Origin of the sequence: Spirillospora sp. NPDC000708 (genome assembly GCF_040299565.1) — a bacterium.
Lineage (GTDB): Bacteria > Actinomycetota > Actinomycetes > Streptosporangiales > Streptosporangiaceae > Spirillospora.
In genome coordinates, this window is the sequence record NZ_JBEPCJ010000030.1 from 1 (window position 1) to 102,674 (window position 102,674).

The window sequence follows — 102,674 nt, forward strand, 5'->3', positions numbered from 1 at the left end:
CGGCCCCGGTGTTTAACCCCGGCGGGGCCGCTTACCGGGCGCCCCCCCCCCCCCCCCCCCCCCCCCGGGGGGGGGGGGGGGCCCCCCCCCCCCCCCCCACCACGCCGTCTGCCGCACGGGGGCGGGTCAGTCGGTGAAGATGCCGCCGGTGGCGTTGACGAAGGTGCCGGTGATCGCGGCGGCGCCGTCGGAGGCGAGAAACGCGGCGGTGTCGGCGATCTGGGCGAGGGTGGGGGAGCGGCGGAGCAGGCGCATCTCGTCCAGGCGGGTCAGCAGGGCCTGGAAGGCGGCGTCGTCCATGGCCGGGCCGAACTGGGAGAGCTTCTCCGGCGACAGGGTCTCCGGGAGGCCCGCCGTCCAGATGCCGACGACGCGGACCCCCGCCGGGCCGCACTCCTGCGCCAGGTTGCGGACGAGCGCGTCGGTCGCGGCGTCCGCCGGGCCGGTCCCGCCCATCATCGGGCTGCCCTTCGCGGAGCCGCTGTCCAGCGTGAGGACGACGCCGGAGCCGCGCTCGGACATGTGCCGGGCGGCGGTCCGGGCGGTGATGAAGTTCGTGGTGATCCCGGTCGTGATCGGGCTCACGAAGTCGTCCACGGCCATCTGCGTGAGCGGCATGCCCTGCACGTCGCCGCGCGTGACGAGGTTGAAGGAGACGTCGATGCCGCCCGCGTCGGCGACGTGCCGGGCGTGCTCCTCGACGGCCTTCTCGTCCAGCGCGTCGAGGACGGCCACCTCGGCGCGGCCGCCGGCGGCCGCGATGTCGGCGGCGACGGCGTCGAGGGACGCGCGGGTCCGGCCGGCGAGGAAGACGGTGGCGCCCTGCCGGGCGAAGGTCCGCGCGACCGCGCCGCCGATCGAGCCGCCGGCGCCGTAGATGATCGCGTTCTTGTTCTCCAGCAGCATGTCCGTGTTCCGTTCTCGTGTCGTTGTGGGACGTCTATGGAGACGCACGGGCCCGGAGAACTAATCGGTCAGCGTCAGCGGCAGCCCGAACACGGGGAACAGGTGCGGCTCGAACGAGGTGATCTCGGCGATCAGGCCGTCCTCGACCCGCAGCACGTCCATGACCTGCGCGCGGTAGACGCGGGTGCCGGGCCGCTGCACGTAGCCGCCGAGGGCGAGCTGCCCGTTCGCGCGGGCCGGAAGGTGCCGCCACCGGCCGATGTACGCGGGCGAGGACGGGTCGAAGGTCTGCGACAGCATGCCGATGATCGCGTCGCGGCCGCCGAACCAGAGCGGGTTCGGGGGCATGGTGATGCGGACGTCCTCGCGCAGCATGGCGGTCATCGCGGCCATGTCGCCGTCGACGGCGGCCTTCATGTAGCGCTCGATGAGGGCGCGCTCGGCCTTCGACGGGTCGGTGCCGCGCGCCCACGCGTCCCGCCGTTCGGGGAGGCGCTCGCGCAGGGCGGGCCGGGCCCGTTGCAGGGCGCTGTTCACCGAGGCCACGGTCAGGCCGAGGGCCTCGGCGGTGTCGGCGGCCGGCCAGCCGAGCACGTCCCGCATGATCAGGACGGCGCGCTGCTTCGGCGGCAGGTGCTGCACGGCGGCGAGGAACACCAGCTCCAGCGTCTCCGCCGTCTCCGCCGCCGTCTCCGGGTCGTCCGGGAACGGCTGCAGCCAGGGCAGGAACGGAGGCGCGGTCACGTCGTTCGACGGCGGGACGGGGGACGGAACGTACCGCTGCGGGCGGCGCTCGTTGCGGCGCAGGAAGTCCAGGCACGCGTTCGTGGCGATCGTGTAGAGCCAGGTGCGGAGGCTGGAGCGCCCCTCGAACCCGTCGCGGTTCCGCCACGCCTTGAGGAGCGTCTCCTGGACGAGGTCCTCGGAGTCGTCGTAGGAGCCGACCATCCGGTAGCAGTGGACCTGCAGCTCGCGCCGGTGCGGCTCGACCAGCCCGGCGAAGTCGAGCTCGTCGCCGTCCCGGAGCGGATTCGTCACGGCGTCCGGCGTGACGGAATCCGCGGCGACCGGCGCGGCGGATCCCGTCACGGGGGCGGCGGAATCCGTCACGGGGTCCGGTGTGACGGAATCCGCGCGGACCGGTGCGTCGGACCGGGTCGCGTCGGCCGCCACGCGCGCGATGCCGCGCAGCCGCCCGACCGACGACGACAGGGCCCGCACCTCGGCGTAGAACGGCTCCGGGCGTTCCGGCGCCAGGCTCTTCACGCGCCGCTCGATATCGGAGATCAGGTCGTGGACGGCATCGCCGCCGCCGGTCCGCCGCGTCCGGTACGCCTTCTGGCGGCAGGCGGCCGAGCAGTACACCGACGCCCGGCCCCGCCGCCCGTCCGGGCGCGGCAGCGCCTTCCCGCACACCCGGCACGCGCTTTCCGTCATGCGCCCAGAGCCTAGGGCAAGGACCCGCCCGGCACCGGAGCGTTCCTGGTCCGGTGCACCAGGAGCAGGGCGACGTCGTCCTCGGCGGGCTCGCGGCCGATGAGCGCCGACATCACCGCGGCGGCGACCCGCTCGGGCGGGCCCGCCTGGACGGCCCGGCACAGCCGCGCGACGCCGTTGTCGACCGAGTCGTCCCGCCGCTCGACCAGCCCGTCGGTGTAGAAGCACATCAGCGCCCCGGGAGGAAGCTCCACCACCTTGGTGGTGCGTGGCGTATCGCCCAGGCCGATCAGGAGGTCGAACTTCATGTCGACGGCCTCCGCCGGACGGCCCGGCAGGGCGAGGACCGGGGGAGGGTGGCCGGCCGACGACACCCGGACCCGCTCCAGAGAGGGCTCGCACACCGCGTAGAGCACGGTCGCCGTCGCGTCGGGCTCGAAATGCATCATCTTGCGGTTGAGCTTGCCCAGGACCTCGGCGGGGTCGGTCGACTCGAGCGCGTACGAGCGCAGCGCGCTGCGCATCCGGCCCATCACGACCGCGGAGGGCAGCCCGTGGCCCGCCACGTCCCCCATGACGATGCCGATCTCGCCGGACGGGAGCTCGAAGACGTCGTACCAGTCGCCGCCGACGCTCTCCTTGCCGGGACGGTAGCGGGTGGCCATCTCGATGCCGGGGAACTCCGGAAGCCCGGACGGGAGGAGACTGCGCTGCAGCTCCAGGGCGCCGGCGCGTTCGGCCCGGCTCGTCAGCGACTGCACCGCCAGGGCGATGCGCGCGGCCGCGAGCTGCAGGAACTCGGTCTCGTCCGCGGTGAACAGGCGCGGTGCCAGGGTGCCGACGTGCATGACGCCGACCAGCTTCCCGCCGCCGATGAGGGGGACGCCGAGCAGCGAGGACAGGCCGCGCTGGACCAGCAGCGGGTTGAAGATCGTCGCGGTGGGCACGTCGGCGATGTAGACCGGCCGCCGCTCGGCGGCGACGCGTCCGGCGAAGCCCTCGCCCACCGGGACGTGCACGCCCTGGGTGACCTCCTCCTCGATGCCCTTCGCCACCGTCGCCTCGAGGAACCGCTCGCCCCGGTCCAGGAGCAGGACGACCGCGGTGTCCACGCCCAGGATCTCGCGGACGCGGACGAGCAGGGTGTCGAGGAACTCCTCGACGCCCATGTGGGCGAACGCCTCGTCGGTGATCGCCTGGATGTTCTCGAGCTTGCGCGCGAGGCTCGCCAGGGCGTCTGCCGGTCTCTCCATCTCGGTCATCGTATGCGTGATATCTAGCGCTTTACCGGAATTGTCGGCAGGCCGGGGGATCTCATTGCCCTCCGGGTGCACGTCCGTTCTCCCAGGTCGTCAGCCTAGGCATCGGCGGACACCGGCGGCGATCTCGAGGTCCTCGCGGGCCGTCACGACGAGCACGCGGACGGCGGAACCGCCGGCGGTGACGTCGGCGTCGCCGTGGGCCTCCTCGTTGCGGGCGGGGTCGACGGAGACGCCGAGGAAGGCGAGATCCTCGGCCAGCCGGTGCCGGACGAAGGGGTCGTGCTCGCCGACGCCGCCGGTGAAGACGAGCGCGTCCAGCCCGCCGAGGGTGGCGGCCATCGCGGCGGCGCAGGCGCGCAGGCGGTGGTGGTAGACGTCGAGGGCGGCCAGCGCGACGGCGTCGCGGGCCTCGGCGCGCTCGCGGATCTCCCGCATGTCGCCCGTCCCGGTGAGGCCGCGCAGCCCGGACCGGCCCTCCAGCGCCTCGTTGATCTCGGACGCCTCGACGCCGTGCTTGATCAGCCACAGCGGGATGCCCGGGTCGACGCTGCCGGCGCGGGACGCCATGACGAGCCCTTCGAGCGGCGTGAAGCCCATCGTGGTGTCGACGGAGCGGCCGTCGGCGACGGCCGCGAGGGACGCCCCGGACCCCAGGTGGCAGATCACCGTCCGGGTCGGCAGCGTGCCGAGCATCTCGCGCGTCCGCCGGACGGCGTAGGAGTACGAGAGCCCGTGGAAGCCGTAGCGGCGCAGCCCGAACCGCTCGCGCCATTCCGCGGGCAGCGCGTAGGTGGCGGCGGCGTCCGGCAGGGTGGCGTGGAACGCGGTGTCGAAGCAGGCGACGGCGGGCACGCCGGGCAGCGCGCCGGTGATCTCCGACAGCGCGTGCAGCGACGCGGGCTGGTGCAGCGGCGCGAGATCGGCGAGCGCCTCCAGGCGTTCGGTGACCCGCGCGTCGACGACGACGGGCTCGGTGAAGTCGGTGCCGCCGTGCACGAACCGGACGCCGACCGCGTCCGGCGCCGGCATGTCCGCGACCATCGGGGCGACCTCGTGGCGGGCGCCCGCGTTTTCGGTGACGACGGTGCCGTCCGGGTCGATCATGCTCAGCTTCAGGCTGCTCGACCCCGGGTTCACGGTCAGGATGCGCATCGCGGCCCCTCAGTGCGGCTTCGTCAGGGTTCGGCTTCAGTAAGGCCAGGTCCAGTCTCGGACCTCGGGCGCGTCCTCGCCGTGCTTGCGCGTATAGGCGCGCAGGGCGAGGCGCTGGTCGGCCATGCGCTGCCGGATGTGGGCGACGCGGCCGCCGAGGGACGGGACGCGGTCGATGACGTCCATGACCAGGTGGAAGCGGTCCAGGTCGTTCAGCATCACCATGTCGAAGGGCGTGGTCGTGGTGCCCTCCTCCTTGTAGCCGCGGACGTGCAGGTGGCCGTGGCCGTGGCGGCGGTAGGCGAGCCGGTGGATCAGGTACGGGTAGCCGTGGAACGCGAAGATGACCGGCTTATCGGTGGTGAAGAGCGCGTCGTACTCGCGGTCCGGCAGCCCGTGCGGGTGCTCGGTGTCGGGCTCCAGCCGCATCAGGTCGACGACGTTCACGACCCGGACGCGCAGGTCCGGGAAGAGCTGCCGCAGGATTTCGACGGCGGCGAGCGTCTCCAGCGTCGGGATGTCGCCCGCGCACGCCATGACGACGTCGGGGTCCGCCCCGCCGTCGGTGGACGCCCACTCCCAGATGCCGATGCCGCGCGTGCAGTGCGCGATCGCCTCGTCCATCGGCAGCCAGTCCAGCGCGGGCTGCTTCCCGGCGACGATCACGTTGACGTAGTCGCGGGACCGCAGGCAGTGGTCGGCGACCGACAGCAGCGTGTTGGCGTCCGGCGGCAGGTACACCCGGACGATCGCGGGCTTCTTGTTCATGACGACGTCGAGGAAGCCGGGGTCCTGGTGCGTGAAGCCGTTGTGGTCCTGCCGCCACACGTGCGACGACAGCAGGTAGTTCAGCGACGCGATCGGCCGCCGCCACGGCAGCCGCCGCGTCACCTTCAGCCACTTCGCGTGCTGGTTGAACATCGAGTCGACGATGTGGACGAACGCCTCGTAGCTGTTGAACAGGCCGTGCCGCCCGGTCAGCAGGTAGCCCTCCAGCCAGCCCTGGCACAGGTGCTCGCTGAGCACCTCCATGACCCGGCCGTGCGGCGCCTGGTGCTCGTCCGTCGGCAGCCGCTCGCCCTCGAACACCCGGTCGGTGGCCTCGAAGACGTCGCCGAGCCGGTTGGACGCCGTCTCGTCCGCGCCCATGATCCGGAAGTTGGCCGGGTTGCGCTCCACCACGTCCCGCAGGAACGCCCCGAGCACGCGGGTGGCCTCGGACGTCGCCGTCCCGGGGCGGTCGACCTTGACGGCGTGGTCGCGGAAGTCGGGCAGCTTCAGCGGGCGCAGCAGGAGCCCGCCGTTGGCGTGCGGGTTCGCGCTCATCCGGCGCTCGCCCACGGGCGCCAGGTCGGTGATGGCGGGGAACGGGCGCCCCTCCTCGTCGAACAGCTCCTCGGGACGGTAGGAGCGCAGCCACTCCTCGAGCTGCGCGAGGTGCTCAGGGTTGTCGCAGACGCCGGTCAGCGGCACCTGGTGGGAGCGCCAGGTGTTCTCGACCGGCAGGCCGTCGACCACCTTCGGCCCGGTCCAGCCCTTCGGCGACCGCAGGATGATCATCGGCCAGCGGCGCCGCTGGGTGTCGCCGCCCTCGCGGGCGGACCGCTGGATCTCGGCGATCTCGTCGAGCGCGCGCTCCAGCGCGACGGCCATCTTGCGGTGCATCGGCTCCGACTCGTCGCCGCTGACGATGATCGGCCGGTGCCCGTAGCCGTCCATGAGCTGGACGAGCTCCTCCTCGGAGATCCGCGCTAGCACCGACGGGTTCGCGATCTTGTAGCCGTTGAGGTGCAGGATCGGCAGGACGGCACCGTCGCGCACCGGGTCGACGAACTTGGTGGAGTGCCACGACGCCGCGAGCGGCCCGGTCTCCGCCTCGCCGTCGCCGACGATGCACGCCACGACGAGGTCCGGGTTGTCGAACGCGGCGCCGTACGCGTGCGCCAGCGAGTAGCCCAGCTCGCCGCCCTCATGGATCGACCCCGGCGTCTCCGGCGCGACGTGGCTCGGGATACCGCCGGGGAACGAGAACTGCCGGAACAGCCGCTCCATGCCGGGACCGTCCCGCGACACGTCCGGGTACACCTCGCTGTAGGTGCCCTCCAGCCACGCGTTCGCGACCGCCGCCGGCCCGCCGTGCCCCGGACCCATGATGTAGATCATGTCGAGGTCGCGGGCCTTGATGGCCCGGTTCAAATGCGCGTAGCAGAAGTTCAGGCCGGGCGAGGTGCCCCAGTGGCCGAGCAGGCGCGGCTTGATGTGGCGCCGCCGCAGCGGCTCGCGCAGCAGGGGGTTGCTCAGGAGATAGATCTGCCCTACCGAAAGGTAATTCGCGGCTCTCCAGTACGCGTCGATCCGCCGGACCTCGTCGTCGGACAGGGGAGTGGACGCGGTGACGGCCTCGGTCATGGCGCGGTGGTCCCTTCGGTGGTCGGCGTACGCCCGGGAAGGATCACGTCCCCGCAATCTCTCCCGTCAACCCCGCGCACGGGAACCCCGGGACGCCCCCGGATCCGCTCGCGGGGCCGTGCTCAGCGGACGCGGGGGAGGGTGAAGGGGCAGGGGCCGTCGCCGCGCAGGCCGCCGCCCGGACCGGCCTCGATGAGCTGCGCCTCGCCGAAGTCCTCGTCGTCCGCCGCCGTCCGGACGAGGTGCCCGCGGCCGGGCAGGTCGCGCGCCCAGGCGTCCGGCGCGCCGGCCTGGAGGTCGAGCCGGATCGGGGTGTTGCCCTGCGGCGCCTCGAACGGGCCGAGCCCGCCGGCGAGGCGCCAGCGGGGCGCGGCGAGCGCCTCCTCCGGCGGCGCGCCGCGCAGCAGCCGCACGAGGATCTGCAGGCCGACCTGCGGCTGGAGCCCGCCTCCGGTGCAGCCGAGGACCGCCCGGAACGTGCCATCGGACCGCGTCGCGACGACCGGGACGAGCGTGTGCGGCGGGCGGCGCCGCGGCCCGTACTCGGCGGGCGAGCCGGGCGCCAGCGTGAACCCGGCGCCCCGGTTGTGGAGGTTGATGCCGGTTCCGGGCTCGAACAGGAGCGAGCCGAGGCCGGTGCCGTTCGACTGCTGGAGCGCGATGGACATGCCCCGGTCGTCCACGACGCAGACGCAGGCGGCGTCGCCGGACGGGAACGTTCCGCGCCGCCGCCAGTGCCGGGCCGGGTCGATCGCGGCGCGGAGCGCGGCGATGCGGTCCGGGCAGAGGAGCGCCTCCGCGTCCTGCCGCCCCTGCTCCCGCTCGGGGTCGTCGGAGGCGGCCAGCACCGACTCGGCGAGCAGGTGCGCCCAGCCGGGGTCGGCGGGGTCCGGCAGGTCGAGGCCCGCGGCGACCGCGAGCGCGGCGAGCAGCACGTGGCCCGGCGAGTTCGGCGGAGGCGTCCACACGTCGTGCCCGAACGCGCGGACGCCGAGCGGCCGCGTCCACTCCGCGCAGGGCTCGGCGAGGTCGGACGGCGCGTAGAGCCCGCGTCCCGCCCGGAGCAGGCCGTCGCCGAACTCGCCCTGGTAGAAGCCCGCGCGTCCCTCGGCGACGACGGCCCGCAGCGCGCGGGCGATCCCCGGGCGCCGCACCTGCTCGCCGGGACGGGACGGCCACGCGAGCCCGTCGCCGCCCGGCGCGTCCCGGCAGGCCGCGACGAGGCCCGGCGAGGCGGTGAACCCCCGCTCGGCGTGCAGCACCGCCGACTTCAGCACCTCCGCGAGCGGCATCCGGCCGTGCCGGGCGTGCAGCGCGAGCCAGCCGTCCACGCAGCCGGGGACGGTCACCGACCGCAGGTCGTGCCGGACCGGCATCCGGCGGCGGCCCTCCGCGCGCAGCGCCGCCGCGTCGGCGCCCGACCCGGCCCGGCCGGAGGCGTTCAGCGCGGCGGGCGGGCCCGGCCGGTCGTGGACCAGCGCGAACAGGTCGCCGCCCGGCCCGCAGCGGTGCGGCGCGACCACCGCCAGCACCGCGTTCGCCGCCACCGCCGCGTCGGCCGCCGACCCGCCGGCCCGCAGGATCGCGAGGCCCGCCGAGGACGCGCGGTGGTCGGCGGTGCAGATCATCGCCCGGTCGGCGGTACCGGTGATCTCCTGCTGATCCACCGGCGCGTTCACACTTTGACGGTAGTTGCCGGAGCGGCGGGCCGAAAGGCCCAGATGGCGGGCATTGTCAGCGGATCTGACAGGGTGCCCCGGGCGCAGTGAGGGCGGCGGGCCTCGGGGGAGGCCACGGCGGCGGGTGCGCGCCTGAAGACCGCGCCGCCGTGGCCCCGTCCCCCCACCCGGCTGTGGAAGGCACCGGTTACAGGGGCGGCGGCCGCCGCGGGCCTCCGCCCCGCCCCCCAGCGAACCGGCGGGAACGCCTCCACAAGGTGCGAAGAAGCTTGCCGCGTACCCGCGCGTAGGTTCACGGCTCCGCCGGTCCCGTCGACGAGCGGACGGTTTCCTGCGATGAGCGGGCCGCGAACCCGGCCGAAGAAGCGCCGGACGGGGCCCGCGCGATCGGCGAGGTGAGCCGTACCGAACCGGTGCGCCATGCTAAGCAGACCTTCGGGCCACGGTTCAGGGAGGCGGCATGACCGGATTCTTCGCCGGACGGACGCTCGACGGCGTGCGCGGCGACCTGCGGTCGGGCGCCGCGACGGCCGCCGGCCTGCTCGACCGCGCGCTGGAGTCGATCGACCCGACCCTCAACGCGTTCGTCACCGTGGACGCGGAGGGCGCGGCGGCCGCCGCCCGCGCCGCGGACGAGGAGCTCGCCGCCGGGCGCGACCGCGGCCCGCTGCACGGCGTCCCCGTCGCGGTCAAGGACATCATCGACGTCGCGGGGCTGCCGACCGGGATGGGCTCGGCGCACTTCGACGGGTACGTCGCCGACCGCGACGCGGCCTGCGTCGCGCGCCTCCGCGCGGCGGGCGCGGTGATCGTGGGCAAGACCACCACGCACGAGTTCGCCTACGGCGCGAGCGGCGACACCGCCGTCAACGGCCCGTCCCGCAACCCGCACGACCCGTCCCGGATCTCCGGCGGGTCCAGCGGCGGCAGCGCGGTCGCGGTCGCCGCGGGCATGGTCCCGCTCGCCCTCGGCACCGACACGGGCGGGTCGGTCCGGATCCCCGCGGCGTTCTGCGGCGTCGCCGGGTTCAAGCCCGCCTACGGCGCGGTCCCGACCGAGGGGGTCTTCCCGCTGTCGGTCTCGTTCGACCACGTCGGCGTGCTCGCCGCCACGGCCGCCGACTGCCGGACGGCCTACCGGGTGCTGACGGGGCAGCCCGAGGACGCCCCGCCCCGGCACGAGGGTCTCCGGGTTGCGTGGGTCGAGGGCGCCCCGGTCGCGGACGAGGTGGCGGAGGTCGTGCGCGGGCTGCTCCCGGACGCGCCCGCCGAACGCGTCGAGCTGCGGGAACTGCGCCGCGTCTTCGCCGCGATCCAGGACAGCGAGGCGTACGAGGTGCACGCCGAACGCGTCGCGGACGCGCCCGAGCTGTACCAGCCGGCCACCCTAGACCGCCTGCGCCGCGCCGGTGAGACGCCCGGCTGGCGGTACGTCCGGGCGTCGCGCGAGCGGGCGCGGTTCATGGAGGAGGCCGCCGGGCTGCTGCGCCGCCACGACGTGCTCGCGCTGCCGACCGTCCCGATCACGGCACCGGAGATCGGGCGGGCGGAGTGCGCGCTGGGCCGGGTGCAGCCGGCCCTGCTGAGCCTGACGTGCCCGTGGAACGTCCTCGGGCTGCCCGCGCTGAGCGTCCCCGCCGGGAGGGCCGGCGGGCTCCCCGTCGGACTGCAGCTGGTCACGAGCCCGGGCCGGGAGGACCTGCTGTTCGCCCTCGCCGGACGCCTCGCGCCGTGATCAGCCGTCCGTGAGGTGGTCGGCGAGCACCTCGGTCACCAGCGCCGCCGGAAGGGACGTGCGGGCCGCCAGGCGGACGACCTGGCGGGCGGCCCCGGAGGGGCGGGCCGCGATCGGCCCGCAGGCGGCGCGGAGCGCGGCGAGCCGCTGCTCGGGGGTGGCGAGCGAGCCGCCCGCGCGGGCCGCCGCCGCGTCCACGACCGCGTCCATCAGCGGGACCGCCGCGCGCAGCGCCTGGAGGAGGGCGTCGCGGCCCTGCCCGGCCAGCACGCCCGCGGGGTCCTCGCCGCCGGGGAGCGCGGCGAGGTCGAGCGGTCCGGCGACCCGGCTCAGGACGTCCCACGCGCGGACCGCGGCCGACCGGCCCGCCGGATCGTCGTCCAGCGCGATCAGGACGCCCGTGGCGCCGAGGTCGGCGGCGCCCGCGAGGGCCGCCAGGTGGGCGGGGGTGAGGGACAGCCCGCAGGTCGCGACCGGCGCGAACTCCGGCGCCCGCGCCGTCTCGACGGCGATCGCGTCGAGCGGGCCCTCGACGAGGACGGGCCGCGCGCCCGCCGCCAGCCGCTCCCGGACCTCGTGCAGGCCGTAGAGCAGCTCGCCCTTGTGGAAGAAGCCGGTGTCGGGTCCGTTGAGGTACTTCGGGCCCTCCCCGCCGTCGCGGCGGCGGCCGAGGAACCCGGCGATCGCGCCGTCCGGCCTGCGGATCGGGAACATCGCGCGGTCGCGGAACATGGCGTGCGGCCGTCCCGACGCGCCGTGGCGCGCCAGCCCCGACGCGACGATCGCCTCGTCGGCGTGCCCGAGCGAGCGCAGATGGTCGACGAGGGCGTGCGGGGAGTCCGGCGCGTAGCCGATCTGGCGGCGCCGCTGCACGCCCGGCGAGAACCCGCGCCCGTCCAGGTAGGCGGGCACCCAGCTCGCCTGGAGACGGGCGCGGAAGAACCGGTGCGCCTCGGGGAGGACCCCGCCGGACGGGTCGCGGACGCGGTCGTGGACGCGGCGGGCCGTCCGCAGGATCCGGTCGCCCGCCTCCGCGCCCGCCCAGAACGCGTTCACCGGGAACACCGGCGGCTCCGGTTCGAGACCGAGCCACGACAGGACGAGGTACGCGACGGAATCGGCCTCCACCCGCGGCAGGCCCCGGCTCAGCTCGCCCGCCAGCCGCCGGACGAGCCCGTCGGGCGGCGCGGGCGGTGCGGGCGGCCCGGCGGGAGCCGCAGGCAGGGGCAGGCCCGTCGTCTGCGCGATGTCGAAGACGGCGTAGGGGCGGCCCGTCCGCGACAGCACGCGGATGCCCGTCTCGCCCCGGCCGACCTGGCGTCCGGTGGCACGCCAGTCCTCGTACGAGCGGACGTCGGTCGCCGCGCGCCACTGGGCGCCGATCAGCAGCGTGTTGACGTAGCCGTGGCGGCGGCCGTGCAGGACGGCCCGGTCGAGCCACCACGTCCACGGCCGCGTCCCGTCGCGCAGCAGCGCCGTCTCGTGGGCGGCCATGTCGCGCAGCAGCGCGGCCAGGCGGCGCCGGTCGTCCTCCCAGGGGGTGGCGGTCACGGGTCCCTCGCCTTCGGTCGTGCCGGCGGGGAAGCCGCCTGAGTCATACCCAGGACGCCCCGGGTACAGGCGTCACAGCCGCAGGCGTCCCGGGTACGGGCGTCACAGGTACAGGCCGAAGAACTCCTCCGGGTGGTCCAGCAGCGGCGGCAGGTCCTCGGCGGTGAGGGTGACCAGGTCCTTCTTCGCGGGCGGCTTCACCGGGCCGCCGTCGCCGCCGGCGCCGACGGCCGCGGACGCGATCCGGTCGGCCTGGTTGGCGACGGCGACGTCCAGCAGGTTGCGCATCAGCCGGCCGTTGCCGAACGACGGGCCGCGCGGCGCGGTCCGCAGCATCGAGCGCAGCGTCTCCTCGGTGCCGGGCGCGAGCCGGAACCCGTCGGCCTCCGCGAGCTGCCCGAACACCGTGATCAGCTCGTCGTCGCTGTAGTCGGGGAAGTGGATCTGCTTGGGGAAGCGGGAGTCCAGGCCGGGGTTGGCGGCCAGGAACTCGGCCATCTCCTGCTGGTAGCCGGCGACGATCACCACGAGGTCGTCGCGGTGGTCCTCCATCAGCTTGACCAGCTCGGCGATGGCCTCGTGGCCGTAGTCGCCCTTCAGCGGCGACTGGGTGAGCGTGTACGCCTCGTCGATGAACAGCACGCCGCCGATCGCGCGCTCGACGAGCCGGCGGGTGCGCGGCGCGGTCTGGCCGATGTACTCGCCGACCAGGTGCGCGCGGGACGCCTCGACCAGGTGCCCGGACGACAGCACGCCGAGCTTCTTGTAGATGCGGCCGAGCAGCCGCGCCACCATCGTCTTGCCGGTGCCGGGGTTGCCGGTGAACACCATGTGCCGCGTCGGCGGCGTGATCCGCAGGCCGGACTCGCTGCGCAGCCGCGCCGCGTGCGTGCCCGCGACCAGCAGCGCGATCTCGTGCTTGACGGTGTCGAGCCCGGTGAGGTCGCGCAGCTCGTGCAGCGGGTTCCCGGCGGACTGGGCGGTGTCGAGGGCGGCCGGGATGTCGCCCTTGCGCACCACGATCTCCGCTCCGCCCTCCGTCCGCCGCCGGACCGCCGCGACGACCTGGTCGGCGAGGTACGGGGCCAGCCGCGCGTTGCGCAGCGACTGCATCGGCGGCGTCGCCGCCAGCAGCTCGCCCGCGGCCTCGACGGCCTGCCGGGTGGCGCGCGCGCCGAGCCGGTCCAGCGCCCGGCGGAACAGCTCGGCGTGGCCCTGCGCGGTGAACGGCTTCGTCCGCGCGATCCGGAACCGGCCCGGCAGCACCGGGTTGACGTCGCGGATCCGCTCGTCGCCGTCCGCGTCGCACAGCACGACGAGGTTCAGGTCGGCGTGGATCGCCAGCAGCCGGTGCAGCTCGTCGGCGATGGCCTCGCCGTTGCCGGGGTCGGCGACGATGCTGTCCAGCCCGTCGATGATGAGCAGCCGGTCGCCGGCGCAGTCGCGGGTGTCGGCGTGCAGCTTGGCGACCGCGTCCGAGAGCCGCTGCCCGGCGTACAGGTTGTCGGTGACCCACAGCGGGTCGCGGCCGAGTGCGAGCGCCTTGCCGAGCTCCTGCGCCGCGTCCCGCTTGCCGGTGCCGTCCGGGCCCGCGATCAGCAGCCGGACGGGCTCCTTGCCGCGCGACAGCTCCTCCAGCGCGGCGGTCAGCTCGGGCTGCCCGACCAGCGTGCTGGCCAGCTCGGCGCGCGTCCCGGCGGCCGTCGCGCCCGCTCCGCCGCCCTCGCCCTCCTCGCCGGCGGCGGGCGCCTTGAGGGTCTCGGTGAGCGGGTTGACGACGCGGCGGCGCGGCGCGTACAGGCGGCGCAGGTCGGTCTGGAACTGGCCGACCGGGATCCACTCGGCCTTGGGGAACCACGGGTCGCCCGGCAGGCCCTGGACGATCGCGACGAACCGCATCGCCATGTCGAGCCAGGCGCGGCACGCGTCGGCGGCGCCCGCGACCAGCGCCCGGACGAGCCAGGCGCGGGTGCGCTGCTGCCAGGCGTCGGCCTTGAAGCCGCGGCGCTCGGCCGGGAAGCGCTGCTGGAGGTCGTGGTAGCGGTCCTCGCCGAGGGCCGCCGCCAGTTCCGCCGGGATGTGCTCCATGCTGCCCTGCAGCAGCAGCTGGATCAGGTGCGACTCGGGGGACTCGTCGCGCGGCGCGACCTCCGCGAGGATCCCGTACGCGGCGAGGAGCCCTTCGCACACCCAGTCGAGGTACCCGACGGGGCCGAGCAGCTCCGGGACGGCGGCGACGATGTCGTCGCCGGCGTGCGCGTGCCAGTGCTCGCGCAGCTCCATCTTGGGCAGGTTCACGTCGCACTCGGGCGGGTCGGCGTAGAGCCGCAGCAGCGCCTTGCGGCGCTCCTCCAGCGGCTCGATGCCCTCCAGCACGCCCAGGCACTCGCGGGCCAGCTCGATCGCCAGCTCCCGGTCGGGCGCCTCGATCAGCCAGTCCACCGGCGGGCGCCACCGGCCGCCCGGCGCGTCCCAGCGGGTCATCCGGGTGCTGAGCGTGCCGGGGTTGGCGAGGTGCCGGTGCAGCAGCCGCTCCGGCAGCTGCGACCACGAGCCCGCCTTGATCGCGCCGCCACCGGGCAGGAACGCCAGGATGCCGAAGATCTCCGCGGTGACCAGCGAGGCGGGCAGCGTCAGCAGCTTGTGCTCGTCGGTGGTGAGGTCGGCGGCGCGGGGGTCGTTCGCCAGCGCGTCGATCCGCGCCGAGATCTCCTCGAACAGCCCGTCGGGGACGCGCCACGGACCGTGCGCGTAGACGTCGAGCACCGGCTCGTCGGTGAGCAGTAGCTCCAGATGCTCCGGCAGCCGCAACGCGTTCCTCCAAGAGAGATCAAAGCAGGGGTACAGCCTACGTTTACGAAAGGAGTGCTGGTTTAGCGGTCGGCCGGATCATCGGTATTGGGTCGGCCACGTTCGGTCACCGGCCGGAAGCGGTCCGGTGCCGCCCGCGCGGACCAGCGCGGATCGCCGGAGATGAGGGGGTGAGGGCGTGCCGGAGCGCGTCGCGGAACTGGCCGCACGGCTGCGCGCGATCGACTGGGCGTACGAGGGTGACGAGCTTCACAGGCGCTCCCGCATCGCCCTCATGCGCGAGCACCTGCACCGCGGCGAACGCTGGGCGCGGCACCTCGGGTTCCGGGGTTCCGGGCCGTTCCTGACGCTGCCGGATCTGATCGCCCCCGGCGTCCGGGCGGACCTGGTCGTCGTCCGGGGCGTCCTCGACACCGTGCCCGACCTCGACCTGTCGCCGACGTCCCGGGCCTGCGCTGCCGCGCTGCACTTCGCCGCCCTCCATGACGCGGAGGTGCCGCTGCCCGCGCTGCCCGACCCCTACGAGCCGCTGGTGCTGCTCTTCGAGCGCGGCGGCGGGTTCGGGATCGACTGCTCCGGCGTGTTCATCGAGCTCGGGTCCGTCGCCGTGCCGCGCGGCCGCCGCGAAGGCAAGCTCAGGAACGCGTCCCTCGCCCCGATGGACCACACCGCCCTGGACGACCTCGACATGCTGGACGACCGCTGACCCGGCGGTCAGGGGCGGCGGAGCGACTCCACGGCCAGCCGCGCCGCCGTGCCGATCACCGCGTCCGCCTGCGGCAGCACCGCGATCGGCAGCAGCGACCGGGTGAACACCGCGACCGCGTACCGGCCGCCGTCCGGGTACTCCACGACGCCGACCTCGTTGCGGACGGTCAGCAGCGTCCCCGTCTTCCCGCTGACCAGCACGTCGTCGTACGGGAAGCCGGACGACAGCCGGTGCGGCCACACCTGCAGCCCGAACAGCCGGCGCATCGCCGCGCACCCGTCCGGCGGCGCCGCCTCGTCCCGCCAGATCGCGGCGAGCAGCCGGGTCATGTCGCGGGGCGTGCTGCGGCTCGTCCGGGCCGGGTCGAGGGCGCGCAACCGGGCCGCCATGCCGGGCTCGTCCAGCCGCGCCCACACCTCGGGGAACCCGGACGCGCCCGCGTCGGCGAGCAGGTCCTCGAACAGCCGCCGGCCGCCGCCCGTCACCACGGTCTCGCGCAGGCCCAGCCCGGCGGCGGCGGCGTTGACCGCGTCCAGCCCGACCCGGTCCAGCAGGGCGTCCGCCGCCGCGTTGTCGCTCACCGTGATCATCAGGCAGGCGAGGTCGCGCAGCGACATCCGTACGTCGTCCAGCAGCGCCGACACCCCGGTCGGGCCGGACGTGCGGTCCCCGGCGGGCAGCGTGACCTGCTCGGTCGGGTCGAGCAGCCCCTCGGCGGCGCGGCGGTGGAAGGCGACCAGCAGCGGCACCTTGAACACCGACGCCAGCACCACCGGATCGTCGGCGCGGACCGCGACCTCCCGGCCGGTGTCGATGTCGGCCGCGTGCAGGAAGCCGGTGACGCCCGCCGCGCGGAACGCGTCCCCGATCCGTACGGCGGTGTCCCCGGCCACCGCGTCCCGCGTGCCGGTCATGCCAGGAACCCGGAGGACGGGCGGGACACGACGCGGCGCGGCGGCGCGGCGTCCAGCGGCGCCATCCCGGCCTCGCGGCGCAGCACCGCGGTCGCGACGGCGGTGAAGTCGGCGATGGCGCGCTCGTGCTCGGCGTCGCGGGTGCGCCGCCACGCGCACGACGTCCGCCACACCAGCGGCTCGCCGACCAGCGGACGCCACGTCACCCCGGCGGAGTCGTCGGTGCGCGGGACGAGCGCCACGGCCGTCCCGGCGAGGACCAGCCCGAGCGCGAACTGCGGGTGCCGCGCCTCGTGCACGGCGGGCGGCGCGTACCCGTGCCGGCGGCACGCGGCCAGCGCCTCGTCGTAGGCGCCCGGCGCCTCCTCGCGGGGGAAGACGACCAGGTCGCGGCCGGCGAGGTCGGCGAGGTGCACCTCCGGGGACGCGGCGAGCCCGGCGCCCTCCGGCAGCAGCACGCCGACCGGCTGCCCCAGCATCGGGCCGAGCCCGAGGCCGCGCGAGTCGCACGGGTGCCGGACGATCCCGGCGTCCAGCGCGCCCTCCGCCAGCGCGCGGACCTGCTCGGCGGTGCCCGTCTCGCGCAGGTCGAGGCGCAGGTCCGGGCGGCGGTCCCGGAACGCGGCGATCAGCGCGGCGACGATCGGGCCGCCGAGGTCGCTCGGCAGCCCGGCGCGCACGGTGCCGACCTCGCCGAGCCGGGCCCGTTCGGCGACGGAGTAGACGCGGTCCACGCGGGTGAGGATGTCACGGGCCTCGTCCAGCAGGAGCCGCCCGGGCGCGGTCAGCTCCACCCGCCGGCTGGACCGGTCGAACAGCCGCACCCCGAGTTCGCGCTCCAGTCGCTGGATCCGCTGGCTCAGCGGCGGCTGGGCCATGCCGAGCCGCTCCGCCGCGCGCCCGAAGTGCAGTTCCTCGGCCACCGCGACGAAGCAAGCGAGATGGCCGACGATGTTCACGAGCAGGGACCATATCAGAATCCATATCGCTGCCCCTCGGATATCAATCTTGGACATCTGGACGATGACCTGGTGTTCTTGGGCGTCCAACGACCGAAAGGACATGAGATGCGCCGATCCCGCGTGGTCGCCGTCGCCGCCGTGGTGGCCGCGGCCGTGCTCGTGGGGGCGGGAGCGGTGTGGTTCCTGCGGGACGGGGAGTCCCCGGGGGACGCCGCGAAGCGCTACGCGGCGGCTTGGAGCCGCGGCGACTACGCCGCGATGCTCGCGCTCACCGCCGATCCGCCCGCCGACTTCACCGCCCGGCTGACCGCCATGCATGACGCCCTCGGCGTCACCGCGCAGCGCTACACGGTCGCCTCCGTCGGGAAGCCGAAGGGCGGCACCGCCGGCGGCTCGTACACCGCCGAGCTGACGCTCGCGGGCGCCCGCGCCTGGAGCTACGAGGGCGCGATGCCGCTCACCAAGAGCGGCGGCAAGTGGCGGGTCGCCTGGTCGCCCGACGTCATCTACCCGGGGCTGAAGGAGGGGCAGCGGCTGAGCGCCTCCCGCGCCTGGCCCGCCCGCGCCGACATCACGGCGGCCAATGGCAGCAGCCTCTCCGGGTCGCCGTCCGGGTCCGTCCAGCAGCTGGCCGGGCCGGTCGGCCCCGCGTCCGCCGAGGCCGCGGCCAAGCTCGGCGCCCCGTACCGCAAGGGCGACACCGTCGGCGCCGACGGGCTGCAGAAGCAGTACGAGAAGCGGCTCGCGGGCACGCCCGCCCTCGCCGTCCAGATCGTCGACGCGGCCGGCAGGCCTGTGAAGACGCTGAAGCGGTTCGGCGGCGCGGACGGCACGCCGCTGCGCACCACGATCGACCCGAAGGTGCAGGCCGCGGCCGGCAAGGCGCTCGGCTCCGCCGCCAAGCCCGCGTCGCTGGTCGCGCTCCGGCCGTCCACCGGCGAGATCCTCGCCGTCGCGAACAAGCCCGGCGGCTACAACCGGGCGCTGATGGGCCGCTACCCCCCCGGCTCCACCTTCAAGGTGGTCACCGCCGCCGCGCTCGTCGCGGGCGGGATGTCGCCGTCCACCAAGGTGCCCTGCCCGGCCACCACGACGGTCGGCGGCCGCTCCTTCCACAACTACCAGCACGAGGACTTCGGGACGGTCGCGCTCCGCGAGGCGTTCGCGCACTCCTGCAACACCACCTTCGCGCGGCTCGCCGTGGACAAGCTGGGGGAGAAGCGGGTCGCGCAGGTCGCCGCGCAGTTCGGGTTCAACGCCCCGGTCGTCGCCGGGCTGCCCGCCGTCCGCGCCTCGTTCCCGGACAACAAGGACGACACCGCGTTCGCGGCGGCCTCGTTCGGGCAGGGCGAGGTGCTGACCAGCCCGCTGAACATGGCCGCGGTCGCCGGCGCGGCGGCGAGCGGCGTGTGGCGCTCGCCCCGGCTCGTCGACGCGTCGCTGGTCTCCAAGGCGGTGGACGCGGGCGGCCGCAAGGCCGAGCCGCCGCACCGGCTGGAGCCCGCGGTGAAGTCGGCGCTGCACTCGCTGATGCCGGCCGTCGTCAGCGAGGGCACCGCGTCCGGGGTGAACTTCCCGTCCGGCACGGCCGGGAAGACCGGGACGGCGGAGTACGGGTCGGGCGCGAACCCGCCGACCCACGCCTGGTTCATCGGCTACCGCGGCGACCTGTCCTTCGCGGTCATCGTCGAAGGAGGCGGCACCGGCGCCGAGGCCGCCGCCCCGATCGCCGCCGACTTCCTCAACTCCCTCTGACCGGCCCCCGGGTCTCTCGCGGCGGGGGGGGGGGGATTTGGGGGGGGATGTGGCCGAGCCCCCCCCCGCCGGCCGCGGGGCCCGCGGGCGGGCGCCGGGTGCCGCCGCCCCCGCCGCCCCCCCCCCCCCCCCGCCGCGAGCCGGCGGTCAGTGGACGGCGGCGGCGAGGATGCCCGCGGTCTCGGCGATGGCGGGTTCGTCGGCCGCGGCGTCCGCCGTGAGGCGGTTCGTGGTGATCACGATGATCACCGGCGCGCCGGACGGCGGCCAGGCGATCGCCATGTCGTTGGCGGTGCCGTAGGTGCCGCCGGTGCCGGTCTTGTCGCCGACCGTCCAGCCCTTCGGCAGGCCGGCGCGGATCCGCTTGTCGCCGGTGATCGTCTGCTTCATCCAGCCCGCCAGGCGGTCGCGGTCCGCGCGGACGAGGGCGCCGCCGGCGGTGAGGGCGCGCAGGTCGGCGGCCCAGGCGCGCGGGGTGGTGGTGTCGCGGAGCTCGCCCGGCTTCCAGAGGTTGAGGTCGGTCTCCCAGCGGTCGTGGCGGCTGACCCGGTCGCCGAGGGAGCGGAGGAACGCGGTGTCGCCCGCCGGCCCGCCGATCTGCCTGAGCAGCAGGTTCCCGGCGGTGTTGTCGCTCTGGGTGATGGCCGCCTTGCACAGGGCGGACACCGTCATTCCGTCCTTGACGTGGTCCTCGGTGACCGGCGAATTGTCCACCAGGTCTTTCTTCGTGTAATGGATGACCCGGTTCATCAGGCCCGGGTCGGTCCGCCGCGCCTTTCGCAGGACGGCGCCGCACGCCATCACCTTGAAAGTGGACGCGAAAGCGAATCGCTCGTCCGCCCGGTACGAGGCGAAACGGCCCGTCCCGGTGTCCACCGCGAAGGCGCCGATACGGTCGCCGCGCGATTTCTCCAGGGCGTTCAACCTCTTTGTGACGGCGGCCTGGGACGGGGCGGGCCGAGAGCCCGGCGAGGCGGAGAGCGGCGCGACCGCGCTCTGCGGTACGGCCCGCTCGCCAGGGGATTCGCGGGAACCGCACGCCGCCAGGCCGGCGAGGGCCGTGGCGGACGCGGCGATCGCCGCGGTCGTGCGGAGACGGTGTCGGTATTCGCTCATGGGGAGAGCAGACCAGAGCCCGAGCAGCCGTGTCCAATATTGATATCCATGGCCCATCGATATCAATTCTGATATTCGCACTGCTCGGCGGCGGTTCCTGCCGGCTCAGAGCCAGTCGCGCAATTTGAAGACGGCGTAGAGCGCGACGCTGCACACCACGATGATGATCGAGCTGACGATGAACCCCGAATGCGTGGAGAACCCCGGATACGGCACGTTCTGCCCGTAGAAGCCGGTGACCGCCGTCGGCACCGCGATGATCGCCGCCCAGCTGGTGACCTTCTTCATCACCTCGTTCATCCGGTTGCCCTGCAGCGCGATCCGGGTGTCCAGCAGGTTCGCGACGAGGTCGCGCAGGCTGTCGGTCCACTCGCCGACGCGGAGCGTGTGGTCGTAGACGTCCTGGAGGTAGGGCGCGAGCGCCGGGGTGATCATCCGCAGGTCGCGGCGGAGCAGCGTGTTCACCACCTCGCGCATCGGCAGCGCGACCCGGCGCAGCGCCACCAGGTTCTTGCGCAGCCGGAAGCTGCGCCGCTGGATCTCCCGCACCTCGAACGCCTCGTCGAAGATCATCGACTCGACCTCGTCGGCCTCGTCGTCCAGCGCCTGCACCGCCTCCAGCTGCAGGTCCACGACCATGTCGAGCAGCCCGTAGAGCAGGTAGCCCGCGCCGGCCGAGGCGATGTCCACGCCCGGGCTCTCGTCCCACCGCTTGATCAGCGCGTCGATGTCGAAGCCGGGGCCCTGCCGGACGGTGACCAGCGCGCGCTCGGCCAGGAACGCCGACACCTCGTACAGCGTCAGCTCGCCGTCCTCGATCCGCGGCACGTAGACGTTCAGGAACGCGTACCCCTCGTAGCGGTCGATCTTGGCCCGCTCGTGCCGGGACACCGCGTCCTCGACCGCCACCGGGTCCAGGCCCAGCTCGTCGCCGATCACCCGCAGGTCGGCGCTCTGCGGCGCGCACAGGTCGACCCACACGACCGTGTCGTCCTCTTCGAGGTAGTCGCTGACCTGCGCGACCGGGAAGTCGCGTTTCTCCAGCGTGCCCCCGCGCCACACGCGGGTGCGTGGCAGGGGGACCTCGTCCCGGTCGCGGGGGGACTGCTCGGCACCGGCTTCGGAGGGATGCGCCATGGGCCCCCTTATACCCGAGTCGCCGGAGGAACACGGAGTGCGGTCGAGATCACAGCGCCCGTCCGAGCGGGGGCAGCCTGACCAGGGCGGGGCCGGGATCGCGGCGTGGTCACAGGGGCGCGCGCGGGGGCGCCGACGAGCCGCGCACCACGAGCCGGCCGGGCAGCACCCGGGGCGCCGGACGGCCGCCGTCCAGGAGGTCCAGCAGCGCGGTCATGCCCTGGGCGCCCATCTCCTCGGCTGGCAGCCGGACCGTCGTCAGCTCCGGCTCCAGCGCGGTCGCCAGCAGCACGTCGTCGAACCCGGTGACCGACAGCTCGCCCGGCACGTCCAGCCCGAGCGCGCGCGCCGCCTTGTAGGCGCCCGCGGCGATCAGGTCGTCGTCGCAGACCAGCGCGGTCGGCGGATCGGGGCGGGCGAGCAGCCGCTGCGCCGCGTCCCGCGCCGAGGCGACGTCGATCGCGCACGCCGACCGGGCCAGCTCGCCGCCGGGCAGCGCCGCGACCTCGGCCGCGAGCACCTCGGCGCGGGCCCGGAACGTCCACTGGTCGACGCCCGCCGCGACATGCCCGAACCGGCGGTGCCCGAGCCCGGCCAGGTGCCGGGCGATCGCGCGCATCCCGGCGGCCACCCCGAAGTCGACGGTCGGGACGTCGGCGTCCGGTCCGCTGTCGAGCAGCACCGCGGGCGTCCCGTGGAACCGCTCCAGCGCCACCGCGGGCATCGACGATGCCAGCACCCCGTCGATCGCCTCGTGCGGCGCGGGGAACGGGCTCTCGGCCGGGCCGTCCGCGTCGTCCGGCCAGGTCGACACCACCACCCCGAACCCGTGCCGCGCCGCGACCCGCGCCGCGCCGGTGTAGACGGGGCCGAAGAACGGCGCGGTGAGCGTCGGCACCATCAGCAGGACGGTCCGGGTGGTGCCGAGCCGCAGGTTCCGCGCGGCCTGGTTCGGCCGGTAGCCGAGCCGCTCGGCGGCGACCCGGACGCTGCGCGCGGTGGCGGGGGAGACGCGGCCGCTCCACTTGCCGCCCAGGACCAGCGACACCGTGGACTGCGAGACCCCGGCCTCCTGGGCGACGTCCTTACTGGTGGGACGGCCTGCCACCGGCACCTGGGCCTCCCTCGGGGACGTCGGACACGAAAAACAGACTAGAGCCGGACACTCGGGAAGTGGTACGTATGACCCACGGGGTAATACGTATGACGGCCATGACGGGGGCACAGAATGCGGGGCTATGTCGTCTTCCTGAGGCGGCCGCACGCGGCGCGGCTGCTCGGCGGGACGCTGTTCGGCCGACTGCCGAACGGGATGGGCGCGCTCGCCGTCGTCCTGCACGTGCGCGCCGACGGCGGCGGCTACCCGCTCGCCGGCACCCTCGCCGCCGTCCTCGGCCTGGCGATGGCCGCCGGCCAGCCCGTCCTCGGCCGCGCCATGGACCGCTACGGGCAGCCGCGCGTCCTGCTGCCCGCCGCCTGCCTCTCCGCCGCCGGGTTCACGCTGCTCGCGGCCGTCGGCGCGCGCCCGCTGCCCCTCGCCGTCGCCGCCGTCGTCCTCGCCGGGTTCGCGACGCCGCCGCTGGAGGCCGGGCTCCGGGCGCTGTGGCCCGATGTCCTCGACGGCCCAGAGCAGGTCGACGCCGCCTACGCGCTCGACGCCGCCGCCCAGGAGATCCTCTTCTCCGTCGGGCCGCTCCTCGTCGTCGCCGCGGCCGCGGCCAGCACCGAGACCGCGCTCGTCCTCACCGGCCTCGTCGGCATCGCCGGGACCCTCGTCGTCGCGCTGTCCGGGCCGTCGCGCCGCTGGACGGGCAAGCCGCGCGCCGCCGACTGGGCCGGGCCGCTGCGCTCGACCGGGCTGCGCGTCCTGCTGGCCTCCCTCGCCTGCGCCGGCATCGCGCTCGGCGTGTACGCGGTCGCCGTCGTCGCCTACGCCGAACGCCTCGACAGCGGCATCGCCTCCGGGCTGCTCCTCGCCTGCATGGCCGCCGGCGCGCTCACCGGCGGCATCGTCTACGGCGCGCGGCCGTGGTCCGGCGAGCCGCACCGGCGGCTGCCGTGGCTGCTCGCCGCGCTCGCCGCCGGGTACGTGCCGCTCGTCCTCGCGCCCGGCCTGCCCGTGATGTCGGTGCTGGCGTTCGCCAGCGGCGTGTTCCTCGCACCCGTGCTGGCCTGCAGCTTCACCCTCGTCGACCGGCTCGCGCCGAGCGGCACCGTCACCGAGGCGTTCGCGTGGGTCGTCGCTGCGGTCGGCGCGGGCGGCGCCGCCGGCTCCGCGGTCGCCGGGTTCGGCGAGAAGCTCGCCGGGGTGCCGGGCGCGTTCGCCGGCGCCGGGATGGGCGGCGTCCTCGCCCTCACCCTGTGCCTGCTCGGCGCCCGGACGCTGCGCCCCGCCGCCGCCCGGCCCGTCCCGGCCGAGGTCCTCTCCTAGGGACGCCCCCGGGCCGGGCCGCGCGTCAGATCCAGGACTTGAACCAGATCCGGGCGTGCCAGTCGTCGTAGGTCAGCGTCTGCGCCGCCAGGATCGGATAGAAGTAGGCGAAGTTCGCCAGCACCACCAGCAGGAACGCGCCCGCGGCGGCCGCGCCGACGAGGCGCCGCACCCCCGGCGGCACCGGCGACGGCACCGACGCCGGGACCGGCGCGACCCGCGCGCCGCTCGGCCCGTGCAGATCGTCGGGGAACGCGTCCTCCTCGTAGGCCGGCCGCGCGCCGTCCTCCGCAGGCCGCCCGGACGCCGCCGCGTGCGCGCCCACCAGCCCGGACGCCGGTCCAATCAGATAGCCGAGCACCAGCACGACCGCCAGCACCATGAACGGGATCAGCGGCGTCGCGTAGAACAGGAACATCGTCCGGTCGCGGAACGCCGACGGGAACCAGGTCAGCCAGCCCGCGAGGAACCCGAGCACGATCGCCCCGGCCCGCCAGTCGCGCAGGACCAGCCAGATGAACAGCACCACGATCAGCGCGGCCAGCGCCCCCCACCACAGCGCGGGCGTCCCGATCCCGAGGATCTCCCGCGAGCACCGCGGCGCCCCGCACGACTTCGGCTCGGTGTAGAAGAACGCCACCGGGCGCCGCAGGACCGGCCAGTCCCACGGCCACGACTGGTACGGGTGCTTGGCGTCCAGGTTGTTGTGGAAGTCCAGCATCTGCCGGTGGTAGTCCCACAGGCGCGGCATCGCCTCGAACGGCCGCCACCACCAGTGGCTCGACGCGTGGCCGCGCCCCCATCCGCCCGGCTTGAAGATCCAGCCCGACCAGGTCGCCAGGTAGGAGACCAGCGCCACCACCACGATCTGGACGAACGCCGGCCCCGCGTCCAGCAGCAGCGTCCCGGCGATCGGTTCCCGCACCCCGGCCGCGCGCCGCGCGCCGTAGTCCCAGAGCACCACCATCAGCCCGAACGCGGCGACGTAGAACACGCCCGTCCACTTGGTGGCGCACGCCAGGCCGAGGCAGACCCCCGCGCCCCAGCGCCACCCGTGCGCCAGGAACGGCCCGTACGCCGACGTCCGGCCCGCCTCGATCTTGTCGGCGAGGCTCCACCGGGACCGGTCCCGGTCGTTCACCAGGCACGCGAACCCGGCCAGGACCCAGAACATCACGAAGATGTCCAGCAGCGCGGCGCGGCTCGTCACGAACTCCAGGCCGTCCAGCGCCAGCAGCAGCCCGGCGGCGCAGCCGAGCAGCGTGGAGCCGGTCATCCGGCGGGCCACCCGGCACAGGATCAGCACCGACAGGGTGCCGACCAGCGCGGGCACGAACCGCCAGCCGAACGGGGTCGCGCCGAACGCCCACTCGCCCATCGCGATCATCCACTTGCCGAACGGCGGGTGCGCGACGAACGACGGCCCCTGCCCCCAGATGTTCGCGTGCGGGTCCGCGATCAGCAGCTTGTCGGCGTTGTCGACGGTGTTGTGCTCCCAGCCGAACTTCAGCAGGGCCAGCGCGTCCTTGGCGTAGTAGGTCTCGTCGAAGACCACGGCCTTCGGCTGCCCGAGCCGGTAGAAGCGCAGGAAGCCCGCGAACAGCGTCACCAGCAGCGGGCCCAGCCAGCCCGCCAGGACGCCGCCCGGGACCGCGGGGGCGAGCCACTCGCGGGGGGAGGGCGGCCGCCACCGGGACGCGTTCGCCGGAGCCAGATCCGTCGTCGCCATCTCGCAATCGTAAAGCCGACTCCCGGCCGCCCGGCCCGGTCCCGGCGCGCGGCGCCCCTGGGAGGATGGGACCGTGATGGGGACTTTGCTGCTGGCGGCGGCGCCGATCGGGCAGGCCGGGGACGCGTCGGTGCGGCTGCGGGACGCGCTGGCGGCCGCGCCGGTGATCGCCGCAGAGGACACCCGGCGGCTGCGCCGGCTCGCCGCCGACCTCGGCGTCGAGCTCGTCGGGCGCGTCGTGTCGTACTACGACCAGAACGAGAGCGCGCGCGCCGAAGAGCTGCTGGAGGACCTGCTCGCCGGACGGGACGTCCTGGTGATCACCGACGCGGGGATGCCGGGCGTGTCCGACCCGGGGTACCGGCTGGTGCGCGCCGCGGTGGAGCGGGACGTGCCGGTCTCGGTGCTGCCCGGGCCGTCCGCCGTCACCACCGCGCTGGTCGTGTCGGGGCTGCCGACGGACCGGTTCTGCTTCGAGGGCTTCCCGCCGCGCAAGAAGGGCGAGCAGGCGCGGCGGCTGGAGGCCCTCGCCGCCGAGCCCCGCACCATGGTGTTCTTCGAGTCGCCGCGCCGGCTGGCGGACACGCTGCGCGCCATGGCGGCGGCGTTCGGGGCGGACCGTCCGGCCGCCGTCTGCCGGGAGCTGACCAAGACCTACGAGGAGGTCCGCCGCGGCGGCCTCGCCGAGCTGGCCGGATGGGCCGCGGAGCGGGACGTGCGCGGCGAGATCACCGTGGTCGTGGGCGGCGCGCCGAAGCCCGCCGGGCTGTCCGATCCGGCCGACCTGGTCGCCGCCGTCGCCGCCCGGGAGGCCGCCGGAACCCCGCGCAACCAGGCGATCCGGGAGATCTCCAAGGAGAACGGCGTACCACGCGGAACCGTCTACGACGCTGTCGTCGCCGCCAGGAAACAGTGACCCCGTACGGAACGATCCAAAGGCTGATTTCGGGGGAATAGCTCCTTCGGTGGCCCGCGCTGGACCACTAGAGGACCGGCGGAGCCACCATGCTTTGTGGGACCCCGCGGCTCAGAGCCCGGCGCGAGCCGGGCAGACGGCACGAGATGCCGCCGGTAGCGCGAGATGGCGTCACCGAGGGGGTGAGGGCCATGCAGGATGCATGGTCGAGCCGTGAGGCATGGGTCTACGAATGCCTGTGCTGCGAGACGACCTGGGACGAGGTTCTCGAGGTCCGTCATGTCGGCGATGGGCACGGCAACGAGGCCGTCATCTATGAGCGGAACGGCCAGCCGTGCACGACGCCGTGGACGGACTCCCTGTGCCCGAAGTGCCAGAGCCGGAACGTCAAGGCGTGGGCGGCGTCCCGCAAGGCCGGGGAGATGCCCCCGGTCCGCGACGGGAGCGACGTGGCGATGGTGTTCCACCTCCGCCGCATCCACGCCTGGTGACCGGGAGCGGCCACGACCGGCCCCTCGGGCCCGGCGCTGACCGCCGGCCGCGAGATGGTTGACCGCTGGTTGACCGCCGGCGGGTCCCGGAGGGCCGTCAGCCGGCGGTGACCTCCGGGACCTTCCGCCCGACGGGCTCGGACGGGACGTCCAGCGACCGGGCCGGGCCCGGACGCCCGCGCAGCCGCCGCCACCAGCCGTCCAGCCGGTGCCGGACCTCCGGCGTGAACGCCATCCCGGCGGCCAGCGCGGCCAGCGGGACGGCCGGCAGCACGTACCGGTAGTCGAACTCGGCGGTCGCGGCGGGCGCGAGCAGCAGCCCGGTCGCCAGCGTCCACGGCAGCAGCGCCTCGCCGCCGAACCGCCGCCACAGCGCGACCATGCCGCCGAGCCCGAGCAGCAGCACGCCGCCGAGCATCGTCCCGCGCAGGTAGACCGCGTCCTGGTAGCCGCGCATGACGCCGCCGAACGGCTCGATCACGCGGGTGCGGGCGTCGCCGTGCTCGTACGCCCGGGCCTCGCCGGACGCGGTCGAGTCGGCGTCCATCCGCCAGTCGGGCAGCGCGTTGCCCTTCGTGCCGAACTCGTACTGCGAGTAGGTCGCCTTGTCCGGGAAGACCGTCCGGTTCCAGCGGAACACGCGGAAGAAGTCGTGAGCGACGACCTTCAGGTAGTCGCCGGGCTGGGCGAGGATGGCGCGCTTGGCGAAATCGTTGCTGGCCGCGTTGTTCTCCGGGCTGAACCGGGTCCCCGGGAAGCGGTTCAGCGGCGAGGCCGCGTTCCAGATGCCGTCCTGGGAGTTCGGCAGCCGGTTCGCCGGCTCGGTGCACAGCGGGTACTCGCTGACCGGCAGCCCGTGCATCTTGTGGCAGTCGGCGAACTTGTAGGCCCGCGCGTACAGGAAGATCCCGTTGCTCTCGGTGATCGCGAACTTGCCGCTGTCCACCTTGTACCAGGTCATGTAGGACAGCACCGGCAGCGCGCACGCCGCCGCTGTGATCGCCATCGTCCGCCAGCCCATGCGCCGGATGAGCATGTACGCCAGCACGCCGAGCAGCACCGGCGCGCCGACCGACCGGGTCAGCCAGGAGAACCCGACGATCAGCCCGATCGCCAGCGCGATCCTCCAGCACGGCCGGTCGTGCCACAGCAGCAGCGTCACCGCGACCATCACCAGGAAGGTGAACGTCGTGTCGGACAGGACGAGGTGCTCGAGCTGGATCTGGTAGGCGTCGAACAGCACCGGCACCGTGGCGAGAGATGCGCCCCAGCCGGGCAGCCCGAACTTGCGGCGCAGCAGCGCGTAGATCATCACGCCCATGCCCAGGCCCATGAGGTGCTGGACGGCGGCGACCAGCGCGAAGCTGTGGAACGGCTTCAGCGCCCACAGCAGGAACGAGTAGCCGTCGGGCCGCAGCGGGTGCGGGTACAGCCCCATCGCCACGTGCAGGTAGTCGAAGCTGTCGTTGAAGAACATCGCCGGCTGGTAGCCGACCATCGCGACCACCCGCAGCAGCGCCGCTGTGGCAATGATCACACTGAAGATCGGGTGCCGCCGGATCCGCGCCCACGTCCCGCCGGCGCGCCCGCCGAGCCACGAGCCGATCCCGCGCAGGGACGGCACTCGGGCCGACGCGCGCGGGAAGGCGGCGGTCGCGCCCCCTGGAGCGTCGCCGGCGTCGCCGGGCGGCGCGCCGTCGTTCGCCCGTTCCTTCATGTCCCCATTCGCGGCGCCATTTCCGACGTCGCCGGAGGGTGCCTCCGCGGCCGCCGGGGAACCGTTCTCCGGTTCCGGTCCGCCGGGCGTGTCGCGGGCCGTTCCCGGCCCCTCCGCGACGGCCCCGGTATCCGCCGTGACCTGGGAGGTCTCCGCCGTGCCCGCGTCCGCCGCGGCCCCCTTCAGCTCGGCACCGCGCGGCGATTCGACAGCCACTCCGGCACCTCCCCTCCGCCGCTCTGTCCTCGGACCTGTGGCACTGCGTCCTCCGCCGCGCGTCACAGTCGACCCACCCTTTCCGGGCCGCCATACCCGTATGCTTGACGTCCTAGCCTGCCGCCCGGTTCGCGGCGGAGAGGGTTTTTCGGTTGCAAGTAGGCAACACGATACGGGTGCTCTTATGGAGAGCGGCCACCATCACCCGTCCACGGCAGGCATCATGAACGACGACGGGCCGCCGGGCGGATACACCATGAGACCAGACAACCGCACCGCCAACGGTCACCAGGGGTAACGAAGGAGATCGCGTGGAACTCTCCGTAGTGATGCCATGCCTGAACGAGGCCGAAACGGTCGAGACCTGTGTCCGCAAGACGATCGGCTTCTTCGAGGACAGCGGTATCGACGGCGAGGTCGTCATCGCCGACAACGGCAGCACGGACGGCAGCCAGCAGCTCGCCCGGGACGCCGGGGCGCGCGTCGTGCCGGTGGTCGACAAGGGCTACGGCAACGCGCTGATGGGCGGGATCCGGGCCGCGCGCGGCAAGTACGTGGCGATGGGCGACGCCGACGACTCCTACGACTTCACCACCCTCGGCCCGTTCCTGGACGAGCTGCGCGACGGCGCCGACCTCGTCATGGGCAACCGGTTCAAGGGCGGCATCGCGCCCGGCGCCATGCCGCCGCTGCATCGCTACCTGGGCAACCCGGTGCTCAGTTTCGTCGGCCGGCTGTTCTTCGGCAGCAAGATCGGCGACTTCCACTGCGGGCTGCGCGCGTTCGACCGGGACGCGATCCTGCGGCTCGGCCTGCAGACCGGCGGCATGGAGTTCGCCAGCGAGATGGTCGTCAAGGCGACCCTGCAGAAGTACGACATCCGCGAGGTCCCGACGACGCTCTCGCCGGACGGCCGGACCCGCGCCCCGCACCTGAACACCTGGCGGGACGGCTGGCGGCACCTGCGGTTCCTCATGCTGTACAGCCCGCGCTGGCTGTTCCTCATCCCCGGCCTGGTCTTCATGACCCTCGGCCTGCTGGCCGGCATCGCGATCTCCGCCGGGCCGGTGCGGATCGGCGCGATCGCCTTCGACGTCGACACCCTCGTCGGCGCGTCCGCCGCGCTGGTGATCGGCTTCCAGGCGGTGCTGTTCGCGCTGCTCACCAAGGTGTACGCGATGCAGGAGGGATTCCTGCCGCACGACCGCCGGGTGCAGAGGCTCATCGACTGGTGGAGCCTGGAGCGCGGCCTGCTGACCGGCGGGCTGCTGGCCATCGCGGGCCTCGCCGGCCTCGTCGCCTCGCTGCTGCACTGGCGGGGGCACAGCTTCGGCGAGCTGGACCCGCGCGACTCGCTGCGCATCGTCGTGCCGGCCGCGACCGCGCTGGTCATGAGCTTCCAGGTGATGTTCGCGTCGCTGTTCGTCAGCATCCTCGGCATCCGCCGCCGCCAGCACCCGCCGCTCACCGACCCGGCCGAGGAGGCCGCGGGCGTGGTGGACGCCGCCGCGCACAAGGTCGCCGGCGAGCGCCAGACCGCGGCCGCCGAAGCGGACGCCGCCTCCGAGGACGCGGAGAAGGCCGCCGCGGACGCCGCCGGCCCCGCCGAGGTGGCCGAGGCCGCCGGGACGCCGGACGAGCACTGACCGGCCTCCGAACCCCCGCGGTTCCGGCGCGGTGACGGAGCGTGGCCGAACCCGAGAACTTGCTGAGGGTTTCCCGGCCGGAAACGTCCGTCCGTCCGGCGCTGTGACAGGCTGAGACGAACATGGATCTTCGTTCCCTGACCGCGCGCGGCCGGCGGACCGGGCGGCCGTGAGCACCGAGGCCGCGCCGCCGGTCCTGTCCCGCCCGCCCGCCGCGCCCCCCGCCGGACGGGACGCTCCGGCATCGATGCCGCGGCGCCGCTGGGTGCTGCTGTTCGTCCTCGGCTGGGCGGTGCAGGCCGCGGTGCGGCTGTGGCTCGCGTCCGGGCAGACGATGCCGGTGGCGACGCCGGACGAGTCGGGGTACCTGTTCGCCGCACGGGTCCTGACCGGCGGTCCCGACGCCGACATGTCGTACGGGACGGTGTACCGCGGCGGCTACCCGCTGCTGCTGACGCCGGTTCTGTGGATCGCGCACGACCCGGTGAGCGTGTACCGGGGTGCGCTCGTCGTCAACGCCCTGATCAGCGCGCTGATGATGCCGCTGGCCTACCTGATGCTGCGGGCGTTCCAGGTGCGCCGGCGCTGGTCGTACCTGTTCGCGCACGTCACGGCGCTGCTGCCGGGCGTGCTGTTCTTCTCCGAGTTCGCGCTGACGGACGCGGTCCTGCCGGTGGTCGTGGTGGGCTGGCTGCTGTTCGTCCACACCTGGCTGCACGCCGGGCGCTCGCCCGCCGGGGAGACGCCGCGGGTCGCGCTGTACGGGGCGGGCGCGTCGCTGCTCGTCGCGTTCGCCTACACCTCGCACACGCGCGGGACGATCCTGCTGGGCGTCCACGCGGTGCTGCTGGCGGCTGCCCTGGTGTTCCGGTGGCGGCCCTGGCGGGGCGTCGCGGTGCAGGCCCTCGTCCTCGCCGCCGCGGTCGGCGCGGGGACGCTGCTGAACCGTTCGCTGCTGCCGCACATGTACCCGTCCGGCGACAACGACCTGAGCGGGAACCTCGTCCGTCGCGTCACCACGCAGGACGGCTGGGCCTGGATGCTGTCGCTCGGCACCGGCCAGATCTGGTATCAGGCCGTCGCGACGGGCGGGATCGCGGCGATCGGCCTCATCACGGTCGCGTTCGTCGCCGCCCGGCGCGGCACGCCGCTGCGGCAGCGGACGCTGGCGCTCGGCGTCCTCGCGATCGTGGCGGGGATCGCGTTCGCGACGTCCGCGGCGCTCCCGGACGAGTACCGGATCGGCAACTACGTCTACGGCCGCTACCTGGCGTGCATCACCCCGGTCCTGTTCATGGTGGGGATCGCGGTGCTGCTGCGGGCGTCGCGGCGGACGCTGGCGCTCGTGGCGGGCTCGGCCGCCGTGCTGACGCTCCTGGCGGCGTGCGTGGTCCAGTGGTACGCGGGCGACCGGCTGACCCGGTACACGTTCACGTCGTACGACTTCCCGGAGACGTCGTTCCTCACCTGGGACTGGAAGTCGTTCGAGCTGTGGCACGCCACCGTCGCGGGGCTCGCGCTGCTCGGCCTCGCGGTCGCGGCGGTGCTGCTGCGCCGCCGCGGCCCGGCGCTCCTCGCCGGGCTCCTCGCCGCGGTGACGCTGGCGATGTCGGTCACCGCCACGGAGCGGATCGCCCAGCCGCTGGTCGACGCCGAGATCGCGCACACCGACCTGCGGGGCATCCCGGGCCTGCGCGACACCCGGTCGGTGGCGATCGACTGGAACGTCCCGTGGACGATCCGCCTGTCGCAGTACTACTGGGCCTGGTGGAGCGACGGCAGCGTCTTCAACGCCCAGACGACCCCGGCGCCGCGGGACGCGGACATGGTCATCATGTGGTGGCCCAAGAACGTCCCGGCGGAGCGGTCCTGGCCGCACGGCGCGCCCTCCGGCTGGAAGGTCGTCGACAGCCGCCGCACCGTCGAGGGCGACTGGGTCGCCTGGACCCGCTAGCGCCCCCCCCCGGGGCCGTCAGCCGGTGGCGCCGGGCGGCGGGTTCCACAGCTGAAGGACGCCGTCGGACGACCGCCACATCAGCCGCCAGCCCTTCGCGGGATCCGGCTTCCAGCCGGCGGCGATCTGCGACTCCTGGCCGCGCCAGTGCGTGTACAGCATCGGCCCTTGGAGGGCGTCGAGCGGCAGTTGCGGCACGTAGTGCGGGAAGTCGCGGATCTCGCCGTGCCAGATCGGCTCGCCCCACATGTCCCGCGTGTAGAACGTCAGGGTCTGCGCGAGGCGCCGGTCGGCGCAGATCAGCCGTAGATCCTGGTGCTGGCCCAGGTAGATCCGCAGCTGGTTCCACGCCTTGTCGCGCGGGAGTTCGGGGACGGCCGTCACGGCGGCCCACACGTACGCGCCGCCGAGCGCCACCGCCGCGACCGGGACGACGAGGGTCCGCAGCCGCAGCCGCGCGACCAGGCCGTCCGGGATCATCCTGAACATCAGGATCAGCGACCCGAACCCGCCCGCGAGCAGCGCGGGCAGCACCGCGAACCAGTACCGCTGGAGCCAGGCGCGCAGCGAGATGCTGTGCGGGTCGAGGACGCCGGAGAAGACCGTCAGCGGGACGGCGAGGGTGAAGAACCACACCAGCACCAGCGCGAGCCGCCGGTCGCGGGTGACCGCGAACCCGACGATCGTCAGCGCCAGCGCCGCGACGAAGATCGTGCCGAGCGGGTTCCAGTCGTGCATCGCGCGCAGGAACGACCGCGCCGCCAGCCCGCGCGTGACGTAGTCGCGGGACTCGCCGCCGTGCTCGGCCGCCGAGATCAGCCCGGCGAGCGGGTTGCCCCACACGATCTGGTTGTGGACGAAGTTGAACGCCAGCACGACCACCATCGGCGCGCCGACCGTGACGTTGCGCCGCCACGGGATCCGCAGCAGCGCCAGGTAGGCGGGGATCGCGAGGAACAGGAACGCGAGGAACTCCCGGACGAGGAACGAGCAGCCGAGCAGGAGCCCCGCCGCCAGCAGGAACCTCGTCTGGACGCGTCCCGTCCGGCGGCCCGCCACGACCAGCGCCGCCATCCCGATCGCGAACAGCCCGGCGCCCGGCATGTCGGGCAGCATCACCCCGGTCGACCAGGTGATCTCGTGGCCGTACGGGTTGGTCATCGTGAAGAACGGGTGGACCAGCAGGACCCCGGCCGACAGCAGGCCCGCGACGTCCCCGAACAGCGCCCGCACCACCAGGTACGTGCCGACGAAGAACGCGATCCCGCCGAGCGCGGCGATCACGAAGTAGGCGGCCTGGCCGGGGCCGAGGACGTCCTGGACGAGCCGCGCGGGCAGCACCAGCCCGATCCGCGTCACCTGGTGCGGGACCTCGTCGAACGGGAAGACGCCGAGCGGGATGTCGGGCCAGTCGCGGGCCGCGAGCCACACGTAGTACGGGTCGAAGTACAGCGGCGGGGTCATCAGCACCCACTGCGCGGCCACGGCGCAGGCCCCGACGAGCAGCGCCAGCCACCACACGCGGCGGGTCCGGCGGATCCGGGCGATCAGCCGCCGGGGCGCCCCGCCCGCCCGTCCGGTGGTCGGTTCCTGCGTGACGGCCGGCTGGTCGGCCGTGGTCTGCGGCATGGCTGGCTTCTGCCCCTGGCTGGACGACGGGCTGGACTGCGCTGGGCGCCGGACCAGGCTACTCGCGTGCCGGACCCGCCGTAGTCGGCCGTACCGGATCTGCAGCAACCTTCCAGCCGGCGTCCCGCTCCCGGAGTTATCCACAGCCGGCGATATCCGTGCGGTTCAAGGGGGCGGCGCGACTACCCTTGATTCCATGTCCTCGTCAAGCCGACACATCCTGACCGCGCCCGCCTGGCCGTACGCCAACGGGCCCCGTCACATCGGGCACGTCTCCGGTTTCGCGCTGCCCGCCGACATGTTCAGCCGCTACCAGCGGATGGCGGGCAACGAGGTCCTGATGGTCAGCGGCACCGACGAGCACGGCACGCCGATCCAGGTGCAGGCCGACAAGGAGGGCGTGACCGCCCGCGAGCTGGCCGACCGCTACAACGGCGTGATCGCCGAGGACCTGCACGGCCTCGGCATGACCTACGACCTGTTCACCCGGACGACCACGCTGAACCACTACGCGATCGTCCAGGAGATCTTCAAGGGCCTCTACGACAACGGCTACATCTTCCCCACCACCACGATGGGCGCGATCTCGCCGTCCACCGGCCGGACGCTGCCGGACCGCTACATCGAGGGCACCTGCCCCATCTGCGGGTACGACGGCGCGCGCGGCGACCAGTGCGACAACTGCGGCAACCAGCTCGACCCGGTCGACCTGATCAACCCGGTGTCGCGGATCAACGGCGAGAAGCCGAAGTTCGTCGAGACCGAGCACTTCATGCTCGACCTGCCCGCCTTCACCGACGTGCTCGGCCGGTACCTGCGCGGCAAGCAGAGCGGGTCGCTGGCGTGGCGGCCGAACGTGGTGAAGTTCGCGCTGAACCTGCTGGACGACATCCAGCCGCGGGCGATCAGCCGCGACATCGACTGGGGCGTGCCGATCCCGCTGGACGGCTGGCGCGAGAACCCGGCGAAGAAGCTGTACGTCTGGTTCGACGCGGTCGTCGGCTACCTGTCGGCGTCCGTGGAGTGGGCGAAGCGCTCGGGCGACCCGGACGCGTGGCGCGCCTGGTGGCAGGACCCGGACGCCCTGTCCTACTACTTCATGGGCAAGGACAACATCGTCTTCCACGCCGAGATCTGGCCGGCGATGCTGCTCGGCTACAGCGGCCGGGGCGACAAGGGCGGCGAGCCCGGCTCGCTGGGCGCGCTGAACACCCCGACCGAGGTCGTGTCGTCGGAGTACCTGACGATGGAGGGCCGCAAGTTCTCCTCGTCCCGCCAGGTCGTCATCTACGTCAAGGACTTCCTGGAGCGCTACGACGTCGACGCGCTGCGCTACTACGTCGCCGTCGCCGGCCCGGAGAACAACGACACCGACTTCACCTGGTCGGAGTTCGTCCGCCGCAACAACGACGAGCTGGTCGCCGCGTGGGGCAACCTCGTCAACCGGTCGGTGAACATGGCCGCGAAGAACTTCGGCGCGATCCCCGAGCCGGGCGACCTCAACGACGCCGACCGCGCCCTGATGGAGCGCAGCCGGAACGGGTTCGCGGCGGTGGGCGCCGAGCTGGAGCGGTCGCGCTTCAAGAACGCGATCACCGAGGCGCTCGACGTCGTCCGGGACGCCAACCGCTACCTGTCGGACCAGGCGCCCTGGAAGCTGAAGGACGACCCGGCCCGCGTCCAGTCGATCCTGCACACCGCGCTGCAGGTCGTCGACGACGCCAAGACGCTGCTGACCCCGTTCCTGCCGAACTCCTCGCAGAAGGTGTACGAGCTGCTCGGCGGCGAGGGCGAGTGGAGCGGCATGCCGCGGCTGGAGACGGTCTCGGAAGAGGGCGGCCCCGACTACCGGGTCCTCACCGGCGACTACGCCACCGCGGCGCGCTGGGAGTCCACGCCGATCAAGCCGGGGGTCCCGCTGGCCAAGCCGACCCCGCTGTTCAAGAAGCTCGACGCGTCCGTGGTGGACGAGGAGCTCGCGCGGCTGGAGGCGGAGTGAGCCCGGCGGACGGCCAGGGCGGCGAGGCCGCCCGGTCGTTCCCGCCGCTGCCCGAGCGGCTCCCGGTCGACGTGTTCGACAGCCACTGCCACCTCGACATCGTCGACACGCCGGTCAGCGAGCAGCTGCACTCGGCGAAGGCGGCGGGCGTCACCCGGATCGTGACGATCGGCTGCGACCTGCCGTCGTCGCGGTTCGCGGTCGACGCCGCTGCCGAGTTCGACGACGTCTACGCGGGCGTCGCGATCCACCCGAACGAGACGACGGGCATCAACGACGACGTCCTGCACGACATCGAGGCGATGGCCGCGCACCCGAAGGTGCGGGCGATCGGCGAGACGGGCCTGGACTACTACCGCGACTGGGCGCCGAAGACCGACCAGCACGCGTCGTTCCGCGCCCACGTCGCGATCGCCAAGCGCACCGGAAAGGCCCTGGTCATCCACGACCGCGAGGCCCATGACGACGTGCTGGCGATCCTCCAGGAGGAGGGTGCGCCGGAGCGGGTGGTGTTCCACTGCTTCTCCGGCGACGCCGCCATGGCGAAGGTCTGCGCCGACCGCGGCTACGTGATGAGCTTCGCCGGGAACGTCACGTTCAAGAACGCCGAGCCGCTGCGCGAGGCGCTGCGCGTCGCGCCCCTCGACCTCGTCCTCGTCGAGACCGACGCGCCGTTCCTCACCCCGGTCCCGAACCGGGGCAAGCCGAACGCGTCGTACCTCATCCCGCACACCGTCCGCGCGATGGCCGAGGTCAAGAACGTCGACCTCGCCGAGCTGTGCGCCGCCATCGCCGCCAACGGCGAACGCACCTTCGGCGGCTGGTAGCCGGAGGTGCGGGCCTCCTCTCCCCGGGCATAGGCCGGGGGAGGGGAGGCGGCATGGACGCGGACGTCATCGTCGTCGGGGCGGGGCTGGCCGGGCTGGTCGCCGCGCACGAGCTGACCGCGCGCGGACGCCGCGTGGCGCTGGTCGAGCAGGAGAACGCCGCGAACCTCGGCGGGCAGGCGTACTGGTCGCTCGGCGGCCTGTTCCTGGTGGACACCCCGGAGCAGCGCCGGCTCCGCGTCCGGGACTCCTTCGACCTGGCCTGGAGCGACTGGCAGGGCAGCGCCGGCTTCGACCGCCTCGACGACGAGGACGCCTGGGCGGTGCGGTGGGCGCGCGCCTACGTGGAGTGGGCCGCCGGGGAGAAGCGGGCGTGGCTGGCGTCCCACGGCGTCCGCCTGACCCCGGTGGTCGGCTGGGCGGAGCGCGGCGACCTCCGCGCCGACGGCCACGGCAACTCCGTGCCGCGCTTCCACATCGCGTGGGGGACGGGCACCGGCATCGTCGCGCCGTTCGTCCGCAGCGCCCGCCGCGCCGCCGACGAGGGCCTGCTGACCTTCCACCACCGCCACCGCGTGGACGGCCTGGTCCTGGCCGACGGCGCCGTGACCGGAGTGCACGGCGCCGTCCTCGCCGACGACGACTCCCCGCGCGGCGTCGCGTCCAACCGCGAGGAGACCGGGGCGTTCGAGCTGTCGGCGCAGGCGGTGATCGTCACCAGCGGCGGCATCGGCGGGAACCACGAGATGGTGCGCCGCTACTGGCCCGACCGCCTCGGCACCGCACCCGCGCACATGATCACCGGCGTGCCGGCCTACGTGGACGGGCGGATGCTCGACATCAGCGCCGCCGCCGGCGTCCGCCTCGTCAACCGCGACCGGATGTGGCACTACACCGAGGGCGTCCGCAACTGGGACCCGATCTGGCCCGGCCACGCCATCAGGATCCTGCCGGGCCCGTCGCCGCTGTGGTTCGACGCCCTGGGACGGCGCCTCCCGGCCCCCTGCCTCCCCGGCTACGACACCTTGGCCACCCTCAGGCACCTCCGCGCCACCCCCGACATCGCCGCCTACGACCACTCCTGGTTCGTCCTCACCCAGAAGATCATCGAGCGGGAGTTCGCGCTGTCGGGCTCGGAGCAGAACCCCGACCTCACCAGCGGCGACCGGAGGGCGGTGCTGCGCGAACGCGTCCTTTCCAAGGGCGCGCCCGCCCCGGTCGAGGCGTTCAAGCGGCACGGCGCGGACTTCGTCGTCGCCCCCACCCTGGAGCAACTGGTGGACGGGATGAACGCCCTCACCGACGAGCCGCTCTTGGACGCCGCGCTGCTGCGGAGCCAGATCGAGGCCCGGGACCGGCAGATCGCCAACCCGTTCGGCAAGGACGCGCAGGTCCAGGGCATCCGGAACTCGCGCCGCTACCTCGGCGATCGGCTCAGCCGCACCGCCGTCCCGCACCGCGTCCTCGACCCGTCCGCCGGCCCGCTGATCGGCGTGAAGTTGCACGTCCTCACCCGCAAGACGCTGGGCGGCATCCAGACCGACCTGGACTCCCGCGCCCTCGGCCTCGACGGCCGCCCCATCGACGGCCTGTACGCGGCGGGGGAGGTCGCGGGGTTCGGCGGCGGAGGGGTGCACGGCTACAACGCCCTGGAAGGCACCTTCCTGGGCGGCTGCCTCTTCACCGCCCGAGCCGCAGCCCAAGCCGCCGCCCAAGCAACCGCCTGACTTCCGTCGAGAGGCGGCACCGGCCGCGCTATGGGCGGTCGGGGATCGGGCCGGCGAGGGACGCGCGCGAGGAAGGCGGCTCGAAGGGGTCGGCGAAGTACTGGGTCTCGTGCGTCACCAGACCGTCAGTGAACTCCATGATGCTCACCGAACAGGTGGGCGCACCGTCATAGGTGATCACGCACTCGCTCACCCAGAGGTCCCCGCCGCCCTGGATCCGCACGACGGTGAAGTGGCGTTCGGCGGCGTGCCCGCCGCGTTGCGCCTGGATGTTCGACCTGCCCCGGAAGCGCTCCCCGGACTGGGGGTAGTCGAGGATCGCGTCCGGCGCGTAGATCGCGTGCTCGGCTTCGATGTCCCCGCGCTCGGAGGCCTCCCAGTGCTCCCGCAGCCTGGCCCGGGTCTCGGCGTCACGATCCATCGTCCTGCTCACTTTCGCTGCTAACGGCCGACCGTTCACGCAAGGACCTTCACGGTAGAACCGTGAGAGGCGCGGACGGGGGCGGCACTCCGGACGGGCCGGTAGGCGATCGTCCGTAAGTCCAGCCCGCAGCGGCCCGAGCGTTGCGATCGCGTGCGAAGCCGGATTCGAGCCTGCGAGAATCCGATCGCGCAGCGAGCCCCCAGGGCGAGTCGAAGCGATGCAGCGATCGCCGCTTTGTTCGTTGAAGGAAGGCGCCCCAGCGCCTGACGCCGAGAACAAAGCATTAAGGACGGTGCGGACGGCCGGGCTCTGGCCGTCCGCACCGGCCCCCTGGCCTCTTCGCGGGCTTCCGCGCCCTGGACACCCGCGTTCGGCGTGGGCTCCCTTCTCTTCGAGGTGGACTCTCGATTACAGAAAGTAGTCAAGCGGTGACTCTGTGAACATGGCCGTTCGGGTTCGCTTCCCCTTACCCGAGGGGGAGCGGGGGCGCATGTGGGCGTTGAGGTGGCGGGCGGCGGGCGTTCCGCTCTAGTGTCTGGCCGTTGGGCGGGCGACCCCCCAGGCCCGCTCGGCTCCCCCTGGAGGAACGGTGCGTCGAGCCCCTGCGACTTCTGCTGTCCTGATCGCGACGGTCCTGCTGGCGTCGGCGTGCGGAGGCGGCGAATCGCCGAGTCCGCGGTCGACCGTGCGTGCGGCGGACGCGCCGAAGACGTCCGCGCCGGCGCCGCGCAAGGTCGTCATCGTCGTGGACAGGAAGAAGACGACGACGATGACGACCGGGACGACCGTCCAGCAGGTGCTGGACCAGGCGGGCGTGAAGCTCGGCCGCTACGACCTGGTGAAGCCCGCGCGCGAGCAGCCCGCCGGGGAAATCATCAAGGTGCTGCGGCTGCTGTCGAAGCCGGTCACGAAGACGGTCCAGGTGCCGGCGCCCACGATCGAGAAGAAGAGCGCGTCGGTGCCGCCCTGGTCGCAGAAGGAGCTGCGCAAGGGCCGGGCCGGCGTCACGATCGTGCAGACGGCGTACGTGCGGCGCAAGGGGAAGAAGGTCAAGGCGGTCATCGCACGGAAGGTGAAGCGCAAGCCGGTCGCGCGGATCGTGGCGGTCGGCCCGAAGTCGGCGGGCACGGGCGCGGCTGCGAGGCTGAACTGGGCGGGCCTGGCCAACTGCGAGTCGCACGGCAACCCGAAGGCGGTGAACCCGTCCGGCTACTACGGCCTGTACCAGTTCTCGATCTCGTCGTGGGCGTCCGTCGGCGGGTCGGGCAAGCCGTCGGACGCGAGCGCGGGGGAGCAGACCTACCGGGCGCAGCTGCTCTACAACCGGGTGAACGGGCGCTGGCAGGGGCAGTGGCCGGTATGCGGGAAGTTCCTGTTCTCCTGACCTGCCACACTTGTTCTCGTGGGGGACAGACAGGGGCTGCTCGGGCCGGCGGACGTGCGGGAGCTGGCGGCGCGGCTGGGCATCAGGCCGACCAAGACGCTCGGGCAGAACTTCGTCATCGACGCCAACACCGTCCGGCGGATCGTGCGGGCCGCGGACCTGGGCCCGGACGACGTGGTCATCGAGGTCGGGCCGGGGCTGGGGTCGCTGACGCTGGCGCTGCTGCCGGAGGCGCGGCGGGTGGTCGCGGTGGAGATCGACCCGGTGCTGGCGGCGGAGCTTCCCTCGACGGCGGCGGCGCGGGAGCCGGCGCTCGCGGACCGGCTGGAGGTCGTGCGCGCCGACGCGATGAAGATCACAGAGCTGCCGGGGCCGGCGCCGACGGCGCTGGTGGCGAACCTGCCGTACAACGTGGCGGTGCCGGTCGTCCTGCATCTGCTGGACGTGCTGCCGTCGCTGCGGTCGGCGCTGGTCATGGTGCAGGCGGAGGTCGCCGACCGGATGGTGGCCGGGCCGGGGAGCAAGATCTACGGGGTGCCGTCGGTGAAGCTCGCCTGGTACGGGGAGGCGCGCCGCGCCGGGCCCGTGGGCCGGGCGGTGTTCTGGCCGGTGCCGAACGTCGATTCCGGGCTGGTCGCGTTCACCCGGCGCGACCCGCCGGCGTCCGCGGCGTCCCGCGAGCAGGTGTTCGCCGTGGTGGACGCGGCGTTCGCGCAGCGCCGCAAGACGCTGCGGGCGGCGCTGGCGGGCTGGGCGGGGTCGGCGGCGGAGGCGGAGCGGGCGCTGCGCGCGGCGGGCGTCGATCCGCGGGCGCGGGGCGAAGCTCTGGACGTGGCCGCCTTCGCCCGTATTGCCGAGTATGGTCCTTCCATCGTGGGGGACGGCGCTCCCGGCGCCCCGGCGGCTTCCGCCGGGCCCGGCACGGACCCCGGCACGGCGGGTTCTCACGGGGCTTCACACGGGACGGGCGCCGGTGCGAGCGGCTCCGGCGGGACGGACGCCGGAGCGATGGACACGGAGGAGTCGGAGGGCGATGGTGAAGGCGCGTTCGCGGACGGCGCGGGCGGGGACCGAGCGGGCCCGGACGGCGCGCGCCTTCCGGCCCGGCGGGGCGCGGGGGGCCCGGCTGCCGCTGGCGGCGACGGCGCTGGTGGCGGCGGGCGGCCTGGTCGCGACGGTGGCGGCGGGGTGCAGTGACGGAGCCGGCGCGGCCCCGAAGATAACGACGACCGCGCGGGCGGGCATCGCCCCGACGCCGCCGGCGCAGGGCGCCTACTTCGGCGCGTGGGTGCCGCCCGCCGTGGGCGGAGCGGCGACCAGGTCGCCGTCGTCGACGGCGTCGGGCACCGCGTCCGAGTCGCCGTCCGGCACCGCGTCCGGCGGCCCGTCGGGCGCCGCGTCGAGCGGCCCGACCGGGAAGGACGCCGACAAGCCGGGCATGGCGCCCGTCGCCGCGTTCGAGCGGGACATGGGACGGCAGCTGGACATCGTCCAGAGCTACCGGGGCTGGAAGTCCGACTTCCCGACCGGGCTGGACACCTCGGTGGTCGACAGCAACCGGTACCTGCTGCTGACCTGGGCGGGCGCCGACACCAAGGAGATCGTCCAGGGCAAGTACGACGCGCTGATCCGCGCCCGCGCGAAGGCGATCAAGGCGACCGGCAAGCCGGTGTTCCTGCGCTGGTCCCGCGACATGGACCGGTCGTCGCTCAAGGACCGGGTGCACTCGCCGGCGGACTTCATCGCCGCGTGGAAGCACCTGCGGCAGATCTTCACGGCGGAGAAGGTCGACAACGTCGCCTGGGTGTGGTGCCCGAGCGCGCGCGGGTTCGGCGCGCCGAACGCGGGCGCCTTCTACCCCGGCGACGACCAGGTCGACTGGATCTGCGCGGACGCGCCGCCCGGCGCCGACTACGAGTACCGGGACCTGTCGGAGACGCTGAAGCTGTTCATGCAGTGGGCCAGGAACCGGCACAAGCCCATCATGATCGCCGAGTTCGGGGTGCCGAAGTCCTACGGGCAGCGGCGCGCCGAGTGGCTGCGCGCCGCCACCAAGACCCTGGAGGACCCGCAGGTCAAGGCCGTCGTCTACTTCGACTCCGACGAGCAGATCGAGGAACCCCGGGACAAGCGGCGCGCGTACTCGGTGACGGGCGACACGCACGCGGTGTCGGCGCTGCGGGAGCTGGCGACCACGCCGTACTTCAATCCCCGCAACCTCCCCGTGACGAGCGGAGGCTGATCTCTCCCGTAGGGTTCTGGAGTGAGCGCAGTGAGGGTACGCGTCCCCGCAAAGGTCAACCTTCAGCTCGGGGTCGGGCCGATCCGGGAGGACGGCTACCACGACCTCGTGAACGTGTTCCACGCGGTGTCGCTGTTCGACGAGCTGACCGCGGAACCGGCCGACGGCCTCGAACTCGCCGTCGAGGCCGCGCCGTACTCCCGGGTGGCGATCGGCCGGGTCCCGGCCGACGCCCGGAACCTGGCGGCGCGGGCGGCGGTGCTGGTCGCGTCCCGGCTCGGTGTGGAGCCCCGGGTGCGGCTGCGGATCCGCAAGGCGATCCCGGTCGCGGGCGGCATGGCGGGCGGCAGCGCCGACGCGGCCGCCGCGCTGGTCGCGTGCGCGCGGCTGTGGGACGACCGGGAGCGGCCGGCGCTGACGCGGGACGACCTGATGGAGATGGGCGCCGAGCTCGGCAGCGACGTGCCGTTCGCGCTGCTCGGCGGGACCGCGATCGGCGTGGGGCGGGGCGAGCGGCTCACCCCGGCGCTGACCCGCGGCACCTTCCACTGGGTGTTCGCGGCGGCGGACGGCGGCCTGTCGACGCCCGAGGTCTACGCCGAGTGCGACCGGCTGCGGGAGGCGGCGGGGGAGAGCGCCCCGCGGCCGTCCGTCGCGGAGGACCTGATGACGGCGCTCGCGACCGGTGACGCGAAGGCGCTCGGCGCCGCGCTCGCCAACGACCTGCAGCCCGCCGCGCTGGAGCTGCGGCCGTCGCTGGCCCGCACCCTGAACGCCGGGCGGGACCTCGGCGCGATCGGCGCGCTGGTGTCCGGGTCGGGCCCGACCTGCGCGTTCCTCGCCGAGACCGACGAGGACGCCGCCGACCTCGCCGCGGCGCTGGACGGCGCGGGGGTGGCCGAGCAGGTCGTCCGGGCGCAGGGCCCGGTGCCCGGCGCGACCGTGCTCTGACCCCCGGCGGGGCGGCGGCGCGTCCTCGCCGGGACGTGCCGGTAGCTTCACGGTGTGTGCTCTCGGCACACAAGCGAACTCCGCGCGCCTCGGCGGCGTCCTGATCAATGACGCCGATTCCGCGACGAGGTGGAGCGATGACGTACCTGACGGGGCTGCTGGGGCTGGTGGCCGTCCTGATGATGGCGACTCTCGCCGTCCGGGCCGTCCGCCGCGACCGCGCGATCCGCCGCGACGCCCCCGACGCGGCGATCTCCTCCCGCCGTCCCCCGCTACGCTGAGGCCAGGCGGGCGCTCCGGCGCGCCACGCGTGCCCGCACGCGCCCGCGCCGCGTCCCCCGAACTCAGGAAGCCGTATGGCCGCCCTCTCGCTGCTGATCGTCCTGGCCCTCCTCGTGCTCGCCGGCCTGGCCGTGCTGGTCGTCGTGATCGTCTCCGTGAGCGCCCGGAAGCGCGGCTCGGACTCGGCGTACCGCCCGCCCGGCGCCCCGTATCCGCCGAACGCCCCGTACCCGCCGAACCCGCAGTTCCCGCCGCAGCCGCCCTATGGGCAGCCGGGGCGGCCGGGGCCGCAGGGCCCGCCCGCCCCGCCCCAGGGCTGACCGCACGGGCGGTGCGCACGGGGCAATAGGCTGGACGGCGTCGTGAATCTGATCAACGTTGAGAACGTCGCGAAGGCGTACGGGCCGAAGCCGCTGCTGGACGCGGTGTCCCTCGGGCTGGACGAGGGCGACCGGGTCGGGGTCGTCGGCCGCAACGGCGGCGGCAAGAGCACGCTGGTGCAGGTCCTGGCGCGCGAGGTCGAGCCGGACGCGGGCCGCGTCACGCACGCGCGTGGCCTGCGCCTCGGGTACCTGACGCAGCGGGACGTGTTCCCGGAGGGCGCCACCGTCCGGTCGGTGGTGCTGGGGGACCGCGCCGAGCACGAGTGGGCGGGCGACACCCGGGCCCGCGACGTCCTCGGCGGGCTGCTCGCCGACGTCGACCTGGACGCGCCGCTGGCCGGGATGTCCGGCGGGGAGCGGCGCCGGATCGCGCTGGCACGGCTGCTCGTCCCCGAGTCGGACCTGCTGATGCTGGACGAGCCGACCAACCACCTCGACATCGAGGCGATCGCGTGGCTGGCGCGGCACCTGAAGGACCGCCGGGTCGCGCTGCTCATCGTCACGCACGACCGCTGGTTCCTCGACGAGGTCACCGACCGCACGTGGGAGGTCGTGGACGGCCGCGTCGAGCGGTACGAGGGCGGCTACTCCGCCTACGTGCTGGCGAAGGCGGAGCGGTCCCGGATCGCGGCGGCGACGGAGGCCAAGCGGCAGAACCTGCTGCGCAAGGAGCTGGCGTGGCTGCGGCGCGGCCCGCAGGCCCGCACGTCCAAGCCGAAGTTCCGGGTGGACGCGGCGCAGGCGCTGATCGCCGACGAGCCGCCGCTGCGCGACGCGGTGGAGCTGACGAAGTTCGCGACGGCGCGGCTCGGCAAGACCGTGTACGACATCGAGGACGTCACCGTGCGGGTCGGCGACGACGGCCGGGACATCTTCGAGCGGATGACGTGGCGGCTCGGCCCCGGTGACCGGGTGGGGCTCGTCGGCGTCAACGGCAGCGGCAAGAGCACGCTGCTGCGGCTGCTGGACGGCTCGGTCACGCCGGTGTCGGGCAAGGTCGTGCGGGGCAGGACCGTGCAGCTCGCGCACCTGTCGCAGAACCTGGAGGAGCTGGACCCGTCCCGGCGGGTGCTGGAGTCGGTGGAGGAGATCCGCCGCCGCATCACGGTCGGGAAGCGGGAGTGGACGGCGAGCCAGCTGCTGGAGCGGCTCGGGTTCGCCGGGGACCGGCAGTGGACGCCCGTCGGCGACCTGTCGGGCGGTGAGCGGCGCCGCCTGCAGGTGCTGCGGCTGCTGATGGGCGAGCCGAACGTGCTGCTGCTCGACGAGCCGACGAACGACCTCGACATCGAGACGCTCACCGAGCTGGAGGACCTGCTGGACGGCTGGCCCGGCACCCTCGTCGTCGTCAGCCACGACCGGTACTTCCTGGAGCGCATCACCGACCACGTGGTGGCGCTGCTCGGCGACGGGCGGGTGTCGATGCTGCCCGGCGGGGTCGACGAGTACCTGGAGCGCCGCGCCGCCGGAACGGCCCGGACCCGGACGGCCCAGGCGCGCGCGCAGGAGGCGCCCGCCGCCGCGCCGCCGAAGCCGAAGGGCGGGCAGGACTGGAAGGTCCGCAAGGAGCTGGACCGGCTCGAACGCCGCCTGGAGAAGCTGTCCGGCCAGGAGGCGGAGCTGCACGAGCAGCTGGCCGCGCACGCCACCGACTTCGTCAGGCTCCAGGAGCTGGACGGGCGGCTGAAGGAGATCCAGGCGGAGGCGGCCCGGGTCGAGGAGGAGTGGCTGATGCTCGCCGAGGACGTCGACTGAGACCTCGGATCGTCCGGACCCCTGGTGCTCGGCGTCCGGAATCGCCATGATCCGACAATGACGACTTGGATCGTGAAGATCGACGACGCGCCGGGGGACGGTCCGCGGCTGGCGGTGAAGGACGCCATCGACGTGGCCGGGCTGCCCACCACGGCGGGCAGCCGGGCGGTGGCCGAGCGCGCCGCGCCGGCGGCGGCGGACGCGCCCGTTGTCGCGTCGGCGCGCGCGCAGGGCGCCCGCATCGTCGGGAAGGCCAACCTCACCGAGTTCTGCCTGGGCGCCGACGGCGTCAACCCGTGGTCGGGAACGCCGGTGAACCCCCTGGACCCGTCGCGGGTGCCGGGCGGGTCGTCCAGCGGGTCGGCGGTCGCGGTCGCGAGCGGGGAGGCGGACGTCGCCTTCGGCACCGACACGGCCGGGTCCGTGCGGATCCCGGCGGCGTGCTGCGGGATCGCGTCGCTGAAGACGACCCACGGGCGCGTCCCGCTGGACGGCGTCTACCCGCTCTCCCCGACGCTGGACACTGTCGGGCCGATGGGCCGCGACGTCGCCGCCGTCGTCACCGGCATGCGGCTGATCGAGCCGGGCTTCGCCCCGGACGCCTACGACCCCGGCATGACGGTCGGGCGGCTCCGCGTCCCGAACGTGGACCCGGCGATCGACGCGGCCGTGGACGACGCGCTCCGCCGGCTCGGCCCGATCACCGACGAGACCTGCGAGCACTTCCAGGACGCGGCGCTCGCGAACGGCGTGTTCGTCGGCGAGGAGGCGTACGCGCGGAACGGCGGGCTGCTCGGCGACCCGTCCAAGGTGAGCGAGCGGATGTACCGGCGGCTCAACGTGCTGAAGGAGGCCGCGGCGGGCAGGCGCCCGTGGGCCGAGCAGCTCCAGAAGACGGTCCGGGCGGAGTTCGACGCGCTGCTGGACCGGCATGGCGTGCTCGCGCTGCCGGTGCTGGCCGGGGTCGCGCCGGAGCCGCCGGGCGGCGACGACGACCTGCTGCTGACGATGCTCACCGGGCCGGTCAACGTGGCGGGGCTGCCGGCGTTCGCGCTGCCCGTCCCGCTGCCGGGCTCGCACCTCCCCGCGTCCGTGCAGCTGGTCGGCCCGGCGGGCGGCGAGGAGCGGCTCTGCGCCGTCGCCGCCGCACTGGAAGAGGCGCTCGCCTGACGCGGTTCCCGCGGGCCCGGCCCGCGGAGATCACGCGTCGAAGGGGATCAGGAGGGTGCGGAGCAGGACGGCCAGGGTCTCGCGCTGCTCGGGCGTGAGGGCCTCCAGGATGGCCTGCTCGCGGCCCAGCAGGTCGGCGAACGCGGCGTCCACGCGCGTCAGGCCCGCCTCGGTGAGGCGGACCTGGACGCCGCGCTTGTCCTGCGGGTCGGGGTGCCGCTCGACCAGGCCGGCGGCGGCGAGCCGGTCGATGCGGTTGGTCATGGTGCCGGACGTCACCAGCGTCGCGCGCAGCAGCTGCCCCGGGCTGAGCTGGTAGGGGGAGCCGGCCCGGCGCAGCGCGGTGAGGACGTCGAACTCCCACGACTCCACCTGGTGGGCGGCGAACACGGCGCGGCGGGCGCGGTCGAGGTGCCGGGCCAGCCGGGACACCCGGCTGAGGACCTGCAGCGGCCGGACGTCCAGGTCCGGGCGCTCGGCCTGCCACGCGGCGACCAGCCGGTCGACCTCATCCTCCATGCCGCAAGCCTAACCTGTCTTGATATCGAGGGACCTGCGGCCGGTCACCGCTGACCGAACAGGGTTCGCTCGACGTGCCGGGTGTCGGCGTACTCCTTCACCGAGACGATCCTCCCGTCCCGGACGACGTAGATCCCGGCGCACCGGTTGTCGTAGATCTTGCCCGACCGGGTGACCCCCTTCGCCGTCCACTCGGCGAGCACCTGGTCGCCCTCGGCGATCACGTTGACCAGCGCCACCTCCGGCGCGGTGCCCGGCTTGAACAGGCCGCCGGTCGCGGCCCCGAGGAAGTCGTCCACGATGGCGTCGCGGCCCTTCCAGGTGCCGCTCAGCGGCAGGTCGCCGGGGTAGGTCCAGGTCGCGTCCTCGGCGAAGCTGTCCCTGATCGTCTCCAGGTCCCCGTCGGCGACGGCCCGGACGTAGCGGACCACGACGTCCTTGGGGGTCGCCCCGGTTCCGGCGGTCATCTGGGTCTCGGTGTTCATCTCGGTCTCCTTGCTCTCAGCGGTCGGTGCTCTCAGCGGTCGATGGTGAGGACGGCGTTGCCGCGGACGCGGCGTTCGCGCAGGTCGGCGAGGACAGCGGCGGTCTCCGCCCAGTCGGCGGACCGCCCGATCTCCGGGTGCAGCCGCCCGCCGGCGACGAGCCGGACCAGCACGGCCAGGTCGTCGGCGTTCGAGGTGTCGGCGTCCTCGTAGTGGAAATGGCGGATGGTCGCCGACTCCGGGCCGTCGAAGAACCGGAAGAAGTCGAGCGTCACGGGCGTCCGGGACGCCTGCCCGAACCAGATCAGCGTCCCCCGGCGCCGCAGCCGCGCCAGCGCGTCCGGGAACGCCCGGCCGCCGGTCGACTCCAGCACCAGGTCGAACGGGCCCTCCGCGGACGCCGCGTCCGGCACCACCGTTGCGCCGAACTCCGCCAGCCGCCGTCCGCGCTCCGGCGTCGCCGACACCGCGGTGACCTCCGCGCCCGCCGCGGCGGCCAGCTCGGTGACGTAGTGCCCCACGCCGCCGGACCCCCCCGTGAGCAGGACCGTCCGTCCCGCGAGCGGCCCGGCGGCGCGCAGCAGCCGCAGCGCGGTGAGGCCCGCCAGCGGCAGCGCCGCCGCCGTCTCCACCGGAACCGAGGCGGGCAGCTCCGCGAGCGACCCGGCCGGCACCGCCGCGTACTCGGCCCAGCCCGCCGACGGCGGGTGCCCGACGACCCGCGTCCCGCACGCCGGGCCCGACCCGTCGGCCGCCGCCTGGACGACCAGCCCCGCGACGTCCTTGCCGGGACGCCAGCCGGGCCGGTCGCCCTCCAGCTGGAACGTCTCGCCGCGGTTGACCGAGAACGCCGCCACCTTCACCAGCGCCTCGTCCGGGCGCGGCTCCGGCTCGTCGACGTCGGCGAACGCGACCGCCTCCCGCGCGTCGCCGGTCGGCACGAGTGCCTTCACGATCCCTCCTCGCGTCCCTGCCCCGGTGACCCCTCACCGGTGCGGTGGACCCAGTGGACCGCACCCCGAACACCCCGGTCCAACAGCCATTGAGCAGGAACGACAACCGCCGGTTGTCGCCCCTTGTCCACCGGTCGGTGGACGGGAGGTTCAGCCGGTCGGGGCTCATGCCGGAGGGGGCCGCGGCGCGAGCATTTCGGGCATGAGAGATCTTCCTGTGCGCATGGCCCGGTGGAGCGCCGGGCACCCCTGGCGGGCGATCGCCGGCTGGTTCCTGTTCGTCGCGGTGTGCCTCGGCGTCGGCATCTCGGTCGGCGGGCACGCGGCGACCAGCGCCGACTTCCGGATCGGCGAGGCCGGACGCGCCGAGGCGATGGCCGCCCGCGGCGGCCTGGAGCAGAAGCCGGCCGAGCAGGTGCTGATCACGGCGAAGCCCGGTGCGGGCCGCCTGGACGCGGCGCAGGCGGACGCCGCCGCCCGCGACGCCGCGGCCCGGATGGCGCGGCTGCCCGAGGTCGCGTCGGTGTCCCCGCCGATCCGCGCGGCGGACGGGACGGCGGTCCGCGTCCAGGTCACCCTGCGGGGCCCCGAGCTGGAGGGCAAGAAGCACGTCGCGCCGCTGATCGCGCAGACCGAGCAGGTCCAGGCCGCGCACCCCGGGGTGCGGGTCGAGGAGACGGGCGGCCCGTCGGTCAGCAAGGGCGTCGACCACCTGCGCGGGCAGGACCTGTCGCGGACCGAGGTGATCGCGCTGCCCGTCACGCTGGTCACGCTGCTGGTCGTGTTCGGGTCGGTGGCGCTGGCCGTGGTGCCGCTGCTGCTCGCGCTGTCCTCGATCGCCGCGGCCGTCGGGCTGTCGATGCTGGCCTCGCACGTCTTCCCGGACGCGGGCGTCGGCACCAACGTCATCCTGCTCATCGGCATGGCCGTCGGCGTCGACTACACGCTCTTCTACCTGAAGCGGGAGCGCGAGGAGCGCGCCCGGTCGGGCGGCCGGCTGTCGCCCGCCGCCGTCGTGGAACTGGCCGCCGCCACGTCCGGACGGGCCGTGGTCGTCTCCGGCATCGCCGTCGCCGTCTCCAGCGCCACGCTGTACCTCGCCGACGACGTGATCTTCTCCTCCATCGCGACCGGCGCGATCGTCGTCACCGTCGTCGCCGTCCTCAGCTCCCTGACCGTCCTGCCCGCGCTGCTCGCCAAGCTCGGCCAGTGGGCGGAGAGCCGCCGGGAGCGCCGGATCCGGCGCGGCAAGCGGGTGCGCGGGGCGCGCTCCGAGTCCGGCGGGCGGATCACCCGCGCCCTGCTGCGGCCGACCGGGAAGCACCCGGCCGCCACGCTGGCCGTCGGCCTGCTGGCCATGCTCGCCCTCACCGCGCCGCTCCTCGGCATGAAGCTCACCGACATGGGCCGCGAGACCCATCCCCGCGCCATCCCGGCGATGCAGGTCTACGACCGGCTCAACGCCGCGTTCCCCGAGCTCAAGGCCATGCACCAGGTCGTCGTGGAGGCCGACCCGGCGCGCCGGGCGGAGGTGGCGGACGCGCTGCGCGACCTCGGCCGCCGCGCGCGGCACGACCCGCGCCTGTCCGGGACGTCCCGGCTCCGCGTCTCGCAGGACGGCCGGACCAGCCTGCTGGAACTGCCCGTCCCGCACCACGTCAGCGACCCGGCCGCCGTCGCGTCCCTGAAGAGCGTCCGCGACGACTACGTCCCCGCCACGGTCGGCAGGCTGCCCGGCGTCGAGGTCGCCGTCACCGGCGACGTCGCCCGCTACGCCGACTACCCCGACCACCAGAAGCAGAAGCTGCCGCTCATCATCGCGTCGCTGCTGCTGGTCACCTTCGGGATGACGGTGTGGGCGTTCCGGTCCGTGGTCCTCGGCGCGGTCGGCGTGCTGCTGAACCTGCTGTCGGCCGGCGCCGCGCTCGGCCTGCTCGTCCTGACGTTCCAGGGGACGTGGGCGGAGGGCCTGCTCGGCTTCACCTCCACCGGGACGATCGGCTCCCGCGTCCCGCTGTTCCTGTTCGTGATCCTGTTCGGCCTGTCCATGGACTACCAGGTCTTCGTGATCAGCCGGATCCGGGAGGCGCGGCTCGCCGGCGCCTCCACCCGCACCGCCGTCCTCGACGGCATCGGACGCTCCGCCGGCGTCGTCACCAGCGCCGCGTTCGTCATGGTGACCGTCTTCGCCAGCTTCATCCCGCTGCACATCATCGAGATGAAGCAGATGGGCTTCGCGCTCGCCGTGGCGGTGCTGGTGGACGCGTTCGTCATCCGCATCGTGGTGCTGCCCGCCCTGATGCTGCTGCTCGGCGAGCGGACCTGGTGGCCGTCCCGGCCGGCGCCCGCCGCCGTCCCGGCGCCCGCCCCCGCGAAAGTAGGCTGATCGGCATGGAGCGACGGCCACAGCACGACGACCGGCTCCAGGCACGGGCGGTGCGCCGCTGGTACACCGCCCTGTGGATCTGCTTCGGCCTCGTCCCGCCGGGCATCGCCGCCTGGGACCGCAGCGAGGGGATCCGGTCCGGGACGCTCGCGCTGCTGGCCCTGCTCGCCGTCTGCCACCCGATCACCGGGACGTTCCCGGGGAACGCGGCCGTCCGCCGGTACACGTTCCTCGGTGTGCTGACCGCCGGCATCGGCGCGGTGTCCTACCTCGCGGACGGCACCGCGTCGCTGCTGATCGTGTCCCTCCCGCACTTCTGGATCCAGGGCGGCGGCCCGCGGCGCGCGATCGCCCTCAGCGGCGCCGCGACCGCGGCCGCCGTTGCGGGCATGGCCGTCCAGAGGCATCCCGACGGGGCGCTCGTCACCGGCAACTCGGTCGCCGCCCTCACCGGCTACGCCGCGAGCATCCTCGTCGGGATCTGGATGACCCGCGTCGTCGACCGGCAGTCCGAGCGCGCCCGCCTCCTCGCCGCCGACCTGGAGGACGCGGAGCGGCGCCTCGCCGAGGCGCAGCGCCGCCAGGGCGCCGCCGACGAGCGGGAGCGGCTCGCCCGCGAGATCCACGACACCCTCGCGCAGGGCCTGGCGTCCATCGTCGTGCTCGCCGAGGCCGCCCGCGCGGGCATCGGCACGGACCCGGAGGCGAGCGTCCGGCAGCTGGCGTCCATCGAGCGGACCGCCCGCGAGAACCTCGCCGAGGCCCGCGTCCTCGTCGGCTCCGCACCGCGCGAGGGCGTCGCGGCCGGCTCCATCGCCGCGACCCTGCGCCGCACCCTCGACCGGTTCGCCGAGGACACCGGCCTCACCGTCGACGCCGACCTGCCCGACGTCCGCTGCGACCAGCCGACCCGCGTCGCGCTGCTGCGCTGCACCCAGGAGTCGCTCGCGAACGTCCGCAAGCACGCCGCCGCCACCACCGTCGGCGTCGTTCTCGCCGCGCACCCGCACGGCGTCGAACTGGAGATCACCGACGACGGGCGCGGCTTCGCGCCCGGCGCCGCGTCCGGCGGGTTCGGGCTGGACGGGATGCGGCGCCGCCTCGCCGAGCTCGGCGGCCTGCTCACCGTCACCAGCGCCCCCGGCGAGGGCACCCGCGTCCTCGCCCTGCTTCCCCGCGAGAGCACCCCATGAACGGCGGCACCCCGTGAACGACCGCACCCCGAACGACGGCACGGTCCGCGTGATCCTCGTGGACGACCACACCGTGATGCGCGCCGGCGTGGCCGCGCTGCTGGCCGGCGAGCCCGGCATCGAGATCGTCGGCGAGGCGGGCGACGGCCGCGCGGCGGTCGGCCTCGCCGAGCGGCTCCGGCCCGACGTCGCGCTCGTCGACCTGCGGATGCCCGTGCTGGACGGGGTGTCCGCCACCACCGAGATCCTCGCCCGCCGCACCGGCACCCGCGTGCTGATCCTCACCACCTACGACACCGACGAGGAGATCGAGCGCGCCGTCGAGGCGGGCGCCGTCGGCTACCTGCTCAAGGACGCCACCCGCGAGCAGCTCGCCGACGCGGTGCGCGCCGCCGCGCGCGGCGAGACCGTCCTCGCCCCGCGCGTCGCGCAGCGGCTCGTCGCGCGGATGCGGCAGCCCGTGCCCGTCGCGCTCACCGCCCGGGAGGCGGAGGTGCTGAACGCGGTCGCGGACGGGCTGTTCAACGCCGAGATCGGGCGGCGGCTCGTCATCGCGGAGGCGACGGTGAAGACGCACCTGCTCCGCGTGTTCGCCAAGCTCGACGTCGGCGACCGCACCCGCGCGGTCGTCGTGGCGATGGAGCGCGGCCTGCTCAAGCGGTGACCGGGACCGGCCACACCTCGGTCAGCGGAACCCCGATACCGGCCAGCATCCGGCGCAGGAGGGGCAGCGACAGGCCCATCACCGTGCCGGGATCGCCGTCGATCCCGTCGATGAACCAGGCCCCGCGCCCCTCCAGCGTGAACGCGCCCGCCATGTGCAGCGGCTCGCCCGTGGCGACGTACGCGGCGATCTCCTCGTCGGACGGGGCGCCGAACCGGATCCGGGTGCTCGCCACCTCCAGCGCGTCCCGCCCGGAGGCCGTGTCGACCACGCAGTGCCCGGTGTGCAGGACGCCCGTCACGCCGCGCCGCGCCGCCCACCACGCGGCGGCCTCTTCCGCCGACGCGGGCTTGCCGAACGCCCGCCCGTCCACCTCCAGCAGCGAGTCGCAGCCGATCACGATCGCGTCCGCGACGCCGCCCGCGACCGCGCCCGCCTTCTCCTTCGCCAGCGCCCGCGCCAGCCCCGCGACCGACCCGGCCGCGATCTTCGACTCATCGACGCCGCTGACGACGACCTGCGGGTCCGCGCCCGCCTCCCGCAGGATCCGCAACCGCGCCGTCGACGCCGACGCCAGCACCACCTTCCGCATCAGGCCACAGTAGCGATCAGCCGCGCGGCGTCGGGGGCCTGCCGGACGCCCGCCCGGTAGCACTCCGCCCACCGGCCCACATCGCCCACGTCGCCGCCGAACGCCTCCAGCGCCGCGTCGTCCGGGACGATCCGCACGTCGGCCCCCGCGCCGTCCGACATGTGCGCGAGCGGCTCGATCAGCACGACCTTCGCCTCGTCCCGCGCAAGCCACGGCCACGCGCCGCCGCCGAACGCGCCGTCCATGTAGAGCCGCCCATCGATCTCGATCGGACGGGCGTGGCCCGGCGCCGCGCTGCTCGCCGCGACCGCCGCCGACAGCGGCACGCCGCTCGCCCGGTCCCAGACGACGGGCTCCCCGGACGCCACGTCCACCGCCGTGACCAGCAGCCGGCCCTCCGGCCACGCGTCCGTCCCGACCAGGAACTCCATCCGCCTGCGGTGCCATTCGGCGGGCAGCGCCTCGGCCTCGGCCGCCAGCCGTCCGACGCGGCGGCGCGCCTCGTCCGGCTCCAGCGCCGGATCGCGCATCAGCCCGAACATCCGCTCCATGACCGCCGGGTCCCGCGCGGGGCGCGGGCCGTTCGCCGGGGGCAGCTCCGCGACCGCCGCCAGGTCCCGGCCGGTCGCGATCATCGCCCCCGCGATCGCGCCCGCCGACGTGCCCGCGATCGTCCCCGCGCCGGCCGGGTCGACCCCCGCCTCCCGCAGCCCCGCGGCGAGCCCGGCCAGCCACGCCGTGCCGACCGGCCCTCCAGGACCCAGCACCAGTCCCCAGCTCACGTGCCCACTCCCTTTCCGCCGGACGCCGCGCCGGACCTTCCGCCGGACGCCGTGCCGCCGACGCTACGGAGCGCGCGCCGCGCCCGGCATCCGTCAGTCGACCGGTCCGGCGCGGCGGCGGACAAGATTCTTGACATCAAGATATGGGCGCGGCATCATGTCTCTTGATGTCGAGACAAGCTGAGGCCGTGTGGGACCCCGCGCAGTACGGGGTCTACGGCGACGAGCGCGCCAGGCCGTTCACCGAACTGGTCGGCCGGCTCGGACCGATCGAGCCCCGGCACGTCGTCGACCTCGGGTGCGGGAGCGGGGAGCTCACCGCGACCCTCGCGGGCCGCTGGCCCCGGGCGGTCGTGCGAGCCCTCGACTCTTCCCCCGAGATGATCGCCGCCGCCCGCGCCCACGCGATCCCCGGACGGCTCACCTTCGACGTGGCCGACGTCGCCGACTGGCGGCCCGACGGCCCCGTCGACCTGATCGTCTCCAACGCCGTCCTGCAGTGGGTCCCCGGCCACCTCGACCTGCTGCCGCGCTGGGTCGACGCCCTCGCCCCCGGCGGGCGCCTCGCCTTCCAGGTCCCCGGCAACTTCGACGCGCCCAGCCACGTCCTGCTCCGCGAGCTGTGCCGCTCCCCGCGCTGGCGCGACCGCCTCGCCGGCACCGTCCGCGACGACCCCGTCCTCGACCCCGCCGGCTACCTCGACCGCCTCGCCCGCCACGGATGCGCCGTCGACGCCTGGGAGACCACCTACATGCAGGTCCTCAGCGGCGACGACCCCGTCCTCGAATGGGTGAAGGGCACCGCGCTTCGCCCCGTGCTGTCCGCGCTCCCGCCGGACGAGGCCGGCGAGTTCCTCGCCGCCTACCGGGACCGGCTCCGCGACGCCTACCCCCGCCGCCCCTACGGCACCGTCTTCCCGTTCAGGAGAGTGTTCGTGATCGCCACACGTCACGCCCCCTAGACGGGGTGCCGCCCGCCGGCCGAGGGAAGCGACTCGTTCCCCTGCGGTGTGCCAGCTCGGCCGGCGGGCGGCATCCAGGCCGCGCGGACGCGACCCGCACATGATCGCAGACCGCCCGGCCCGGCACCGAACCCCGGCTTCGCGACCCGATGCCGGCGACCCCTGCCGGCGGCCGCCCGGACGAACTCCGGACGGCCGCCGGCGTCCGTTCGCGAGGAGGCCCGCATGCTCACCGCCCTCCACCACGTCCAGCTGGCCGCCCCGCCCGGCAGCGAGGACGCCCTCCGCGCCTTCTACGCCGGCGTCCTCGGCCTCGAGGAGATCCCCAAGCCACCCGAGCTCGCCAAGCGCGGCGGCGCCTGGTTCCGCGGCCCCGGCCTCGAACTCCACCTCGGCATCGAGGAGGACTTCCGCCCCGCCCGCAAGGCCCACCCGGGCCTGCTCACCGGCGACCTCGACGCTCTCGCCGACCGGCTCCGCGCCGCCGGCCACGACGTCCGCCGCGACGGCCTGTTCCCCGGCTACCGCCGCTTCTACGCCGACGACCCCGTCGGCAACCGCCTCGAATTCCTCCAGCCCGAGGACTGACCGCCCGCCCCGCCGGACGAGCGCCGCCCCGCAGCGCGCGGAAGGCCGAAACCGCGCGGAAGGCCAGGGGGGCCGCTCGGGGCACGAAAGCCGAAGGCCGGCCGCGCGCCGCAGCGCACGACCGGCCCTCGAACCGGGTCAGACCGACGGATGCGGGCTCGGGTCGGTGAAGTCGGCCTCCGCCTCGCGGCGGCTCCTCCGCTGCGCCTTCTCGGCCCGCGCCGCCGCCGCCTTCTCCGCCTTCTCCGCCTTCGCGGCGGCCTTCTCCGCGCGCTTCTCCGCGCGCTCCATCTCCTTGCGCCGCTGCCGCGGGTCCAGCGACGGCTTCGGCTCCAGGCCCGCGAGGCCGTTCCACGCGAGGTTCACCACGTGCGCGGCGACCTCCTCGCGCTTCGGCTTGCGCACGTCCAGCCACCACTGGCCCGTCAGGGCCACCATGCCGACCAGGCTTTGCGCGTACAGCGGAGCGAACTTGTCGTCGTAGTCGTGGCGGTCGAACTCCTGGGCGAGGATGTACTCCACCTCGCCGGCGATCTCGCTGAGCAGGCTCGCGTAGCTGCCCGTCCCGGTGCCGCCGTGCGAGTCCCGCACGAGGATCCGGAACCCGTCCGGATGCCCCTCGATGTACTCCAGCAGCGCCAGCGCCGCCTTCTCCAGCTTGCTCCGGTAGTGGATCGCCGAGTTCAGCGCCTCGGTCACCAGGCTCAGCAGCCGCTCGAACTCCCGGTCGACGACGACGGCGTAGAGCCCCTCCTTGCCGCCGAAGTGCTCGTACACCACGGGCTTCGACACACCCGCGGCGGAGGCGATCTCCTCCACCGAGGTGCCGTCCAGGCCACGCTCGGCGAACAGGGTGCGGCCGATGTCGAGGAGCTGCTCGCGGCGTTCCTTGCCGGTCATCCGCTTTCTGCGGGGCCTGGGAGCGGGATCTGTCACGGGATCAATTGTGACGGTCAAGCCGCCTGCTTCGTGCGCTTCGCGGACAGCCTGTCGTCCTTCGGCCACCGGACGTCCCGCGCCCAGCCCAGTTTCTCGAACGCCCAGATGATCCGCGCGCTGATGTCGATCTGCCCCTTCAGCACCCCGTGCCGCGCGCACGTCGGGTCGCAGTGGTGCAGGTTGTGCCACGACTCGCCGAGCGACGGGATGGCCAGCCACCAGACGTTGCGGGACTTGTCGCGGACCTCGAAGTCCTCCTTGCCGAACGTGTGGCAGATCGAGTTGATCGCCCACGTCACGTGGTGGACGAGCGTGATCCGCACGAACCCGGCCCAGAACAGCGCCGTGAAGAAGCCGAGCCACGACATCGTGATCAGGCCGCCGAGCGCGGCCGGCAGCAGGAACGACACCGCCACCAGTCCGGGGAAGGCCAGGTGGATCCGGGTGATGTCGCGGTCCTTGAGCAGGTCCTTGGCGAACCGCTGCTTGGACGTCCGGTTGGCGTCGAACAGCCAGCCGTAGTGCGCCCAGAGCAGGCCCTTGGCGAGCGCCTTCCAGTCGTCGCCGAACCGCCACGGCGAGTGCGGGTCGAACTCCTGGTCGGAGTGCTTGTGGTGGCGCCGGTGGTCGGCGACCCAGGTGATGACCGGGCCCTCGATGGCCATGCTGCCGGCCAGCGCGAGGAAGATCTTGAGTCCGCGGTTCGCCTTGAACGACCCGTGCGTGAAGTACCGGTGGTAGCCGACGGTGATCCCGCCCGCGGACAGCAGGTAGAACACGGCCGTCAGCGCGACGTCGGTCCAGCCGAGGAACCTGCCCCAGGCGAGCGGGACGGCCGCGAACAGGGCCAGGAACGGGACGCCGGTGAACACCGCGACGAGCGCGCGTTCGGCGTTGCCCTGCTGGTCGGGTGCTAGTTCGGGACGCCGTTCGGGTCGGGGAGGAGCCATGGTCGGAGCCGTTGTCATGCGTCACCACTTCCTGTGACTAGAGCTGCCTTACCTACGCCAACGTAACCTACGGATCCGTAAGTTGGACAGGGACGGCCGGTAAATTCAGTGGGAATCTCTCTCATGGGCCACAAAACTCTCCTGCGAAACCTCACCGTCCGTCCCGGAAGGACCGCCCATGCCCCCGACTCCGGCCGAGCGCTCCGCGCGCGCCCACGCCTCCCTGGCGGGCCTCTCCACCGCCGACGCGTTCGGCGACCAGTTCTTCGTCCTGGCCAACCGGCACGTGTCCGCGGAGGCGGGTGTGCCGCCGGCGCCGTGGGGGTGGTCGGACGACACGGAGATGGCGTGCTCGGTAGTAGACGTTCTAAACCGATTCGGGCAAATCGACCAGGACGCACTGGCGCGGTCGTTCGCCGACCGGTTCGACATCCACCGCCGCTACGGCGCGGGCGCCGTCGAGTTGCTGGAGCGCATCCGGGGCGGTGACCACTGGCATCGCGCCTCGCGGGAGCTGTTCGACGGCAAGGGCTCCTTCGGCAACGGCGCGGCGATGCGCGTCGCGCCCCTCGGCGCCTTCTTCGCGGACGACCTCGACCGCGCCGCGGCCCAGGCGGCCCTCTCGGCCGAGATCACCCACTCGCACGTCGAGGGGATCGCCGGTGCCGTGGCGGTGGCCGTCGCCGCCGCCTACGTCGCCTCCCGGAAGGACGGCGGCGTCGCCCCCAGGGACGTCATCGAGGTGGCGCTGGAGCACACCGCGATGGGCGAGTACGTGCGGCGCGGCCTCAAGCGGGCATTGCGCCTGCTGTCCAAGTCCCCGCAGGACGCCGCCCACGACCTGGGCAACGGCAACCGCATCTCGGCGCAGGACACCGTGCCCTACGCGCTGTGGGCGGCGGCCACCCGGCTGACCGACTACGAGGCGGCGGTACGCGCGTGCGTCATGGTCGGCGGCGACATGGACACCACGTCCGCGATCGCCGGCGGGATCGTGGCCGCCCATCTCGGCGCCGAGGCCGTCCCCGCCGCATGGTCGCACGCCCGCGAGCCGCTGCCCGGCTGGCTCGCCCGGTAAAGTCCTGCGGGCGAGGGAAAAGCCGTAGGGGCGCCCGGGATCCACTCGGTATCGTGTTCCCGTGCGAGCTGACACTCCATCGCAGAGAGGTTCACATCGCCCTTCCCGGGTCGTCTAGGGGCAGGACAACTGATTTTGGTTCAGTCAACGGAGGTTCGATTCCTCCCCCGGGAGCACATCTGTCCGAATTGCCGTCTTCTGGGGCGTCTGTCCTGGTGAGGTGGCCCGCGGGGTGACGCGCGCCCAGCGGGCGGTATCCTTCCCGTGTCGGGTGCGCTCCGGCCTGCCATGCCCTGATGTCGCAGGTGGACGCGCTCGCAGCCGATCCCGTCCGCGATGCCGAGGAGCCTCCTAGTGAGTGCCAACAGCCCGGCCGCCGTCATCGTTCTCGCCGCGGGCGAGGGCACGCGAATGAAGTCCCGCACCCTGAAGGTCCTGCACGAGCTGTGCGGGCGCGCGATGCTGGGCCACGTGCTCGCCGCCGCCCGCGAGCTCGAGCCGCGGCGGCTCGTCGCGGTCGTCGGGCACCGCCGCGAGCAGGCCGTCGCCTACCTGGGCGAGCACGCGCCGGACGTGGAGCCCGTCGTCCAGGAGGTCCAGGGCGGGACGGGGCACGCCGTCCGGATGGCGCTGGAGCAGACCGGATCGCTCGACGGCACCGTCGTGGTGACCAACGGCGACCATCCGCTGCTGCGCGGCGAGACCCTCGCCGCGCTTGTCCGCACGCACGAGGACGAGGGCAACGCGGTCACCGTCCTCACGACCGAGATGCCCGACGCGACCGGATACGGGCGGATGATCCGCGCGGCGGACGGCAGCGTCGAGGCGATCGTCGAGCACAAGGACGCCACCGACGCGCAGCGCGCCGTCACCGAGATCAACGTCGGCATGTACGCCTTCGACGGCACCCTGCTGGAGGACGCGCTCAAGCGGGTGACCACCGACAACGCCGGCGGCGAGGAGTACCTCACCGACGTCGTGGCGATCCTGCGCGGCGACGGCCACCGGGCCGGCGCGCACCTGGTCGCCGACTGGGTCGAGACGCAGGGCGTGAACGACCGGGTCCAGCTGGCCCAGGCCCGCCGGCAGCTGAACGACCGCATCCTCGAGGCCCACATGCGGGCCGGGGTGACGATCATCGACCCCGCGTCCACCTGGATCGACGCCGACGTCACCGCCGAACCGGACGCCGTCGTGCACCCGGGCACCCAGCTGCACGGCCGCACCCACCTGGAGGCGGGCGCCAGCGTCGGGCCGAACTGCACCCTGACCGACACCCGCGTCGGCGCGGACGCGTCCGTGGTGAACGCCGTGTGCGTCGAGGCCGAGATCGGCCCGGAGGCGTCCGTCGGCCCGTTCGCCTACCTGCGGCCCGGGACGCGCCTGGCCCGCAAGGGCAAGATCGGCACCTACGTCGAGACCAAGAACGCCGAGATCGGCGAGGGCACCAAGGTGCCGCACCTCACCTACGTCGGCGACGCCGAGATCGGCGACCACTCCAACATCGGCGCGAGCTCGGTGTTCGTGAACTACGACGGCGAGCGCAAGCACCGCAGCGTGATCGGCTCCCACGTGAAGGTCGGCAGCGACAACATGATCGTCGCGCCGGTGACGGTGGGCGACGGCGCCTACACCGCCGCCGGCTCGGTGATCATCCAGGACGTCCCGCCGGGGGCGATGGCCGTCGCGCGGGCGCGGCAGCGCAACGTCGAGGGCTGGGTCGAGCGCAAGCGGCCCGGCTCGCCCGCGGCGGAGGCGGCGCGCCGCGCCGCCGAGGACCGGGACGAGCCGGCCTGACGGCACGCGCCGGAGAGCAGGCGCGCCGATGACTGCCCCGCCGTCCGGCGGGGAGGTGGAGGACAGCGGCGTCCCCCACGGACAACAGACGACCGGGCATCACGGAGAGGACTCTTGTGGTGCCCGGGGAGTGGGGACGACAACCCACATGAGTGCACAGTTCCATTGAGGGGGAGTTGTCAGAGGTGAGTGGGATCAAAGCGAGCGGTCAGAAGAAGCTGATGCTCTTCACCGGCCGAGCCCACCCGGACCTGGCCAAGGAGGTCGCCGACAACCTCCACGTCGACCTGACGCCGACGTCCGCGTACGACTTCGCCAACGGTGAGACGTTCGTGCGGTTCCTGGAGTCGGTCCGTGGCTCCGACGCCTTCGTGATCCAGAGCCACACAGCTCCCATCAACCAGTGGATCATGGAGCAGCTGATCATGGTGGACGCGCTGAAGCGCGCGTCCGCCAAGCGGATCACGGTCGTCGCGCCGTTCTTCGGCTACGCCCGGCAGGACAAGAAGCACCGCGGCCGCGAACCGATCTCGGCGCGGCTCATGGCCGACCTGTTCAAGACCGCCGGCGCCGACCGGCTGATCACCGTGGACCTGCACACCGCGCAGATCCAGGGGTTCTTCGACGGCCCCGTCGACCACCTGTTCGCGCTGGACCTGCTGGCGCACCACTTCGAGAGCCGCCTCGACACCTCCCGGGTGACCGTGGTCGCGCCCGACGCCGGCCGCGTCCGGGTGACCGAGCGCTGGTCCGACCGGCTCGGCGGCGTCCCGATGGCGATCATCCACAAGAAGCGCGACCCGGACGTCGCCAACGAGGTGAAGGTCTTCGACGTCGTCGGCGAGGTCAAGGGCCGCACCTGCGTCGTGGTCGACGACATGATCGACACGGGCGGGACCATCGTGAAGGCCGCCGACGCGCTGTTCGACCACGGCGCCGACAAGGTCGTCGTCGCCGCCACCCACGGCGTCCTGTCCGGCCCCGCGGTCGACCGGCTGAAGAACTCCCGGATCTCCGAGGTCGTCCTGACCAACACGCTCCCCATCCCGGAGGACAAGCAGTTCGACAAGCTGACGGTCCTGTCGATCGCCCCGCTGGTCGCCCGCGCGATCAACGAGGTCTTCAGCGACGGCTCCGTCACCAGCCTCTTCGGCGGGCACAGCTGACATTGCTTTGTCCTCGGCGGTCGGGCCCTGGGGGCCCTCCCTTCAACGGACAAAGCGTGCGATCGCTGCATCGCTCCGACTCGCCCTGGGGGCTCGCTGCGCGATCAAGTTCTCGCAAGCTCGAACTTGGCTTCGCTCGCGATCGCGACGGTCGAGGTCGTTGCGTGGCCGGGGCCGTCCGCTGAGGTCGCCGGCCAAGGTCACTCCTGTGGCTGGGGTCGTCGGTCAAGGTCGGTTCCGTGGCTGAGGTCGCTGCGGCGGCTGAGGTGATCGTTGGCGGTCGTTATGCGGTCGGCGTGCCGGGGTAGCGGAACCCGGCGGGGCGGGCGTTCGTCTTTCCAGGCGAGGGTGCCGTTCGCGTCCGGCTCTGACCGGGCCGTCAACGTCGGAGAAGGGCCCCCGCGGCGGGTCGTCGCGGGGGCGATGGCGTTGCGCGTGGAAACGATCGGCTAGACTTCTTGAATCCGCGTATGCCCCGGGTCGTCAGTGCGGCTCCGTTCAGGTCCGTACTCCCCGGGTAACGCAAAGAATCTTCGAGGCGCCTGACGCATCGAGCTACGCCTGATTCGCTCTGTCCGTAGCGGACGTCCTGCGGGACGGCCGTGGATCGCAACAAGCAAGGAGTTTTCGCCGTGTCCGAGGTACGCATCGCCGCCGAGCCGCGCACCGAGTTCGGTAAGGGTGCCGCGCGGCGCACCCGCCGGGCCGGCAAGGTGCCCGCCGTCCTCTACGGTCACGGCACCGACCCGCAGCACATCACGCTGCCGGGCCACGAGCTGATGCTCGCGCTGAAGACCCCGAACGTGCTGCTGACCATCGAGGGCGTCGGCAGCGGTGCGGAGCTCGCGCTGCCCAAGGACGTGCAGCGCGACCCGATCAAGGGCTTCCTGGAGCACGTCGACCTGCTGCTGGTCAAGCGGGGCGAGAAGGTCACCGTCGACCTGCCGGTGAACGTCGTCGGCGAGGTGGTCGCGGGCGGTGTCGTGCAGCAGGAGGCCGTCCAGATCTCGGTCGAGACCGAGGCGACGCACATCCCCGAGTCGGTGGAGCTGTCCATCGAGGGCGTCGAGGTCGGCACGCAGCTGCTGGCCAAGGACCTGAAGCTGCCGTCGGGCACCACGCTGGCGACCGACGAGGAGACGCTGATCCTGCAGATCGCCGACGCGTCGGCGTCCGCGGGCGACACCGAGACCGCGGCCGAGGCGGAGGCCGCCGAAGCCGCGGCGGAGGCCGCCGAGGCGGCGGCCGAGGCCGAGGCGGAGGAGCCCGCCGAGTAGCACGGCGGAACGGCGGAACGACGAACGGCCCCCGCAGGCACGCCTGCGGGGGCCTTCGGCTGTGAGGAGATCGGGTGAGCACGGACGTCTGGCTGGTGGTCGGCCTGGGCAATCCGGGACCGTCGTACGCCGGCAACCGGCACAACGCCGGGTTCATGGTGCTGGACGTGCTGGCGGGCCGGGCCGGCGGCCGGTTCAAGGCGCACCGGTCGCGGGCGGACGTGCTGGAGGGCCGGCTCGCGGGCGTCCGCGCGGTGCTGGCGAAGCCGCGGACGTACATGAACGAGTCGGGCGGCCCGGTGAAGGGGCTGCGGGACTTCTACAAGGTTCCGGTGGAGCGGCTGATCGTCGTCCACGACGAGCTGGACATCCCGTTCGGGGCGCTGCGGTTGAAGCGCGGCGGCGGTGACAACGGTCACAACGGGCTGCGGTCGATCACGAAGTCGCTCGGCGACAAGGAGTACCTGCGGGTCAGGTTCGGGGTGGGGCGGCCGCCCGGGCGGATGGACGCGGCGGCGTTCGTGCTGAAGGACTTCTCGGCGGCGGAGCGGAAGGTCCTGGACCTGGAGGTCGACCGGGCGGCGGACGCGGTGGAGGCGCTGCTGACCGGGAGCCTGGAGGCCGCGCAGAACGAGTTCCACGCGGGCTGAAACCACGCGGGGCAGGCGTTTTCGGCAATCGGCCGGATGCGGTCCGTGCCGAGGCGGACACGGCGCGGCGCTCGTAAAATTCTGCGCGGATGAGGTTCACGTTTTATGTGAACCTTGGGAGCTGTTCAACCGTCTCTGGGGTGGATCGAGCTTTTCGGGGCGCGCGTTACATGGGTTGGGTGAGGTCGTATGGCCGTCGTTGACAAGGTTCAGGCCGAGTCACCGATTCGCCAGGAGCAACGTCGCCCGGATGCGCAGAGCTGGAGTGGATGGTACCGCCGGTTCGCCGGCGGGCTCGATTTCTTCAGCATGCTCGCGGCCGGGGTGATCGCGTTCGTGCTCCGCTTCCCGGGGGTGCCCAGCGATCCGACGGCGCCGTACGTCGCGCTGACGGTGGCGCTGCCGGTCCTCTGGGTGCCGATGCTGATGCTGTGCCGGGCGTACCAGCCGCGGTACATCGGCGTGGGGTACGAGGAGTTCAAGGGCGTCCTGCGCGCGGGGTTCATCTTCACCGCGACGCTGGCGATCCTGGCGTACGCCACCAAGACGGAGGTGGCGCGCGGGTACGTCGTGATGGCGATGCCGCTCGGCACGTTCCTGGACCTGGTCGCGCGGTACCGGCTGCGCAAGTGGCTGCACCGCAAGCGCTGGAACGGGGAGTGCATGCGGCGGGTGGTGGCGGTGGGGCACCGCACGTCCGTCGCGGACCTCATCCGGCTGCTGCGGCAGAAGCGGTACCACGGGATGGACATCGTGGCGGTGTGCCTGCCGCCGGCGCTGGCGTCGGGCGATGACGCCGTCCACGAGGTGGAGGGCGTGCCGGTGCTCGGCGACTTCGGCCAGACGGCGGCCGTCGCGGAGCGGACCGGCGCCGACTCGGTGGCGGTGCTGGCCTGTCCGGAGATGGACGGGGTGGCGCTGCGCCGGCTGGCGTGGCAGATCGAGCGGGACGACGTCGAGCTGGTGGTGGCGCCGGCGCTGATGGACGTGACGGGTCCGCGGATCTCGATCCGTCCGGTGTCGGGCCTGCCGCTGCTGCACGTGGAGCATCCGGAGCTGGACGGCGGCCGGCGGGTGCTGAAGGGGCTGTTCGACCGGACGGCGGCGCTGACCGGCCTGCTGCTGCTGAGCCCGCTGATGCTGGTGGTCGCGTTCCTGATCAAGGTGACGAGCGCCGGGCCGGTGATGTTCAAGCAGGTCCGGGTCGGGCGCGGCGGCCGCGAGTTCACGGTGCTGAAGTTCCGCACGATGGTGCAGGACGCGGAGGCGCGCAAGAACGCGCTGATGGAGCACAACGAGAACGACGGCGTGCTGTTCAAGATCCGGGAGGACCCGCGCATCACGAAGGTGGGGCGGTGGCTGCGCCGCTACTCGCTGGACGAGCTGCCGCAGCTGTTCAACGTGTTGCGGGGCGACATGTCGCTGGTGGGGCCGCGCCCGCCGCTGCCGGAGGAGGTCGCGCAGTACGGCGGCGACGTGTACCGGCGGCTCGTGGTGAAGCCGGGACTGACGGGCCTCTGGCAGGTCAGCGGCCGCTCGGACCTGACGTGGGACGAGTCGGTCCGGCTCGACCTGCGGTACGTGGACAACTGGTCGCTCGCGCTGGACCTGCAGATCATGTGGAAGACGTGGTCGGCGGTGTTCCGCGGCTCCGGCGCCTACTGACCGCGGCGGCACCGGCCGCGGCGCCCGCGAGCGGCGGGTGCCGAGTGCCGCGGCGCGTACCGGACGCCGGTACGCGCCCCACGCCCGGTCTCGCCAGGTGGGACGTGACCCTGGCACCGGGCGGTGTGGGGTATGCATGAGAAAGTAGACCGGGCAGACCAGTCGAGTCGGGAATGTGATCAACGGATGACCGAGAGAGCCGTGGCGGACGACCACGCGCTGGCGGCGGAGCTCGCCGCGGCGGCGGGGCGGCTGCTGCTGGGCGTGCGGGACGAGATGGGCTTCGCCGACGGGCGCGCCCTGAAGGACACCGGCGACCTGCGGTCGCACGAGTACCTGATGGCGGCGCTGGCGGAGCGCTGTCCCGGTGACGCCGTGCTCTCGGAGGAGGGCCGCTCGTCGGTGGCGGGCAAGCGCTCCCAGGGCGACGACCGCGCCCCGACGCGCAACACCGGCGAGGCCGAGCGGCTGTCGGCGTCCCGCGTGTGGATCATCGATCCGCTGGACGGGACCCGGGAGTTCTCCGAGGAGGGCCGCCGCGACTGGGCCGTCCACGTGGCGCTGTGGGAGCGGGACGCGGCGGGCGCGGCGCGGCTGTCGGCGGGCGCGGTCGCGCTGCCGGCGCAGGGCCTGACGCTGCGCACCGACGCCACGGGCGGCGCGGCGCTCGTCCGCGACGACCCCGGCGAGCCGGACCCGGTGACCGCGGGTTCGGACGCCGCGCGCCGGGGCCTGCCGCGGGAGGTGCCGCTGCACGTGCCCGCGCCGGACCCGGGGAAGCTGCGGATCGCGGTGAGCCGGACGCGGCCGCCCGAGTTCGTGCAGCGGCTTGCCGAGAAGCTGGAAAAGGCGGTTGCGGGGGGCGTGGGGGGTCGTCCCCCCTCGGAAGGCCTGGACGTGGAGCTGGTGCCGATCGGCTCGGCGGGGGCGAAGATCTCCGCGGTGCTGCTCGGCGAGGTGGACGCCTACGTGCACGCGGGCGGCCAGTACGAGTGGGACTCGGCGGCGCCGGCGGCGGTGGCGCTCGCGGCGGGCGCGCACGCGTCGCGCGTCGACGGGGCCCCGCTGGAGTACAACCGGAAGGACCCGAGGCTGCCGGATATCCTGGTGTGCCACCCCGTGTCGGCGTCGACGCTGCTGACCGGCATCGGAGACGTGAGCGACAGCCTGCCCGACTGACCGCCTCGCCAGGCGGGATTGATCAGCGGCGGGCCGACGTTCGATCCGGTGGGAAGCGCGTGCGCCCGTCCCGTGCCACCGGTTGCATCTGCCAGTACAGCGTGGAGAGAGTCCCAGACCATGCAGCGTTGCGATTACCTGCTGTCCCAGCTAGACGTCCTCGAAGCCGAGTCGATCCATATCTTCCGGGAGGTGGCGGCCGAGTTCGAGCGGCCCGTGCTGCTGTTCTCGGGCGGCAAGGACAGCATCGTGATGCTGCGCCTGGCCCAGAAGGCGTTCTGGCCCGCGCCGATCCCGTTCCCGGTGATGCACGTCGACACCGGGCACAACTTCCCCGAGGTGATGGAGTACCGCGACCGGCGCGTCGCCGAGCTGGGCGTCCGGCTGGTCGTGGCGTCGGTGCAGGACGCGATCGACTCCGGCCGGGTGGTGGAGCAGAAGGGGCGCCGCGCGTCGCGGAACCGGCTGCAGATCACGCCGCTGCTGGACGCGATCGAGGAGCACGGGTTCGACGCGGCGTTCGGCGGTGCGCGCCGCGACGAGGAGAAGGCGCGCGCGAAGGAGCGCGTGGTGTCGTTCCGGGACGAGTTCGGCCAGTGGGACCCGAAGAACCAGCGGCCGGAGCTGTGGAACCTGTTCAACACGCGGATCACGCAGGGCGAGCACGTCCGGGTGTTCCCGCTGTCGAACTGGACCGAGCTGGACATCTGGGACTACGTGCGGCGCGAGGAGCTGGAGCTGCCGCCGATCTACTTCGCGCACACCCGGCGGGTGTTCGAGCGCGACGGGCTGCTGCTGGACGCCGAGACCGGGTTCGCGAACCGCGGTGACGACGAGCCGGAGTTCGAGGCGTCCGTCCGGTACCGGACGGTGGGCGACGCGTCCTGCACGGGCGCGGTGAAGTCGAACGCCGCGACGCTGGAAGAGGTGATCGCGGAGATCGCCGCGACGCGGATCACCGAGCGCGGCCAGACCCGCGCCGACGACCGGACCAGCGAGGCCGCCATGGAGGACCGCAAGAAGGAGGGCTACTTCTAATGGCCAGCACGAACGAGCCCGCCGAGCGCGCGTCCGCCACGACCGAGCAGGTCAAGGGCATGGACCTGCTGCGGTTCGCCACCGCCGGCAGCGTCGACGACGGCAAGTCCACCCTGATCGGGCGGCTGCTGTTCGACTCCAAGTCCATCTTCGAGGACCAGCTGGAGTCGGTCGAGAAGACCAGCGTGGACCGCGGCGAGGAGTACACGAACCTCGCGCTGCTGACCGACGGGCTCCGCGCCGAGCGGGAGCAGGGCATCACCATCGACGTGGCGTACCGCTACTTCGCGACGCCGCGCCGCAAGTTCATCATCGCCGACACCCCCGGGCACATCCAGTACACCCGGAACATGGTGACGGGCGCGTCCACCGCCGACCTGGCGATCATCCTGGTGGACGCCCGCAAGGGGATCCTGGAGCAGTCCCGGCGGCACGCGTTCCTGACCACGCTGCTGCAGGTCCCGCACCTGGTCGTGGCGATCAACAAGATGGACCTCGTCGACTACGACCAGGCCGTCTACGAGCGGATCGTCGACGAGTTCACCGCGTTCGCCTCCAAGCTGGACGTCTCCGACCTGACGTTCATCCCGATCTCGGCGCTGCACGGCGACAACGTCGTCGAGCGCAGCGTGAACATGCCGTGGTACGACGGGTCGTCGCTGCTGCACCACCTGGAGCACGTGCACATCGCCTCCGACCGCAACCTCATCGACGTGCGGTTCCCGGTGCAGTACGTGATCCGTCCGCACGCCTCCACCGACCCCGACCTGCACGACTACCGCGGCTACGCGGGGCAGGTCGCGGGCGGCGTGCTGAAGCCGGGCGACGAGGTGGTGCACCTGCCGTCCGGGCTGACCACGACGATCACCCACATCGACGGCCCGAACGGCCCGGTCGAGGAGGCGTACGCGCCGATGTCGGTGACGCTGCGGCTCGCCGACGACATCGACATCTCCCGCGGCGACATGATCGCGCGCCCGCACAACCGGCCGGAGGTCGCGCAGGACCTCGACGCGATGGTGTGCTGGATGACCCCGGACCGGGTCCTCACCCCGCGCTCCAAGCTGATCATCAAGCACACCACCCGCACCGCGAAGGCGCTGGTGAAGGACCTGCACTACCGGCTGGACGTCAACACGCTGCACCGCGACGAGCAGGCGGAGGGCCTCGGCCTGAACGAGATCGGCCGGATCTCGCTGCGGGTGACGCAGCCGCTGTTCGTCGACGACTACAACCGCAACCGGCTGACCGGCGGCTTCATCCTGATCGACGAGGCCACCAACAACACCGTCGGCGCCGGGATGATCACCGGCGCCCGATAAGCACCCCTTTGGAGCCCCCCGTGCACCTGCCCGCCCCCCAGGGCCCGACCTCCGCCGTCGCGCCGTGAAGGCCCTCGTGCTGGCGGGCGGCGCCGGGTCCCGGCTCCGCCCCATCACCCACACCTCGGCGAAGCAGCTCGTCCCGGTCGCGAACAAGCCGGTCCTGTTCTACGGCCTGGAGTCGATCCGGGACGCCGGCATCCGCGAGGTCGGCATCGTCGTCGGCGACACCGAGGCGGAGATCCGCGGCGCCGTCGGCGACGGCTCGGCGTTCGGCCTCGACGTGACGTACCTGCGCCAGGACGCCCCGCGCGGGCTGGCGCACGCCGTCCTCATCGCCCGCGAGTACCTCGGCGGCGACGACTTCGTGATGTACCTCGGCGACAACTTCATCGTCGGCGGCATCGACGGGCTCGTCGACCGGTTCCGCGCGGAGCGCCCGCAGGCGCAGATCATGCTGACGCACGTCTCCGACCCGCGCGCGTTCGGCGTCGCCGAACTCGACGGCGCCGGCCGGGTCGTCGCGCTGGAGGAGAAGCCGGAGTTCCCGAAGAGCGACCTGGCGCTCGTCGGGGTGTACCTGTTCAGCCCGGCGGTGCACGACGCGGTCGCTGAGCTGAAGCCGTCCGCGCGCGGCGAGCTGGAGATCACCGACGCGATCCAGTGGCTGATCGACCACGGCCACCGGGTCGAGTCCACGGTGATCACCGGCTACTGGAAGGACACCGGCAACGTCACCGACATGCTGGAGGTCAACCGCCTCGTCCTGGAGGGCGTCGAACCTCATGTGGAGGGCGAGGTGGACGGGGCCAGCGAGCTGATCGGCCGGGTCGTGGTGGAGGCGGGCGCCCGCGTCGCGGGGTCCCGCGTCGTCGGCCCGGTCATCGTCGGCGCCGGCTCGGTCGTCCGCGACTCCTACGTCGGCCCGTTCACCTCCATCGACCGCGACTGCGCGGTCCTGGACAGCGAGATCGAGTACTCGATCGTGCTGCGCGGCGCGTCCATCGACGGCGTCGGCCGCATCGAGTGCTCGCTGATCGGCCGCGAGGCCGAGGTCACCCCCGCCCCCCGCGTCCCGAAGGCCCACCGCCTCGTCCTGGGAGATCACAGCAAAGTGCAGATCAGCAATTGACCGGCAGTCCCCTTGCGAAAGGGGAATCCGGCGGTCGCCCGCCGGGCTTCCTGTTTCATCACCGCTCGCCCGCCGGGAAGAATCTCCGTTGAGGTCTTACAGCAGCTCCGCAGGCGTTTCGCCTCTCCGCCGGCCCGGCGGCGAGGATGTTCTGCGCAGCGTTGACGTCCCGGTCGTGACGGGCGCCGCAGGCGGCGCAGCTCCACTCGCGGACCGCCAAGGGCATCGCGGAAGCACGGCGTCCGCAGGAACTGCACAGCTTGCTGGACGGGAACCAACGATCGACCACGGTCAGTTCGCGTCCGTACCAGTCGGCCTTGTACTCCAGCATCGTGCGCAGCTCGCGCCAGCCCGCATCGGCGATGGCGCGAGCCAGGGACGGGTTCTTGAGCATGTTCCCGACGCCCAGGTCCTCGATCACGACCACTTGGTTCTCGCGGACGAGCCGAGTCGAAAGCTTGTGCAGGAAATCGCGCCGCCGGTCGGCGATCCGCGCATGGACGCGCGCGACGCGCCGCCGCGCCTTGGCGCGATTGGCCGAGCCCTTGCGTTTCCGGAAGAGGCTGCGCTGAGCTTCGGCGAGTCGCTTCCGGTCACGATCGCCGTACCGGGGATTGGTGACCTTCTCGCCCGTCGAAAGGGTCGCCAGCGCCGTGATGCCGAAGTCCACGCCTGTGCGCTGCGCGACGGGAGGCAGTGCGGCGACACTGTCCTCGCACAGCAGGGACACGAACCACCGCCCCGCCGCATCGCGGGTGACCGTGACCCTGGACGGCGTCGCTCCGCTGGGAAGCGGACGCGACCAGACGACACGGAGCGGCGCGTCCATCTTGGCGAGCGTCAGTTCATCGTTCCGGTAGGCGAACGCCGACCTGGTGTACTCGGCGGCACTTGCCTTGCCCTTCTTCCGCGACTTGAAGGACGGATGGCGCGCGCGTCCCGAGAAGAAGTTGGTGAACGCGCTCCGCAGGTGCCGCAGAGCTTGCTGAAGCGGAACCGACGAGACCTCCGCCAGAAAGCGGAAGGCCGGGTCGCGTTTCCACTGCGTGAGCCTCGCCGACGCCTCGTTGAGACCAAGGTGACGACCTTCGGTGCGGAAGACCCGGATGTGCTCCTCCAGGGCCTTGTTATAGACGAGGCGGACACAACCGAAGGTCCGTACAAGCTGCGTGGCTTGTTGAGGCGTGGGGTAGCAGCGGTACTTGAACGCTCGCTTGACGGTCCGCGGCATGGGACGGACTGTAGCGGTTCGTTTGCTCTGCGTCGTGCGTTTGTTCGAAGTTCCATGGCCACCTCCGCTGCTCCTGTGCCGGAAGGCGGATGTCCGAATGAGGAGTTCAGATGGACATGACGGGTGACCGACCCCCGCGGGTGCTGGTGACGGGTGGGGCCGGGTTCATTGGGTCGCAGTATGTGCGGGACCTCGCGTCCGGGGCGTTCCCCGCGTGGGCCGGCGCCGAGATCACCGTGCTGGACAAGCTGACCTACGCCGGGAACCTGGCGAACCTGGAGCCGGTCGAAGGGCGGTTCACCTTCGTCCACGGCGACATCTGCGACGGCGGGCTGCTCGCGGAGCTGGTGCCGGGGCATGACGTGGTGCTGAACTTCGCGGCCGAGTCGCACGTGGACCGGTCGATCGCCAGCGGCGCGGAGTTCGCGCGGACGAACGTGCTCGGCGTGCAGACGCTGATGCAGGCGTGCCTGGACGCGGGGACCCCCCGGGTCGTGCAGGTGTCCACCGACGAGGTGTACGGCAGCATCGACGAGGGCTCCTGGGACGAGGAGGCGCCGCTCGCGCCGAACTCGCCGTACTCGGCGGCGAAGGCCGGCGGCGACATGATGGCGCGCGCCTACGCGCGCACACACGGGCTGCCGGTCAGCATCACCCGCTGCGGCAACAACTACGGGCCCTACCAGTACCCGGAGAAGGTCATCCCGCTGTTCGCCACGAACCTGATGGACGGCCATACGGTGCCGCTGTACGGGGACGGCGGGAACGTGCGCGACTGGATCCACGCCGCCGACCACTGCCGCGGCATCCAGGTGGTCGCCGAGCGCGGCGAGCCCGGCGAGGTGTACCACATCGCGGGCACGGCGGAGCTGACGAACCTGGAGCTGACGCGGCGGCTGCTCGACGCGGTCGGCGCCGGCTGGGACATGGTCGAGCGCGTCGAGGACCGCAAGGGCCACGACCGCCGGTACTCGCTGTCGGACGCGAAGCTGCGCGCCCTCGGGTACGCGCCGCAGGTGGCGTTCGACGAGGGGCTGGCCGCGACGGTCCGCTGGTACGAGGAGAACCGCGCCTGGTGGGAGCCGCTGAAGAAGCGCTCGGAGGACGCGGCGTGACATGGCTGGTCACCGGTGCCGGCGGGATGCTCGGCACCGACGTCGTCGCGCGCCTCGGCGGCGCGGTGGCGCCGCGGCGGAGTGAGCTGGACCTGACCGACGCGGGCGCGGTCCGGGAGGCGCTGCGGCGGCACCGGCCCGACGTGGTGGTGAACTGCGCCGCCTGGACGGCCGTGGACGACGCGGAGGCGCACGAGGACGCGGCGCTCGCCGTCAACGGCACCGCCGTCGAGGCGCTCGTCGGGGCGTGCGCGGAGATCGGCGCGAAGCTCGTGCAGGTGTCCACCGACTACGTGTTCGACGGCTCCGCCACCGAGCCGTACCCGGAGGACGCCCCGGCCGCGCCCGTCAACGCCTACGGCCGGACGAAGCTCGCCGGCGAGGCGGCGGTGCTCGGCTACGAGCGCGGGTACGTGGTGCGGACGGCGTGGCTGTACGGGGCGCACGGGCCCAGCTTCGTCCGGACGATGGCGCGGCTGGCGGGGGAGCGCGACACCGTCGAGGTGGTCGACGACCAGGCCGGGCAGCCGACCTGGACCGGCGACCTCGCCGACCGGATCATCGCGCTGGCCCGCGCGGACGCCCCCGCCGGGGCGTACCACGGCACCAGCGCGGGCCGGACGACCTGGTACGGGCTGGCCCGCGAGGTGTTCGCGCTGCTCGGCCTCGACCCGGCCCGGGTGCGGCCCACGACGAGCGAGAGGTTCGTGCGGCCCGCGCCGCGTCCGGCGTTCAGCGTCCTCGGGCACGGCCGGTGGGCGGCGGCGGGCCTGGCGCCCATGCGCGACTGGCGGGACGCCCTGCACGCCGCCTGGCCGTCCCTGGCGGCGGCGTGGCCGGAGGCTCAGCCGGGCAGGCCGAGCTTGGCGTAGTGGTCGAGGCAGTCCTGGTAGGACGGCAGCAGCCCGGCGCGGCGGGCCTCCTCCAGGGTCGGGGCCTGCGCGTCCTTGTCGGACAGGACCGGCTCGATGCCGACGGGCCACTCGATGCCGATCTCCGGGTCGAGCGGGTGCACGCCGTGCTCGTGGCCCGGCGCGTAGGGCTCCGAGCACAGGTAGACGACCGTCGCGTCTTCCGTCAGCGCCATGAAAGCGTGGCCGACGCCTTCGGCGATGTACAGGCAGCGGCGCGTCTCGTCGTCCAGCCGGACGGCCTCCCACTGAGCGAACGTGGGGGATCCGACGCGCAGGTCGACGACGACGTCGAGGATCGCCCCGCGCAGGCACGTGATGTATTTGGCCTGGCCGGGCGGGACGTCGGCGAAGTGCACGCCGCGCAGCACCCCCTTGGACGACACCGAGCAGTTCGCCTGCGCCAGGTTCAGCCCGTGTCCCGTGACCGTCCGCAGCGCGTCGTCCCGGAACCACTCATGGAAAGATCCCCGCTGGTCACCGTGCACGCGGGGGGTGAAGCAGTAAGTACCTTTAATGCCGAGCGGATCCACATGCGCAAGAATGCCACACGGTTCCCGGCAGAGATGGACGTCAGACTGTGAGAACGAACCCCCTCAGGCTCCGGTTCGCCGCGGGTGGCGCGGCGGTGGTGCTCGTGGTCCTGACGGGGCCGGAGGCGGTCGCGGAGACGGCGCCGTCACCGAGTCCCGCCGTGACGACCACGGCGGCCGCCCGCACCGCGTTCCGGCCCGCGCTGGCCGGGCCCGCCGCGATGGTCGCGGGCGTGCTGCACCCCGACATCTGGTGGACGGTCGCGGCCGCCGTCGGCGGTCCCCGCCTGTTCGCTCTGGACGCCAAGGGCCGCACCCGCGCGACGTACACGCTGTCCGGTGCGACGGCGACGCGGTGGGACGCCATCACGATCGTGAAGAACGGGGCCGGGGAGTCGGGGCTGTTCGTCGGGGACCTGAGCTCCGGCCGGACGGGGGGCCTGCTGCTGCACCGGGTCGCCGAGCCGAGGACCCTGTCCGGCGGGACGCTGCCGGTGAAGACGTTCAGGCTCAAGTACCCCGACGGGGGGCACCGGGGCGCGGCGCTGCTGGCCGATCCGGCGGAGAGCCGCGTCTACATCATCACCCGGGACGCCGCGGCGGCGGCCGTGTTCGCGCTGCCGGGGGTGCTCGGCCCGTCGAACAACGCGCTGACGCGGCTGCGGACGCTGCCGTTCCCGGTGCGCGGCGGCGACTTCACCCGGGACGGGCGGGTGATCCTGAAGACGACCACGGACGTGCGGATCCTCGGCGGGATCCGGGACGACGTCGGGCAGGTCGTGAAGACGCCGGCGTCGCTGGCGGGGCCCGCGTTCGGGGTGTCGTCGGACGGCCGGAAGGTCCTGCTGGCGGGGGCGGGCGCCCGTCCGGTGTTCCGGACGGTGGAACTGCCCGAGGCGAACGCGGCGACGGAACCGGACCCGTCGGCGTCGCCGGCGACCGACGGCGGCGGCTCCCCGGTGGAGATCCCGTCCAAGTCCGGCATGCCGGGCGGTCTGCTCGGGACCGGGGCGCTGGTCGGGCTGGTCCTGCTAGGGCTTGTCGGGGCCGGCTTCTATCTGCGCGGTCGCCGTCACGGCGGCGGGTGACCAGCCGGCCGCGTCGACGACCGTCTCCGCGGGCGACCGCTGGACGACCGGGAGCGGGTCGCCGCCCTGCCTGCGCAGCGTCTCCGCCCACGCGACGAGGATGAACAGCCACACCGACGACACGTTCGCGGGGGCGGCGAGACCCTCGGTGGTCATGCTGTCGGTGAGGAAGCAGCCGAAGATCCCCAGCAGCATGCCGGCGTCGGCGCGCAGCGTCCGGTGCCGGCACAGCGTCAGCAGCACGAACCCGAGCGTCAGCAGCAGCGCGGCGAACGCGACGGTGCCGACCACGCCGTTGTCGACGAGCGCGTTGATGAACGCGTTGTGGCCGCCGCCGAGGCCGATGCTGTCCAGGAAGAGGCCGCGGGACGCGCCGAGGCCCCGGCCGAAGATCGGCTCCTCCCGGAACGCGTCCATCGCCAGCGACCACAGCTCGGTGCGGGAGTTCAGGGTGGCGAGCTGCTGGGTGCTCTCGCCGCGCGCCACGAACGCGAGGATCTTGTCGGAGAACGCCAGCACCGCCAGCACGGCGACCGCGGCGCCCATCACGATCAGGTCGATCCGGCCCTTGGGGCCGCGGGCGGTGGCCAGCAGGACGAGCAGCCCGGCGGCGCAGCCGAGCGCGGCGCCGCGCGTCCCGGTGGCGACGAGCGCGCCCGTCAGGACCGCCAGCGCCACCGCGTAGACGGCCGGGTGCCACAGCCGGTCCTGCGGCCGGTTCCATCGGATCAGGTAGCCGACGACCAGCAGGATCGCGACTGCGAGGTACACGCCGGCGATGACGGGGTGGACGTACAGCCAGTTGAACCGGGACTCGGTGTGCAGCGTCCGGGGGAACGGGTGCGCGGCGCCGATGCCCACCGACACCAGCACGATCCCGACGAAGATGTGCGCGAGCTTGCGCAGGTCGGCGGGGGTGGCGCGGGTCGCGATGGTGTGCGCCACCAGCATCGTGATCAGCAGCTGCACGCCGCGGACGATGCCGAGCGACTTGAACGGCGACCACAGCGCCGAGAACGCCACGTACCCGCAGAACAGCCATGCCGCGAGCAGCAGCCCGGTGGTGCGGCGGCGCGGCGCCCGCAGCCCGAACTTCCACACCAGGTAGAAGGCGGCGGCGCCGTAGATCGCGATCTCGACCAGGACGGTCAGGTCGGCGCTGCCGCCGACGGCGTTGTCGACGTCGCGGCTGCGCAGCTTGTAGTCGCTGGCGAGCATGAGGGCGAGCGGCAGGGTGAACGCCCACCAGCCGGCGCTCGGCGCGGGCGGCCGGCGGCGCGGGAAGACGCTCCTGACGGTCATGAGGCCCTCCCTGGGTGAGTCCGGCCGCCGCCGCGCCCTCGCGGGCTCGTTAAAGACGAGACCAAGAATACGGGCGCCGGGCCGGTAATCTGTCCGGTGTGAATCGAGGGACTCTTCCCGGCCCGGTCGTCGCCGCGGGCCGCAGCATGATCCGTGGGTACGGGATGAGCACGGCGGCGCTGCGCCCCGGCCCCGACTTCCTGCTGATCGGGGCGAAGCGCGGGGGCTCCACCTCGCTGTACTACACGCTGCTGGAGCATCCGCAGGTGATGCCGCTGTTCCCGAACGCGCGGCTGCTGCCCAAGGACAACCACACCAAGGGCGTGCACTACTTCGACTCCAACTACGACAAGGGCGCCGCCTGGTACCGGTCGCACTTCCCCGCGTCCGCGCGGCGGGCCGGGAAGGTCGTGGGCGAGGGGTCGCCGTACTACCTGTTCCATCCGCTGGCGGCGGAGCGGGCGGGGCGGGACGTCCCGGACGCGAAGATCCTGCTGGTGCTGCGCGACCCGATCGAGCGGGCGTTCTCGCACTACCGGGAGCGGCGGCGGCAGAACGCCGAGGACCTGCCCTCGTTCGAGGAGGCGCTGGCCGCCGAGGCGGACCGGCTCGCCGGCGAGGAGGAGCGGATCGTCGCCGAGCAGCCCGGCTACACCAGCTACGCGCACGAGCAGCAGTCGTACCGGGCGCAGGGCGAGTACGCCCCGCACCTGCGGCGCTGGATGAAGCACTTCCCGGCGGAGCGGTTCTGCGTGCTGGCGGCGGAGGAGTTCTACGCCGACCCGCAGGGCGCCTGCGACACGGTGGCGCGGTTCCTCGGGCTGGAGCCCGCGCCGCTGCCCCCGTCGGCGGTCAAGGTGTGGAACGCGGCGCCGAGCCAGGACCTGGCCCCCGCGACCCGCCAGGCGCTCGCCGAGCACTACGCCCCCTACAACGCCGACCTGGAAGCCCTCCTGGGCCGCGAGTTCCCCTGGACGCGACCTTAACCGCGAGCCCGAGCGCCGGCCTCAGCAAGCCTGAGCGCCGGCCTCAGCAGCGTGTCTGAGCGCCGGCCCCAGCCCGTCACCCCAGCCGTCGCGGACCTCAAGCGTCGCGATCGCGTGCGAAGCCGGATTCGAGCGAAGCGAGAATCCGATCGCGCAGCGAGCCCCCAGGGCGAGTCGGAGCGATGCCGCGATCGCACGCATCGCCCGTTGAAGGGAGGGCCCCCAGGGCCCGACCGCCAAGGGCGATGCAATTAAAACGCGCCGATGTGGCGGGTTCCGGTGGGCTTGCCGACGAGGGCGGCGATCGGGGCGGGGAGGGGGAGCGCGTTGCCGGCGTCCGCCTGGGCGGCGAGGCCGCGCTCCAGCTCACCGTCCGGCCCGGCGGCGGTCGCGGCGGTCTTCAGCACGCCGCGCGCCTCCTGCCCGGTCTCCGACCGGAACCGGCCGAGGTCGCCGAAGTCGGTGGTGCCGCCGGAGCCGCGCGCCCACCGGACGAGGGTGCTCGGGCCGCCGCCCGGGCGGACGTAGACGTTGCCGTTGACGGTGACGCCCATCTGGCCGCCGCCGCGCTGGTGCGTCCCGTCCTCGACGCACAGCAGGCAGGGGGTGCCCGCGCGGGCGTCGGCGAGCGTGTTGTTGCTGATGACGATCTTGGAGACGCGCCAGGTCATCGCCGGGTCGGCGGTCTTCTGCCGGGGGTCGCGGCCCGCCGCGTGCGGGTCGGACGGGCTGCGCGGGTCCTGGGCGAGGTGGATCGTGCGGCCGTTTCCGGACAGCGAGTTGTTCCAGATCTGGACGTCGGAGGTGTTGTTCACCTTCACCCCGTCGCCGGCGTTGTCGCCGATGACGTTGCCGGCGACGACCGCCTTGGCGCTCAGCTCCAGCGAGACGCCGTGGTCGGCGTTGCGCAGGATCCGGTCGCCGGTGAGCGTGATGTCGTAGACGGACTCGTCCATCCACACGCCCTTGCCGAGGTTGTCGGCGAACACGCCGCCGGTCACCGCGACCTTCCGGGACCGGGTCACCTTCACGCCGCCGGAGACCGGCGAGTACTTGAAGCGCTCGACGTTGTTGCCGGTGCTGCGCACCGCGTCGAGCCGCAGGTCGTCGGCGTAGTTGGCGTGGACGCCGAGCATGCCGTTGCCGGTCGTGGTGACGTGCCGGACGCGGGCGTGCGCGGCGAGCACGCTGAGGCCGGTGGTGGCCGACTCGTTCACCGCGACGTTCTCGACGGTGACGTCCGGCGCGGTGACCTTCACGCTGCCGAGCTGGGGGAGGGACGTGGCGTAGCGGCGCACCCCGAGGCCGCGCAGCCGGGACCCGGCGCCGCCGATGGTGAGCGCCTCGGACAGGGTGCTGGCGCGGACGTCGTGGCCGCGCGGGTCGGTCCCGAGGTAGAGCCGGTGGGACGCCTCGTCGACGTAGAAGGTGCCGTCCTTGACGTCGCCGCGCGACCCGACCTGCTTCTGCGGGACGCCGTCCAGCCACACCTGGTCGGGGTGCGCGGCCATCGGGTGGTCGGGCGAGACGAACCGGAAGTCGGAGTCGCCGCTGGCGCGGGCGCCCGCCGTGTAGGTCGGGCTGTTGTCGAACCGGGTCGTCCAGCCCTCGTGCACCCAGGCGCGGTTCCCCTGCCGCCAGCCGCCGACCGGCGAGCTGCCGTCGAGCCAGACGGCCTCGCGCGGCGCGGACTGGACGGTCAGGCGCTTGCCGCCGGGGACGGTGACCGACTCGTGGTAGACGCCGCCGCGCAGCACGACCGTGCCGCCGGAGCGCGCCTTCGCGACCGCCTTGGCGAGCGTGCGCAGCGGGTGCTTCCTGGTGCCGTCCGCGCCGTCGCTCCCCGTCGGGGACACGAACAGCGCCCCGTCGGGGATCTCGTAGGCGGTGGACCCGACGGGCGCGGCGCCCGGCGCGCCCGGCACCGGGACGGTCTCCGGGGCCGGGTCGTGGCTCTGCGGCAGCTGCCAGCCGAGGAAGCCGACGCCCGCGATCACCGGCAGGGCGAGCACCTTGACGATCATCGCGCGCTGAGCGGTGCGCGACCGGTTCGAGCCAGACATGTCACGACCCTTTACCCCCGGGGAACGCTGGAACCACGAACGTACCTCGCGGAACCGTCAGTTGTGGAGGGCGCCCGCGAACAGCGCGGTCTTGTGCTGTGCGTCGAACTTGACACCGACCATGACGGACTTGTAGCCGGTCGACGGCAGGTCGAAGGCGTAGGACGCCGACTTGGTCCCGCCCGCCGGGACGGTCCCGTAGAAGTCGTTCAGGTTGGCGTAGGAGGTGTGCTGGGCCCGCGTTTTCTTGGCCCCGTAGACGGCCGTGACCTGCACCTTGTTGAGGTCGAGGGGCTTGCCGGAGCCGTTGGTGAACTTCAGCGTGAAGATGGTGAGCACCTTGCCGGTGAGCTCGCCGGGCCCCTGGTCCTTGTTCTTGACGTAGCGGATGTTGCTGATCGCCACGCTGACCTTGTCGTCGTAGGTGACGGGCTTGCGCAGCCCGCCGGACGACTTCAGCGCGGCGGAGCCGGGCGCCGCGTTGGCCTGCTCGGTCGGCTGCTCGCTCGGCGGTGGGGGCGGCGTCGGGTCGGCCGCCTTCTTCTTCCCGCCGCCGCATCCGGTCAGCGCCAGCGCGAGGGCGAGGACGGCACCCGTCGCGGCGAGATGCCTGTGCGGACGCGCTCCCCGATCGGACATCCGGCTCTCTCCTCATCGGTATCAGTGGAAAACGAAAAACGAAGTTCCAGGGCAGAACAGTGTAAACAGGAATCCCGGGATTACCCTGCTCTCACTCCGGGACCGAGGGGGCCGCCGGAGATGATCGGCAGGGGATCGCTCAGTGGGATCTGTACTTTCGCACCGGCGCGCGCCGCGCGTCCGTAAAACGGCGATAGCCGTCTTCACCGCTTTCGCGACGGCGCTCGCCGGCGCCGCCGCCATGCCGGCCGCACCCGCCTCGGCCGACACCGACCCGCCGGCGGGCACGCCGGCCACCGTCAGCGCGGATCCGCTCCCGACCGCGCAGGTCAACGGGGTCGTGTGGAGCATGACCACCGTCGGCAGCACCGTCTACGCGACGGGGAGCTTCACCAAGGCGCGCCCGCCGGGCGTCGCGGAGGGCGGGGCGGGCGAGGTCGCCCGGCAGAACATCCTCGCCTTCGACCTCACGACCGGGAACCTCATCTCATCCTTCGACCACTCGCTGAACGGGCAGGGCCTGCGGATCGCGGCCTCGCCCGACGGCAAGCGCGTCTACGTCGGCGGCGACTTCACCGCCGTGGACGGTCAGACCCGCAACCACGTCGCCGCCTTCGACACCGCCACCGGCACCCTCGACACGTCGTTCGCTCCCTCCGTGTCGGCCAAGGTGCGCGCGATCGCCGCGACGAACTCGACCGTCTACCTGGGCGGGAACTTCTTCAACGTGAACGGCAAGTCGCGGACGCGGCTCGCCGCGGTGCAGGCGTCGAACGGCGCCAACATCGACGCGTGGCGGCCGACCGCCGACGACGACGAGGTGTTCGCCCTCGCGCTGTACGGCGACCGCGTGATCGTCGGTGGCCGGTTCCAGCAGCTGAACGGCGAGAAGCACGTCGGCATCGGCGCCGTCGACGCGGCGGGCGGCGGGACGGTGCCGTGGAGCAGCACGCCGATCCCCGCCAAGCAGGGCAGCAGCCTGTTCTCCTACGTGACGGACCTGTACGTCTCCGGCGACACCGTGTACGCCGGCGCGGACGGCGAGGGCTGGCACTGGTTCGACGGGCGGTTCGCCGCCAAGGCCGCCACGGGCGACCTGGTGTGGCTGGACAACTGCTACGGCGCCACCTACGGCATGTTCGTGCAGGGCCAGTCCGTCTACAGCGTGTCGCACGCGCACGACTGCACCTCGCTCGGCGCCTGGCCCGACACCAGCCCGCAGACGTTCCAGCGGGCGCTGGCCGAGACGACGGCGGCGACCGGGACCGACCACGGGAGTCCGAGCGTCGGGAGCAGCTACAGCAAGCAGCCGATCCCGAGCCTGCTGCACTGGTTCCCGAGGCTGGCGATCGGGTCGTTCACCCAGCAGTACCAGGCGGCGTGGGCCGTCACCGGCAACGCCGACTACGTCGCGATGGGCGGCGAGTTCCCGAGCGTGAACGGGAAGGCGCAGGCCGGGCTCGTCCGGTTCGCGGTGAAGGCGAAGGCGCCGAACAAGACCGGCCCGCAGGCCGGCGACCTCGGCACCCCGACCGCGACCGCGATGGCGGACGGCAGCGTCCGCGTCGGCTGGAAGACCACCTGGGACATGGACAACGCCTCGCTGAAGTACGAGGTGCTCCGCGACGGCGGCACGACGCCCGTCGGGACGGTCGACCGGACATCGACGTTCTGGGACGAGCCGAACGCCGCCTACTTCGACGAGACGGCGGCGCCGGGCACCGCGCACACCTACCGGGTGCGGGCGGTGGACGCGGCCGGGAACGCCGTGACCAGCGCCGCGTCCGACCCGGCGACGGCGGCGGACGGCACGCCCGGCCCGTACTCGGACCAGATCAGAGCGGACGGGGCGCAGGCGTACTGGCGGCTCGGCGAGGCGAGCGGCCCCGCGTACGACTACGCCGGCTCCAACGACCTCGCGCTCGGCGCCGGCACGACGCGCGGCCAGGCCGGCGCGGTCTCCGGCGACGCCGACAAGGCGGTGGGCTTCGGCGGGTTCCTCGGCTCGTCGGCCGGAAGCGGCGCCGCGTCCACGCCGGGGGACTTCAGCGTCGAGGCGTGGGTGAAGACGGCGTCCCGCAGCGGCGGGAAGATCATCGGGTACGGGGGCAGCGCGTCCGGCAACAGCTCGTCCTACGACCGGCACCTGTACATGACCAATGACGGCCGGGTCGTGTTCGGCGTCTACCCGGGCGCCGCGAAGACGGTCCAGAGCGGCGCGGGGCTGAACGACGGCGCGTGGCACCACGTCGTCGGGACCCTCGACGGGAGCGCCGGGATGAGGCTGTACGTCGACGGCGAGCAGGTCGCGGCCGACGGCGGCGTCACGTCGGCGCAGAGTTACGCGGGCTACTGGCGGATCGGCGGCGACAACCTCTCCGGCTGGCCGAACCGGCCGTCCAGCGACTACCTGAACGGGACGATCGACGAGCCCGCGGTGTACCCGCGCGCGCTGACCGCCGACCAGGTCTCCCGCCACCAGGGCCTCGGCACCGGCACGGTGCGGCCGAACCAGCCGCCCGCGGCGGCGTTCACCTCGTCGTGCGACTCGCTGGCCTGCTCGTTCGACGGGTCCGCGTCGTCGGACCCCGACGGGACGGTCACCGGCTACGCGTGGGACTTCGGCGACGGGACGGCGGGGACCGGCGCGCAGCCGTCGCACGTCTACGCGTCGGCGGGCGACTACACCGTCAAGCTCACCGTCACCGACGACAAGGGCGCGACCGGCGAGGTCGTGCACACGGTGAAGGCGACGTCGGCGGTGCTGGCGTCGGACGCGTTCGGGCGGACGGTCACCGGCGGCTGGGGCACCGCCGACGCGGGCGGCGCCTGGAGCAGGGTCGGCTCCGGCGGCGTGCTGTCGGTGGGCGGCACCGGGCAGATCGAGATGCCGGCCGCGAAGAACGACGGCGGCGCGAACCTGAACGCGGTGTCGTCGCAGGACACCGACCTGACGTTCACCGTCGCGACCGACAAGGAGGGCACCGGCAACGGCGTCTACGTGTGGGCGATCGGGCGGCGGGTCGCCGGCCAGGGCGACTACCGGGCGCGGATCAGGCTGCGCCCGTCCGGGGTGGTGTCGTTGCAGCTCAGCCGCACCGACGCGAGCAACGCCGAGACGGCCGTCGGCACCGAGCAGACCGTGGCGGGCGTGACCTACCGGCCCGGTGCGCCGCTGCGCCTGCGCCTCCAGGTGACCGGCGGGTCGCCGACCGCGCTGAAGGCGAAGGTGTGGGCGGACGGCACCGCCGAGCCGGACTGGCAGGCGACCGGCACCGACGCGACGGGCGGCCTCCAGGCCGCGGGCGCGGTGGGGGTCCGGGCCTACCTGGCGGGCAACTCCACCAACGGGCCCACGGTCGTGTCGATCGACGACCTGCGCGCGTCGCGGGCCGCGGGCTGACGACCGGCGCGGAGAGCGCCCCGGGGCCCGCGCCCCGGGGCGCTCTCCCGTGCCGCGCCGAAGATCGGGATTCCCCCGGTCAGCCAGCGAAAGCGACTTCGGTCACGATTTCATAAGGGGCCGGATGTATCGGATTGGCGGCCCAATAGGATCCGTGCACCGGAGTGGCCGCGAGTGGCCACCGGGCCAAGGCTAGGGGATCCGACTCGTGAGAGCTCTTCTGCGACAGCGCCGGACGACGGTCCGCGCGGGCCTGGCGGCGGCCGCCGCCCTCTCGCTGGCTGGCGCCGTGTTCGTACCGGCCGGTCCGGTCGCCGCCGACACCGACCCGCCGTCCGGGACGCCGGCCACCGTCAGCGCCGACCCGCTGCCGACGGCGCAGGTCAACGGGGTCGTGTGGAGCATGGCGACGGTCGGCAACACCGTCTACGCGACCGGCAGCTTCACCAAGGCGCGCCCCGCGGGCGTCGCCGAGGGCGGCGCCGGCGAGGTCGCCCGGGCCAACATCATGGCGTTCGACCTGACGACCGGGAAGCTCAGCACCACGTTCGTGCACACCCTCGACGGCCAGGGCCTGCGGATCATCGCGTCGCCGGACGGCAGCCGGGTGTACGTCGGCGGCGACTTCACCCAGGTCGACGGCAAGGCGCACGGCCACCTCGCCGCGTTCGACACCACGACCGGCGCGCTGATCGACTCGTTCGCGCCGAACGTGCACAACCGGGTCCGCGCGATCGCCGCGACCGACTCGACCGTGTACGTCGGCGGGAACTTCTTCAACGTCAACGGCAGCGGCCGGACGCGGCTGGCGGCGGTCAAGGCGTCCGACGGGTCCAACGTCGGGACGTGGCGGCCGACCGCCGACGACGACGAGGTCTACGCGCTCGCGCTGTACGGCGACCGCGTGCTCGTCGGCGGCAAGTTCCAGAAGCTGAACGGCGAGACCCACGTCGGCATCGCCGCGGTGAGCGCGAACAACGGCGGCACGCTGCCGTGGAGCAGCCGGCCGATCCCCACGAAGCTCGACAGCAAGCACTTCTCGTACGTGACGGACCTGCGCGTCGACGACGGCATCGTCTACGCCGGCGCCGACGGCGAGGGCCTGCACTGGTACGACGGCCGGTTCGCCGCCAAGGCCGACACCGGCGACCTGGTGTGGCTGGACAACTGCTACGGCGCCACCTACGGCGTCTACCCCGTGGCCAACGAGGTCTACAGCGTCTCGCACGCGCACGACTGCACCTCGCTCGGCGCGTTCCCCGACACCAGCCCGCAGACCAACCACCGGACGCTGTCGGAGACCAAGGCCGCGACCGGCACCGACCGCGGCGCGCCGGGTACCAACAGCAACTACAGCCGGCAGCCCGTCCCGAGCCTGCTGCACTGGTTCCCCAAGCTCGCCATCGGGTCGTTCACCCAGCAGTACCAGGCGGCCTGGGCGATCACCGGTAACGGCGGCTACGTCGCGATGGGCGGCGAGTTCCCGAAGGTGAACGGCAAGGCGCAGGCCGGGCTCGTCCGGTTCGCGGTGAAGGCGGACGCGCCGAACAAGGTGGGCCCGGAGACGGCCGACCTGAAGGCGCCGACGGCGAGCCTGCGCAGCGGCGGCATCCGGGTCTCGTGGAAGACCACCTGGGACATGGACAACGCGACGCTGAAGTACCAGGTGCTCCGCGACGGCGGCACGACCCCGATCGCGACCCTGGAGAAGTCGGCGTCGTTCTGGAACCCGGCGACGCTCACCTACACCGACACGAGCGCCCCGAAGGGCGCCCACACCTACAAGATCCGCGCGGTCGACCCGAACGGGAACGCCGCGACGAGCGCGGCGTCCAACTCCGTCCGGCGGTGACGGCGTCCCGGGCGACCGGGACGGCGACGCGTGAAAGCGCCCCGTGGTTTACACCTCGGGGCGCTTTTCTATTTCCGGAATTGGCCATACTGCGCTGAGCAGTCGGTATCAAGCGCTCTGTAAGCGATTTCGATCACGATTTCCCAATTCCGCGGATGGACGGCGCCCGGCGGCCACTAAGATCTCCAGACCGGAGTGGCCGAGGGGGCCACCGGGGGTCACGTGCTTTAGGGGAACCGACTCGTGAGTGCTTCTATCCGACAGCGCCGTACCGGCGTGCGCGCGAGCCTGGGGGCGGCCGCCGCCCTCGCGCTGGTGGGCGCCGCCCTCGTCCCGGCCGGACCGGTCGCGGCCGACACCATGCCGGCCTCGGGCGTGCCCGCGACCGTGAGCGCCGACCCGCTGCCGACCGCGCAGGTGAACGGCGTCGTGTGGAGCATGGCGACCGTGGGGAACACCGTCTACGCGACCGGGAACTTCACCAAGGCGCGCCCCGCCGGCGTCAAGGCGGGCGGGGCCGGCGAGGTCGACCGCGGCAACATCATGGCGTTCGACCTGACGACCGGGAAGCTCAGCACCGGCTTCGTGCACACCCTCGACGGCCAGGGCCTGCGGATCATGGCCTCGCCGGACGGCAAGCGCGTCTACGTCGGCGGCGACTTCACGAAGGTGGACGGCAAGGCGCACAACCACCTCGCCGCGTTCGACACCGCCACCGGCGCGCTGATCGACTCGTTCGCGCCGAACGTGAAGAACCGCGTCCGCGCGATCGCCGCGACCGACTCGACCGTGTACATCGGCGGCAACTTCTTCAACGTCAACGGCAAGTCGCGGACGCGGCTCGCGGCGGTGAAGGCGTCCGACGGCTCCAACATCGACACCTGGAAGCCCGCGGCCAACGACGACGAGGTCTACGCGCTCGCGGTGTACGGCGACCGCGTGATCGTCGGCGGCCGGTTCCAGCAGCTGAACGGCGAGAAGCACGTCGGCATCGGCGCCGTCAGCGCGACCAACGGCGGCACGCTGGAGTGGACCAGCAAGCCGATCCCGACCAAGGCCACCGAGCCCGACAGCGCGGGCAAGTACGGCTACTCCTACGTCACGGACCTGCGGATCCAGAACGGCGTCGTCTACGGCGCGGCCGACGGCGAGCGGTACCACTGGTTCGACGGCCGGTTCGCCGCCAAGGCGAGCAACGGCGACCTGGTGTGGCTGGACAACTGCTACGGCGCCACCTACGGCATCCTGCCCGTCGGCCAGACCGTCTACAGCGTCGGCCACGCGCACGACTGCACCTCGCTCGGCGCCTTCCCGGAGACCGACCCGGAGACGTACCACCGCACGATCGCCGAGACCTTCGACGCGCGCGGCACCGACAAGGGCAAGCCGGGCACCAACAGCAACTACAGCAAGCAGCCGATCCCGCAGCTGCTGGACTGGTTCCCGAAGCTCGGCATGGGCACCTTCACCCAGCAGTACCAGGCGGCGTGGGCCGTCACGGGCAACAGCAGCTACATCGCGATGGGCGGCGAGTTCCCGAACGTGAACGGCAAGGCGCAGGCGGGCCTCGTCCGGTTCACCATCAAGGCCAACGCGGCGAACAAGGTCGGGCCGGAGGCCGGCTCCCTGAAGGCGCCGACGGTGACCAAGACCTCCACCGGCCTCAAGGTGGCCTGGACCGGCACCTGGGACATGGACAACGGCTGGCTGCACTACGAGGTGCTGCGCGACGGCTCGACGACCGCGCTGACCACCGTCAAGCAGCTGTCGAAGTTCTGGGCCGAGCCGTCGATGTCCTTCACCGACACCAAGGCGGCGAAGGGCAAGCACACCTACCGGATCCGCGTGAAGGACCCGCTGGGCAACACGATCACCGGCCCGGCGTCCGCGGCCGTCACCTGGTGACCCGCGCGCACTGACCCCTGACACGAGAACGCGCCCCGGTGGACGTCACCGGGGCGCGTTCGTCGTGCGCGCGGGGTTCCGGGACCGCAGGCCCCGGCCGGGGGCTCAGCCCCGGCCGATGCCCCGCAGGATCTCGCTGAGCCGCGTGTTGAAGGCGGCGTCGTGGTCGCCCGCGGAGCGCTGCGCGACCCGCTTCAGCCAGAACTCCGCCGCCTCCGCGCAGCCGCTCACGTCGTCGCGCCCGGACGGCTTCCCGAACACGGTGGCGTGCGTCGCCTCGTAGTAGACGAGGTCGGCGCCCGGCGGCGCCCACGCCGCGTCCTCCCAGTCGATCAGCCACGGCAGGCCCCGGCCGCAGTGCCGCAGGTTCCAGGCCGTCAGGTCGCCGTGCATCGGCGCCCAGTGGTCCGGGGTCCCGGACGGGCGGGGCAGCACCGCCGCGAGCCGCCGCTGCAGGTCCGCCAGCAGCGGCGCCAGCGCGATCCCGCGCACCGGGCGGGCCGGGCGCGGCGGCATCGCCTCGATCACCATCCAGTGCCATCCGGCGGTCTCGTCGCGGTCCAGGACGCGGGGGACGCGGAAGCCGTCCGCGCGGCCCTCGGGGAACGCCGACAGCGCGCGCTCCTCGCGATCCAGCTCGCCCGGGTCGTCGCGGAGCTTGAGGAACCCGGTGGGGCGCCCGTCGCGCAGCAGCACCGCCGCCAGGCCCGTCCGGGACGCCTGCGGGCGCTCGTAGAGGGCGAGGCCGTCGAACGTGCCGATCCGGTCGACCAGCGTCCGCCACCGCTCGGGCCCTCCCGGCGGCTCCCAGCGGACGCGCGGGCCCGGCAGGACGCGCGGCCCGGCGACCGCCACCGCGCCGTACAGCGCCCACTGGGCGGCCAGCGCGGGCAGCTTCGACCGGGTGAACAGCGAGACGCCGGCGCGGGCACCGCGCCGTGAACCGGCGGGGACCAGGACGTTGCCGGTGCCCATCCGGGGACGGACGAATTCATGACCAGATGTGGTCATCTGCTCGTTCATGTCGTCACTTGCCGCGAATGGTCTTGCGCGTACGGCGACCGGCCACCAGGTCCTCGCACAGCCGCTCGTAGGACGCCGCGACGTCGTCCCACACGTACCGCTCCGCCGCCCGCTTGCGCGCCGCGTCGCCCCGGTCGGCCGCCGCGCCCGGGTCGGCCTCCGCCGCCTCCACCTGCGCCGCCAGCTCCGCCGCGTCGCCGAAGAACCGGCCCGCCTCCTCGCCCAGCACCTCGCGGTTGAAGTTCACGTCGTAGGCCAGCACGGACGCCCCGGCGCCCATCGCGCGCAGCAGCGACGGGTTCGTCCCGCCGACCGAGTGGCCGTGGATGTAGGTGAGCGCGCCCGCGTACAGGGCGTCCAGCAGGTCCTGGTCCCACACGCCGCCCATGAACGTGATGCGCGGGTCGTCGCCCGCCAGCTCCTTCACCTGCGCGGTGTACTCGTCGGCGTACGGCGCCGAGCCGACGACGACGAGCGGCTTCGAGGCCCGGCTGCGCCGGTAGCCCTCCACCGCCAGGTGCACGTGGTTCTCCGGCTCGAACCGGGCCACGACCAGGTGGAACCCGCCCGGCTCGTACCCCGCCTCCGCCAGCTTCCCGGTGTCGGTGCTCGTCAGGATCGGCGCGCCGTACGGGATGAACACCGTGTCGGCGTCGAACCGCTCGCGGTAGTAGTCCTGGATGCCGACGGCGTCGGCGATCAGCGCGTCCGACCAGCGCACCGCCATCGCCTCGGCGGCCCGGTAGTACTTCTGCCCGGTGCCGCTCCACTTGGTGCGCTTCCACTCCAGGCCGTCGACGTGCGTCGCGACCGGGATCCGCAGCGTCCGCAGGATCGGCAGCATCGGCGCGTTCGCCGCGTTGAACAGCAGCGCGACGTCCGCGCCCTCCTTACCGATCTTGCTGCGGAAGGCGTGCAGCACCGACAGCCCGGTGTGGCTGAGCGTCTCGGCCACCTTCTTCTCGATCGCCGGCAGGTACACCAGCCGCATGCCGAGGTACTCCGGCTCCGGATGCCGCTCGCCCCGGCAGTAGACGGTCACCTCGTGCCCGCCGGCCGCGAGCCGCTTGCCGATCTCCTCGACCGCCGTCTCGAAGCCGCCGTACCGCGCCGGCACCCCGCGCGTCCCTACCATGGCGATGCGCACCCTGACCCCCAGCCATTACCGTCACTTTGTGATTGATCCGCACAGATTATGCGGAAGGGGGGTTGCGCGTCCCTGCGGTAAACGACAGTTAATCTGAAGGTTGCGGGAGACTGGTATCCAGGGGGCTGGATCACCAGAAGGAGGGGCAAGTGGCCGAACGGCACGCGAGGTCCGCGGTGGTGCTGGCGCACCCGTCGCCCGATCTCTACGGGTCCGACCGGATGCTCGTGGAGTCGGTGCGCGCGCTGGTCCCCGACCACCGCGTCATCGTGACGCTGCCCGCGGACGGGCCGCTCGCGCCGGTGCTGAGGGACGCGGGCGCCGAGGTCGTCGTCCTGCCCGTCCCGGTCCTGCGCAAGTCGTACATGACGCCGCTCGGCCTCGTCCGGCTGGCGTTCGCCGCGACGCGCGCGCTGCCGAAGGCGTGGCGGCTGCTGCGCCGCGAACGGGCCGCCGCGCTCTACGTCAACACCGTGACGATCCCGCTGTGGCTGCTCGCCGGCCGGCTCGCCCGCGTGCCCTCCCTGTGCCACGTGCACGAAGCCGAGGACGACGTGCCCGGCCCGGTGCGCGCCGCGCTGTCGATGCCGCTGCGGCTCGCCCGCTCCATCGTCGTCAACAGCCGCGCCAGCGCCGCCGCGCTCGGCTCCGCCGGCCGCGGCGCCCAGATCATCTACAACGGGGTGGAGGAGCCGCCGGAGCCGGTCGCGCCGCCGCGCGCGGTGCTCGACGGGCCCGCCCGGATCGTCCTGGTCGGGCGGCTGTCGCCGCGCAAGGGGTCCGATGTCGCGGTCCGCGCCGTCCGATCACTGCGCGATCGCGGCTACGATGCGAACCTGACCCTGGTCGGGAGCGTCTTCCCCGGATATGAGTGGTTCGAGGAGGAGCTGCGCGGCCTCGCCGGCGACGACGGCGCGGTGGCCTTCGCGGGTTTCCGCGCGTCGGTCTGGAATTCGTTCGCCGAGGCGGACATCGCGATCGTCCCCTCGCGCGTCGAACCCTTCGGTAACGTCGCCGTCGAGGCGATGCTCGCCGGCCGGCCGGTCGTCGCCAGCGCCACCCAGGGGCTGGTCGAGATCGTCGCCGACGGCGACAACGGCGTGCTGGTCGACCCGGACGACCCGGACGCCCTGGCGGCCGGGATCGCCCGGCTGCTGGACGACTGGGACGGCGCCCAGGCGATGGCCAAGCGGGCCGGCGCCGACGCCGCCCGGCGGTTCGGCAAGGACCGTTACCACCACGAGCTGCGGGACGCCGTCCGCCGTCTCGCCGGACCCGACGCCGACTTCATCCCGCCCACGGCCTCCTGAGGACTCCAAGAGCATCCGATGACAGCACAGACCCCCGTCACACCGGAGATCAGCCTCGTCGAGGCGGTCTGGCGCTACCGGCTGATGTCTCTCATCATCGTGCTGGCCAGCGTCCTCGCCTCGGTCGCCGCCACCCAGATCCTGTTCAGCGGCGCGACCGCCACCGCGAGGTTCGCCGTCACCGACCCGACGAACAACAACAACGCGCTGCGCATGGGCGTCGTGTCCGGGCAGGGGTACGCCGCGTACACCGCGCAGCGCGCGGCGTTCGCCGGCTCCACGCCCGTGATGGCCCGCGCCGCCGAGATCGTCAAGAGCAAGCACGGCCCGAACCTCACCGGCGAGCAGCTGCGCGGCCGGGTGAAGACCTCCAGCAAGCCGGACGGCGGGGTCGTGGTCGTCACCGCCAACGGCTCCAACATGCCCGAGGCCGCCGTCATCGCCAACGCGGTGCTCCAGGCCTACCAGGACGTCACCGTCTCCACGAACAACAGCAACCTCGACGAGCAGATCAAGGGGCTGAAGGAGCAGGAGACGAAGATCACGCAGCAGATGCAGTCCACGCAGGCGGGCACGCGGCCGTACAAGATGCTGGCGAGCCAGCTCGCGAAGATGCAGTCGGACGAGAGCGGCCTGCTGTCGGCCCGGTCGAAGAACAACGACGGCGTCCAGTTCACCGACACCGCCGACCCGACCGCGCCGACGCCCAGCAAGCTGCCGCAGAACGGCGCGATCGGCTTCGCGATCGGCGCGATCCTGGCCTGCATCGTGTCGTTCCTGCGCGCCTCCTCGCGGCCGCGCGGCCAGGTGCAGGCCGCGCCCGCCGGCGCGATGGGCGGCGTGCCCGGAGGCGCCCCGGGCGGCATGCTCGGCGGCCCCGGGACGCCGATGCCCGAGCTTCCGGCCGGCCGGTCCTACCAGGGCCGCCGGTCCCTCGGCGACGGCCGCGACGACGCGTACCGGCCCGAGGGCTACCGGTCCGACGCCTACGCGGAGGAGCAGCCGCCGCCGCCCGCGCCCGCCCCCGAGCGGGGCCGCGGCCGCCGCGCCCGCAGGGCCGCGCCGCCCTCCGAGCCCGCGGGCGGGCGCGGCTGGGCGCCCGAGGAGGGGCGCGGCGGTCCCGTCGCGCCGTCCGCCTCGGCGACGCAGGCGGTCCCGGCGTCCCCGCCGCCGCTCCCGCCGGAGCGCGGCCGCTCGTCCCGGGTGAACGGCGCAGGCTCGGCAGGGTCGGGCACCCGCTCGTCGTCCGGTCCGCGCGGCACCCGCGTGGCCGGCGGCGCGAACGGCGGCGCGAACGGCAACGGCGCGTCCACCGGGAACGGGGCGGCCGGCCTGCCGAAGGCGCCGCCCCCGGCGGGCAAGACGCCGCGCAAGGGCGCGCCGAAGGGCCGCTCGGACAAGCCCGCGGAGGGCGACAAACGCCCGGCCTCCGACATAGCCGCCGACCTGTGGCCGGACGGCGGTGACCCGACCCGCACCGCCGAGGACCCGCTGTACCTGCTCGGCGGCAAGGTGCCCGGCGCGGACAAGCCGTCGCCCGGCGCCGACAAGCCGGTGGCCGACAAGCCCGTGTCCGACAAGGGCCGGGGCGGCAAGCCGGAGCCGGGCACCGGGGCCGGCAAGGGAAAAGGCGACTCGTCCCTGATGCACTACGACCTGGACAGGTGACCCGGGGGGCTTCGGGACGGAGCGTGAGCACCCCTGAGAGCGCGGTCGAGATGAGCTCGGTCGAGGCGAGCGCGGCCGAGACCGCGATCGACCTTCCCGCCGTGCCCGACCCGGCGCCCGCCGCACCCGCCGCGGGAGGCCGCGGCAAGCGGATGGCGGGGAAGGCCGGCCGGCTGCTCGCGTCCGCGGGCGGCGCCGTCGCCGTGCAGTTCGTCACCGCGGGCGGCAGCCTCGTCGTGCAGTCGCTGGCCGCCCGCACGCTCGGCGCGTCCGGCTACGGCGCGTACGCGCTGCTCTTCTCGATCATCGTCATGATCACCTCGGTGCAGACCAGCTGGGTCGGCGACACCCTCACGGTGTTCGACCGGTTCGAGCCGCGGGTGCGCGGCGCGCTGCTGCTGTCGGTCGGCGGCACCGTGGTCGCCGGCGCGGCCGTGGGCGCGGTCGTCGCGGCCGTCATGCACCTCGCCGGGCCGCTCGGCATCGCGCTGTTCGCGCTCTCGGTGGCGCTGTGGCTGCTGGAGGAGACCGGGCGGCGGATCTTCACCGCGCGGATGGAGTTCTGGCGGCTGACCGTCAACGACGCCTGCTACCTGCTGACGACGCTCGCGGTGCTCGGCGGCTCGCTCGGCGCCGGCGCGGACGCCTCGGTGGAGCTGCTGCTCGCCTCCATGTGCGCGGGGTCGGCGGCCTCGATCCTGCTGGCCCGGGTGCGGCTGCCGCGCGAGGAGTACGCGCTCGCCCCGCTGCGCGGCACCGCGTTCCGGGAGATCCTCGCGTTCTCCTGGTGGCGGTCGGTGCAGGCCGGCATCCGGCCGACCGCGCTGCTGCTCGCCCGCGTGATGATCGCCGGGTTCGCGTCCACCGCCGCGCTGGCCGGGGTGGAGGCGGCGCGGCTGCTGCTGTCGCCCGCGCTGACCTTCGTCAACGGCGCCGGCTGGTTCCTGCTCGGCGACTTCGCCAAGGCGGAGAAGGCCGGCCGGCCGATGCGGGCCCGGCAGGCGGTGCGGGCGTGCGGGCTGATGTCGGGGATCGCGCTCGTGATGAGCCTCGGCGGGATCCTGCTGGTGGGCTGGCTCGGCCCGGTCGTGACCGGCGGCTCGTTCGAGGTGGACCGGGTGGCGCTCGGCGGCTGGGCGCTCTACTCGGTGTGCTTCTCCTGCACGCTGCCGCTGGCCAGCCTGGCGACGGCCCGCAAGCAGTCCCGCTCGGTGTTCGTGATCCGCGGTGTGGAGAGCCTCAGCGGCCTCGCGGTGCTGCTCGGCCTGCTGGCCGCCGACCCCGGGCACGCCGCGATCGCGCCGTACTGCCTGGGCGCGGGCGGGATCGTCTCGGCGGTGATGCTGTGGCGGATGCTGCGCAAGGGCGACCCGCCGCGCGGAGGCGGCGGGACGGTGCCGGCGCCTGCGGGCGCGGAGCCCCGGGAGCCCGGAGCCCCGGCCCGGACGGCGGGATCAGGGGACCAGCTCGTCCGCTGACGCGGGGACGCGCTCGCGGCCGTTCCGGACGCCCGCCGACCGTTCCGTGCGGCGGCGCCCGGCCAGCCAGACGGCGGCCGTCCCGGCGCCCAGCACGACCACCGTCCACGCGATCGGGACGGCGCCGACGTCGAACATCTTCAGCGCGGACGCGACGAGCACCAGCGCCAGCACGCGGCGGATGAGGCCGCCGGGGGCGCGCGAGGAGATCTTCGAGCCGAGGTAGACGCCCGGGATCGAGCCGACCAGCAGCGCGGCGGTGACCTGCATCTGGAAGTCGCCGAACAGCAGGTGGCCGAGCGCGGCGGCGAACACCAGCGGCACCGCCTGGAGCAGGTCGGTGCCGACGAGCTGGTTGGCCTTGAGCGTCGGGTACAGGGCGAGCAGCGCGACGATGATCAGCGAGCCGGAGCCGACCGAGGTGATGCCGACGACGAGACCGCCGACGAGCCCGATCAGCACGGTCGGCACGGGCCGGATCTTGATCTCGGGGGCCTCGCCGTCCGCGGTGCCGGGGCGGTGCCGGTCGCGCCGCGCGAGCACGCCGCGGACGGCCAGCCCGGCGGCGGCGATGAGCAGCGCGACGCCCATCGCCTTGCTGATCAGGTTCTCCACCCCGTCGCCGTGGCCGAGGGCGCGGGCCAGCAGCACGCCGCAGAACGCCGCGGGCACCGAGCCGGCGCACAGCCAGCCGACGAGGCGCATGTTGATGGTGCCCTGCCGGTAGTGCACGGCGCTGCCGACGGGCTTCATCACCGCCGCCGCCACGAGGTCGCTGGAGACCGCGGCGAGCGGACTGACGCCGAAGAACGTCACGAGCATCGGGGTCATGAGCGCGCCGCCGCCCATCCCCGTCAGTCCGACGACGATGGCGACCAGGAACGAGCCGAGGGCCATGGTCCAGTCGAAGTCCACGCGCCTTCACCCCCCTACGGCGGCATGACCTACCTGCTATATAGGAAAACTCGCCTAGTACAGTACGGGACCGCACCCGGGTCTGTTAACCCGGCTGCACCCCAACAAACGCGACTAGATTGACGATCTACGCCTCAAGGGGCCAAAGGGGACTATTCGGTCCGGAGCCAGCCGCCCGCGACGAGCAGCTCGAGGACCCGCCCCACCGCCTCGTCCGGCGGCATCGCCGAGGTGTCCAGCACCAGGTCGGCGTCGTCCGGCACCTCGTACGGGTCGGAGATCCCGGTGAACTCCGGGATCTGCCCCGCCCGCGCCTTGGCGTACAGGCCCTTGCGGTCGCGCCGCTCGCACTCCTCCAGCGGCGTCGACACGTGCACCAGGATGAAGTCGCCCGCCGCCGACACCATCCGGCGCACCTCCGCGCGGGTCGCCGCGTACGGCGCGATCGGCGCGCAGATCGCCACCCCGCCGTGCCGGGTGATCTCCGCCGCGACGAACCCGATCCGCCGGATGTTCAGGTCGCGGTCGGCCTTGGAGAACGTCAGGCCCGCCGACAGCATCCGCCGGACCACGTCCCCGTCCAGCAGCGTGACCGTCCGGCCGCCCCGCTCGACCAGCGCGTCCGCCAGGCCCCGCGCCACCGTGGACTTGCCCGAGCCCGACAGGCCCGTGAAGAACACCGTGACGCCCCGCGAGTGCTTCGGCGGGCGGGCCCGCGCCAGCTCGGCGGCGACCGCCGGCGGGGTGAACCAGTCCGGGACGGGCTCGCCCGCGTCCAGCAGCTCGCCGAGCCGCTCGGCGGTCAGCTCCGCCTGCACGTGGTCGGGCTCGATCCGCGCCACCGGACGCCAGATCTCCACGTCCGCGTCATAGGCCCACGGCTCGGGCACCACGACCGGGATCGCGGTGCCCTCCGTCTCCTGCTCGCCGAGCAGGTGCGTGGCGCCGTAGGCGGCGGCCACGTGCGCGCGCAGGAGCAGATCGCGCTCGTGGTCGCCGCGCGGCGGCAGCGGCACCGGGATGATCCGCGTCCCGTCCGGCAGCTCCTTGCGGACGCCCAGCAGCGCCCGGACGAGCGACTCGTCGTGCTCGCCGCTCAGCAGCGGCAGCACCAGCACCTGCGCGCCCAGCCGCTCGGCGACCTGGCGGACCTGGCCGAGCTGCTTGCGGTGCAGGGGTTCGCGGGCCGCGACCGCGAGGACCGGGCCGTCGACCGGGTCCAGCTCGTCGGGACGGCGGCGCAGCGAGTGGAACGGTCCGTGCGCGGGGGAGCGGAGCGGCTCCAGCGGACCCGCCAGCCGCCAGCCCTGGGACGTCGGGTCCTGCCAGGCCTCCGCGACCTTCAGGACCGCCAGCGGCACGCCCTCCGGGTCCTGAAGGACGAGCCGCTCGTGCGCGGTCAGCTCCTCGGGCACCGCCAGGGTGACCGGGACCGGCCACGGCGTCCCGTCGGCGAGCCGGCCGCCGGCGATCACCATCGCGGCGTCGAACGAGCCGAGGAAGCCGGTCAGCGGCCGGTACACGCCCGCCAGCAGCAGCTCCAGGTCGGCGAGCTCCACCGCGTCCGGAGCCCAGCCGGGCAGGTCGCGCAGCGTGTCGGGAAGGCCGGCTTCGGCGGTCACCGCGGTCTCCGATCCCGCCCGGCGCGCACGCCGGGCCGATGCAGGTCAAGGGTCGATTTTCCGCCAAATTACTGCGGTCGCGCCGGTGCCCGCACCTCCGCCCCCGTCAGATCACCCGGGCGAAGCGGTTCTCCGGCTTGCGGATGACGAGCGTGACGTCGCTGTGGTCTGCGGTGAGGCGGCCCCGGCTGGCCGCCGACACCAGCCGGCACAGCAGGTCGGTGAGGCCGGTTCCGGCCCCGAGCGCGTCGATGGCCTGCCGGGAGGTGTACTCCTCGGCGATCATCAGCCCGCGCATCACGCAGTACCACTGCATGCCCTGCCGGGACGCGACCCGGTCGTAGATCGCGGGCGGCGGCTGGAGCCGCCGGGCCCGACCGTCGCGCGCCTCGGCCGCCGGGGCCCGCCGGCCTTGTCGCGGGGTGGGCCGCTCCCGTCCGGCCGCGTCCGGTGCGTTCGGTGCGTTCGGTGCGTTCGGTGCGTCCGGCAGGGCCACGGCGGTGCCCGCGGGCGGCGGGACGGAGGCGTCCGCCGCGCCCTCCGCCGGGAAAGGCGCCGGGCTCTCGGCGGGGACGCGGGCGTGGGCGCCCCGCGCCGCCCGGGCGGGACGCGGCTTCCGGCGCCGCCCCGAGGCGTGCATCCAGCGCGGCAGGTGCCGGTCGAGGAACCCGAACGCGGTGTTGCGGTCGCGCAGGTGGACCAGCAGCAGCCCGCCCGGCTTGAGCGCCGCGACGAACCGGTCGAGGACCAGTTCGGCGTGCGGGACCCGCTCGACGAGGTAGGTCGCGTGGACGATGTCGTAGGCGCGCGGCGGCATCGGCACCGTGCGGAGGTCGCCGAGGTGCCACTCGTCGAGGTCGGGCCGCTCGCAGGCGTGCGCGCGCAGCTCGGGGGACTCCAGGTCGACCCCGGTCACCAGGCATTCGCGGTCGCCGAGGTCCAGCCCCGCGCCCCAGCCGCAGCCCGCCTCCAGGATGTGGATCCGCTGCAGGGGCTTCTCCAGTGCGTACTGCCTTGCGCGTTCTGAGAAGAGATCGCCGTCGTTGACCGGCGGCGTACGCAGATCGGTCACAGTTTCGCAGCGTAACCGCTCGACTGCGCTCTGTCCGCTATTTGCCTATTCTTGGTAACCGCCGTGTCGCCCTCCGCGACCGGCGGCGGCCTGCGGCGTCGCCAGCGCGAGGGCGTGCGCGGGCGCGTAGTCTGGTACGCGATGCCGGGTCCGCTCACGGATTCCGGTCTTTCGGGCTGCCCTGCCCCTCGGGGTGAATGCGAACTTACGGGCGAAGATGACGCTTTCTGGACTTGTTGACCTTGCGTGCGCCGATCCTGACCTCGAGCGCGCGCTGAAGCGGGCGCGCGTCGACACCGAGGTCGTCGCGCCCCCCGCCACCTGGCCGATCCTCGCCGCGGCGCTGAGCCGCGCGGTCGGCGCGCGCTCCGCCGGTCCCGGCGGGCGGCACGGCGTCGTGCTGGCGGTGACCGCGACGGGCCGCGAGGCCGAGGACCTCACCGCCGCGCTGACCAGCCTGATCGGCGTCGGCCGGGTGGCGCACTTCCCGGCCTGGGAGACGCTGCCGCACGAGAAGCTGTCGCCGCGCTCGGACACGGTCGGGCAGCGGCTCGCCGTGCTGCGCCGCCTCGTCCACCCGGACGCGGCGGACGCGCCCACCGAGGAGGAGGCCCGCGAGCCGGGGGCCGCCGGCGTCAAGGGCGGGGCGCTGGACGTCGTCGTCACGCCGATCCGCGCCGTCCTGCAGCCGATCGTGTCGGGCCTCGCCGACCTGGAGCCGGTCCGGCTGGTGTCCGGCGAGGACGCCGACATGGACGACGCCGTCCGCCGCCTCGTCGACGCCGGGTACCACCGCGTCGACCTGGTGGAGAAGCGCGGCGAGATCGCGGTGCGCGGCGGCATCCTCGACGTGTTCCCGCCCACCGAGGAGCACCCGCTGCGGGTGGAGTTCTGGGGCGACACCGTCGAGGAGATCCGCTACTTCAAGGCCGCCGACCAGCGGTCCCTCGAGGTCGCGCAGGACGGCCTGTGGGCCCCGCCGTGCCGCGAGCTGCCGCTCACCGAGAAGGTCCGCGAGCGCGCGAAGCTGCTGGCCGAGGAGCATCCGGCGCTGGAGGACATCCTCGGCCGGATCGCCGACGGCGACACCGTCGAGGGCATGGAGGCGTTCTCGCCCGTCCTCGCCGAGAGCATGGAGCTGCTCACCGACCTGCTGCCGGACGGCTCGGCGCTGCTGGTGTGCGAGCCGGAGCGGATCCGCACCCGGTCGGTCGAGCTCGTCCGCACCAGCCAGGAGTTCCTGGAGGCCAGCTGGGTCAACGCCGCCGCGGGCGGCGAGGCGCCCATCGACCTCGGCGCCGCCGCGTTCCGGTCGCTGGAGGAGGTCCGCGAGCACAGCACCGAGCTGGGCCTGCCGCGCTGGAGCGTCACCGCCCTCACCCCCGGCGCGGCCGCCGCGGACGCGTCCGACGCGTTCGACCCGGACGCCGCGGGCGAGGTGCTGAACCTCGGCGTGCACGCCGCCGAGGCGTACCGGGGCGACACCACCCGCGTCGTCGGCGACCTCAAGGGCTGGATCGACGCCGGCTGGCGCGTCGTCATGGTCACCGCCGGGCACGGGCCCGCCGAGCGCCTCGTCCAGCTCGTCGGCGAGGAGGGCGTCGGCGCGCGGCTCGCCGACGTGGCCGCGCCGCCCGAGCCGTCCGTCGTCACCGTCACCACCGGGCTGCTGGAGAACGGCTTCACCTGGGAGCCGGTCAAGCTCGCGGTGCTGACCGAGACCGACCTGTCCGGGCAGAAGTCGTCCACCAAGGACGTCCGGCGGATGCCGTCGCGGCGCCGCGGCGGCATCGACCCGCTGCAGCTCAAGCCCGGCGACTACGTCGTCCACGAGCAGCACGGCGTGGGCCGGTACGTGGAGATGGTCAGCCGGACGGTGCAGGGCGCCACCCGCGAGTACCTGATCCTGGAGTACGCCAAGAGCGACCGGCTGTTCGTCCCGACCGACCAGCTGGAGGAGCTGACCCGCTACGTCGGCGGCGAGGCGCCCAGCCTGCACCGGCTCGGCGGCGCCGACTGGCAGAAGGCCAAGTCCCGCGCCCGCAAGGCCGTCAAGCAGATCGCCGGGGAGCTGATCCGGCTGTACTCGGCGCGGATGGCGAGCCCCGGGCACGCGTTCGGCGCCGACACCCCGTGGCAGCGCGAGCTGGAGGACGCCTTCCCCTACGTGGAGACGCCCGACCAGCTCGCCGCCATCGACGAGGTGAAGGGCGACATGGAGAAGCCGGTCCCGATGGACCGGCTGATCTGCGGCGACGTCGGCTACGGCAAGACCGAGATCGCGGTCCGCGCGGCGTTCAAGGCCGTCCAGGACGGCATGCAGGTCGCGGTGCTGGTGCCGACGACGCTGCTCGTCCAGCAGCACCTGTCGACGTTCACCGAGCGGTTCGCGGCGTTCCCGGTCGTGGTGAAGCCGATCAGCCGGTTCCAGACCGACGGGGAGATCGACGCGACGCTGCAGGGCCTCGCCGACGGCACCGTGGACGTGGTGGTCGGCACGCACCGCATCCTGTCGGCGCGGACGAAGTTCAAGAAGCTCGGCCTGGTGATCATCGACGAGGAGCAGCGGTTCGGCGTCGAGCACAAGGAGGAGCTGAAGCGGCTCCGCACGCAGGTCGACGTGCTCGCCATGTCGGCGACGCCGATCCCGCGGACGCTGGAGATGGGCCTCACCGGCATCCGCGAGATGTCCACGATCCTCACGCCGCCGGAGGAGCGGCATCCGGTGCTGACGTTCGTCGGCCCGTACGAGGAGAAGCAGATCGCCGCCGCGATCCGCCGCGAGCTGCTGCGCGAGGGCCAGGTGTTCTTCGTGCACAACCGGGTCCGGTCGATCGACAAGGTCGCGGCGAACATCGCCCGGCTCGTCCCGGAGGCGCGGGTCGCGACCGCGCACGGCCAGATGAACGAGCACGAGCTCGAGAAGGTCATGGTCGACTTCTGGGAGAAGAACTACGACGTGCTGGTCGCCACGACGATCGTGGAGTCGGGGCTGGACGTCCCGAACGCCAACACGCTGATCGTCGACCGCGCCGACATGTACGGGCTGTCGCAGCTGCACCAGCTGCGCGGCCGCGTCGGCCGCGGCCGGGAGCGCGCGTACGCCTACTTCCTGTACCAGCCGGAGCAGCCGCTGACCGAGACCGCGCACGAGCGGCTCGCGACGCTCGCGCAGCACACCGAGGTCGGCGCCGGCATGTACGTCGCGATGAAGGACCTGGAGATCCGCGGCGCGGGCAACATCCTCGGCGCGGAGCAGTCCGGGCACGTCGCGGGCGTCGGGTTCGACCTGTACGTCCGGATGGTCGGGGAGGCCGTCCGGGATCTGAAGGAGGGCGGCGCCGAGCCCGAGGCCGTCGAGACCAAGGTCGAGCTGCCCGTCGACGCGCACCTGCCGCACGAGTACGTGCCGGGCGAGCGGCTGCGGCTGGACGCCTACCGGCGGATCGCGGCGATCACGTCCGAGGACGAGATCGGCGCGGTGCACGACGAGCTGAAGGACCGGTTCGGTCCGCTGCCCGTCCCGGTGCTGAACCTCCTGGAGGTCGCGCGGTTCCGCGCGAAGGCGCGCCGGGCGGGGCTGAGCGACGTCACCGTCCAGGGCAACTTCATCAAGTTCGCGCCGGTGGACCTGCCCGACTCCAGGCAGGTGAGGCTGCAGCGGCTGTACCCGAAGAGCATCCTGAAGCCCGCCACCGACACGCTGCTGGTGCCCGCGCCGAAGACGGCGCCGCTCGGCGGCCGCCCGCTGCGCGACCAGGAGCTGCTGAAGTGGGCGACCGACCTGGTCGAGGCGCTGTTCCTGGAGGTCTCGCCCGCGTCCGCCGGGCGGGGATAGGCTGCACCGGATCGCCGGTTGATCAGGACCACGGCTGTCCCGACGCGCCCGGCGACGCACAGCGACGAACGACGAGACGAGGATTCCGTGCCCGGTAAGTCCGTGAAGGTCGTGGTGGCCGCCGTGGTGGCGGCCGGCGCGCTGGCCGGCTGCGGCGGCCAGACCCGCGCCGGCACCGCCGCCCTCGTCGGCGGCGACCGCATCACCGTCACCTCCCTCGACCACACCGTCCGGGACTGGCGCGGCCAGTTCAAGGACGACCCGGTCGCCAACCAGATCCGGGCGAACTCCAGCGGTCTCGCGCCGGGGCTCGGCGACCAGGAGTCCGAGACGGACATGCAGGGCGCGCTGAGCCTGCTGGTGAACTTCCGCGTCGCCGACCGGGTCGCCCGCAAGGCGGGCGTGTCGGTGCCGGACGGGCTGGCCGACCAGACCACCGCGCTGATGGACCAGCGGGGCGGCGCCGGCTCGATCACGCTGGCCAGCGGGCTGCCGCGGTCGCGCGCCCGCGACCTGGCGCGGTTCATCGCGACGCAGACCGCGGTGATGCAGAAGTTCGGCGCCGACCTGAACAACGCGCAGAGCCCGCTGACCGTGCAGGCCGCGCAGCAGTGGGGCGAGCTGTTCCAGCGGACCGCCGCCGGCATGCACATCAAGATCAACCCGCGGTTCGGCCGGTACAACGCGGCCAAGGTCGACATCGGCCCGGTCGTGTACGACCTGTCGTCGGCGGAAACGGGTACGTCGGACACATGAGCGAAGCGAACCGGGGGGTGCGGGGGGCCGTCCCCCCGCAGGCGGCTCGCATGAGCGGGGCGGACCGGGGGGTGCTCCGGCGGGGGGCGCGC

Annotated in this window: 78 protein-coding genes, 1 tRNA gene and 2 pseudogenes; 47 read left to right on the top strand and 34 right to left on the bottom strand. The window is 73.4% G+C overall.

Going from position 1 to position 102,674, the window contains the following annotated elements; genetic code table 11:
- Positions 1-126 precede the first annotated feature (126 nt).
- The 6 genes from ABT299_RS21960 to ABT299_RS21985 all read right to left on the bottom strand — a co-directional run bounded on the left by ABT299_RS21960 (position 127) and on the right by ABT299_RS21985 (position 8,845).
- Positions 127-906, bottom strand: a complete 780-nt coding sequence (locus tag ABT299_RS21960; RefSeq protein ID WP_190854619.1) for an SDR family NAD(P)-dependent oxidoreductase — start codon at positions 904-906, stop codon at positions 127-129.
- 60 nt (positions 907-966) lie between these two features.
- Complete coding sequence (locus ABT299_RS21965; RefSeq protein WP_500251818.1) at positions 967-2,343, bottom strand: sigma-70 family RNA polymerase sigma factor; 1,377 nt, start codon at positions 2,341-2,343, stop codon at positions 967-969.
- A gap of 11 nt (positions 2,344-2,354) precedes the next feature.
- A complete protein-coding gene (locus ABT299_RS21970) occupies positions 2,355-3,596 on the bottom strand; it encodes a PP2C family protein-serine/threonine phosphatase (protein ID WP_500251819.1) in 1,242 nt (413 codons plus the stop codon).
- A 99-nt stretch (positions 3,597-3,695) separates the two neighbouring features.
- Entirely contained in the window at positions 3,696-4,757 is a 1,062-nt protein-coding gene (locus ABT299_RS21975; protein ID WP_387023155.1) for an acetate/propionate family kinase, read from the bottom strand.
- Positions 4,758-4,793: 36 nt separating this feature from the next.
- A complete protein-coding gene (locus ABT299_RS21980; RefSeq protein ID WP_500251820.1) occupies positions 4,794-7,166 on the bottom strand; it encodes a phosphoketolase family protein in 2,373 nt (790 codons plus the stop codon).
- 122 nt (positions 7,167-7,288) lie between these two features.
- Positions 7,289-8,845, bottom strand: a complete 1,557-nt coding sequence (locus tag ABT299_RS21985; protein WP_500251821.1) for a gamma-glutamyltransferase — start codon at positions 8,843-8,845, stop codon at positions 7,289-7,291.
- 460 nt (positions 8,846-9,305) lie between these two features.
- Between ABT299_RS21985 and ABT299_RS21990 the strand changes: the two genes are divergently transcribed.
- Positions 9,306-10,580, top strand: a complete 1,275-nt coding sequence (locus ABT299_RS21990; protein WP_500251822.1) for an amidase — start codon at positions 9,306-9,308, stop codon at positions 10,578-10,580.
- Here the strand turns inward: ABT299_RS21990 and ABT299_RS21995 are convergent, their stop codons facing one another.
- Entirely contained in the window at positions 10,581-12,131 is a 1,551-nt protein-coding gene (locus ABT299_RS21995; RefSeq protein WP_500251823.1) for a toprim domain-containing protein, read from the bottom strand. It lies immediately after the preceding gene.
- Between the two features lie 102 nt (positions 12,132-12,233).
- Positions 12,234-14,942, bottom strand: coding sequence for an AAA family ATPase (locus ABT299_RS22000; protein ID WP_500251824.1), 2,709 nt, complete (start codon positions 14,940-14,942; stop codon positions 12,234-12,236).
- Between the two features lie 178 nt (positions 14,943-15,120).
- Between ABT299_RS22000 and ABT299_RS22005 the strand changes: the two genes are divergently transcribed.
- Positions 15,121-15,648, top strand: coding sequence for a hypothetical protein (locus tag ABT299_RS22005; protein ID WP_500251825.1), 528 nt, complete (start codon positions 15,121-15,123; stop codon positions 15,646-15,648).
- An 8-nt stretch (positions 15,649-15,656) separates the two neighbouring features.
- Here ABT299_RS22005 and ABT299_RS22010 read toward each other — a convergent pair whose 3' ends face one another.
- Positions 15,657-16,565 carry a serine hydrolase gene (locus tag ABT299_RS22010; RefSeq protein ID WP_190854596.1) on the bottom strand — a complete coding sequence of 303 codons (909 nt, stop codon included), beginning with the start codon at positions 16,563-16,565 and terminating at the stop codon, positions 15,657-15,659.
- Positions 16,562-17,524 carry a LysR family transcriptional regulator gene (locus ABT299_RS22015; protein WP_387023140.1) on the bottom strand — a complete coding sequence of 321 codons (963 nt, stop codon included), beginning with the start codon at positions 17,522-17,524 and terminating at the stop codon, positions 16,562-16,564. The genes ABT299_RS22010 and ABT299_RS22015 overlap by 4 nt, the downstream gene beginning before the upstream one ends.
- 108 nt (positions 17,525-17,632) lie before the next feature.
- On the opposite strand from ABT299_RS22015, the gene ABT299_RS22020 reads away from it, so the two are divergent.
- Positions 17,633-19,282 (top strand): penicillin-binding transpeptidase domain-containing protein, encoded by a 1,650-nt coding sequence (locus ABT299_RS22020; protein ID WP_500251826.1) that lies wholly within the window; start codon positions 17,633-17,635, stop codon positions 19,280-19,282.
- Positions 19,283-19,429: 147 nt separating this feature from the next.
- Here the strand turns inward: ABT299_RS22020 and bla are convergent, their stop codons facing one another.
- The 3 genes from bla to ABT299_RS22035 all read right to left on the bottom strand — a co-directional run bounded on the left by bla (position 19,430) and on the right by ABT299_RS22035 (position 22,649).
- Positions 19,430-20,398: a class A beta-lactamase gene (gene bla / locus ABT299_RS22025; RefSeq protein WP_500251827.1), complete on the bottom strand. Its 969-nt coding sequence runs from the start codon at positions 20,396-20,398 to the stop codon at positions 19,430-19,432.
- Between the two features lie 105 nt (positions 20,399-20,503).
- Positions 20,504-21,535 carry a magnesium transporter CorA family protein gene (locus tag ABT299_RS22030; RefSeq protein WP_500251828.1) on the bottom strand — a complete coding sequence of 344 codons (1,032 nt, stop codon included), beginning with the start codon at positions 21,533-21,535 and terminating at the stop codon, positions 20,504-20,506.
- Between the two features lie 109 nt (positions 21,536-21,644).
- Positions 21,645-22,649 carry a LacI family DNA-binding transcriptional regulator gene (locus tag ABT299_RS22035; protein ID WP_500251829.1) on the bottom strand — a complete coding sequence of 335 codons (1,005 nt, stop codon included), beginning with the start codon at positions 22,647-22,649 and terminating at the stop codon, positions 21,645-21,647.
- A gap of 114 nt (positions 22,650-22,763) precedes the next feature.
- Between ABT299_RS22035 and ABT299_RS22040 the strand changes: the two genes are divergently transcribed.
- A complete protein-coding gene (locus ABT299_RS22040) occupies positions 22,764-23,966 on the top strand; it encodes an MFS transporter (RefSeq protein WP_500251830.1) in 1,203 nt (400 codons plus the stop codon).
- A gap of 25 nt (positions 23,967-23,991) precedes the next feature.
- Here ABT299_RS22040 and ABT299_RS22045 read toward each other — a convergent pair whose 3' ends face one another.
- Complete coding sequence (locus tag ABT299_RS22045) at positions 23,992-25,695, bottom strand: dolichyl-phosphate-mannose--protein mannosyltransferase (protein WP_500251831.1); 1,704 nt, start codon at positions 25,693-25,695, stop codon at positions 23,992-23,994.
- Between the two features lie 76 nt (positions 25,696-25,771).
- Here ABT299_RS22045 and rsmI point away from each other — a divergent pair, with 76 nt between their 5' ends.
- Together rsmI and ABT299_RS22055 are read left to right on the top strand one after the other, a co-directional pair.
- Positions 25,772-26,611 (top strand): 16S rRNA (cytidine(1402)-2'-O)-methyltransferase, encoded by an 840-nt coding sequence (gene rsmI, locus ABT299_RS22050; protein ID WP_500251832.1) that lies wholly within the window; start codon positions 25,772-25,774, stop codon positions 26,609-26,611.
- A 191-nt stretch (positions 26,612-26,802) separates the two neighbouring features.
- On the top strand, positions 26,803-27,102 hold the full coding sequence (locus ABT299_RS22055) for a hypothetical protein (RefSeq protein ID WP_190854577.1): 300 nt from the start codon (positions 26,803-26,805) through the stop codon (positions 27,100-27,102).
- 97 nt (positions 27,103-27,199) lie between these two features.
- Here the strand turns inward: ABT299_RS22055 and ABT299_RS22060 are convergent, their stop codons facing one another.
- On the bottom strand, positions 27,200-28,819 hold the full coding sequence (locus ABT299_RS22060) for a glycosyltransferase family protein (RefSeq protein WP_500251833.1): 1,620 nt from the start codon (positions 28,817-28,819) through the stop codon (positions 27,200-27,202).
- 527 nt (positions 28,820-29,346) lie between these two features.
- Between ABT299_RS22060 and ABT299_RS22065 the strand changes: the two genes are divergently transcribed.
- Together ABT299_RS22065 and ABT299_RS22070 are read left to right on the top strand one after the other, a co-directional pair.
- A complete protein-coding gene (locus tag ABT299_RS22065) occupies positions 29,347-30,681 on the top strand; it encodes a glycosyltransferase family 2 protein (protein ID WP_347256606.1) in 1,335 nt (444 codons plus the stop codon).
- Positions 30,682-30,850: 169 nt separating this feature from the next.
- Complete coding sequence (locus ABT299_RS22070) at positions 30,851-32,635, top strand: hypothetical protein (RefSeq protein WP_500251834.1); 1,785 nt, start codon at positions 30,851-30,853, stop codon at positions 32,633-32,635.
- A gap of 18 nt (positions 32,636-32,653) precedes the next feature.
- Here the strand turns inward: ABT299_RS22070 and ABT299_RS22075 are convergent, their stop codons facing one another.
- Positions 32,654-34,264 (bottom strand): glycosyltransferase family 39 protein, encoded by a 1,611-nt coding sequence (locus ABT299_RS22075; protein WP_500251835.1) that lies wholly within the window; start codon positions 34,262-34,264, stop codon positions 32,654-32,656.
- Between the two features lie 196 nt (positions 34,265-34,460).
- On the opposite strand from ABT299_RS22075, the gene metG reads away from it, so the two are divergent.
- Genes metG through ABT299_RS22090 form a run of 3 tightly spaced genes read left to right on the top strand, consistent with a single transcriptional unit; the run spans position 34,461 to position 38,817 of the window.
- Positions 34,461-36,263 (top strand): methionine--tRNA ligase, encoded by a 1,803-nt coding sequence (gene metG, locus ABT299_RS22080; RefSeq protein WP_387023119.1) that lies wholly within the window; start codon positions 34,461-34,463, stop codon positions 36,261-36,263.
- Positions 36,260-37,090, top strand: coding sequence for a TatD family hydrolase (locus ABT299_RS22085; RefSeq protein ID WP_500251836.1), 831 nt, complete (start codon positions 36,260-36,262; stop codon positions 37,088-37,090). Before metG ends, ABT299_RS22085 begins: the two co-directional genes overlap by 4 nt.
- 53 nt (positions 37,091-37,143) lie before the next feature.
- Positions 37,144-38,817 (top strand): FAD-binding dehydrogenase, encoded by a 1,674-nt coding sequence (locus tag ABT299_RS22090; protein WP_500251837.1) that lies wholly within the window; start codon positions 37,144-37,146, stop codon positions 38,815-38,817.
- 28 nt (positions 38,818-38,845) lie between these two features.
- Here ABT299_RS22090 and ABT299_RS22095 read toward each other — a convergent pair whose 3' ends face one another.
- A complete protein-coding gene (locus ABT299_RS22095; RefSeq protein WP_500251838.1) occupies positions 38,846-39,238 on the bottom strand; it encodes a nuclear transport factor 2 family protein in 393 nt (130 codons plus the stop codon).
- A 688-nt stretch (positions 39,239-39,926) separates the two neighbouring features.
- Between ABT299_RS22095 and ABT299_RS22100 the strand changes: the two genes are divergently transcribed.
- The 8 genes and pseudogenes from ABT299_RS22100 to ABT299_RS22135 all read left to right on the top strand — a co-directional run bounded on the left by ABT299_RS22100 (position 39,927) and on the right by ABT299_RS22135 (position 47,408).
- The gene (locus ABT299_RS22100) at positions 39,927-40,625 is read left to right on the top strand and encodes a resuscitation-promoting factor (protein WP_500251839.1); all 699 of its coding nucleotides are present in this window, start codon (positions 39,927-39,929) and stop codon (positions 40,623-40,625) included.
- Positions 40,626-40,643: 18 nt separating this feature from the next.
- Positions 40,644-41,492, top strand: a pseudogene (gene rsmA, locus ABT299_RS22105) (16S rRNA (adenine(1518)-N(6)/adenine(1519)-N(6))-dimethyltransferase RsmA); the annotation flags it as partial.
- Positions 41,493-41,658: 166 nt separating this feature from the next.
- Positions 41,659-42,867 carry a glycoside hydrolase family 26 protein gene (locus ABT299_RS22110; RefSeq protein WP_387023111.1) on the top strand — a complete coding sequence of 403 codons (1,209 nt, stop codon included), beginning with the start codon at positions 41,659-41,661 and terminating at the stop codon, positions 42,865-42,867.
- A 30-nt stretch (positions 42,868-42,897) separates the two neighbouring features.
- Positions 42,898-43,818 carry a 4-(cytidine 5'-diphospho)-2-C-methyl-D-erythritol kinase gene (locus ABT299_RS22115; RefSeq protein ID WP_500251866.1) on the top strand — a complete coding sequence of 307 codons (921 nt, stop codon included), beginning with the start codon at positions 42,898-42,900 and terminating at the stop codon, positions 43,816-43,818.
- Positions 43,819-43,955: 137 nt separating this feature from the next.
- The gene (locus ABT299_RS22120; RefSeq protein WP_190854563.1) at positions 43,956-44,099 is read left to right on the top strand and encodes a hypothetical protein; all 144 of its coding nucleotides are present in this window, start codon (positions 43,956-43,958) and stop codon (positions 44,097-44,099) included.
- A 75-nt stretch (positions 44,100-44,174) separates the two neighbouring features.
- The gene (locus ABT299_RS22125) at positions 44,175-44,420 is read left to right on the top strand and encodes a hypothetical protein (RefSeq protein WP_500251840.1); all 246 of its coding nucleotides are present in this window, start codon (positions 44,175-44,177) and stop codon (positions 44,418-44,420) included.
- Between the two features lie 42 nt (positions 44,421-44,462).
- Positions 44,463-46,238: an ABC-F family ATP-binding cassette domain-containing protein gene (locus ABT299_RS22130; RefSeq protein WP_387023107.1), complete on the top strand. Its 1,776-nt coding sequence runs from the start codon at positions 44,463-44,465 to the stop codon at positions 46,236-46,238.
- A gap of 57 nt (positions 46,239-46,295) precedes the next feature.
- The gene (locus ABT299_RS22135; protein WP_500251841.1) at positions 46,296-47,408 is read left to right on the top strand and encodes an amidase; all 1,113 of its coding nucleotides are present in this window, start codon (positions 46,296-46,298) and stop codon (positions 47,406-47,408) included.
- Positions 47,409-47,438: 30 nt separating this feature from the next.
- On the opposite strand, the gene ABT299_RS22140 is transcribed toward ABT299_RS22135, so the two are convergent.
- Genes ABT299_RS22140 through ABT299_RS22150 form a run of 3 tightly spaced genes read right to left on the bottom strand, consistent with a single transcriptional unit; the run spans position 47,439 to position 49,365 of the window.
- Entirely contained in the window at positions 47,439-47,927 is a 489-nt protein-coding gene (locus tag ABT299_RS22140) for a MarR family winged helix-turn-helix transcriptional regulator (RefSeq protein ID WP_190854555.1), read from the bottom strand.
- A gap of 44 nt (positions 47,928-47,971) precedes the next feature.
- Positions 47,972-48,412 (bottom strand): nuclear transport factor 2 family protein, encoded by a 441-nt coding sequence (locus ABT299_RS22145; protein WP_500251842.1) that lies wholly within the window; start codon positions 48,410-48,412, stop codon positions 47,972-47,974.
- A 32-nt stretch (positions 48,413-48,444) separates the two neighbouring features.
- Entirely contained in the window at positions 48,445-49,365 is a 921-nt protein-coding gene (locus ABT299_RS22150; protein ID WP_500251843.1) for a zinc-binding dehydrogenase, read from the bottom strand.
- A 202-nt stretch (positions 49,366-49,567) separates the two neighbouring features.
- Between ABT299_RS22150 and ABT299_RS22155 the strand changes: the two genes are divergently transcribed.
- The 3 genes from ABT299_RS22155 to ABT299_RS22165 are packed head-to-tail and all read left to right on the top strand — an operon-like array spanning position 49,568 to position 53,608.
- Positions 49,568-51,751, top strand: a complete 2,184-nt coding sequence (locus ABT299_RS22155; RefSeq protein WP_500251844.1) for an MMPL family transporter — start codon at positions 49,568-49,570, stop codon at positions 51,749-51,751.
- A gap of 5 nt (positions 51,752-51,756) precedes the next feature.
- A complete protein-coding gene (locus tag ABT299_RS22160; protein ID WP_500251845.1) occupies positions 51,757-52,944 on the top strand; it encodes a sensor histidine kinase in 1,188 nt (395 codons plus the stop codon).
- Between the two features lie 13 nt (positions 52,945-52,957).
- Positions 52,958-53,608, top strand: a complete 651-nt coding sequence (locus ABT299_RS22165) for a response regulator (protein WP_500251846.1) — start codon at positions 52,958-52,960, stop codon at positions 53,606-53,608.
- Here ABT299_RS22165 and ABT299_RS22170 read toward each other — a convergent pair.
- Positions 53,598-54,200, bottom strand: a complete 603-nt coding sequence (locus ABT299_RS22170; RefSeq protein WP_500251847.1) for a Maf family protein — start codon at positions 54,198-54,200, stop codon at positions 53,598-53,600. The two genes, ABT299_RS22165 and ABT299_RS22170, sit on opposite strands and share 11 nt — an antisense overlap.
- Entirely contained in the window at positions 54,200-54,982 is a 783-nt protein-coding gene (locus ABT299_RS22175; RefSeq protein WP_500251848.1) for a patatin-like phospholipase family protein, read from the bottom strand. The genes ABT299_RS22170 and ABT299_RS22175 overlap by 1 nt, the downstream gene beginning before the upstream one ends.
- Before the next feature lie 167 nt (positions 54,983-55,149).
- On the opposite strand from ABT299_RS22175, the gene ABT299_RS22180 reads away from it, so the two are divergent.
- Both ABT299_RS22180 and ABT299_RS22185 read left to right on the top strand, forming a co-directional pair.
- Positions 55,150-55,944 carry a trans-aconitate 2-methyltransferase gene (locus ABT299_RS22180; RefSeq protein ID WP_500251849.1) on the top strand — a complete coding sequence of 265 codons (795 nt, stop codon included), beginning with the start codon at positions 55,150-55,152 and terminating at the stop codon, positions 55,942-55,944.
- A 225-nt stretch (positions 55,945-56,169) separates the two neighbouring features.
- Positions 56,170-56,532 (top strand): VOC family protein, encoded by a 363-nt coding sequence (locus ABT299_RS22185; RefSeq protein WP_190854540.1) that lies wholly within the window; start codon positions 56,170-56,172, stop codon positions 56,530-56,532.
- Positions 56,533-56,670: 138 nt separating this feature from the next.
- Here the strand turns inward: ABT299_RS22185 and ABT299_RS22190 are convergent, their stop codons facing one another.
- Positions 56,671-57,432, bottom strand: coding sequence for a TetR/AcrR family transcriptional regulator (locus ABT299_RS22190; protein WP_190854538.1), 762 nt, complete (start codon positions 57,430-57,432; stop codon positions 56,671-56,673).
- Between the two features lie 53 nt (positions 57,433-57,485).
- Positions 57,486-58,439 (bottom strand): acyl-CoA desaturase, encoded by a 954-nt coding sequence (locus ABT299_RS22195; protein WP_190854535.1) that lies wholly within the window; start codon positions 58,437-58,439, stop codon positions 57,486-57,488.
- Between the two features lie 160 nt (positions 58,440-58,599).
- Here ABT299_RS22195 and ABT299_RS22200 point away from each other — a divergent pair, with 160 nt between their 5' ends.
- The 11 genes from ABT299_RS22200 (at position 58,600) to ABT299_RS22250 (ending at position 70,725) form a co-directional block, all read left to right on the top strand.
- Positions 58,600-59,499 (top strand): ADP-ribosylglycohydrolase family protein, encoded by a 900-nt coding sequence (locus tag ABT299_RS22200; protein ID WP_500251850.1) that lies wholly within the window; start codon positions 58,600-58,602, stop codon positions 59,497-59,499.
- 103 nt (positions 59,500-59,602) lie between these two features.
- Positions 59,603-59,673, top strand: a tRNA-Gln gene (locus ABT299_RS22205).
- Between the two features lie 180 nt (positions 59,674-59,853).
- On the top strand, positions 59,854-61,296 hold the full coding sequence (glmU, locus tag ABT299_RS22210) for a bifunctional UDP-N-acetylglucosamine diphosphorylase/glucosamine-1-phosphate N-acetyltransferase GlmU (RefSeq protein ID WP_500251851.1): 1,443 nt from the start codon (positions 59,854-59,856) through the stop codon (positions 61,294-61,296).
- A gap of 185 nt (positions 61,297-61,481) precedes the next feature.
- Positions 61,482-62,462 carry a ribose-phosphate diphosphokinase gene (locus ABT299_RS22215; protein WP_190854529.1) on the top strand — a complete coding sequence of 327 codons (981 nt, stop codon included), beginning with the start codon at positions 61,482-61,484 and terminating at the stop codon, positions 62,460-62,462.
- A 632-nt stretch (positions 62,463-63,094) separates the two neighbouring features.
- The gene (locus tag ABT299_RS22220) at positions 63,095-63,739 is read left to right on the top strand and encodes a 50S ribosomal protein L25/general stress protein Ctc (protein ID WP_190854527.1); all 645 of its coding nucleotides are present in this window, start codon (positions 63,095-63,097) and stop codon (positions 63,737-63,739) included.
- Positions 63,740-63,813: 74 nt separating this feature from the next.
- Complete coding sequence (gene pth, locus ABT299_RS22225) at positions 63,814-64,389, top strand: aminoacyl-tRNA hydrolase (RefSeq protein WP_190854524.1); 576 nt, start codon at positions 63,814-63,816, stop codon at positions 64,387-64,389.
- Positions 64,390-64,578: 189 nt separating this feature from the next.
- Positions 64,579-66,054 (top strand): sugar transferase, encoded by a 1,476-nt coding sequence (locus tag ABT299_RS22230; RefSeq protein WP_190854522.1) that lies wholly within the window; start codon positions 64,579-64,581, stop codon positions 66,052-66,054.
- A gap of 186 nt (positions 66,055-66,240) precedes the next feature.
- A complete protein-coding gene (locus ABT299_RS22235; protein WP_433148116.1) occupies positions 66,241-67,233 on the top strand; it encodes an inositol monophosphatase family protein in 993 nt (330 codons plus the stop codon).
- A gap of 120 nt (positions 67,234-67,353) precedes the next feature.
- Entirely contained in the window at positions 67,354-68,271 is a 918-nt protein-coding gene (gene cysD, locus ABT299_RS22240; protein ID WP_151542371.1) for a sulfate adenylyltransferase subunit CysD, read from the top strand.
- 59 nt (positions 68,272-68,330) lie between these two features.
- On the top strand, positions 68,331-69,593 hold the full coding sequence (locus ABT299_RS22245; RefSeq protein WP_190854980.1) for a sulfate adenylyltransferase subunit 1: 1,263 nt from the start codon (positions 68,331-68,333) through the stop codon (positions 69,591-69,593).
- Between the two features lie 64 nt (positions 69,594-69,657).
- Complete coding sequence (locus tag ABT299_RS22250) at positions 69,658-70,725, top strand: glucose-1-phosphate thymidylyltransferase (protein ID WP_433245704.1); 1,068 nt, start codon at positions 69,658-69,660, stop codon at positions 70,723-70,725.
- On the opposite strand, the pseudogene ABT299_RS22255 reads toward ABT299_RS22250, so the two are convergent.
- Positions 70,698-71,956 (bottom strand): annotated as a pseudogene (locus ABT299_RS22255) (RNA-guided endonuclease InsQ/TnpB family protein). The gene ABT299_RS22250 and the pseudogene ABT299_RS22255 sit on opposite strands and share 28 nt — an antisense overlap.
- Positions 71,957-72,072: 116 nt before the next feature.
- On the opposite strand from ABT299_RS22255, the gene rfbB reads away from it, so the two are divergent.
- Positions 72,073-73,071 carry a dTDP-glucose 4,6-dehydratase gene (gene rfbB / locus ABT299_RS22260; protein WP_190854513.1) on the top strand — a complete coding sequence of 333 codons (999 nt, stop codon included), beginning with the start codon at positions 72,073-72,075 and terminating at the stop codon, positions 73,069-73,071.
- On the top strand, positions 73,068-73,943 hold the full coding sequence (gene rfbD / locus ABT299_RS22265) for a dTDP-4-dehydrorhamnose reductase (protein ID WP_500251852.1): 876 nt from the start codon (positions 73,068-73,070) through the stop codon (positions 73,941-73,943). The genes rfbB and rfbD overlap by 4 nt, the downstream gene beginning before the upstream one ends.
- On the opposite strand, the gene rfbC is transcribed toward rfbD, so the two are convergent.
- On the bottom strand, positions 73,916-74,515 hold the full coding sequence (gene rfbC, locus ABT299_RS22270) for a dTDP-4-dehydrorhamnose 3,5-epimerase (protein WP_500251853.1): 600 nt from the start codon (positions 74,513-74,515) through the stop codon (positions 73,916-73,918). The genes rfbD and rfbC overlap by 28 nt on opposite strands.
- Before the next feature lie 47 nt (positions 74,516-74,562).
- Here rfbC and ABT299_RS22275 point away from each other — a divergent pair, with 47 nt between their 5' ends.
- Positions 74,563-75,603 carry a hypothetical protein gene (locus ABT299_RS22275; RefSeq protein WP_500251854.1) on the top strand — a complete coding sequence of 347 codons (1,041 nt, stop codon included), beginning with the start codon at positions 74,563-74,565 and terminating at the stop codon, positions 75,601-75,603.
- On the opposite strand, the gene ABT299_RS22280 is transcribed toward ABT299_RS22275, so the two are convergent.
- The gene (locus ABT299_RS22280) at positions 75,547-76,905 is read right to left on the bottom strand and encodes an O-antigen ligase family protein (protein ID WP_387023068.1); all 1,359 of its coding nucleotides are present in this window, start codon (positions 76,903-76,905) and stop codon (positions 75,547-75,549) included. The two genes, ABT299_RS22275 and ABT299_RS22280, sit on opposite strands and share 57 nt — an antisense overlap.
- A 98-nt stretch (positions 76,906-77,003) precedes the next feature.
- On the opposite strand from ABT299_RS22280, the gene ABT299_RS22285 reads away from it, so the two are divergent.
- A complete protein-coding gene (locus ABT299_RS22285; RefSeq protein WP_190854502.1) occupies positions 77,004-77,891 on the top strand; it encodes a sulfotransferase in 888 nt (295 codons plus the stop codon).
- A 251-nt stretch (positions 77,892-78,142) separates the two neighbouring features.
- On the opposite strand, the gene ABT299_RS22290 is transcribed toward ABT299_RS22285, so the two are convergent.
- The gene (locus ABT299_RS22290) at positions 78,143-79,954 is read right to left on the bottom strand and encodes a right-handed parallel beta-helix repeat-containing protein (protein ID WP_500251855.1); all 1,812 of its coding nucleotides are present in this window, start codon (positions 79,952-79,954) and stop codon (positions 78,143-78,145) included.
- 57 nt (positions 79,955-80,011) lie between these two features.
- Positions 80,012-80,593: a hypothetical protein gene (locus ABT299_RS22295; RefSeq protein WP_387023064.1), complete on the bottom strand. Its 582-nt coding sequence runs from the start codon at positions 80,591-80,593 to the stop codon at positions 80,012-80,014.
- Positions 80,594-80,735: 142 nt separating this feature from the next.
- Here ABT299_RS22295 and ABT299_RS22300 point away from each other — a divergent pair, with 142 nt between their 5' ends.
- The 3 genes from ABT299_RS22300 (at position 80,736) to ABT299_RS22310 (ending at position 87,753) form a co-directional block, all read left to right on the top strand.
- Positions 80,736-83,996, top strand: coding sequence for a LamG-like jellyroll fold domain-containing protein (locus tag ABT299_RS22300; RefSeq protein ID WP_500251856.1), 3,261 nt, complete (start codon positions 80,736-80,738; stop codon positions 83,994-83,996).
- 208 nt (positions 83,997-84,204) lie between these two features.
- Complete coding sequence (locus ABT299_RS22305) at positions 84,205-85,848, top strand: PQQ-binding-like beta-propeller repeat protein (RefSeq protein WP_500251857.1); 1,644 nt, start codon at positions 84,205-84,207, stop codon at positions 85,846-85,848.
- A 276-nt stretch (positions 85,849-86,124) separates the two neighbouring features.
- Positions 86,125-87,753: a PQQ-binding-like beta-propeller repeat protein gene (locus tag ABT299_RS22310; protein WP_500251858.1), complete on the top strand. Its 1,629-nt coding sequence runs from the start codon at positions 86,125-86,127 to the stop codon at positions 87,751-87,753.
- A gap of 105 nt (positions 87,754-87,858) precedes the next feature.
- Here ABT299_RS22310 and ABT299_RS22315 read toward each other — a convergent pair whose 3' ends face one another.
- Together ABT299_RS22315 and ABT299_RS22320 are read right to left on the bottom strand one after the other, a co-directional pair.
- A complete protein-coding gene (locus tag ABT299_RS22315; RefSeq protein WP_387023056.1) occupies positions 87,859-88,776 on the bottom strand; it encodes a phosphotransferase in 918 nt (305 codons plus the stop codon).
- Between the two features lie 4 nt (positions 88,777-88,780).
- Positions 88,781-89,911 carry a DUF1972 domain-containing protein gene (locus tag ABT299_RS22320; protein ID WP_190854488.1) on the bottom strand — a complete coding sequence of 377 codons (1,131 nt, stop codon included), beginning with the start codon at positions 89,909-89,911 and terminating at the stop codon, positions 88,781-88,783.
- A 161-nt stretch (positions 89,912-90,072) separates the two neighbouring features.
- Between ABT299_RS22320 and ABT299_RS22325 the strand changes: the two genes are divergently transcribed.
- The 3 genes from ABT299_RS22325 to ABT299_RS22335 are packed head-to-tail and all read left to right on the top strand — an operon-like array spanning position 90,073 to position 94,379.
- Positions 90,073-91,233: a glycosyltransferase family 4 protein gene (locus ABT299_RS22325; RefSeq protein ID WP_500251859.1), complete on the top strand. Its 1,161-nt coding sequence runs from the start codon at positions 90,073-90,075 to the stop codon at positions 91,231-91,233.
- A gap of 18 nt (positions 91,234-91,251) precedes the next feature.
- The gene (locus ABT299_RS22330) at positions 91,252-92,901 is read left to right on the top strand and encodes a GumC domain-containing protein (RefSeq protein WP_387023053.1); all 1,650 of its coding nucleotides are present in this window, start codon (positions 91,252-91,254) and stop codon (positions 92,899-92,901) included.
- A gap of 23 nt (positions 92,902-92,924) precedes the next feature.
- Positions 92,925-94,379: a lipopolysaccharide biosynthesis protein gene (locus ABT299_RS22335; protein WP_500251860.1), complete on the top strand. Its 1,455-nt coding sequence runs from the start codon at positions 92,925-92,927 to the stop codon at positions 94,377-94,379.
- On the opposite strand, the gene ABT299_RS22340 is transcribed toward ABT299_RS22335, so the two are convergent.
- The 3 genes from ABT299_RS22340 to ABT299_RS22350 form a co-directional block, all read right to left on the bottom strand.
- Entirely contained in the window at positions 94,356-95,294 is a 939-nt protein-coding gene (locus ABT299_RS22340) for a sulfite exporter TauE/SafE family protein (RefSeq protein WP_500251861.1), read from the bottom strand. The genes ABT299_RS22335 and ABT299_RS22340 overlap by 24 nt on opposite strands.
- Positions 95,295-95,446: 152 nt before the next feature.
- Positions 95,447-96,916, bottom strand: a complete 1,470-nt coding sequence (gene cysC, locus ABT299_RS22345; protein WP_500251862.1) for an adenylyl-sulfate kinase — start codon at positions 96,914-96,916, stop codon at positions 95,447-95,449.
- A gap of 106 nt (positions 96,917-97,022) precedes the next feature.
- Positions 97,023-97,988 carry a class I SAM-dependent methyltransferase gene (locus ABT299_RS22350; protein ID WP_500251863.1) on the bottom strand — a complete coding sequence of 322 codons (966 nt, stop codon included), beginning with the start codon at positions 97,986-97,988 and terminating at the stop codon, positions 97,023-97,025.
- 217 nt (positions 97,989-98,205) lie between these two features.
- On the opposite strand from ABT299_RS22350, the gene mfd reads away from it, so the two are divergent.
- Positions 98,206-101,826, top strand: a complete 3,621-nt coding sequence (mfd, locus tag ABT299_RS22355; RefSeq protein ID WP_500251864.1) for a transcription-repair coupling factor — start codon at positions 98,206-98,208, stop codon at positions 101,824-101,826.
- 87 nt (positions 101,827-101,913) lie between these two features.
- A complete protein-coding gene (locus ABT299_RS22360) occupies positions 101,914-102,582 on the top strand; it encodes a hypothetical protein (protein WP_500251865.1) in 669 nt (222 codons plus the stop codon).
- Positions 102,583-102,674: the final 92 nt, after the last annotated feature.

Coding starts and splice junctions, on each gene's coding strand:
- ABT299_RS21960 (WP_190854619.1), bottom strand. CDS start 906: ATGCTGCTGGAGAACAAGAACGCGATCATCTACGGCGCCGGCGGCTCG.
- ABT299_RS21965 (WP_500251818.1), bottom strand. CDS start 2,343: ATGACGGAAAGCGCGTGCCGGGTGTGCGGGAAGGCGCTGCCGCGCCCG.
- ABT299_RS21970 (WP_500251819.1), bottom strand. CDS start 3,596: ATGGAGAGACCGGCAGACGCCCTGGCGAGCCTCGCGCGCAAGCTCGAG.
- ABT299_RS21975 (WP_387023155.1), bottom strand. CDS start 4,757: ATGCGCATCCTGACCGTGAACCCGGGGTCGAGCAGCCTGAAGCTGAGC.
- ABT299_RS21980 (WP_500251820.1), bottom strand. CDS start 7,166: ATGACCGAGGCCGTCACCGCGTCCACTCCCCTGTCCGACGACGAGGTC.
- ABT299_RS21990 (WP_500251822.1), top strand. CDS start 9,306: ATGACCGGATTCTTCGCCGGACGGACGCTCGACGGCGTGCGCGGCGAC.
- ABT299_RS22010 (WP_190854596.1), bottom strand. CDS start 16,565: ATGACCGGCACGCGGGACGCGGTGGCCGGGGACACCGCCGTACGGATC.
- ABT299_RS22020 (WP_500251826.1), top strand. CDS start 17,633: ATGCGCCGATCCCGCGTGGTCGCCGTCGCCGCCGTGGTGGCCGCGGCC.
- bla (WP_500251827.1), bottom strand. CDS start 20,398: ATGAGCGAATACCGACACCGTCTCCGCACGACCGCGGCGATCGCCGCG.
- ABT299_RS22030 (WP_500251828.1), bottom strand. CDS start 21,535: ATGGCGCATCCCTCCGAAGCCGGTGCCGAGCAGTCCCCCCGCGACCGG.
- ABT299_RS22040 (WP_500251830.1), top strand. CDS start 22,764: ATGCGGGGCTATGTCGTCTTCCTGAGGCGGCCGCACGCGGCGCGGCTG.
- ABT299_RS22045 (WP_500251831.1), bottom strand. CDS start 25,695: ATGGCGACGACGGATCTGGCTCCGGCGAACGCGTCCCGGTGGCGGCCG.
- rsmI (WP_500251832.1), top strand. CDS start 25,772: ATGGGGACTTTGCTGCTGGCGGCGGCGCCGATCGGGCAGGCCGGGGAC.
- ABT299_RS22055 (WP_190854577.1), top strand. CDS start 26,803: ATGCAGGATGCATGGTCGAGCCGTGAGGCATGGGTCTACGAATGCCTG.
- ABT299_RS22060 (WP_500251833.1), bottom strand. CDS start 28,819: ATGAAGGAACGGGCGAACGACGGCGCGCCGCCCGGCGACGCCGGCGAC.
- ABT299_RS22075 (WP_500251835.1), bottom strand. CDS start 34,264: ATGCCGCAGACCACGGCCGACCAGCCGGCCGTCACGCAGGAACCGACC.
- metG (WP_387023119.1), top strand. CDS start 34,461: ATGTCCTCGTCAAGCCGACACATCCTGACCGCGCCCGCCTGGCCGTAC.
- ABT299_RS22090 (WP_500251837.1), top strand. CDS start 37,144: ATGGACGCGGACGTCATCGTCGTCGGGGCGGGGCTGGCCGGGCTGGTC.
- ABT299_RS22095 (WP_500251838.1), bottom strand. CDS start 39,238: ATGGATCGTGACGCCGAGACCCGGGCCAGGCTGCGGGAGCACTGGGAG.
- ABT299_RS22110 (WP_387023111.1), top strand. CDS start 41,659: ATGGTGAAGGCGCGTTCGCGGACGGCGCGGGCGGGGACCGAGCGGGCC.
- ABT299_RS22120 (WP_190854563.1), top strand. CDS start 43,956: ATGACGTACCTGACGGGGCTGCTGGGGCTGGTGGCCGTCCTGATGATG.
- ABT299_RS22125 (WP_500251840.1), top strand. CDS start 44,175: ATGGCCGCCCTCTCGCTGCTGATCGTCCTGGCCCTCCTCGTGCTCGCC.
- ABT299_RS22135 (WP_500251841.1), top strand. CDS start 46,296: ATGACGACTTGGATCGTGAAGATCGACGACGCGCCGGGGGACGGTCCG.
- ABT299_RS22140 (WP_190854555.1), bottom strand. CDS start 47,927: ATGGAGGATGAGGTCGACCGGCTGGTCGCCGCGTGGCAGGCCGAGCGC.
- ABT299_RS22145 (WP_500251842.1), bottom strand. CDS start 48,412: ATGAACACCGAGACCCAGATGACCGCCGGAACCGGGGCGACCCCCAAG.
- ABT299_RS22155 (WP_500251844.1), top strand. CDS start 49,568: ATGAGAGATCTTCCTGTGCGCATGGCCCGGTGGAGCGCCGGGCACCCC.
- ABT299_RS22160 (WP_500251845.1), top strand. CDS start 51,757: ATGGAGCGACGGCCACAGCACGACGACCGGCTCCAGGCACGGGCGGTG.
- ABT299_RS22170 (WP_500251847.1), bottom strand. CDS start 54,200: ATGCGGAAGGTGGTGCTGGCGTCGGCGTCGACGGCGCGGTTGCGGATC.
- ABT299_RS22180 (WP_500251849.1), top strand. CDS start 55,150: ATGTCGAGACAAGCTGAGGCCGTGTGGGACCCCGCGCAGTACGGGGTC.
- ABT299_RS22185 (WP_190854540.1), top strand. CDS start 56,170: ATGCTCACCGCCCTCCACCACGTCCAGCTGGCCGCCCCGCCCGGCAGC.
- ABT299_RS22190 (WP_190854538.1), bottom strand. CDS start 57,432: ATGACCGGCAAGGAACGCCGCGAGCAGCTCCTCGACATCGGCCGCACC.
- ABT299_RS22195 (WP_190854535.1), bottom strand. CDS start 58,439: ATGACAACGGCTCCGACCATGGCTCCTCCCCGACCCGAACGGCGTCCC.
- ABT299_RS22200 (WP_500251850.1), top strand. CDS start 58,600: ATGCCCCCGACTCCGGCCGAGCGCTCCGCGCGCGCCCACGCCTCCCTG.
- ABT299_RS22230 (WP_190854522.1), top strand. CDS start 64,579: ATGGCCGTCGTTGACAAGGTTCAGGCCGAGTCACCGATTCGCCAGGAG.
- ABT299_RS22235 (WP_433148116.1), top strand. CDS start 66,241: ATGACCGAGAGAGCCGTGGCGGACGACCACGCGCTGGCGGCGGAGCTC.
- cysD (WP_151542371.1), top strand. CDS start 67,354: ATGCAGCGTTGCGATTACCTGCTGTCCCAGCTAGACGTCCTCGAAGCC.
- ABT299_RS22245 (WP_190854980.1), top strand. CDS start 68,331: ATGGACCTGCTGCGGTTCGCCACCGCCGGCAGCGTCGACGACGGCAAG.
- rfbB (WP_190854513.1), top strand. CDS start 72,073: ATGACGGGTGACCGACCCCCGCGGGTGCTGGTGACGGGTGGGGCCGGG.
- ABT299_RS22280 (WP_387023068.1), bottom strand. CDS start 76,905: ATGACCGTCAGGAGCGTCTTCCCGCGCCGCCGGCCGCCCGCGCCGAGC.
- ABT299_RS22290 (WP_500251855.1), bottom strand. CDS start 79,954: ATGTCTGGCTCGAACCGGTCGCGCACCGCTCAGCGCGCGATGATCGTC.
- ABT299_RS22295 (WP_387023064.1), bottom strand. CDS start 80,593: ATGTCCGATCGGGGAGCGCGTCCGCACAGGCATCTCGCCGCGACGGGT.
- ABT299_RS22315 (WP_387023056.1), bottom strand. CDS start 88,776: ATGAACGAGCAGATGACCACATCTGGTCATGAATTCGTCCGTCCCCGG.
- ABT299_RS22320 (WP_190854488.1), bottom strand. CDS start 89,911: ATGGTAGGGACGCGCGGGGTGCCGGCGCGGTACGGCGGCTTCGAGACG.
- ABT299_RS22330 (WP_387023053.1), top strand. CDS start 91,252: ATGACAGCACAGACCCCCGTCACACCGGAGATCAGCCTCGTCGAGGCG.
- mfd (WP_500251864.1), top strand. CDS start 98,206: ATGACGCTTTCTGGACTTGTTGACCTTGCGTGCGCCGATCCTGACCTC.